The sequence below is a fragment of the Buttiauxella sp. AC142 genome (assembly GCF_979253435.1).
In genome coordinates, this window is record NZ_CEEDCH010000001.1 from 4,485,594 (window position 1) to 4,600,936 (window position 115,343).

Here is a 115,343-nt window from a genome sequence, read left to right on the forward strand (position 1 = left end):
CGTGGCGCAGTGGGATTTTCTCGTCTTTTTCACGCATCGGGTACTTACCCACACGGATGTGCGCCATCACGAAGTCCACATCGGTAAAGGCTTCTTTCGGATCGGTGGTATAGCTGAACTCGATTTCAGGAGCCTGCTCTTTGAGGATGACTTTGCACGCTTCTGCAATCGTTTCCTGACGTGCGCCATCGTTGTCATAGAACTTCAGGGCGCGCAGCGGGAAGCGGTGCTGGTTTGCCAGTAACATCAATACGATACCAGGAGTGAATGTGCTGCCGCCACCGGCTACTACTACAGAGAATTTTTTCATGATACTGCCTCCGTCATGGATTTAAGTTCGGTCAAAGAAGTGTCTTTCATCAGGGTTTCAAGTTGGTCTCGGACTTGCGGGACATGCAGGCCCACAATCACCTGAATACCGTTGCCGCGTCGCACCACTCCGTGGGCTCCCAGCGCTTTGAAAATGTCGTCGCTTTGCGTCTGCGCCATATCCGCAAGGGTGATGCGTAAGCGAGTCGCACAGTTATTGACGCTAAGAATGTTGCCAGTACCGCCCAGCGCTTCGAGGATGCCAGCAGCCTGGCCTTGTTTGGTTTCTTTGGTGGCAGCAGCCGTTGTCTGACTGCGGGACGCCTGGTAATCCGCTTTGCTGTACAGCTTGATCTCACTCTCTTCACGGCCTGGCGTTTTCAGGTTGAAGCGCAAGATTAGGGTGCGGAACACCACAAAGTAGATGCCGGTGAAGGCCAGACCGATACCAATCTGGATAAACATCATCGACGCGTGGTTGTGGAACATCGGTATCCAGTTTTGCGGCAGGAACTGGTCGAGAAGCCCGCCACCCATGTTGCCCACCACGCCACACATGTACATCACGGTCGCCATCGTTGCGGCGAGGAATGCATGGACGGCAAATAAAACCGGCGAGATAAACAGGAAGGTAAATTCAAGCGGTTCGGTAATGCCCACTAGCATCGCGGTGAGTGTTGCGGGTATCAGCAAGCCTGCGACTTTCACGCGGTTTTCAGGAGCAGAAGTGGCGTACAGCGCGAGAGCAATTCCCAGGCAACCAAATATCTTGGAGTTACCGTGCAGTGCAAATCCTCCTTCCGGGAACAGCGTTTTCAGCGGCAGCGTGCTTTGGCTGAACTCCTGTAAATGCTGCGCCCAGTAAACCTGAATGCCCCCTTCCACGACCGCCGGGCCAAAGATAAACGGACCGTAGATAAAGTGATGCAGGCCGGTTGGAATCAGAATGCGTTCCAGGAACGTATACACCCAGACGCCAAGCGAACCGGCGCTGCGCAAGAATTCCTGGAGGGATTCAATACCCATTTGCACTTTTGGCCACCCAAACAGGGTAAACCAGGCGCAAGGGATCATGGCGAAGAAAGCGACAATCACGACAAATGAACTGCCCTGGAAGATACCGAGAAAGACAGGGAGTTGTTTTTCGAAATAGCGGTTGTGGATAGCCGTGACAAACCCGGAGATAACAATCGCGCCGATGATGCTGGTATCAAGCGTTTTGATCCCGGCAATCATGGTTAGCCCAGATCCCGCCACCGGATCGGCGTTGAAATCGACACCGAAATAATGGCCCCAGGTCATCCCCATGGCGTTGATGAAGTAGTTCCAGGTCATAAAGCTCACCAGCACCGCTAAGCAAGCACGGCCCTGCGCTTGCTTAGCGAGGCCAATCGGTAAGCCGACGGCAAAAATCAGCGGCATATTACGGAATACCGTCCAGCCACCTTCTTCAATAATGTGAACAATTTGCGCGAATAAGTTATCGGGGGCGGTGAGCGCTTCACCGACGAACATCGGATTGCGCAGCATGATGGCGATACCGACGACAATCCCGGCGAACGGAAACAACAAAACCGGGGTAAACATTGCGCCACCAAAACGTTGTATTTGACTGAGCATTTTTAAATCCTCACGTAACAACCTGTAGGGTAAATGGCCTTATTTTTTAACGCTGGCCTGAGACTGAGAGTAGGGAGACGCAGGTGACTTATCGTTGCCCGTCGCACCGATTCGTGATCGCTTTCATAGTTTTTATTTGGTGTAAGTTGTCTACTTTTTGATTAATAACTAGACACGGTGATTTTTCCTTTCTAATTCATTAGGTGAATGCGAAATTAAAATCTTTTAAATCAGATAATTGATTAATGGAACGAGGGTTTATTAAGCCCAGCGCGAAGTTATTAAGAGGTCTACAGGTGATCTATAAATCTATCGCTGACAGGTTACGCATCCGGCTTAATTCAGCGGATTACAATATTGGCAGCCCATTGCCTTCTGAAAAGCGTCTGGCGAGCGAGTTCGGCGTATCAAGAATGACTTTACGCAAGGCTATAGATTTACTGGTGAGCTGGGGGTTAGTTGTGCGCCGCCACGGCAGCGGCACCTACGTGGCGAATAAAGACGTTCACCACGAAACCAGCAACCTGACGGGTTTTATTGAGGTGATGCGCAACCAGGGCAAAGAGGTGGTGAGTAATGTGCTGGAGTTTCTGATAATGCCCGCACCGCCCGCCATCGCCAGTCAGTTGCGCATTAATATTGATGAACGGATCTATTTCTCGCGCCGGGTGCGCTCGGTAGATGGCAAACCGCTGATGGTAGAAGACAGCTATATGCCGTTGAAATTATTCCGTAATTTGTCCATCGCACATCTGGAAGGTTCAAAATTCAGTTATATCGAGGATGAGTGCCACATTATCGTGTGCGGTAACTATGAAAGCCTGACGCCGGTATTAGCAGACAAGAAGATGGCGAAATTGCTCAACATTGATGAGCTAACTCCTATTCTGCGTATCACATCGCTGTCATATAGCGACAGCGGTGACTATGTGAATTATTCCGTGATGTTCCGGAATGCCAGCGAATACCAGGTGGATTACCATTTACGCCGGGTACACCTGTAAGCGCTGGCATTCATCGTCATTACATCCAGAACAGTACGGCCAGAAGCTGCGGCGTGATAATGCGCAGGAACATCACCAACGGATAAACCGTGGCGTAAGAGAGTGCTGCGGCACCACTGGTCGCGTGCAAACCATTTGCGAAGGCCAGAGCGGGCGGATCGGTCATCGAACCGGCCAGCATGCCGCACAGCGTCAGGTAATTCATTTTGGCGAGGAGCCGGGCAACCAACGCCGTGACCAGTAGTGGAATGCCGGTAATCAGAATGCCGTAGCCAATCCAGCTCACACCGTCACCATGCAGCAAGGTACCGATAAAATCACCGCCAGATTTTAAACCGACGACCGCCAGAAACAGCACAATCCCCAATTCCCGCAGCGCCAGATTCGCACTCGGTGGCATAAACCAATACAGCTTGCCGATGCTTCCGATTCTCCCCAGGATAATTGCCATAATCAGCGGCCCGCCCGCTAATCCGAGACGCAGTGCAACCGGGAAGCCCGGAATAAACAGCGGGATAGAACCGAGCAGCACGCCAAGCCCAATACCGATAAACACCGGCAGCATTTGCACCTGCTGGAGTTTTTGCTGCGCGTTCCCCACCTCTGCCGCCACCGCCTCTATGGATTCCGGACGGCCCACCAGATTGAGGATATCGCCAAATTGCAGGCTGGCATTGCTGCTGGCAACCAGCTCGACGCCCGCACGATTCAGGCGTGAAATCACCACGTCATACTTTTGTTTTAAATGCAGGTCGCGGATTTTCTTGCCGAGCACTTTCTCGTTCGTCACCACCACGCGCTCCACACGTAAATCAGTGCCACGTGTGGAAAGTGAGGTATCCACCTGCTGGCCAATCACCAGCAATGCGGAGTGCAGATCTTTTTCCTGGCCGACCAGGTGCAATAAATCTCCGGTTTGAATAACAGTGCCAGGCGCTGGCACCATCAGCAATTCACCGCGTTTCAGGCGCGAGCAGATAATGGTGTCGCTATTGAGTACCGGAACATCCTGAATCGGTAATCCGTTGAGATTCGGGTTGGCAACGCAGATATTCATCGTCTGGAGTTGTGCGTGATATTGCCCTGAGCTGCTATCAAAACGCTGCGCTTCTTGATCGACATTGATGCGAAAAGCCATACGAATTAGCCACATGGTGAGCAAAATTCCGCAAATGCCGAAGGGATAGGCCATCGCGTAGCTCATCCCCATTTTATCCACCAACTCCGCAGGCGTGCCGAGATCGGTCAGAATTTGCTGGCCCGCACCGAGTGCCGGAGTATTCGTTACCGCACCCGAGAAAATCCCAAGCACCACCGGTAACGGAACATCGAAAATTTTATAGATGAGTGCCGTAACCAGCGCGCCAATCACCACAATCAGCAATGCAAAGAGATTAAGGCGCAGGCCGGAAACCCGTAATGACGAGAAGAAACCTGGCCCCACTTGAATGCCGATGGTGTAAACGAAAAGAATCAGGCCAAATTCTTGAATGAAATGAAGCATATCGCCATTCAGGTTGACTCCCGCCTGATTGATAAAATGGCCGACGATAATCCCGCCGAACAACACACCTCCGATGCCAAACCCGACGCCGCGAATTTTGATGTTACCAATCCACAAGCCCACGACTGCGACCAATGCCAACATACTGACGGTTAACGCTATTCCACTCATTTAAGAATTCCCTGTGAATAACATTATTGTTAACAAGGATTCTGGCAGAGAGGCAGGGGAGTTAATGGGGCGCAGAGCACAAAAAAGGCCCCATAAAATGGGGCCTCAAAAGGGGATTACTACTATTAACTATTAAGCGCCGGGCGTTCACTGATGGCGATGCGTTTCGGTGCGACTTCTTCCGGAATTTCGCGTACCAGGTCGATGTGCAGCAGACCGTTGGTAAAGGTCGCGCCGGAAACTTTCATGTATTCCGCGAGGGTGAAGCTCAGGTTAAATGGCTGAGTCACTAACCCCTGATGCAGCCAGGTGGTCTCTTTTTCAGATTTTACCGGCGTCCCTTTTACATGCAGACGCGTGCCTTCCAGCTCGATTTCGAGATCTTCCTGGCGGAACCCTGCCAGCGCAAGCGTAATGCGGTAATGGTTGTCATCGCCTTTTTCAATATTGTAAGGCGGGAATGTCTGACCTTCGCTGCTGGTTTGTAAGGCGTTAGCCAATTTGTCAAAACCGATCCATTGACGCAGCAGAGGTGATAAATCGTAGTTACGCATAGTTATTCTCCTTCTATGAAGCGAGTTTTACCCATCGCCCTTCAAGATTCAGGGTTGTTGGCTGCTCTCGTTCACCCGAATCGCTTACTTTAGTAAGCTCATCGGGATTCATTCGATTGCCGCCTACCTGCATCATGAAGTTGCTCGGGTATGAGCCTTAGGCTCCCTGTCGGCAAGCCTAAGTCTGGTTAAATTTTTGGTGTGGGCCGCTTAATGCGACCCGCAGAATTAATTGATTTCGATACGGCGCGGTTTCATCGCTTCCGGAATCACGCGTTCCAGGTCGATGTACAGCAGGCCGTTAACCAGGTTAGCGCCACGAATGTGGATGTTTTCGGCTAACTGGAATTTGCGTTCGAAGTTGCGTTCAGCAATCCCCTGATACAGATAAGTGCGCTCTGGCTGCGGGTCTGCATGCGCGCCTTTTACCACCAGCAGGTTATCCTGGGCTGTGATTTCCAGCTCGCTTTCCGCGAAACCGGCAACAGCAATGGCAATGCGATAGTTGTTTTCATCAACCAATTCAACATTGTATGGAGGATAGCCGCCGTTGCTCTGACCCTGGTTGTTTTCCAGCAGGTTGAACAGACGGTCGAACCCGATTGCAGAACGGTAGAGCGGGGATAAGTCGAAATTACGCATAAATTAAAACTCCTGATAATCAGCGAGACTCAAACATTGCCTTCCATCATGGACAGGCTTCAGGAACCCAGTACCCTTACGGCGTACTGTTATTGGCTACATTCCTAAAATCGGTCCTTATCTACGCTTTTCAAGGGTACAAAAGGAAATTTTTTGCGACATTAGCTGTCAGTACATAGACTCCTTGTGGAGTAAACAAGATTAATCTGCGATAGCCGCCACAGAGTGGCAACCGCACAGTTTTTATTCTCTGTATGGGTGATATAACCCAATGCAGCCAGGCCGGAAATGGCCCTTATTAACGAAAATTAACAGTGATGATGAAAAGTTATCTTCCAACAATAATTCTGGGCAGCGGGCTTCTGACAGTCAGTGGATGTTCAAGTGTTATGACTCACACAGGTGGGCAAGAGGGAACCTATCCCGGCACTCGCGCAAGCTACGAAATGCTGACTGACAGCGAAACGAGCTGGGGATACAAGCCATTTGTCGCGCTCGATATGCCGTTTACCGCAGTAGCGGATACCGTGTTGTTACCCTGGGATCTGTTCCGTGAAGATAAATCACTAAAATCCAGGGTTGAAGCGAGCGAGAGCAAGAACCTGGCGACCAATTCTGTGATCCCGCCCGTTCAGTAATTAAAGCCCTGTTTGGGTCATAAATAACTGGCGGAAACCATCGACATCTTGCATCCACGCAACCTGTTTCCCATCGGGTGAAAACACCACCGCATCCGCTGATGGCTCGTTGCCATTTGGCGGCGTGAGCGGTGTAATGGCACCATTATTCACATCGCACAATACAATCCGATTGTTCTGCACAAAGCCCACAACCCGCCCTGAAGGATGCCAGTTAAACGCCGACTGAATGTCATCTTTACCCTGCGTAAGCTGGCGTGGCTCCCCGCCGTTGGGTGAAACCACATACATCTGCACCACACCTGAATCGTCACGCATCAAAAATGCCAGCAAACTGCCATCCGGGGAGCTTCTCACCCAATGCCGTGGCTGCGGGGTTAAACCGGGATAGCAGTGCTGGTGAGTAAACGTAAGGCGACGTTGCTGCACACCCGCAGGTGGCGCAGGCAGCGTAGTTTGCGTGCCTTCAATCGGCTCACTACCTGCAATAAAATAGGCCTCTTTATTCTCGGGCAAATCAACGATAAACAGCTCTGGCACTTTGTCGCCGCTTTCTGAAAGCGTATCGCCGATAAACGCCAGCGCCCAGCGCTGTTGGTCTCCATCTGCTTTGCGGTAGCCATTATTGCCGACCCAACCTTCCTCGTAAGCACGGTTTATGTCATCACTGCCTGCCTGTGGCGTGGATGTCGTGCGGCTAACCAACACGCAATAATGGCTGCCGTCATATTCACGAGGATGTTGCTTCGCGGGTGTCACAGGCCCGTAAGGCAGCGCAATGCCGACGTTACGCAAATCTTGCGCCGCGTCGTATTCATGCATGACGTGGTCGTTATAGGTGAAGCTCAGGCGTGAACCATCGTGGCTCCAGACATGAACATGACTGCCACCGCGCAGTGCGCCTTTGGTAAAGGGTGGGGTGATATCCATAGCATCGAGATTGGTTGCAATCCCGTTTTCGGCCACCACGCCACGGCGGTGATGGAAATCGTACTGCCAGGTTTCATCAGGATTTTCGGGGCCGTGGATAAAAACATAACGCTCAGGTTGCTGCGGATTTACCGTCACTACGCCAACATGCGCACCCAGTGATGCCCGGTACACAACCTGCACTTCGCCGGTATTGATATTAACGCGCTCAATGGTTTCGCTGGTAAACGACGCGCCAGAAGGGCGCACATCAAACACCAGATATTGGCTATCTGGAGTCCAGGTATGGGTGTTGGTGAGTTGATGATGACGAGATGCAAAAGTGAGTTGTTTGGTCATGGTTTTACCCTGAAGCGATGGACGCCTCAGGGTAATTCATTGCTGATTTTTATCCCACCCTTTCTACTTTACCCACCAACAGGATGTAGGAGAGTGCGCCAAGCAGCGCCACAGCAGAGATATAAACCAGCGCTGGGGCGAAACCGTAGCCCTGCGCAAGGTAGCCGACAACCAGCGGAACGGTGATCCCGCCCAGGCCGCCAACAAAGTTGAATACTCCGCCGGTCAGACCAATCAGGCGCATCGGTGCCAGCGACGAAACTAGCGACCAGGTGATTGAAGCAAAGCCGTTACCAAAGAAGGCGATGGCCATTAGCGTCATAATCCACACCGGATCATTGGTGTAGTTCGCGCCCATAATGCAGGTGGAGATCAGCAAGCCGCAGATGATTGGCGTTTTGCGCGCAATCCCCAGTGAATAGCCTTTGCGAACCAGCCTGTCAGCCACCCAGCCCGAAAGCAGCACGCCAAAGAAGGCGGCCAGGAATGGAACGGTAGTCATAAACCCGGCTTTCAGCGCAGTAATGCCTTTTTCTTGCGTGAGGTAATTCGGGAACCAGGTCAGGAAAAACCACAGCGTGGACGTGACCGCAAACTGGCCAAGATAAACGCCAACCAGTTTGCGATGGAATACCAGTTTCCAGTCGGCTGCGGTCATAGGAATGCGGGATTTTTTCTCGGTTGGCGCATCGCCATCGACCAGGCCACCGCCATCACGAATATAATCCAGTTCAGCCTGATTGATGCCTTTGCTGGCACGCGGTGACTGATAAACCTTAATCCAGATAAATGACCAGATGATGCCTACGCCACCGGTGATAATAAACACCCAGTGCCAGCTCAGCATTTCCTGAATCCAGATAAGCAACGGCGTGAGGAATGCCAGCCCGACGAACTGGCCAGAAGTATAAAAACCTACCGCAGACGCACGCTCATGTTCCGGGAACCAACTGGTTACCATGCGGTTGTTCGTCGGAAATGCAGGGGCTTCAAAAATACCGGTAATCGCACGCAGGCCAATTAACGACATTAATCCGGTAGCAAAACCCTGGAATAATGTTGCGACAGACCAACCGAAAATCGCAATAAAATAGGTCATGCGCGAGCCGACGCGGTCAAGGAACCAGCCGCCAGGAATCTGGCATAAAGTATAAAGCCAGGCAAAAGCCGAGAAGATATAACCCATCTGGGTTTTGGTAATACCAAATTCTTCCTGAATATGGGCAGAGGCTACGGCCAGATTAGCGCGGTCGACATAACAAATAACCACGGTAATAAAGATCATAATAAGCGTCACATAACGACGACGCGTAGGTTTTGTAGCGGTTACAGAAATATCCATCGTGTTCTGTCTCCAGAATTTGGGCATGGCAATACCAGCCACCATGCCCTGTTATATACAGAGGGTGTTTTATATTTATTGAGGTATTACAGGTGGTTTATAAAATAACCCTCACCATTCGGCAATTGAACCATCTTCGTAACGCCATAAAGGGTTGCGCCAGTCGGCTACATTTTTACTGCGTTCAATGACTTTTTCTTCATCAATTTCTACACCAAGGCCTGGTTTCATTAATGGCATAAAGTGACCGCCATCCATTTTGAAATCGTCTTTGTTTTTTACGAAGTCGAGTAATTCCGCACCTTTGTTGTAATGAATCCCCATGCTTTGTTCCTGGAACACCGCGTTGCGGGACACAAAGTCGATGTGCAAACATGCAGCCAGTGCGATTGGGCCAAGCGGGCAATGTGGAGCCAGTGAAACGTCATAAGCTTCAGCCATACCGGCAATTTTGTAGCACTCGGTGATACCACCAGCATGAGAAAGATCGGGCTGTAGAATCGCCAGTCCGCCCGCTTCCAGTACGCGTTTGAACTCAAAGCGCGAGAACATACGTTCGCCTGCGGCGATTGGAATGTGGGTTTGTGCCGCAAGACGCGGATAGTATTCTGCTTGCTCGGCAAGAACCGGTTCTTCAATAAACAGCGGGCGATATTGCTCTAATTCTTTAATTAATACTTTCGCCATCGGCGCACTGACACGGCCATGGAAATCCAGACCAAATTCAATTTCATTGCCAAAGGCTTCGCGAATTTGTGCAACGGTATTAACAGCGGCATCAATTTTACGGGAGTTATCAATAATTCCCATTTCTTCACAGCCATTTAATTTAAAGGTATCAAAACCAATTTTCCGCAATGCGGAAATACCTTCAATCACTTCTGATGGACGATCGCCACCGACCCAGCTATAGGCTTTAATTTTATCGCGAACCAGTCCACCCATTAATTGCCAGACTGGTGCATTTAATACTTTACCTTTTATATCCCACAACGCCTGGTCAATACCGGCAATTGCGCTCATCAGAATAGGGCCACCACGATAAAAACCGCCGCGATACATCACTTGCCACAAATCATTAATACGCGCAGGATCCTGCCCAATCAGCATTTCACTTAATTCATGAACGGCTGCCTCAACGCTTTTTGCCCGGCCTTCAATAACCGGTTCGCCCCAGCCAACCACGCCTTCATCAGTTTCAATTTTCAGGAACATCCAGCGCGGCGGTAATTGGTAAGTGGTTAATTTAGTAATTTTCATGGCTGCACAGCCTCCTTGTACGCTTTAACAAATGCTTTCGCCTTCTCAGTTGTACGCTCAACAGATTGACCCGCACGGTATAAATCGCTGCCAAGGCCTGCTCCAGCGCAGCCCGCTTTTAGCCATTGCACCAGGTTTTCAGGCGTCACACCACCAACCGCAAACACGGGTACTTCTGGCGGCAGCACGGCTTTCAGCGCTTTGATGTAGTCCGGGCCAAAAGAGGAAGAAGGGAAGATTTTCAGCGCCTGAGCGCCCGCATCCAGCGCGGTAAAGGCTTCTGAGGCGGTGGCGCAACCGGCGCAGACCGTCATTCCGTTGGCGACGGCACGGCGGATAACCTCTGGCTGGGTATTTGGCGTCACCACCAGCTTGCCGCCCATGACGGCCAGTTCATTAACCTGATCGGTTTTCAAAACGGTACCCGCGCCAATCAGTGCGCGATGCCCAAATTCTGCAACCATTGCGCGAATACTTTGCTGCCAGTTGGGTGAATTCATCGGGATTTCTATCGCATCAAATCCCGCACCCAGCAACGCGGCAACATGTGCGTGTGCTTCGTCCGGTGTAATACCGCGCAAAATAGCGATGAGCGGAAGATTAGTTTGCCACTGCATTTGCAATACTCCTTATTCCTGCCTGGAATGCATTGTCGCCATCCAGCACTTTCGCCTGGTAACCCAGCAACTCAAGCGCGTTGACATAGCGCTGGCTCAGGGATGGATTAGCAACAATGGTGACAGGCTGTTGAGTGTCCGGAGCGTACAGACGAGTCATCGCCGCCACTTCGTTACCAATCAACAACCCGGAAAGAAATTCGCTGACTTCGCTACGCGGCAGTTCACCCAACACATGGGCAGCCCGTATTTCAAAAAGTCGTGGCAACAAATCGCTATCGTTGATACCGCGATGCAGCCCGGCCTCGAAGGCTTCGCGACTGGTTTGTTGCTCAGGCAGGCCTGCGCCAATTAAGGAGTGGTTCAGCAGAATATGATGCAGCTCACCGGTCATCACGGTGCGGAAATCCTGCACCGTTTCGTTATCCGCATGAACCCATTTGCAGTGCGTTCCCGGCATGATGTAGAGCGACGACGGGCCTAGAGTTCGCGCCCCGAGAAGCTGGGTTTCTTCACCACGCATCACGTTGCAGTTGCCGTCGCTCTGGACACAAAGGCCGGGAATGATCCAGACGTTATCCAGCACCGGGGTCAGTTGCTGGCTTAAATCAGAAAACCGCGCCGGACACGGCAAGTAAGGGGCTATTTTCCACCCGGCATTGCTGCCTACCATCCCGGCCATCAGCACTGGCGTAGTTTTTTCACGCCAGCCCTGGGTGACTTCATCGAACACCGCTTCTGGGGTTTTACCGTTCAGGCGCGTAACGCCTGCGGTGGTCTGGCGACTATCAATGCAAATTCCGTCCTGGAAGAGCCAGGCGCGCAGGTTAGTCGAACCCCAGTCAATAGCGATGTAGCGTGATGTCATGTGATTTCCTTTAGTCGTTTGGTGGAGCTGGCAATCATTGTCAGCGCCGCTTTTTCTGCCGCCTCTCTATCCTGATGACGAATCGCATCGAATAGCGCTTTATGTTCCTGAAGCGTTTGCGGCATGTTGGCTTCATCACCCATCCAGGTGCGTTCAAAAACGGCACGCTGGAGCGAGCTTATTGCGATACTTAACTGCTGCAGCACCGGGTTATGCACTGATTCCAGCACCGCTTCGTGGTAACGAATATCGGCTTCGTTGAACGCATCACGATCCTGGTTATTCGCCACCATGTCGTTGAGTGCGCCTTCGATACGCGCCAGGTCATTTGATGTAGCCCGTTCTGCGGCCCAGCGTGCGATGGCGGGTTCGACCAGGTTTCTCACTTCGCTCATGGCGCTAATCAGACGCGGGTCGTAGTCGTTTTCCAGCACCCACTGCAACACTTCGGTATCGAGGTAATTCCACTGGTTACGCGGCTGCACAAAAGCGCCGCGATAACGCTTCATTTCAACTAAGCGCTTCGCCATTAAGGAGCGAAAAACTTCGCGGATAATGTTGCGTGAGGTTTCGAACTCCTCACATAAGTCCGCTTCTGACGGTAATGCAGCACCCGGGGTGTACTTGCCGCCGACAATCTGTTTGCCCAACGTCACGATGATGCGATCGGTCTTAGTCATGGTTTGCCCTGTTCAACATAGGTTTTAACCACACTTTACCGCGATCGCTGAAAAACACCGCTATTTTGAAGTACCAACGTCATTCAGATTATTCTTCTGATGCTCGTAATGTAGTACAACACACATATGTTGTACTACAATTTGGATCACAAAACAGACAATCAATAGATATAAAATATGTGGAAGGATCGTGTTGTTACATTGAAGGGGAACTGAGATGGGGTATTTGAGGGTCGAGAAACCCCGGCTGAGTTATTGCCGGGGCTTAAGGCTTAAATGTTATCGATCGTTCAGAACAAACTTCTCAATCGCATACGCAACGCCATCATCGAGATTCGATTTTGTGACGAAGTTGCTGACTTCTTTCACTTTATCAATGGCGTTTTCCATCGCCACACCGATACCCGCGTATTCCAGCATCGCGATGTCGTTTTCCTGATCGCCCAGCGTCATCACTTCTTCTTGCTTGATGCCCAAAGATTCCGCCAGCGCTTTCACGCCTGTGCCTTTGTTAACGCGTTTGTCGAGGATCTCAAGGAAATAAGGCGAGCTTTTCAGCAATGTATAACGCTCATACACATCGGCTGGAATTTTAGCGATGGCTTTATCCAGAATCGCTGGCTCGTCGATCATCATCACTTTCAGATACGCGCCGTTTTTATCCATGTTTTCTGGCTCGCTGAATACCAGCGGGATATTGGCGACAAAGGATTCATGAACGGTGTAGTAGCTGATATCGCGGTTCGCGGTGTACAGCGTGTGTCTGTCCAACGCGTGGAAGTGGGAACCGACTTCGCGGGAAAGCTGTTCCAGGTAGCGATAGTCGTCATAACTCAGCGCGGTTTGCGCCACGGTGCTGCCATCGTTGGCCTTCTGAACTAATGCACCGTTATAGGTAATGCAGTAGTCATTCGGTTTATCCATATGCAGCTCTTTGAGATAGCTCTCAACACCTGCAAAAGGACGTCCGGTACACAAAACAACGTTGACGCCGCGTTCGCGCGCGCTGGCGATGGCTGCTTTAACGGCTGGAGAAATGGTGTGGTCTGGCAGCAACAGTGTGCCGTCCATATCAATAGCAATGAGTTTTATAGGCATAGGGTTTTCTGAGGTAATGAGTTTATCTCATGCTAACGCGATTAAGCCTGCAAAAATAGCGCTACGTTACGGGTGAAAAAGGTCCGTTTTTTGGATGAAAAAAACGCCACCCGTAAAGAGTGGCGTTTATACCCAAAATAATTCGAGTTGCAGAAAGGGGGTATTAGCGGAAGAATTTATCCTTCAGCATATGGAAGCCTTTGGTCAGCAAATCTTCATCGTGAGCGACTTCACCTGCTGGCGATAAAGTATCGACAATTTTCGGGAACTGCTCTGCCAGCAGCTGAGATGCACTTCCCACATCAATCCCGAGTTTTTCAGCCAGACCGCTGATTGCTTGAGTGCCCAGCACGTCTTGTATTTGCTCCGGGCTAACGCTTTGATTATGTGCGCCACTCAGCCATGAAGTGACCACATCTGAAAAACCTTTTTCGCGAAACCGCTCCAGAATTGCCTGAATGCCGCCTTGTTCATTTATCCATGTAAGGATGACTTTGAATTTACCTGCATCGCCACCCCCCATCATGCCAGTAACTTGATCGAATAAACCCATGACCGTGTCCTCTTGCATTCACGAAGTGTGTACTTGAAGTGTAGTCACTCAGGGGGATTAACACGGGAAAATAGAGGCAAGGTGAGGGAAATGGTTGGTGGACAGACGCCCACCAACAGGTACAGATTAGATATCGATATTCGCCGCTTTCAGGGCGTTTTCTTCGATAAATGCACGACGTGGTTCAACCGCATCACCCATCAGGGTGGTGAACAGCTGATCGGCTGCAATCGCGTCTTTTACAGTCACGCGCAGCATACGACGGCTTTGTGGATCCATTGTGGTTTCCCACAGCTGATCCGGGTTCATTTCTCCCAAACCTTTGTAACGCTGAATAGACAGGCCACGACGTGACTCTTTGCCCAACCACTCCAGCGCCTGCTCGAAGCTGGCAACTGGCTGTTGGCGCTCGCCACGTTCAATGAACGCATCTTCTTCGATCAGACCGCGCAGTTTCTCGCCCAGCGTGCAAATACGACGGTATTCACCACCAACGATAAACTCTTGCTCCAACGGATAGTCAGTATCAACGCCGTGGGTACGCACACGAATTACCGGCTCAAAAAGATTCAGTTCACGATTATGACGAACCAGGGAGTTCCAGGTACTGCCGTGCTGCTCGTTTTCGTTAAGCGCATTAACCAATGCTGAAACCCAGGCATTCACTTTGCTTTCGTCAACCAAATCGGCGTCAGCCAGCGTCGGGTGATAAACCAGGTTGTTCAGCAAGTTGCGCGGATAACGGCGCTCCATGCGGCCAATCATTTTCTGGCAGGCTTTAAACTCAGACACCAGTTTTTCCAGCGCTTCGCCAGCAATGGCTGGTGCGTGGGCGTTGGTGTGCAGCGTTGCGCCATCCAGTGCGATTGCGATCTGGTATTGGTCCATCGCTTCATCATCTTTGATGTACTGCTCTTGCTTGCCTTTCTTCACTTTGTACAGCGGTGGCTGTGCGATATACACGTGGCCGCGTTCAACGATTTCAGGCATCTGACGGTAGAAGAAGGTCAACAGCAGAGTACGAATGTGTGAGCCGTCGACGTCCGCATCCGTCATGATGATGATGCTGTGGTAACGCAGTTTGTCCGGGTTGTATTCGTCACGGCCAATGCCGCAACCTAACGCGGTAATCAGCGTGGCAACTTCCTGAGAGGCGAGCATTTTGTCAAAGCGCGCTTTCTCAACGTTCAGAATTTTACCTTTCAGCGGCAGAATCGCCTGGTTCTTACGGTTACGCCCCTGTTTTGCAGAGCCGCCCGCAGAGTCCCCTTCCACAAGGTACAGTTCGGAGTGAGCCGGGTCGCGCTCCTGGCAGTCAGCCAGTTTGCCTGGCAGACCAGCCAAATCCAGCGCGCCTTTACGACGGGTCATTTCACGTGCGCGGCGTGCTGCTTCACGAGCACGAGCCGCATCAATGATTTTACCGACGACGATTTTCGCATCAGACGGGTTTTCCAGCAGGTATTCAGACAGCAATTCGTTCATCTGCTGCTCGACCGCTGTTTTCACTTCTGAAGAAACCAGTTTATCTTTGGTCTGAGAAGAGAATTTAGGATCTGGAACTTTTACGGAGACAACAGCAATCAGGCCTTCACGGGCATCGTCACCGGTGGCGCTCACTTTCGCTTTTTTGCTGTAGCCTTCTTTTTCCATATACGCATTCAGCGTACGTGTCATCGCCGAGCGGAAACCTGCCAGGTGCGTACCACCATCGCGCTGCGGGATGTTGTTGGTAAAGCAGTAGATATTTTCCTGGAAACCATCGTTCCACTGCAACGCCACTTCTACGCCAATGCCGTCTTTTTCAGTGCTGAAATAGAACACGGTTGGGTGAATTGGAGTTTTGTTTTTGTTGAGGTACTCAACGAACGCGCGGATACCACCTTCGTAGTGGAAGTGGTCCTGGCGGCCATCACGCTTATCAATCAGGCGGATAGAAACACCAGAGTTCAGGAACGACAGTTCACGCAGGCGTTTAGCCAGAATGTCGTATTCAAACTCAATCACGTTGGTGAAGGTTTCGTGGCTTGGCCAGAAACGGACTTGCGTACCGGTTGCCTCGGTATCACCCGTTGCCGCCAGCGGCGCTTGTGGCACGCCGTGGATGTAAGTTTGCTGGTGTACTTTGCCTTCACGGCGAATCAGCAGTTCCAGCTTCTGAGACAGGGCGTTAACAACCGAAACACCCACGCCGTGCAGACCGCCAGAAACTTTATAAGAGTTGTCATCGAACTTACCGCCGGCATGAAGCACGGTCATGATAACTTCGGCAGCAGACACACCTTCTTCAGGGTGAATGCCGGTAGGAATACCACGACCATCATCGGTTACGGAAACAGAGTTATCAGCATGGATGGTGACAACGATGTCTTTACAGTGACCGGCAAGGGCTTCGTCGATAGCGTTATCTACGACCTCAAATACCATGTGGTGCAGACCGGTGCCGTCGTCCGTATCGCCGATATACATGCCTGGGCGCTTACGTACCGCATCCAGCCCTTTAAGGACTTTGATACTGGAGGAGTCATAAGAATTCGACATCAACGTTTCTCGCTCATTTATTCTTGGGTTAATCCGTTATTTTACCCTGATCCACGGCGAACATCTTCGAATTTTTGTCCGCCATATCCATCACATGTTCTGCGCTAATCGCGCTAACAAAAACTTGTGATTCCGTCGCCTTTAACCGGCTGGCTAATAGACCACGACGTGCATCATCTAGTTCAGAGGCAAAATCATCTATCAGATACAGGCAACGCTGCCCGTTCTGTCGGGTGAGAAACTCACCCTGCGCCAGTCGTAAGGCGCACATCAGTAATTTAAGTTGCCCACGCGACAACGTATCTTCTACCGGCGCACCGTCTGCACGAATTCTGAAATCAGCTTTGTGAGGGCCGTGGGCGGTGTAGGTCAGCATTCTGTCGCGCTCGAAGTTGCGCTCCAGTAGCTCACCGTAGTCACTCTCTTTTTCCCAACCACGCTGGAAGGAAAAGTTAAGCGCGAATTCCGGTAGAAATTGCGCACAGGTATCTGCCATGTCATCGGCAATGGCTGCACTGTACTCGGCACGCCAGCGGCTGATTTGCTCCGCTAGTGGGATAAGCTCTTGATCCCATGGCCGTAGTTGCGCATAGCGCGTGACTTGCCGCAACGCAGCGTTACGTTGCTTTAGCAGGCGCTTGAGATTGCTCCAGGCGACGAAAAAACCTGGTTCGTTATGGAAACATCCCCAATCGAGGAAAGCTCTACGGTATTTGGGGCCGCCGTTGAGCAATGTAAACCCTTCAGGGGTGATGAGTTGCATGGGCATCAACAGCGCGAGCTCTGCCACTTTGTGGCCGTCGCTACCATCAATGCGCACTTTGCTGTCGCCTGCACGGTCTTTGGTCAGGCCAACAGAGGTTTCCCGCTCGCCGTTCTGTATACGCCCATGCAGGACAAAGGATTCTGTTTCATGGCGGATCACACGTTCAATTTTCAGACTGCGGAAAGCACGCCCGTGCCCGAGGGTATAAATCGCCTCAAGCACGCTGGTTTTGCCACTTCCGTTGGCTCCGACCAGAAAATTAAACCCTGGAGACAGAGCCAGATCCGCATTTTCGATATTTCGAAAGTCTTTAATCAGTAAACGCGACAGCGACATCTACAGTCTCATTGGCATGACGACATAGGCCGCAGCCTGAGAAGCTGCATCTTCAATTTGCACGCTGGAAACAGAGTCAGTCAGCAAAATGCGTACGTTCTCGCACTTCAGTGCGTTTAGTACATCAAGCACGTAACTGACGTTAAAGCCGATTTCCATATCTGTACCGTCATAAGTGACGTCGAGAATTTCTTCGGCTTCTTCCTGCTCCGGGTTGTTAGCGGTGATTTTCAACTGATTGGCAATCACTTGCAGACGAACGCCACGGAACTTCTCATTCGACAAAATCGCCGCACGTGAAAATGCTTGTTTCAGCAAATCACAGCTGGCATCGAGATGTTTATCCGGGTTCTTCGGCAATACGCGGCGATAATCCGGGAAACGGCCATCAACCAGCTTAGAAGTGAAGATAAAGTCGCCGACGTGAGCACGAATGTTGTTGCTACCAATTTGAATGCGCAGCGGTGAATCACCGCCGTCGAGCATACGCATCAGCTCAATCACGCCTTTACGCGGCACGATCACCGAATGGTTAGGCAGAGACTGACCGACCGGCATTGAACACACAGCCAAGCGGTGACCATCGGTCGCCACGGTGCGTAACTCTTCGCCTTCGGTTTCAAACAACATGCCGTTCAAATAGTAACGAACGTCCTGATGCGCCATAGAAAACTGCGTGGCTTCAATCAGGCGTTTCATGGTCGCTTGCGGGAGCGTGAATTCTACTTCGCTCTGCCAGTCGTCCAGGTTCGGGAAATCCGCCGCAGGCAGCGTTGAAAGCGAGAAACGGCTACGCCCGGAGCGCACCAACATGCGGTCGCCCTCAAGCTGAACAGCGATTTCTGCACCTTCCGGCAAACCACGACAGATATCGAAAAATTTACGCGCAGGAACGGTTGTAGCACCCGGCTCATGCGGTTGCACCAATGCGACACGCGCGACCATCTCCATTTCCAGGTCAGTGCCTGTTAATGAAAGAGTCCCTTCCGCGACTTGCAACAGCAGGTTGCCGAGAATCGGTAACGTCGGACGGCCACCTAAGGGGCCACTCACCTGTTGCAGCGGTTTTAATAAAGTTTCACGTTCAACGGTAAATTTCATAGCGTCACGAAGATAATGTTCTGATTAAGTTGGAGAAATCTTCTTTGATGTCGTGGCTTTCTTCACGCAACTGCTCAATCTTACGGCAGGCGTGCAGGACCGTAGTATGGTCGCGGCCACCAAAGGCATCGCCGATTTCTGGCAAGCTATGGTTAGTCAGTTCCTTCGCCAGCGCCATCGCCATTTGACGTGGACGGGCAACCGAGCGAGAACGACGCTTGGACAACAGGTCAGCAATCTTTATTTTATAGTACTCGGCCACCGTCTTTTGGATATTGTCGATGGTAACGAGTTTTTCTTGCAGCGCCAGCAAGTCACGCAGCGCTTCACGCACGAAGTCGATGGTTATCGCCCGGCCAGTAAAGTTGGCATTGGCGATAACACGGTTCAGTGCTCCTTCAAGCTCACGCACGTTAGAACGTAAACGCTTGGCAATAAAGAAAGCCACTTCACCCGGCAGACGAATGTCATTCTCGTCAGCTTTTTTCATCAGGATCGCAACGCGAGTTTCCAGTTCCGGCGGTTCAATCGCTACCGTCAGTCCCCAACCGAAACGAGATTTCAGACGATCTTCAACACCGTTGATCTCTTTTGGATAACGATCCGAAGTCAGAATGATCTGTTGATTACCTTCAAGCAGGGCGTTGAAGGTGTGGAAGAATTCTTCTTGTGAGCGCTCTTTATTAGCAAAGAATTGAATGTCATCAATCAGCAGCGCATCAACAGAACGGTAGTAACGTTTGAACTCTTCAATAGCGTTGTTTTGCAGTGCTTTTACCATGTCCTGAACGAAACGCTCAGAGTGCATGTACACCACTTTTGCATTCGGTTTGCGAGCAATAATACCGTTGCCAACAGCATGCAAAAGGTGCGTTTTACCTAAACCCGTGCCGCCATAAAGGAATAGAGGGTTATATGCGCCGCCTGGGTTATCAGCCACCTGACGTGCCGCCGCGCGAGCCAATTGGTTCGACTTACCTTCAACGAAGTTATCAAAGGTATGTTTCACGTTGACGTTAGAACGATAAGAGTGTTCAGCCGGAGCAGGGAGGTTATCCCAGCTTGGGCGAATTTGATTCGTTGGACGTGCAATGTGCACATGCGCCGGAGCAGTAGTAACAGTCTGCTGATTCAGCGTTTGACTGACCGGTTTGCTACCAACTTCAAAACGCAGGACAGGGGCATCATTACCGCAAAAATCATTGAGCAAGCCATTGATGTTATTGAGGTACTTGTCTCTCACCCAATCGAGTACAAAACGGTTTGGCGCATACAGGGCCAGCGTGTTATCGCTCAGTTCCGCCTGTAGGGGGCGTATCCACATACTGAATTCTGTGGCTGGTAACTCATCCTGCAATCGGGCAAGACACTGCTGCCAAAGCGAAAGTGACACGGCGGACTCCACTCGAACAAAGTCGATAAAATGACGAAGACTGAAAGTTTATATTCATGATTGTTGACACACGCCGACTCTTCCTCAACGGAACCCCGGTACGGGAAGCGTGCGAACCGCTATCTGCGGTTTACCCCAGGGTGAACGCTAAAGGATCACGATCGGGACCGCGGATCATAGCCTAAAGTGCGCCAGAGATCTTCTGTTTCTCACAGTTTCTTCCCGATTTATCCACAGGGTTGTTTTGTGGAGTGTAAGTGTAAACGATCCTGCTAAACGCGTAGCGCATAACATTCCTATATTGGAAAATTTAATGACTCGCGCACAAAATCAGCTTATCTGATCTAAGGAAGATCCCAGTCGATCCTTGCGCTTTAATGGGGACGCCGTATAATTCCCCACCCGTCGCGTGTCACCACGGCTTTATTTTGGTCAGATCCTGGTCGTTTCAGGGGTCAAAAAGCGAATTAAGGCACGGGAAATAAGGAAAGAGAATTGACTCCGGAGTGTACAATTATTACAATCCGGCCTCTTTAATCAGCCACACTGAGGCGTAAGTCATTTGCAGTTTCTGCAAGGCTCTTCGCTAACCCAGTGAAATTTATCCAAGTTTAGGTAGAAATCGCCATGAAACGCACTTTTCAACCGTCCGTACTGAAGCGTAACCGTTCACACGGTTTCCGTGCTCGTATGGCAACTAAAAATGGTCGTCAGGTTTTGGCACGTCGTCGTGCTAAAGGCCGTTCCCGTCTGACCGTTTCTAAGTAATAAAAGCTAACCCCTGAGTGGTTAAGCTCGCATTTCCCAGGGAGTTACGCTTGTTAACTCCCACTCATTTCACTTTCGTCTTCCAGCAGCCTCAACGGGCTGGCACGCCGCAAATCACCATCCTCGGCCGCCTAAATTCGCTGGGGCATCCCCGCATCGGTCTTACAGTCGCTAAGAAAAACGTTAAACGTGCACACGAACGCAATCGGATTAAACGTCTGACGCGTGAGAGTTTCCGTTTGCGTCAGCACGAACTCCCGCCAATGGATTTCGTGGTAGTGGCTAAGAAAGGGGTTGCAGACCTGGATAACCGGGCTTTATCGGAAGCATTGGAAAAGTTATGGCGCCGTCACTGTCGCCTGTCTCCCGGCTCCTGATAGGCCTGATTAGGGTCTATCAGCGCCTGATAAGTCCGCTTCTCGGGCCGCATTGTCGTTTTACTCCAACCTGTTCTCACTACGGAATTGAGGCATTGCGCAGGTTTGGGGTATTAAAAGGCAGTTGGTTGACAGTGAAACGCGTATTAAAATGCCACCCTTTGAACCCCGGTGGAGACGATCCCGTCCCACCTGGACCTTTTGATACCAGAGAACACTAACGATGGATTCGCAACGCAATCTCTTTCTCATCGCTTTGTTGTTCGTGTCTTTCATGATCTGGCAAGCCTGGGAGCAGGACCACGCTCCTAAACCTCAGGTACAGCAGACCACGCAGACTACGACCACCGCAGCAGGTAACGCCGCAAGCCAGGGTGTGCCGACCAGTGGCCAGGGGAAAATCATCACGGTTAAGACTGACGTCCTTGAGCTTTCCATCAACACCCGTGGTGGTGATGTTGAGCAGGCACAGTTACTGACCTACCCGAAAGAGCTCAAATCCAATGAGCCGTTCCAGTTACTGGAAACCACGCCAGAGTTTATCTACCAGGCACAAAGCGGCCTGACTGGTCGTGACGGCCCGGATAACCCGGCTAATGGCGATCGTCCTCTGTATAACGTTGAAAGCGACAGCTTCGTCTTGCCGGAAGGCCAGAACGAGTTGGTGATTCCAATGACTTATACCGATGCGGCTGGCAACACCTTTACTAAGTCTTTCACTCTGAAACGCGGCGAGTTCGCGGTAAGCGTGGATTACAACGTGAAGAACGCCGGTGAGAAACCACTGGAACTGGCTACTTTTGGTCAGCTGAAGCAGTCCATCAATTTGCCGTCCCACCGCGATACCGGAAGCAGCAACTTTGCGTTGCATACTTTCCGCGGTGCAGCGTACTCAACTCCAGATGCGAAATACGAAAAATATAAATTCGATAAAATCGCAGACGGTGAAAACCTGAACGTTAACGCCAGCAATGGTTGGGTAGCGATGTTGCAGCAGTACTTCGCAACTGCGTGGGTTCCACGTAATCAGGGTACAAACAACTTCTATACCACCAAACTGAGCAATGATGTGGCGGCGATTGGTTATAAATCTGCTCCGCAACTGGTTCAGCCAGGCCAAACAGCTCAACTGGGCAGCACCCTGTGGGTTGGCCCGGAAATTCAGGACAAAATGGCAGCCGTTGCGCCACACCTTGACCTGACCGTGGATTATGGTTGGTTGTGGTTTATTTCTCAGCCGCTGTTCAAGTTGTTGAAATTCCTGCACAGCTTCATCGGTAACTGGGGCTTCTCCATTATCGTAATCACCTTTATCGTTCGTGGCATCATGTACCCGCTGACTAAAGCGCAGTACACCTCCATGGCGAAAATGCGTATGTTGCAGCCTAAACTGGCGGCCATGCGTGAACGTATTGGTGACGATAAACAGCGCCAGAGCCAGGAAATGATGGCTCTGTATAAAGCTGAGAAAGTTAACCCATTGGGTGGTTGTCTGCCTCTGGTTATCCAGATGCCAATCTTCCTGGCGTTGTACTACATGCTGATGGGTTCTGTGGAACTGCGCCATGCGCCGTTCGCACTGTGGATTCATGACTTGTCTGCACAAGACCCGTACTACATCCTGCCGATCCTGATGGGCTTGACGATGTTCTTCATTCAGAAGATGTCGCCGACCACCGTGACCGACCCGATGCAGCAGAAGATCATGACCTTTATGCCGGTCATCTTCACGGTGTTCTTCCTGTGGTTCCCGTCAGGCCTGGTACTGTACTATATCGTCAGTAACACAGTGACCATCATCCAGCAGCAGCTGATTTATCGCGGTCTTGAAAAACGTGGCTTACACAGCCGCGATAAGAAAAAGACCTGATAGCAATTAGCCAGATGCTTACGAAAGGCGGTCATTTGACCGCCTTTTTTATTTCGTAGAGTGGATAAGCGAAGCGCCATCCACCAATCAAAACGAAGGGGCAGTAATGAGCCATAACGAGACAATCGTTGCCCAGGCGACACCGCCGGGACGTGGTGGGGTCGGTATCCTGCGCGTCTCAGGCCGTCAAGCGAGTGAAGTCGCACAAGCGATTCTGGGCAAACTCCCTAAGCCACGCTACGCCGATTATCTGCCATTTCGTGATACGGATGGCAGCGTTCTGGATCAAGGCATCGCACTGTGGTTCCCAGGCCCAAATTCCTTCACCGGTGAAGACGTGCTGGAACTTCAGGGTCACGGCGGCCCGGTTATCCTCGATCTGCTGTTAAAACGTATTCTGGCGCTTCCAGGGCTGCGAATCGCAAGGCCGGGTGAGTTCTCCGAGCGGGCGTTCCTGAATGACAAACTGGATTTGGCACAGGCCGAGGCGATTGCCGACCTGATTGATGCCAGCTCAGAACAAGCGGCGCGTTCAGCGTTAAATTCGTTACAGGGTGCATTCTCGGCAAAAGTAAACCATCTGGTTGAAGCGCTGACGCATCTGCGAATTTACGTTGAAGCGGCGATTGATTTCCCGGATGAAGAAATTGATTTTCTCTCCGACGGCAAAATTGAAGCGCAACTGAACCAGGTGATTGGCGATCTGGACGCGGTTCGCGCCGAAGCACGCCAGGGCAGTTTGCTGCGAGAAGGCATGAAAGTCGTGATTGCCGGGCGTCCTAACGCCGGGAAATCGAGCCTGCTGAACGCTCTTGCCGGGCGTGAAGCCGCGATTGTGACGGATATTGCCGGGACAACCCGCGATGTATTGCGCGAACATATCCACATCGACGGCATGCCGCTGCATATCATTGATACCGCAGGTCTTCGTGAAGCCAGCGACGAAGTTGAGCGTATCGGCATCGAACGGGCGTGGAATGAGATTGAACAAGCGGACCGCGTGCTGTTTATGGTTGATGGCACCACTACCGACGCCACAGACCCGGCAGATATTTGGCCAGACTTTATTGCACGCTTACCGGCGCGTTTGCCGATTACCGTGGTGCGCAACAAAGCGGACGTAACAGGTGAAACGCTGGGCCTGAGCGATGTGAATGGTCACTCACTTGTACGCCTGTCTGCGCGTACCGGTGAAGGTGTAGATGTGCTGCGCGATCATCTAAAACAGAGCATGGGCTTTGAAACCAATATGGAAGGCGGCTTCCTGGCGCGTCGTCGCCACTTGCAAGCGCTGGAACAGGCGGCAGACCATCTGCAACAAGGCAAAGCGCAGCTGCTGGGTGCGTGGGCCGGGGAATTGCTGGCCGAAGAGCTGCGTCTTTCTCAGCAAAGCCTGAGTGAAATCACCGGCGAATTTACCTCGGATGATTTGCTCGGACGCATTTTCTCAAGCTTCTGTATCGGCAAGTAAGCTAAAACCTGATTAGTACGTAAACGTTCACTAACCCGTATTAACGACATGTTAATACGGGTTTTTATTATCTATTCTTGCCGTACCGCTCGTGATTTCTACCTGCAACCAGGTTTCAAAAGCCTCTAATGCCCGATCGTTGATTCCCGAAACGGTTGGCTTCACAAGACAAAACTTTTTGCTCAGGCTTTCTGATTCCGGCCAGGGCGCCACCAGCAAACCATCCTGAAGCTCTTTTTCAACGTACATCCGTGGCACCAGCGCAACACCCTGTCCCGTGATTGCAGCAGCGATAGCCATTTCATGCAGGTCGTAGCGGTCGCCTTGAGAAGGGTTATCAAGAACAATTCCATTTTGCCGGGCATAGTGATGCCATGCTTCCGGATTCTGCCGCCGATGGATACGCGGCAGCCCGTTCAGTTGTTGCGCTATATCTTCGTTTGTCAGCAATGTCGGATGGCACACCGGTATCAAACGCTCCTCAAGCAGAAAACTGACGTTCATGCCCGCCCATCCAGGATGTTCAAAATGAATGGCGGCATCAAAACCACTTCCAGCAAGAATAAACGGGTCGCTTCGGGCGGCAATATTCAGTGTGATATCCGGATGCAAGGATCTGAAACCATTCAAACGAGGAATAAGCCAGCGGCTTGAAAAAGTGGGGAGAACGGCAAGTTCCAGGCTTTGCCCTCCTTCGTGAATACCGCAAATGTACTGGGTATCTCTTTCCAGTCGTTCAAGCATTTCGCGAACATGATGTGAATAGCGAACCCCCACAGGATTAAGTTTTACCCGGTTCCCTACGCGGTCAAAGAGTTTACAGCTGAGTAGCGATTCAAGGCGCGCTATCTGGCGACTGATAGCGCCTTCCGTTAGCGACAACTCCTCGGCTGCCCTGGCAAAATTACCGTGTCTTGCCGCTGACTCGAAAGCCAGCAATGAAGCGCTGCTGGGAAGCTTTCTGCGCATTAGAGCCATCCTATTCGTGCAGGTTCAGTGACAAAATGTCATTGATGGGTGAAATAGTATCGTTATAAGAGCCTGATTTAAGCCTTTAAGATGACGGAAAGTCATCGCGCAAGTCTAGTGTTTCCCGTCATTCATCTTGAGGTAACCGTCATGAACCAGCCCACTTTTTTCTCCCGTCAGATTGGTGACTTTCTGATTACCGCCGTCAGTGACGGAAATATGGCAGCCAGTCTGGATTTGCTCTCAGGTATTGGAAAACCGGCGGCAGAGGCAATTCAGCATAGCGCGGGTGTTGATGAACCCGGCATTATCCACATCAATTGCTACCTGATACGTGGCCGTGGGCGCACTATGCTGGTTGATAGCGGTACGGGAGGGTTGAACAATGCGGGAGGTAGGCTCAGCCAAAACCTGCGTGCCGCCGGAGTTTCTCCTGACGACATCGACACACTCTTAATAACGCATTGCCACCCCGACCATATCGGCGGCTTGCTCGATGAGCAGGGGCTTGTGGTATATAAAAATGCGCGACTCTATCTACATGCTCTTGAAGCTGAATACTGGCGAGACGATCATCATTTCAACGAAGCCAGCGAGCGAGGACAGCGTAATTTTTTGCTCGCCCGCCGCGTACTTGATGCCTATGCACCCAAGCTGCACATTATTTCCGAAGATGAGATAACAGAAGGCATTCGCCCGGTTTGGCTCCCTGGCCATACGCCGGGCCACACGGGTTTTCAGATTGATTCAACGGAAACGAGTTTGCTTATCTGGGGCGATGTAGTTCATTTTCCCCATATACAGTCAGCTCACCCGGCAGTTTCCATTATGTTTGATTGCAACTCTGCTCAGGCTGAACAAACCCGCGCAGAAATTCTGCGACACGTCGCCCGAGAAAACCTGCTCGTCGCGGGAATGCATTTTGGAACACAAGGATTTGCCTATATCCATCCCTCTGAGTCGGGCTACAGCATCAAATACACGCAGGCTGAGCTGGCGGATGATTAAAACCCAAATATTCATGACGTTGATCATTTGCTAAGGTTTTGATCGTTTTTTATCCATGCCGGGCCGTGCGTTTCATTACCAAAAAACCTACAATCAAAAACAGAGTAAATTGCCTGGTATCAAGGAGAGACAAATGGCAACGCATTTTGCAAGATGGACGATTAACCCGAAATACCCCTTTTCGAGCCGGCTGAATGACGAATGTCATGATCACGCCCTCAACATGCCAGAACACCGCCGTTCACGATTTTTAGCCTCCCGCAGTTTGTTGGCTGAATTGCTTTATATGCTGTATGGCATTCAACAATTACCAAAGATCGTCACTACCGCTGCTGGACGCCCGCACTTTGCCGACTCTTCGCTAACGGATTTCAGCATTGCCTACGCCGGAAACAAAGTCGGGGTGTTGATCACGACCGAAGGCCGTTGTGGGCTGGATATCGAGATAAATCAGTCGTTCGGCAATCTACCGTCTGTTGCTGCGTCTTCAAGCTTTCGCAGTAATGAGTCTATCTGGATAAATAACCAAAAAAATCCGGGTGAGGCGAAAGCGCAACTGCGCACGTTGCATCAAAGCGCTTTTAAGCTGACGGGGCGCGAAGAAAGTTTGCAGCTTCTGCCGGGTGCCGGGCGCATACGAGTGAGTGACCAGACTGAAATAGAAGCGATTAGCGACGTAGAAGGGTTACTGATTTGGGGTTGTGTGGTTTCACCTGCCATCGAAAAACTGAGTTTGTGGGAGTTTGAAAGCCCGCAAAACTGGCATAGTCTGTGGGATGTTAAATCTCGTTACCGGGACCCTGACGGCAGTATTATTCGCTTAACCAGTATGTCGTCCGAAAAAGCGTTATATCAAAACTAATCTTTCCAGAACGTCCTGACACCAAGGAGTATGCATGTCCGACACGTTAAAGATTGTCACGTTATTAGGTAGCCTTCGACAGGGTTCATTCAACGCCATGGTTGCCCGCACATTGCCTCGCATCGCCCCGGCAGGGATGAGCATTGACGCATTACCGTCGATTAAAGACATTCCGTTGTATGACGCCGATATGCAGCAAGAAGAGGGGTTCCCGGCAACTGTGGAAGCCATTGCCGAGCAGATTCGCGCCGCAGATGGCGTGGTGATCGTGACGCCGGAATATAACTATTCGGTGCCGGGTGGATTGAAGAACGCTATCGACTGGCTGTCACGCTTGCCGGAACAGCCGCTGGCAGGTAAACCGGTGCTGATCCAAACCAGTTCAATGGGCGCGATTGGCGGCGCGCGCTGCCAGTATCATCTGCGCCAGATTCTGGTGTTCTTAGATGCGATGGTGATGAACAAGCCCGAATTTATGGGGGGCGTGATTCAGAATAAAGTGGATGCGCAAACGGGCGAAGTGGTGGATCAAAGCACACTTGATCATCTGACCGGGCAGCTCACCGCATTTGGCGATTATATTCAGCGCGTGAAAAGCTAATTCGCTAAAGCACGCCACATCGTCTCAAAACCTAGCGCTTTAAAATCGCCAGCTCGTTCCGGTTCGCGGCTGGCGAACTCCATCGTCGTCTCTGCCAGTGAAGAAAAAATAGCGTCGCTAAATGCGCGATAAGGCCCGCAGCTGAAGGCTTTTAAGATCGATTGCGAGCAAATTTCGTGTAATTCCGGGAACAACTCCGCCACTTTCTGCTTGGTTTCTTCGTCAATTTTATCGCTTACAGCGAGCTGGCGAATCGCGCGATGCGCCTGCGGATTAGCAATCGCCCAGTCGATGTAACTGTTCCAGATATAGCGGGTGTATTCCTTCGGTTCCTTCAACGTGCGGTCGAGATTCGCCTGCATCGCCAACAGTAAACCTTGCTTCAAATGCAGATATAGCTCGTTGAGCAAATCATCCTTCGTGGCGAAATAGCGAAACAGCGTGCCTTCTGCAACCCCTGCGGCACGGGCGATCTGCGCGGTAGACGCCACGATACCCGACTGGCCAATGGCGATAGTCGCCGCTTCCAGTAACGCTAGTTTTTTATCTTCACTCTTCGGACGAGCCACAACGATTAACCCTCAAAATTAACGAAAGCGAATTGAATCACGCGAGCTACGCCACTGCAACGCTGAATGTCAGCGATTGAAAAGCATCTTGACGCAGGTCACTCTGCACCTATAATGAGTGCTTACTCACTCATTATCAAGTTTTGTTAGCAACGTTCCAGTGGATGGGGCGTACATGCGGGCCAGGATATGAAACGTCTCTCCATTTGCGCGGTTATTATTATGTTGATTGCTACAGCAGCCAGTTTGCCTTTTGTCCTGAATGCCGGGTTTGGCCAGGCTCCGCAAGGAGAAGGTCTAAGTTTAGTCGAACGCTCTGCAAACTATGTTGACGGGCAATTTCGCAACCAGGTTCCCACGCAGGGTTATACCGGGCAGAAAAGTAAGCTCGCCGCATGGTGGGGGTTTTTAACCACGCGAACTGAAAACGCGCGCCCGCAACAACCGTTACCGTTGGTGAAAACCGATCTGGCGAGCCTGCCGATTGAGCAGGACATGATGGTCTGGCTCGGCCACTCTTCTTGGTATATCCAGCTGGCCGGGAAACGCATTCTTATCGATCCCGTTTTCAGCCGCTATGCCGCACCCTTTTCATTTCTGAATAAAGCATTTCCCGGTGATTACCCGTGGACGGCTGAGTCGATGCCAGAAATCGACCTGCTGATTATTTCCCACGACCACTACGATCATCTGGATTACGCCACCATCAAGGCGCTGAAACCTAAAATCCGCCAGATAATCACGCCGCTTGGCGTCGGTTCGCATCTGCGCTATTGGGGAGTAAATAGCGACATCATTCAGGAAAAAGACTGGAACCAGTCAGTAAAAGTTTCGAATGAGCTAACCGTTCATGTGCTTCCTGCTCGACATTTTTCTGGCCGTACATTCAAGAGCAACCAGACGCTATGGGCGAGTTTTATGTTCGTGACCGATGAACAAAAAATCTATTACAGCGGCGATACCGGCTACGGGCCGCATTTCAAAGCGATTGGCGAACAGTTTGGATCAGTGGATATCGCGATTATGGAAAATGGCCAGTACGACGAGGACTGGAACAATATTCATATGATGCCAAAAGAAACCGCGCAGGCCGCTGTTGATTTGAATGCTCGTGCGATTTTACCGGGACATGCGGGCCGCTTTGTACTGGCAAAACATACCTGGGATGCACCGTACAAAAGCCTGGCGCAAGCCAGTCTCGGCAAAAATTTCCGTTTGTTAACACCAAAGCAGGGCGAGCCTGTTCGGGTGAATGACAACGCACAACAATTTAGTGCCTGGTGGGAATCTACCAGTGCCATGTAAGCAAAAAGCGCGGGGGGACGAATGACTATTTCAGCTCAGGTTATCGACACAATTGTTGAATGGATTGACGACAATTTGCACCAGCCATTACGCATAGATGATATTGCCTTACATGCGGGTTATTCGAAGTGGCACTTGCAGCGTTTGTTTATGCAGTATAAAGGCGAGCCCCTCGGGAAATACATTCGCGACCGCAAACTGTTGCTGGCTGCGCGTGATTTACGCGATACCGATAACAAGGTTTACGATATTAGTCTGAAGTATGGTTTTGATTCGCAGCAGACGTTTACGCGGATATTTACGCGCACATTTCATCAGCCGCCGGGCAGGTATCGCAGAGAGAATCATTCGTTGAACGGGTAATAAGTAGGCCGGATAAGCGAAGCGTTATCCGGCACAATCTATTAGTGTGCGTCGATAAACACGATTTTAAGCACAAACATCAGCGCCACGACAATCACGCATGGGCTGATTTCACGCCAGCGACCGGTGCCGAGTTTCATCACGCAATATGAGATGAAGCCCAGTGCGATACCTTCGGTGATGGAGAAGCTAAATGGCATCATGACCGCGGTAATAAACGCCGGAACCGCTTCTGTCAGGTCATCCCACTTCACGCGCGACAGGCTGGATGTCATCAGCACGCCAACGTAAATCAGAGCGCCTGCTGCCGCATATGCCGGAACCATGCCCGCCAATGGTGACAGGAAGATAACCAACAAGAACAACAAGCCCACGATCACCGCCGTCAGGCCAGTACGCCCGCCAACAGACACGCCAGAAGAACTCTCGATATAGGCGGTAACAGAAGATGTTCCGATAAACGCGCCCGCAACAGAGGAGACGCTATCAACGTACAGCGCCTGCTTCATGCGTGGGAATTTCCCTTTTTCGTCGGCAAGGCCTGCTTTATCCGTTACGCCAATCAGCGTGCCAGAGGAGTCAAACAGGTTAACCAGCATAAAGGAGAAGATAACCCCTGCCAGGCCAATATTCAGAGAACCCGCTAAATCTACCTGGCCGACAACGGACAGCACGCTTGGTGGCGCAGAAACGATACCGTGGTATTGCACATCGCCCATCATCCAGCCCAACAATGTGGTCACCACGATGGATACAAGTACAGCAGCGTGGATGTTACGCGAAGCCAGAATAGCGATGATAAAGAAGCCCAGCGCACCCAGCAGAACGCTGTGCGAAGTCAGGTTGCCGATGGTCACTAACGTATCTTTGTTAGCCACGATAATCCCGGCGTTTTTCAGGCCCATCATTCCGATGAACAGCCCGATACCGCTGGTGATACCGACACGCAAACTCACTGGAATATTGGCAATCATCCAGTAACGCACGCGGAAAATAGTCAGCAACAGTAAACCGACTGCACCCCAGAAAATGGCGCCCATTCCGACTTGCCAGGAAATCCCCATCGCGCCAACCACCACAAAGGCGAAGAACGCATTCAGGCCCATGGCCGGAGCCAGTGCAACTGGCAGGTTGGCGAAAATACCCATCAGGATGCTACCTAATGCGGCAATCAAACAGGTGGTGACGAAAACGGCCTGGGTATCCATACCAGCGGCGCCAAGGATCTGCGGGTTGACGAAAACGATATACACCATCGTCAGGAAGGTCGTGAGACCGGCGATCACTTCAGTGCGGGCCGTGGTGCCGTGTTCGCGCAGTTTAAACACGCGCTCGAGCAGCCCCGGATTTGCGGCCGGAGTAGATTGTGGTTGGCTCATTAGTCTTAATTCCGAACATTGAGAGGGAAAATCCGTCGCTATCCTATACCAAAAATTACAAAACATGGTGGCCCGGCGCAGTTTTTTTTCATTGAATTTTCTTATACGGCAACGATTGCGTGCCGCAAAAATTGCGCAAATTGGGTAAGATGCATGTTCATCTTAATAAATGGAGGCAGTATGTCCCGGATAGATGCGGTGTTCTTCGACTGCGATGGCACGCTGGTTGATAGTGAGGTTATTTGCTCCAAAGCCTACGTGCATATGTTTGCGCAATACGGCATCGAGCTTGCGCTTGAGGAGGTTCACAAGACCTTCAAAGGGATAAAACTCTACGAGATAATCGACACGATCAATGCCCAACATGGAGTGAATTTGCCAAAAGAGGAACTGGAGCCGATTTATCGCGCCGAAGTTTCGCGTCTGTTCGACAGCGAGCTGGTGGAGATTGAAGGTGCCGCAACGTTAGTCGATCAAATCAAGGTGCCGATGTGTATTGTCTCCAATGGCCCGGTCAGCAAGATGAATCATTCGCTGGGCAAAACCGGAATGCTCCACCATTTCCCGGACAAACTGTTTAGCGGCTACGATATTCAGCTGTGGAAACCAGACCCGGCACTGATGTTCCACGCCGCCGATGCCATGGGTGTTGATGTTAAAAACTGTGTGCTGGTGGATGATTCGATGGCGGGTGCGCAATCAGGAATAGCCGCAGGCATGGAAGTTTTCTATTTTTGTGCCGACCCGCATAACAAGCCGATTGATCATCCGAAAGTGACGACGTTTACCGATTTAGCGCAGTTGCCGGAATTATGGCGTGCGCGAGGTTGGAATATTACGGTTTAACGAAAATGGCGGATGGCACAAGCTTATCCGCCGAATGACTCAGGTACTTTGGCGTAACTCTATCTGATAGCTGAAAAGCTCGACCCGCGATTCATCTAACTCATCATCACGCTCATCATTGAGCAATTCAATCAGCAGTTTACCCGCTTCTTTGCCCATCTTTTTATAATCGATGCGAATAGAGGTCAGTGTTGGGTGCGTTTGATCGCAACTGTCTGAACCATCGAGGCAGGCGATGGCAATATTACCTGGGATTTTTAGCAGACGACGCTGACACTCAAACATTATCCCTAACGCAATGTCTTCATGGCTGCAAATCACCGCATCGAGTTCCGGCTGACGCTGGAGTATTTCAGTCAATGCGTAGCGGCCAAACTGTAGGCTGGCGGCATCGGGCGTGGTAATAACCTGATCGGAATTCTGGTAGCGACTGAGCATGGCTTTATGCCAGCCATTAAGCTGCTGGCGCTGCAGACGGTTATCCATGTGCGCACCAATAAAACCAATATTCTTATATCCCTGATCCAACAGGTGTTCCGTCAGTTTATGCGCCGCCTCAAAAAATGACGCTTCGAGGGAAATTGACGCCTGGCTAAACGGGGAACCCACCACATTAATCGTTGGAACATTCGCCTTTTCGAGAGTTTGATACGTTTTTTCAGCCAGTTGCGAGCCAAAGATAACCAACGCGGCAGGATTGCTTTGCAGCAACGTCATCAATATTTCAGCTTCTTTATTTTTGTTATGTTCATGGCAGCCAAGTAGCAGCTGAAATTCGTTTTTATTCAGCACCTGCTGTAGCGACTGCATAAAGCGGGAACTGGCTTTGTCGGTCAAAGAAGGAATGAGTACAGCGACGGTATCACTGTGTCCGGACGCCAGCGCGCCCGCTGTCCGATTGGGGATATAACCCAGCGCTTCCACCGCTTGTTCTATCTTCTCTCGCAGCTTATCAGAAACCTGATCAGGCGTTCTCAGCGCGCGGGAAACGGTCATGGTTCCGACGCCCGCAAAATTGGCGACTTCTTGCAGTGTGACTCGCCCGGTACCTCGGCGCTTACGCGTTTTTTCCATTAGGCCTCCCCGGGCAACTACAACTCACTGTTTTCATTATTTTTATTTCACCGTCTATCGGTCAAGCAATTGAACACGTTAGCAAAAACCCTTACGCATTGTATATGCCGGAACTGGATATAGCCAAAGTCGGAGCCGGGATAAATGATAGCGCTATCAAATGCGACAACCATCACATTAATTGATACATAAAATATCTACTCTCCTGTTAATTATCATCGGGAGTTATCAGACGCATGTTAAAAAATCTATTAACCGCAGAGGTCATTCAGGTCGTTGAGCAGGCTAAAGACTGGCGCGACGCCGTAGCTATTTCGTGTCACCCGTTGATTGAAAACGGCTCGATTGAACCACGTTATGTCGAAGCTATTTATCGCTCGCATGAAGCTATCGGCCCGTATTACGTGGTAGGTCCAGGCATTGCGATGCCACATGCGCGTCCAGAAGAGGGCGCAAATAAACTGGCGCTGGCGCTGACCCTGATTACCTCAGGCGTGAATTTTGATGCCGATGAAAACGATCCGGTAAAACTGTTGATTGTGTTGGCCGCAACCGACAGCACCAGCCACATCGAAGCGATTTCTCAACTCGCTCAGCTATTCGATAACGAACAAGACATTCAGGCCATTTTGACGGCCAAAACATCGCAAGACATTTTGTCCGTCATTGCGCGCTATTAGAGCCTGCCCAGTAGGCGTAATTGTTGCAGACCGTTTGGGATCGGACTGCGCGGAAAAACCACAGCGTACACGTAGTACGTGAGGATTTTGAGCACAGCCCAAGACCAAACGAACAAATAAAATAGCCTAATGGGATAGGCTCTTAATCCAGGGGAAAATTATGAAAATCACAGTGGTATGCGGTAACGGTTTAGGCACCAGTCTGATGATGGAAATGAGCATTAAAACCATCCTGAAAGATCTCGGCGTGAGCGCGGATGTTGACCATGTTGATCTTGGTTCAGCCAAAGGTACGCCTAGCGATATTTTTGTCGGCACCAAAGACATTGCCGAGCAATTAGTCGCACAGTCTGTCGGCGGCAAAATCGTCGCACTGGACAATATGATCGATAAGAAAGCCATGAAAGAACGTTTGTCCGTGGCATTAACCGAGTTAGGCGCACTGTAAGCAGGGGTCGATATGGATTTCTTTCGTTTTTTGATGAGCGATGTGCTTTCCGAACCGGCAGTGCTGGTTGGTTTAATCGCTTTGATTGGTTTGATTGCACAGAAAAAACCGGTCACAGAATGTATCAAAGGCACCGTCAAAACCATTATGGGTTTTGTGATTTTAGGTGCCGGTGCTGGCCTGGTCGTGTCTTCGCTGGGTGATTTCGCCAATATATTCCAGCACGCCTTTGGTATTCAGGGCGTGGTGCCGAACAACGAAGCTATTGTTTCCGTCGCACAAAAAAGCTTCGGTAAAGAGATGGCGATGATCATGTTCTTCGCCATGGTTATCAACATCTTGATTGCCCGCTTCACGCCATGGAAATTTATCTTCCTGACCGGTCATCACACGTTGTTTATGTCGATGATGGTGGCGGTGATTCTGGCAACGGCTGGCATGACTGGCGTAACGCTGATTGCTGTTGGCTCGCTGGTTGTCGGTGTGGCGATGGTCTTTTTCCCGGCCATTGCACACCCTTACATGAAGCAAGTTACCGGTTCTGACGACGTGGCAATCGGCCACTTCTCGACATTATCTTATGTGTTGGCGGGTTTCATCGGCAGCAAATTTGGTAATAAAGAACACTCGACTGAAGACATGAATGTGCCGAAAAGTCTGCTGTTCTTGCGTGATACACCGGTCGCTATCTCCTTTACCATGAGCATTATCTTCCTCGTGACGTGCCTGTTTGCGGGCGCTGACGTGGTGAAAGAGTTGAGCGGTGGTAAAAACTGGTTCATGTTCTCAATCATGCAATCCATTACCTTTGCGGCTGGCGTGTACATCATTCTGCAAGGTGTGCGCATGGTAATTGCGGAAATCGTTCCAGCGTTCAAAGGTATTTCCGACAAGTTGGTGCCGAACGCGAAGCCAGCGCTCGATTGCCCGGTCGTGTTCCCGTATGCACCTAATGCTGTACTGGTTGGCTTCCTGAGCAGCTTTGCGGCAGGTTTAATCGGTATGTTCGCGCTGTATCTGCTGAACATGACCGTGATTATCCCAGGCGTGGTGCCGCACTTCTTCGTCGGTGCAGCCGCTGGCGTATTCGGTAACGCAACCGGTGGGCGTCGTGGCGCGATTCTGGGGGCGTTTGCGCAGGGCTTGCTGATTACCTTCCTGCCAGTGTTCTTGCTGCCAGTGCTGGGCGATATCGGTTTTGCTAACACCACTTTCAGTGATGCCGACTTTGGTGCGCTGGGGATTCTGTTAGGGATTATCGTTCGCTAATCTTTGAGTTAACAAATCAGTAGTAGAAAAGGTTCACGCTAATTTGCGGTGAACCTTTTTTTATGTCATTCCACCCTGGAATATAAATTCCGCTTACCATTTTCAGACATACATGCCTTTATTGAATGGGCAATCGTTGTAATCTTTATACTTTGTATTCATAAGGATTTGAATGATGTCTGTTTATCATGTCTCCACCAGAATAAGTTCGAATGTACCTGCAAGTGAAATTCTTTATGATTTGTGTATTTATCGGATGGATTCGAAAAAAAGAAAACATTCCATTGTGGATGTAAAGCAACAAGCGCTTCTCACTAATTATGAAACACAATCTCATGCAACAGAAAACGTCAGCGAACCCATTTCAACCATTTATATTATGGAGGTAATGCTTTACCGGAAAACCATGCTTAAAACTTTATGCGTTTCACCTCAACCATTCACAAAAATGTATACGTTAGAAGAGTTCGCATCAGGTAAAGCCTGGTCATCGGTTAAGCGTGAAAACCCCTGTTATTTTCAATCGACGGGAACAACCAAATCAGTAAGTGAAGGTGATAATACTGTTGTTGTAAAAATCTCCAGACCGGAAAGACCTTTCATTGCGCAGCAATATCCAATTGGCAGCCCTCAGGATCCTTTTGAAAAAACACTTATCGAGCAGCAAATAAATAGACGACTTAATCAGGTCGATTATCCAAACCAGTTCAATGCCAGTTTATGTGGCCCTGCGGCATTTTTTTACTGCCTGCAGAAAGATCGGCCCGATGTGTATACACAAGCTGCACAGGAGTTGTGGAGAATTGGGAAAACTAAAATTGGTCAGCTTGAGATAACGCCGAGTGATGGTTGCCGTCATCCGACGGGTCATTTATATGGTGATATATCTGGCCTCGACTGGATGACACTTGCCGGGCTGAGAGACTCGGAAAATAAAGTGTTGAGTTTTGACAACCTCGATTCTCCACTGGCCGGTATAACATTATGGGGCACACTGACAGAATGGTTTGAGAAAGCAGGCTACGAAAAGGTATTCAGCAATGTCGGAATTACGCAGTCTGGAATTCAGGGGGTTAATGAATTAAATGAATATATACAGAAAGGTTATAAAGTGGTGTCACTTATTAATGACAGTTTATTACTGGGTAGTTTGTCTGAACGAACAACGTACCAACACATTGGATTGTCTGGGATGGCTTGGTGACTCATGGAAATGATGGATTTGTGCATTTAAATTTATTTTCCTGGGGAAACGTAACTAATCGAATAAAACCAGGAAAAGACATTTCCTTCTTCATTCATCGGTTTTTTGGAGGCGTGGTTTTTAAATCACTAAATTAATTATGCTAATTTTACGAATTCTTATGGTTTTAAGCCTATCCACTTTGACAGCTTGTACTTTCTTAAGTCCTGAGGCTGAATATATACCAGACAATGAAGTATTACCTGCTGCAACATTAGGAAAGCCTTATCTTTTTAAAATTAGTATATTAGGCGGGGCTGTTTTTGGTGGGGCGGAAAGAAAGGCAGGAACAGTGGAGCCTGATGATGCAGGAGTTTTTGTGCGTAATTGTAAATTACCAGACTCGGTAATTACAGCGGATACAAGAGATATCAAGGATCATAACTGTGTAGAAGTTTATGGCACCCCCTCAAAAACAGGTCTTATAAAAATAAATCTCAGTAGTGGAATGTATGGAAATATGTTCGTCCCTGGCAGTTATTTCAGTAAAGACTATACGCTGAATGTGGTCAATCCCTGAAATAGCTATAATCCAGCCCTCTCCCGAAGTGAGAGAGGGCCGATAAATCACTCTTTCGGGTCTTTACCCGCCAGCAATTTATCCAGTTCGTCGCCGCCGACATGACGGAAGTCCTGCCCTTTAACGAAGTAGAAAATAAACTCGCAGATGTTCTGGCAACGGTCGCCGATACGCTCGATAGAACGCGCACAGAACAGTGCAGTCAGCACGCTTGGAATGGTGCGCGAGTCTTCCATCATATAAGTCATCAGCTGGCGCACGATGCCTTCATATTCCTGGTCAACTTTCTTATCTTCGCGATAAATACGCACCGCTTCGTCGAGATCCATACGCGCAAACGCATCCAGTACGTCATGCAGCATTTGCACGGTGTGACGGCCTAATGACTCGAGGCTAACCAGCAGCGGCTGGTGCTGGTGGGAGAATTTCTCCAGCGCCGTGCGGCAGATTTTATCCGCGACATCACCGATACGTTCCAGCTCAGAAATCGTTTTGATGATAGCCATCACCAGGCGCAGGTCGCTGGCGGTTGGCTGGCGTTTAGCGATGATGCGCACGCAGGCTTCATCGATCGCCACTTCCATCATGTTAACTTTCTGGTCGCCTTCAATGACGCGCTTTGCCAGTTCGCCATCTTGATTGTGCATGGCAGTGATCGCATCAGAAAGCTGTTGCTCCACCAGCCCACCCATGGTCATGACCTGGGTGCGGATATATTCCAGCTCGGCGTTAAACTGGCCGGAAATGTGTTTGTTGAGATTGAGGCTATCCATTGTATTCTCCCGGATCAGCCGTAACGGCCAGTAATATAGTCTTCAGTTTGCTTTTTAGCGGGTGTGGTAAACAGCGTGTCGGTTTCGCTAAATTCAATCAACTCACCCAGGTACATAAACGCGGTGTGATCTGAACAACGCGCCGCCTGCTGCATGTTGTGAGTCACAATCACCACGGTGTAATCTTGTTTCAGCTCGGTGATAAGCTCTTCAATGCGACCGGTAGAAATAGGGTCAAGCGCTGAACATGGCTCATCAAGCAGTAACACTTCCGGGCGAATCGCGATTCCACGCGCAATGCACAGACGCTGCTGCTGGCCACCGGAGAGACTGTATCCGCTCTGGTGCAATTTATCTTTGGTTTCGTTCCACAATGCGGCTTTGGTCAAAGCCCACTGCACACGCTCATCCATGTCGCTGCGTGACAGCTTTTCAAACAGGCGCACGCCAAACGCGATGTTGTCATAAATCGACATTGGGAATGGCGTCGGCTTCTGGAATACCATGCCCACTTTGGCACGCAGCAGGGCGATGTCCTGGTTCTGAGTGAGGATGTTTTCCCCATCCAGTAGAATCTCACCTTCGGCGCGCTGCTCTGGATAGAGCGAGTACATTTTGTTGAATGTACGCAGCAGGGTGGATTTACCACAGCCTGACGGGCCGATGAACGCGGTAACCTGGTTTTTAGCGATATCCAGATTGATGTTTTTCAGGGCATGGAACTTACCGTAATAGAAGTTCAAATCACGAACCTGAATTTTGTCTGGGGTAGTATCGACCATACTCATCTGTTTCTTAATCTCCATCCGACGCCGCCTTTGCCGCGCCGCAAAATTTAACCGTGTTTACTCTTTGCAAAAATCACACGCGCCAGAATATTTAGCAGCAGTACGCAAAGGGTAATAATCAGAACGCCAGCCCAGGCTAACTGTTGCCATTCGGCAAATGGGCTCATCGCAAATTTGAATATCGTCACTGGCAAGTTAGCAATCGGCTGCATCATGTCAGTGCTCCAGAACTGGTTGGAAAGCGACGTGAACAGCAGCGGGGCGGTTTCACCCGCGATACGTGCAATCGCCAGCAATACGCCAGTAATAATCCCGGAAACAGAGGCTTTCAGCGTAATGGCAGAAATCATTTTCCATTTTGGCGTACCCAATGCGTATGCCGCTTCGCGCAGACTGTCTGGTACCAGTTTCAGCATGTTTTCAGTTGTGCGGATAACAATCGGCACCTGCAATAACGCCAGCGCAATGACCCCAGCCCAGCCGGAGAAGTGCTGCATTTTCGCGACCACAATGGTGTAAACAAACAGGCCGACAACAATAGATGGCGCAGAAAGCAGGATGTCGTTGATAAAACGAATAACCTCGGCCAGCGCTGATTTGCGGCCGTACTCCGCCAGGTAGATACCCGCCATGATGCCCAGCGGCGTACCAAAAACGGTCGCCCACAGGATCAACAAGCCGCTACCCGCGAGGGCGTTAGCCAGGCCACCACCTTCTGTATTCGGCGGTGGTGTCATTTCGGTAAACAGCGCAATCGACATACCGTCTATACCGCGAGTCACCGTAGAGAACAGGATCCACACCAACCAGAACAGGCCAAACGCCATGGTTCCCATTGAAAGTGTCAGAGCAATGCGGTTTTTAAACCGACGACGAGCCTGCATTTTGCGGCGTGATTCCGCTAACGCCGCGCGACTTTGCATTTCCATAGTCGTCATGAGCGCGCTCCTTCATTCTTCGCCAAACGCATAACCATAAACTTAGAGATAGCCAGCACGATAAAGGTGATAACAAACAGGATCAGGCCGAGTTCCATCAATGCTGCGGTATGCAGGCCGGATTCCGCTTCAGCAAATTCGTTCGCCAGTGCAGAGGTAATACTGTTGCCCGGCATATACAGCGAAGCGCTGTCGAGTTGGTAGGTGTTACCGATGATGAAAGTTACTGCCATGGTTTCACCCAGAGCACGACCCAAACCTAACATCACGCCACCAATAACACCGTTTTTGGTGAACGGCAAAACGATGCGCCAGATAACTTCCCATGTGGTGCAGCCGATACCGTAGGCCGACTCTTTCATCATCACAGGAGTTTGTTCGAATACATCGCGCATTACAGAAGCGATGTAAGGGATGATCATAATGGCGAGAATAACGCCAGCCGCAAGAATACCGATACCGAACGCCGGGCCTGAGAACAGTTCACCGACAATGGGTACAGAAGAAAGCACATTGCCAACCGGTTCCTGGAAATACTTCGCAAACAGCGGAGCAAAGATAAACAGGCCCCACATGCCGTACACGATACTTGGAATAGCCGCCAGCAGTTCAATGGCGATACCCAACGGGCGGCGCAACCAACCGGGTGCCAATTCCGTCAGGAACAGCGCGATACCGAAACTCACCGGTACTGCGATTAACAACGCAATGAACGAGGTGACTAACGTGCCGTAAATCGGCACCAGCGCACCATAAATATCGTTAGGAGCATCCCACTCTTTATTCCACAGGAACGAGAATCCAAATTTCTCGATACTTGGCCAGGAGGAGATGACCAGGGAGATGATGATCCCGCCCAGCAGAAATAGCACAATCAGCGCAGCCAGTTTTACCAGCGCGCTGAAAATGACATCACCTTGTTTGCCAGGGGCTTTGAACACCGGCTTACTCACTGCCATAACTTACTCTTTAAGTTTAAATACATTTCTTACAACATGTCGGATGTCGCTTACGCTAATCCGACCTACGAAAAGCAGTTGTAAGGCGGATAAGCATTCACGCCATCCGCCATTTTCATTAATTAATAAAGCGCCTTACCGGAGCTGTCTTTCACGTTGGTCTTCCATGCTGCACGAACTTGTTCAACCACAGCGTCTGGCAGGGCAGCGTAATCCAGGTCACTCGCCTGTTTTGCACCGTCTTTGTAAGCCCAGTCGAAGAACTTCAGCACTTCAGCGCCTTGCTCTGGGTTTTTCTGCTCTTTGTGAACCAGAATGAAGGTGGTAGACGTGATTGGCCAAGCGCTGTCACCTTTCTGATTTGTCAGATCCTGAGCGAATGATTTGCTCCAGTCTGCACCTTTTGCAGCATTTGCAAAGTTCTCTTCAGAAGGCGCTACTGGCTTACCATCAGCTGAAACCAGTTTGGTATAAGCGAGGTTGTTTTGCTTAGCGTAAGCGTATTCAACATAACCGATTGAACCTGGCAGACGCTGAACAAACGCGGCGATACCGTCGTTACCTTTACCGCCCAGACCCGTCGGCCAGTTTACCGTTGAGCCTGCACCGATTTTAGTTTTCCACTCTTCGTTCACTTTCGCCAGGTAGCTGGTGAAGACGAAGGAAGTACCGGAACCGTCAGCACGACGCACAACCGCAATATTCTGCTGTGGCAGTTTCATGCCTGGGTTGAGTTTAGCGATAGCTTCGTCATCCCATTTTTTGATTTTACCCAGGTAGATGTCACCCAGGGTTTTACCGTCGAGCACCAGCTCGCCGGATTTCACGCCTGGCAAGTTGACCGCCAGAACAACACCGCCGATGACAGTCGGGAACTGGAACAAACCTTCTTGTTGCAGCTTTTCATCAGACAATGGCGCGTCAGATGCGCCGAAATCCACGGTGTGAGCAATAATTTGTTTAACGCCACCGGAGGAGCCGATACCCTGGTAATTCACTTTGTTACCAGTTGATTTATTGTAAGTATCTGCCCATTTGGCATACACCGGCGCAGGGAAGGTTGCACCAGCGCCAGTCAGGCTTGCAGCAGCAAACGCGCCGAAAGCACTCAGGGATAAGGTCGCGGCGACAACAGTTGCGACAGTGGTACGCATAACTTTCATAATGTCTCCTGCAGAGGTGAACGTAAATCGTTGTTTAGTGGTTGCAGGATAGAAAATAGGACAGTTTGGTGACATTTAAATGTACGAATTATGACAGTTTTATGACAGGCCGCTTTGGGGCATATTTCCAGTTGTCATACTCAGGATTCTGAGTGTTCAATTCGTTTCAGTAGCTCGTCCTGTTCGTCGCGGCTCAGGTAGCGCGATTCCCCCAGCGGTAGCCCTTCCAGATGGATATTCATAATGCGGATACGTTCAAGTCGGGTCACTTCATAGCCGAAATATTTGCACATTCGGCGAATCTGGCGATTCAATCCCTGAACTAAAGTAATACGAAATATCTGGTCCGATTCTTTCGTCGCCTTACATGGTTTTGTCACCGTACCCAGTATAGGAACACCCGCGCATAAACCCGTAATAAACTCCTCAGTCACCGGCTTATTGACGCTAACCACATACTCTTTTTCGTGATTGTTGCCCGCGCGCAGAATTTTATTAACCACATCACCGTGATTGGTCAGCAAAATGAGCCCCTGCGAATCTTTATCCAGACGCCCTATCGGGGAAATACGTTGGTCGCCGTTAATAAGAGCGCTGATATTCCCTCGCACGCTCTTTTTCATCGTGGTGATGATGCCAACAGGCTTATTCAACGCGATCAACACCAGGCCGTTGTCATCTCTCGGCTCAATAAGATGGTCATTCACTTTCACCACATCGCCAGCCAAGACTTGAGCACCAAAACCGACCTGCCTGCCGTTAATAAAAACACAGCCCTGTTCGACATAGCGATCGGCTTCACGGCGAGAGCAGATACCGCTATCGCTAATGTATTTATTAATTCGTACCGGGGAATCGATGGGCATTTTGCGGCGCGTCTCATTCATATTTTGCATAATCACCATCAACTCATTACCTAAAGAAATGTGACGCACATCACATACATTACCCGTTAGGGGTAGATTACACACAAAAAATTGAGATTAATCACAAATAAAAGTGAAACACAGGTTCATTATCAACGAATAGTGTGATCTACATAACAAAAACAAGTCCAGGATGGGCCAAACCAGAATCCTCGACGTCTTCTGAAGCGCCGCTGATTTTTATCTCCTCTGAATTATTTATTTGCCTGCTGCCTTGCAGCGGTCAGGCCACTTATTGCTTGTAAAACGGGGATTCATTATGCGCAAAACAGGCCACAAGCGCTGGTTTATGCTGTCACTGGTGACATTAGGCACCATTCTTTGCTATTTAACCCGAAATACTATTTCCGCCGCAGCGCCAACATTACAGAGCGATCTGCACATTACCACCCAGCAATATTCTTACATTATTGCGACATTCTCGGCCTGCTACACCATTGCACAACCTATTGCCGGTTATCTGCTTGATACATTGGGTACAAAGGTGGGTTACACCATTTTCGGCCTCATGTGGGGCGTGTTCTGCATTGGCGCGTCATTCGCGACTGGCTGGAAAGGTCTGGCAATGTTCCGTGGCCTCGGCGGTTTTGCTGAAAGTGCGATGATACCTGCTGGTTTGAAATCAGTAACTGAATGGTTCCCGGATACTGAACGTTCGGTTGCTGTGGGCTATTTCAACGTTGGTTCCTCTATTGGCGCGGTGATTGCACCTCCGCTGGTCGCGTGGGCAATCTATATCAGGGACTGGAGACTGGCGTTTATTATGGTCGGTGTTTTCAGCGTGCTGTGGGCAGCGGGTTGGTATTTCACCTATAACCGCCCGTCAAAAACCAAATCACTGTCTCGGGAAGAGTATCTTTATATAACCGATGGGCAGCCTGAGAAACCAAAGGTTGAGAAAGTCCGCATTGGCCGCCTGCTGAAACAACGTAAGTTTTGGGGTATCGCATTACCGCGTTTCCTGGCTGAACCTGCGTGGGGGACGTTTAACGCATGGATCCCACTGTTTATGGTGCACACCTACGGCTTTAACCTCAAAGATATCGCCATGTTTGCCTGGATCCCGATGCTGTTCGCCGATTTTGGATGCATTATTGGGGGTTATTTGCCGGGTATGTTCCAGAAGATATTTGGTGTGAATATTGTTGTGTCACGCAAGCTGGTGGTCACGATGGGTGCGGCGCTTATGATCCTGCCGGGGATGGTCGGCTTGTTCGGCAGTCCAATGGTGGCGATTGCACTGTTATGCGTTGGTGGCTTCGCTCACCAGTCACTGTCTGGCGCATTGATTACACTCTCTTCTGATATGTTTGACTCCAACGAAGTTGCTACCGCTAACGGATTCACCGGCATGGCTGCGTGGACTGCCAGCACCATGTTTGCACTGGTTGTGGGTGCGCTGGCCGACACGGTTGGTTTCAGCCCGCTGTTCGCCGTGCTTTCGGTGTTTGATGTTATCGGGGCGATTGTCTTGTGGGTGTTGTTGAAATCACCTGAAGAACCAAAACTGGTGACGCAGGAAGAGAATTGATTTAGCAATAAAAAGCCCGGTTGTGCTAAGCGCAACCGGGCTTTTTCATTTTGTATGACAGCTTAAAACGGCTTACTCAACCGTAACTGATTTCGCCAGGTTACGTGGCTGGTCAACGTCGGTGCCCTTGATCAGCGCAACGTGATAAGACAGCAACTGCAACGGGACGGTGTAGAAGATTGGTGCGATAACTTCTTCTACGTGCGGCATCTCGATGATGTGCATGTTGTCGCTGCTGGCGAAGCCTGCATCTTTATCTGCAAATACATACAGATGACCGCCGCGCGCGCGCACTTCTTCGATATTTGATTTCAGCTTTTCAAGCAACTCGTTATTTGGAGCCACAACGATAACCGGCATATCCGCATCAATCAGCGCCAGTGGGCCATGTTTCAGCTCACCCGCCGCATACGCTTCCGCATGAATATAAGAGATTTCTTTGAGCTTCAGTGCGCCTTCCATTGCGATTGGATACTGATCGCCACGGCCTAAGAACAGCGCATGATGTTTGTCAGAGAAATCTTCGGCCAGCGCTTCAATGCGTTTATCTTGGGAAAGCATCTGCTCGATACGGCTTGGTAGCGCCTGCAAACCATGCACGATATCTTGCTCGATTGCTGCGTCAGCGCCTTTCAGGCGGCTCAGTTTCGCCACCAGCATCAACAAAACGGTCAACTGAGTGGTAAATGCTTTGGTCGAAGCCACACCGATTTCGGTGCCCGCGTTGGTCATCAGTGCCAGGTCGGATTCACGCACCAGAGAAGAACCCGGGACATTACAAATCGCCAGCGAACCTAAATAGCCCAACTCTTTTGATAAACGCAGTGCAGCAAGGGTATCTGCCGTTTCACCAGATTGGGAAAGGGTGATCATCAGGCTGTTACGACGCACCGCGGATTTGCGGTAACGGAATTCAGAGGCAATTTCGACATCGCACGGCACGCCTGCCAGTGATTCAAACCAGTAACGTGAAACCATGCCTGAGTTATAGGAAGTGCCACACGCGACAATCTGAATGTGCTCAACCTGAGACAGCATTTCGTTAGCTTTCGGGCCAAGCTCTGAGAGATCGATAGCGCCATGACTAATGCGGCCAGTCAGGGTATTTTTAATCGCGTTCGGCTGTTCGTAGATCTCTTTCTGCATGTAGTGGCGATAAATACCTTTGTCGCCCGCGTCATATTGCAGACTGGATTCGATATCAGGGCGTTTAACCTGCTCACCTTTGGTATCAAACACGGTAACGGAACGACGAGTCACTTCCGCAATATCACCTTCTTCAAGGAAGATGAAACGACGAGTCACCGGCAGCAGTGCCAGTTGGTCGGAGGCGATAAAGTTTTCGCCCATGCCGAGGCCGATAACCATCGGGCTACCGGAACGTGCGGCCAGCAGAACATCCGGATTACGGGTGTCCATGATTACGGTGCCATACGCGCCACGTAGTTGTGGAATGGTGCGCAGCACGGCTTCACGCAGAGTACCGCCTTGCTCCAGTTCCCAATGGACTAAGTGAGCAATAACTTCGGTATCGGTTTGTGAAACGAATGTGTAGCCACGACCCTGCAACGCTTCGCGCAGCGGTTCGTAGTTTTCGATAATACCGTTATGAACCACCACAATATGTTCGGATACATGCGGGTGTGCGTTAACTTCTGATGGTTCGCCGTGAGTTGCCCAACGAGTGTGAGCAATACCGGTGCCGCCATGCAGCGCAGTTTCTGCGGCAGCTTCGGCCAGTTTATTCACTTTACCCAAGCGGCGCAGACGGGTCATATGACCCTTTTCATCTACTACAGCCAGGCCCGCAGAGTCATAACCACGGTATTCAAGACGACGTAGTCCTTCGAGAAGGATTTCAGCGATATCACGTTGCGCGACCGCGCCAACAATTCCACACATAAGATTAGATTCCTGATAATGGCATTACGCCATGTGTTGTCGCTGACCTGTTTTACCCGTCGTCTTTCGCACTAAAGATACGTTGATTGCACGAAATTCTTTGGGTAAATATCCCGTATTCCGGGGCCCCGAGCCTTGTAGAGAGTGGGGTTATAGTTTTGGTAGTACTGCGGGGCGGGTCATTTTCGAGAACAACCTTCACCCCAGCCTTCTCCCATTCAGGGAGAAGGAAAATCAAAAATTACTTTTTCTTAACCGGGCGCTGCCAACCCTGAATATGGGTTTGCTTCACGCGGCTGATGACCAGTTCATCTTCACCAACATTACGGGTGACCGTCGTCCCTGCGCCAATCGTCGCACCACGCGCAACGGTGACCGGAGCCACCAGCTGGCTATCGGAACCGACAAACACATCATCACCGATGATGGTTTTAAATTTATTGGCGCCATCATAATTACAGGTAATGGTGCCTGCACCGATATTCACGTTGTCGCCAATTTCGGCGTCGCCCAGGTAACTCAGATGCCCAGCTTTAGACCCCTTGCCGAGACGCGCTTTTTTCATCTCCACGAAGTTACCCACGTGTGCGCCTTCTGCCAGTTCAGCTCCGGGGCGCAAACGGGCGAACGGGCCGATGGTGCAGGCCGCTGCGAGCGAGGCATCTTCCACAACGGTATACGGACTGATTTCGCAGTCATCGCCAATTACGCTGTTTTTGATCACGCAACCGGTGCCAATTTTCACTCGGTTACCCAATGTCACAACACCTTCAATAATGACATTAGTATCAATTTCCACATCACGCCCGTGGGTCAGTTCACCACGGATATCGAAACGCGCCGGATCGCGCAGCATAACGCCAGCCAGAAGCAGTTTCTCGGCTTGTTCACTCTGGTAGACGCGCTCAAGGCGGGAGAGTTGCAGGCGGTTGTTCACGCCTTCCACTTCGCTTAAACGATCCGGGTGGACGGCAGTAATTTCGCGGCCTTCGTGATGTGCCAGGGCGATAATGTCGGTGATATAGAATTCACCCTGCGCATTGTTGTTATCGAGCTTCGATAGCCAGCGCTTCAGATCCGCGCCATTGGCCACCAGAATACCGGTGTTGATTTCATCAATTTTGCGCTGCTCATCAGTCGCATCTTTGTGCTCAACGATACCGACAACTTTGCCGTGTTCACGAGCAATACGGCCATAACCGGTTGGATCGTCGAGTTTTACTGTCAGCAAACCAATGCCGCCTTGCGGTTTGGCATCACGCAGGCGTTGCAGGGACTCAACGGAAATAAGCGGCACATCGCCGTAGAGCATCAGAATATCTTCGTCATCAGCAAAGAATGGCGCCGCTTGCTGCATCGCATGACCAGTGCCCAGCTGTTCAGCCTGCAAAACCCAGTTCAGCGAACCATCGCTGAGCGTGTTTTTAAGCAAGTCACCGCCGTGCCCATAAACCAGATGCACGCGTTGTGCGCCTAAATTATTAGCTGCATCAATAACATGCTGAACCATCGGTTTCCCGGCAAGGGTATGTAACACCTTCGGGAGGTCTGAATACATGCGGGTCCCTTTGCCTGCGGCTAGGATAACCACGCTCATCGCACTGTTTGACATACGCGTCCTGACTTAAATTTGTGAGAGAAGTAAAACGATTTCACGTTGAAATTTCTACATATTTTGCAACAAAAAACGCAATGCCTAAAAAACAGGCTTCGACGGTGATTTTTAGTTGCCCATGTGCTCAATTGTAGGTGGATAAGGTCGCAAAAAGTACTTCTGAAATGACAAAAGCCATATATCTCTATGGATTAAGACTTCTTTTCAGATTGAAACAAAGCTACCCCACATAATTGGTAGTTCGTGTTTTAAAAATCTGCCTTTGTGATAAACATAAAAGAAACAATGTTTCATTTTTATACATAATGACGCCGACATTGATAAGGAGAATAAAAATGGCGTCAAAAATACCTCTGGCTCTCACGCTTTGCGGCGTAGCTTTATCGCTACCGGCGACAGCACAGCAACAGCCCATCTGGCATGCGATTGCTTTTGGGCAATCAACAGATGTTAACTTTTCATCCAACGTATTGCCTGAAAAAGTCGGCGTAAATAACGTCACGATCGATGGCAAAAAACTCACTACCGCTGATAACGCCGATCTTTCTAAACCGATAACCATTGAGAGTCGCGGCGGCAAAATTGCGAACTCTCACGATGGACTCACTTTCTTCTATACCGCACTGCCCGCCAGTGAGAATTTTGTCTTACAGGCAACGGTGACCGTCGATCAGTTTGGCCCTGAAAATGGTGCCAAACCAGCCGCTCAGGAAGGTGCTGGTTTACTGGTGAGGGATGTATTAGGAAACCCGCGCCAGGAGCCATTAAAAGAGGGTTACGAAGAGTTCCCGGCGGCGTCAAACATGGTGATGAACGCCATTATGACGCAGGATAAAAAAGACGCATCGCGCGTCAAAATGCAGGCGATTGCACGTGATGGCATTTCGCAGCCGTGGGGAAATACTGGCTCAACGATTTCACGTAAAAGTTATCAGGAAGCGGTAGATCTCAGCAAGATGCCGACTTTCCGCATGAAACTCGAGCGTACAAATGAAGGTTTTATCACTTCATGGGCTGCGGCCGGAAGCGAAACATGGGTTTCTGAAAATGTGAAACGCGCCGATATCATTACCGCTCAGGATAAAAACCAATATTACGTGGGCTTCTTTGCGTCGAGGAATGCAAAAATCACCGTAAGTGATGCGTCACTCGAAACCAGCGCAGCGCAAACTGTAGCCTCAGCTGCGTTCGAGCCAAAAGCGTGGCCAGTAGTGATGCAAATTGCTTCGCCACCAAAGAGCACCACCAGCGAATACGTGGTACAGGCACGCGCTAACTATGACGGCAACTTCACCGTACGCCAGGACGAAGTTGTGATCGGTCAGGAAAAAGCTGCGAAAGCCGGTGAAATGTTCTCACTGCCTACCACGCTGAAAGAGCGCAACAGCTTTACCGTGACTTTTACCCCAACCAACGGAAAAAGCAAAACGCCCGTCAGTCAGAGCTTTGACGTCGAGCAAGTGAAAAACCTGAATGGCGCTACGTTGTATGTCGCTCCAGATGGGGTTTCAAGCAATCAGGGGTCAAAAGAAGCACCATTAGATTTGGCCAGCGCAATATCACTCATCCAACCTGGAGGAAAAATCATCCTGAGCAGTGGTGAGTACCCGCAAACTACCATTCCAACCCCTGACAGCGGTTTAAAAGGCAAACTGAAAACCCTGGAGGCTGACGGCAAAGTGGTGATTCGTGGTTTACTGCTCGATGGTAACTACTGGCATGTTAAAGGCATTGAAGTCACCGATAAGAGTTTGCGAGTGCAGGGTAGCAACAACCTTATCGAAAACGTCGTCGCCTATAAAAATGACGATACCGGCATTCAGATTTCCTCGCCAGCCGATGTAGGTCGTCCACTTTGGGCAAGCTACAACCGCGTCGTTAATTCTGAATCCTTCAATAATGAAGACCCAGGCAAAATCAACGCAGATGGATTCGCGGTGAAAATGCGTGTCGGGGATGGCAACCGTCTTGAGGGTTGTTATGCGCACGACAACATTGATGATGGCTATGATTTATTCAACAAGATTGAAGACGGCGCGAATGGCGTTGTGGTGATCGAGAATTCAATTGCCCGTAACAACACCAGCAACGGTTTTAAACTGGGTGGGGAAGGGCAGCCTGTCGCACATGAAATCCACAACAGCATTGCTATTGGTAACCACCTCGATGGCTTTACCGATAACTTCAATCCGGGTGCGCTGGTGGTGGCAAATAATGTCGCTGTCGATAACCAACGCTTTAACTACATCTTCCGTCCAAGCCCTTATGGAAGTGCTGAAACTCAGGGCAAGTTCACCGATAACATTTCATTGCGCAGTACAGACGGGAAATATGATGATGCCATTTCCGGGCGCGTAGATGGCAGTAATTACTTCATTCGTGATGGCAAAACAGAGAACAGCGAAGGGAAGCAACTGAGTGTTAAAGATTATCAGTCGCTGACGTTGCCCGTGCCTTTGCAACGTAATGCCGATGGTTCATTTAAAACCGGCGAGTTTCTGACGAAGCAGTAAAAACGTTCAGACGAAAAAAATGCCAGTCAGGGAAACCTGGCTGGCATTTGTCTTTTCAAGCAGGTAGTTACATCGCTTTTCTGGTCAACTCGATAACACGAAGTTTCGCGATCGCTTTAGCCAGTTCAGCAGAAGCCTGAGCGTAGTCCACATCACCGTGGGAGCTGTGGATGCGCTCTTCCGCTTTACGCTTCGCTTCCAGGGCCCGAGCTTCGTCGAGATCCTGGCCGCGAATTGCGGTATCGGCCAGCACGGTTACCGTGCCAGGCTGCACTTCCAACACACCACCGGACAGGTAGATATACTCTTCATGTCCGTGCTGTTTAACGATGCGGATCATACCAGGCTTAATGGCGGTGAGTAACGGGGCGTGGCCAGGGAAAATACCCAGCTCACCTTCGCTACCCGTTACCTGGATCTTCTCGACCAGACCGGAGAACATTTGGCTCTCCGCGCTGACGACGTCCAGGTGATAAGTCATTGCCATGTCACCCTCCGATTAAGGCGTTAAAGTTTTTTAGCTTTCTCAACGGCTTCGTCGATAGTACCAACCATGTAGAACGCCTGCTCTGGCAGATGGTCATATTCGCCGTCCATGATGCCTTTAAAGCCACGGATAGTATCTTTCAGCGATACGAACTTGCCCGGAGAACCGGTAAAGACTTCTGCTACGAAGAATGGCTGAGACAGGAAGCGCTGAATCTTACGCGCACGTGCTACAACCAATTTATCTTCTTCAGAAAGTTCATCCATACCAAGAATGGCGATGATGTCTTTCAGTTCCTGGTAACGTTGCAGAATAGACTGCACGCCACGCGCGGTGTCGTAGTGTTCCTGACCAACAACCAGTGGATCTAACTGACGGCTGGTGGAATCCAGTGGATCTACCGCAGGGTAGATACCCAGAGACGCGATGTTACGGCTCAGTACCACGGTTGCATCTAAGTGAGCAAAGGTGGTTGCTGGAGATGGGTCAGTCAAGTCATCCGCAGGTACGTATACCGCTTGAACAGAAGTGATTGAGCCAGTTTTGGTGGAGGTAATACGTTCCTGCAAAACACCCATCTCTTCTGCCAGAGTTGGCTGGTAACCTACCGCAGATGGCATACGACCCAGCAGCGCAGATACTTCTGTACCGGCCAGGGTATAACGGTAAATGTTATCAACGAACAGCAGAACGTCACGACCTTCGTCACGGAACTTCTCAGCCATGGTCAGACCGGTCAACGCAACGCGCAGACGGTTACCTGGTGGCTCGTTCATCTGGCCATAAACCAGTGATACTTTGTCCAGAACGTTGGAATCGGTCATTTCATGGTAGAAGTCGTTACCCTCACGAGTACGTTCACCCACGCCTGCAAACACTGAGTAACCGGAGTGCTCGATCGCGATGTTACGGATCAGCTCCATCATGTTTACAGTTTTACCCACACCCGCACCACCGAACAGACCGACTTTACCACCCTTAGCGAACGGGCAAATCAGGTCCATTACTTTGATGCCGGTTTCCAGCAGATCCTGGGAGCTAGACAGTTCTTCGTAGCTAGGAGCAGCACGGTGAATCGCCCAACGCTCTTCTTCGCCGATATCGCCTTTCATATCGATAGGCTCGCCCAGGACGTTCATGATACGGCCCAGAGTCGCTTTACCTACTGGCACTTCAATTGGGTGATCGAGGTTAGAAACTTCCAGACCACGACGCAAACCATCAGAAGTACCCATGGCGATAGTACGCACTACGCCACCACCTAACTGTTGCTGAACTTCCAGCACCAGACGGTCTTTACCATTTGTAACCTCAAGAGCGTCGTACACTTTTGGTACGGCATCCTGAGGGAACTCGACGTCCACCACGGCGCCGATTACCTGGATAATCTTTCCAGTAGCCATCTCGAATCCTCTAAATACGTAAACCTGGTTATACCGCGGAAGCGCCACCGACGATTTCGGTGAGTTCCTGAGTAATGCTGGCCTGACGAGCTTTGTTGTAAACCAACTGCAGCTCTTTAATCAGGCTGCCGCCATTGTCGGTAGCGGCTTTCATCGCCACCATACGTGCGGCCTGCTCGCTGGCCAGGTTTTCTACGACGCCCTGATAAACCTGAGATTCCACGTAACGGCGCAGCAAGGTGTCCAGCAGCGCTTTAGGATCAGGTTCATACAGATAATCCCAGGATTTCTTCTTCAACTCGCCGTCTTCTGCTGGCGGTAACGGCAGCAGTTGGGTAAGGGTAGGAACCTGAGACATTGTGTTAATAAATTTGTTGCTGACAACATACAGCTTGTCCAGACGGCCTTCATCGTAGGCCTGCAACATCACTTTCACCGGGCCAATCAACTCGGACAGGGAAGGGTTATCACCCATACCAGTCACCTGAGCAACAATATTGCCGCCTACAGAGTTGAAGAAAGAGACGCCTTTAGAGCCGATCATTGCGATTTCGCTTTGAACGCCTTTATCGGACCACTCTTTCATGTCAGCCAGCAGCTTTTTGAACAGGTTAGTGTTCAAGCCACCACACAGACCACGGTCAGTGGACACCACCAGGTAGCCCACGCGTTTGATTTCGCGTTCATCCAGGTAAGGGTGTTTGTACTCAAGATTACCTAAAGCCAGGTGGCCAATCACTTTACGCATTGTTTCTGCGTAAGGACGGCTGGCAGCCATGCGTTCCTGCGTTTTACGCATTTTGGACGCGGCGACCATTTCCATTGCTTTGGTGATCTTCTGCGTGTTCTGGACGCTTGCGATCTTACTACGTATCTCTTTTGCGCCGGCCATGAGCTTCTCCTCAATGCCTTGCGGCTTGCCCTAAGACAAGCCGCCAGACTTTACCAGGACTGAGTTGCTTTGAAGGAATCGAGGATGCCTTTCAGCTTGCCTTCGATTTCGTCGTTGTAGCCACCAGATTGGTTGATTTCTTGCATCAGTGGAGCATGGTCACGGTCAACATAAGCCAGCAGAGCGGCTTCGAAGCTACCGATTTTAGCCAGTTCCACATCTTCGAGGTAACCACGTTCAGCTGCGAACAGAACCAGAGACTGCTGCGCAACAGACATCGGCGCATATTGTTTCTGTTTCAGAAGCTCGGTCACTTTTTGACCGTGGCTCAACTGTTTACGGGTCGCATCGTCAAGGTCTGATGCAAACTGAGAGAACGCAGCCAGTTCACGATACTGTGCCAGAGCGGTACGAATACCACCGGACAGTTTTTTCATGATCTTGGTCTGAGCAGCACCACCAACACGGGATACGGAGATACCCGGGTTAACCGCAGGACGAATACCGGCGTTAAACAGTGTTGATTCCAGGAAGATCTGACCATCGGTAATAGAAATTACGTTGGTCGGAACGAACGCGGAAACGTCACCCGCTTGCGTTTCGATAATCGGAAGCGCAGTCAGGGAACCTGTTTTGCCTTTCACTTCACCCTTGGTGAATGCTTCAACGTATTCAGCGTTAACACGCGCAGCACGTTCCAGCAGACGGGAGTGGAGATAGAATACGTCACCTGGGTAAGCTTCACGACCTGGTGGACGACGAAGCAGCAGGGAAATCTGACGATAAGCAACAGCCTGTTTGGACAGGTCATCATAAATGATCAGTGCATCTTCACCACGGTCACGGAAGTATTCACCCATCGCGCAACCGGAGTACGGTGCCAGGTATTGCAGTGCAGCAGATTCTGATGCAGTCGCAACAACAACGATAGTGTTAGACAGTGCGCCGTGCTCTTCCAGTTTACGAACCACGTTAGAGATAGTGGATGCTTTCTGGCCGATAGCAACGTAGATACATTTGATGCCGGAATCACGCTGGTTGATGATGGCATCGATTGCCAGAGCAGTTTTACCTGTCTGACGGTCACCGATGATAAGTTCACGCTGACCACGACCGATTGGGATCATGGCATCGACGGACTTATAACCAGTCTGTACAGGCTGGTCTACGGATTGACGTTCGATTACACCTGGTGCGATCGCTTCAACGGCAGCAAAACCGTCATGCTCAAGCGGACCTTTACCATCGATTGGTGCACCCAGGGTGTTCACCACGCGGCCCAACAGGCCACGGCCTACCGGTACTTCAAGAATACGACCAGTACACTTAACTTTCATGCCTTCGGCAAGGTCAGCGTACGGACCCATTACTACTGCACCAACAGAGTCGCGCTCGAGGTTCAGTGCAATGGCGTAACGGTTTCCCGGAAGGGAAATCATCTCACCCTGCATGACATCGGCCAGGCCGTGTACGCGGATGATACCGTCACTTACAGAAACGATTGTACCTTCGTTGTGAGCCTCGCTCACAACACTGAACTGAGCAATGCGCTGCTTGATCAGTTCGCTGATTTCGGTGGAATTCAGTTGCATGCTCCAGTCCCCTTAAGACTGCAAGACGTCTGTCAGGCGATTAAGACGGCCGCGTACGCTTCCATCAATAACCATATCACCTGCGCGGATAATGACACCCGCTATTACAGACTTGTCAATTTTGCAATTCAGCTTAACTTTGCGTGACAGACGTTTTTCCATCGCGGCGCTGATTTTCGAAAGCTGGTCTTCGTTTAATACGTTGGCAGAAGTCACTTCGACTTCAACGGTAGCCTCTTGGGCTGCACGTAATTGAACGAATTGCTCAAGAACATCAGGAAGAACTTTCAGACGCCCATTTTCAGCCATCACCTTAATCAGGTTCTGGCCATTGGCGTCTAACTGGTCACCACAGATGGAGATAAACGACGCAGAGAGAGTATCCGGAGCTAAAGCGCCGGAAAGAAGCTCTGCTACTTGTTCGTTTTTAGACACCTCAGCGGCGAAACCCAGCATATGCTGCCAGTTATCAACGCTTTGGTGCTCGACGGCAAAGTCAAAAGCTGCTTTGGCGTAGGGGCGAGCTACAGTTACAAATTCAGACATCAGCCCCTCCCTCCTTACAGTTCAGCGACCAGTTTATCAACGATGTCGCTGTTAGCAGCTTCATCCACGGAACGTTCAATGATCTTCTCGGCACCGGCGATAGCCAGCAGAGCCACTTGCTTACGCAGTTCTTCACGAGCGCGTTTACGCTCTGCGTCGATTTCTGCCTGAGCCTGTGCAACGATTTTGTCACGTTCCTGCTCTGCCTCGGTTTTAGCTTCTTCAAGGATCTGAGAGCGGCGTTTGTTAGCCTGCTCGATGATCACCTGAGCTTCCGCTTTGGCTTTTTTCAGCTGGTCGGTCGCGTTGGCCTGTGCAAGGTCAAGGTCCTTTTTGGCACGTTCTGCAGAAGAGAGGCCATCAGCAATTTCTTGTTGACGCTTCTCGATGGCAGCCATGATCGGCGGCCATACGTACTTCATGCAGAACAGAACAAACAGGACAAACGCGATGGCCTGGCCGAGGATTGTTGCGTTAAGATTCACAGCACAATGCCTCTTTGTTAGTTAACGTTCTGATATTGCTTGATATGTTAAGCAATGCTTACTACGCGACGGCGAACATCACGTACAGACCCAGACCAACAGCGATCATCGGGATAGCATCCACCAGACCCATAACGATAAAGAACTGAGTACGCAGCAAAGGAATCAGATCAGGTTGACGCGCTGCGCCTTCCAGGAATTTTCCCCCGAGGATGCCGATACCGATCGCAGCACCGATTGCCGCCAGACCCATCATCACAGCGGCAGCCATGTACAGCAGATCCATATTCAGGTTTTCCATGACAGTCTCCAGTTTGTTTCAGTTAAAACACAGTAGTGGTAAGTAAAATCAATGCTCTTCAGATGCCATCGACAGATAGACAATCGTTAGAACCATGAATATGAAGGCTTGCAGCGTAATAATCAGGATGTGGAAAATGGCCCAAGGCACACTCAGAATCCACTGTGACCACCACGGCAACAGACCAGCAATCAGAATGAAAATCAACTCACCGGCATACATGTTGCCGAACAGTCGCAGGCCCAGTGATACTGGTTTGGACAGCAGGCTTACACCTTCAAGGATTAAGTTGAACGGTATAAATGCCCAGTGATTGAACGGCTGCAGCGTCAGCTCTTTCGTGAAGCCGCCAATGCCTTTCATTTTGATGCTGTAGAAAAGAATGAGGATAAACACACCCAACGCCATGGACAGGGTGATATTCACGTCCGCAGACGGCACCACACGCAGGGCAGGGAGGCCGAAGATGTGCTCGCCGATAAACGGCAAGAAATCAATTGGCAACAGGTCCATCAGGTTCATCAGTAATACCCAGACGAACACAGTCAGGGCCAGCGGTGCAATGACCTTGCTTTTGCCATGGTACATGTCTTTGACATTGCCATTAACAAAATCGATAACCATTTCAACCGCAGTCTGAAATTTACCAGGTACGCCGCTCGTCGCTGTTTTGGCTACTTTACGGAATAACACCAGGAATAGCAGACCCAGAACCACCGAGAAAAACATGGAGTCAATATTGAGCGTCCAGAAGGTGGCCGGGGGGTTTTGCGGATCAACCAGCGAGAAAGTACGCAGGTCCAACTGAAGGTTATTCAGATGGTGGCCTATATACTCCTGCGGTGTAGAGATTTCTCCTGCAGACATGATGCCTCTTACCCTTTGTTGTTAATTACAGCTGGTGCGAGTATCTGCACAACCAGCACCGAAACCCACGTCACAATAAGCGGCAACAATACCGCCTTAAAACCAGCTAACGCCACCACCAGTATGGTAAAGCTCGCAATCACCTTTAACACTTCACCTATGGCGAAAGTCCAGGCCAGGCGGCCTTTTGATGGTGTATGCACCTGGTGACGCCAGGCGAAATTCATAAATACTGCATTTGGCAACCAGGCTGCCAGGCCTCCGCCAAAAGCAGAAGCACCCCACACGGGGTCTTTGAGGCAAAACAGCAATCCAATTGCTATCACTGCAAGTAGCTGAAGGAACAGAAGCTTACGAGCAACGTTTCTACTCAATAGCGACACAGACATGGCTTATCCTAACTCCTGCTCCCTTCGGGGTATGTCGCGCTGGTATAAAACTGCCTTTAGGTCTTTGAGTCAAGCCTCAAAAAGCGAGCAAATTATACGGTGCGGCCCCGTGATTTCAAACAATAAGTAGCAAAAAGGTGAACAAATGTTTAAATATTTTCCAGCACAGTTATTTTTCAACTTTTGAGTTATACCGACTATTTTGCTAAAAACCTCAAACAACCGAAATAGCCGCCTAATAAAGCGTGCACCAGATCACAAATAAAACATCTCATAGCCATTATACATTTGTCTGTCTCATAAAGTGCGAAACACAGATGCCTGATAAATAAGCTGATTACTGTCTACTCTATTTAAAATAGCCTGAAACATCATTAAAACAATTCATTGACATTTTTATTAATATTTTAACAACCCTCTGAGTATGAAACCCAGGCAATATTTAGCAGGGTTATATTTTCAGGGTTGACTACTTTCAAAATTAACAAGCCGTTTAGAGTTAACAACAATGCAAACACTAGTTAAGCCATTGTTAAATGTAACGAGAAATGTCAGACATTTCCCCTTGTATTTTTAACCTTAACGAAACAATCCTTTTTAGCTTTTTTTTGATAAATATTAAGTTTTGTTTGGCTTAATCATCACCAGATGACGCTCCCCATCCAGTTCTGGCACCTGCAAGCGGATAACCTCTTCGACGCTAAATTCAGCAGGCAGTGCCGCGATTTCCTCATCCGGACGCTGACCCTTAAGCGCATAAAAACGGCCATTCTCTGCGGGCAAGTGCTTACACCAGGTCACCATATCGGTCATAGATGCAAAAGCACGGCTGATTACGCCATCAAATGGTGGCTCCGCCGGGAACTCTTCCACACGACTTTGCACTGGCGTGATGTTTTCAAGATGAAGCTCATGCTGAACCTGTCGCAAGAATCGAACCCGCTTACCAAGACTATCCAGCAGGGTAAAATGCGAGTCAGGGCGCACAATCGCTAATGGTATGCCCGGCAAACCAGGACCTGTTCCCACATCGATAAAACGCGAACCCTGCAAGTGCGGTTCAACCACGATACTGTCGAGAATATGACGAACCAGCATTTCATCAGGATGACGCACTGAGGTCAGGTTGTAGGCTTTGTTCCACTTGTGGAGCAGTTCAACATAACCCACCAACTGTTGTTTCTGGTTTTCTGGCAGCGTAATGCCTGCGCTATCCAGCAGGCGATTCAGTTTGTTAAGCACGGCGGTAAATACCCATAAAAAAAACGGGCCAGGAAATCCTGACCCTGAAATATGTTATATCAAGCGCTACGACGCAGCAGACCTTGCTTTTTTAACCAGACAAGCAAGATTGAAATTGCTGCCGGAGTCACACCGGAAATGCGCGATGCCTGCCCGATCGAAACCGGTTTGTGATCGTTAAGCTTGGCAATCACTTCGTTAGAAAGCCCGCTGACCTGATGGTAATCCAGCGTTGCAGGCAACAACGTATTCTCGTTACGTTGCTGTTTTTCAATCTCTTCTTGCTGACGCGCAATGTAGCCTTCGTATTTAACCTGAATTTCCACCTGCTCCGCAGATTGTGGATCCTCAAGTCCTGGCGCAAACACCGACAATTGCATCATTTCAGCATAGGTCATTTCTGGGCGACGCAGCAGATCTTCGCCATTTGCTTCACGAGACAACGGTGCGCTGAGTTTTGCATTCACTTCTTCGACGCTCTCAGAATGCGGATGTAGCCAGATGTCTTTCAGACGCTGGCGCTCAAGCTCAATGCTTTCGAGCTTCTCGTTAAAGCGTGCCCAGCGAGCATCGTCCACCAGCCCCATTTCGCGGCCAGCTGCAGTTAAGCGCAGATCGGCGTTGTCTTCACGCAGCATCAGGCGGTATTCAGCACGAGAGGTAAACATGCGGTACGGTTCTTTGGTGCCAAGAGTGCAAAGATCGTCAACCAGTACGCCCAGATAAGCCTGATCGCGACGAGGTGCCCAGCCCTCTTTCTCAGCAGAGAAACGAGCGGCATTCAGACCTGCCAGCAAACCTTGTGCAGCAGCTTCTTCGTAACCGGTGGTGCCGTTAATTTGTCCGGCAAAGAACAGACCCTGGATATATTTACTTTCCAGAGTTGGCTTGAGGTCACGAGGATCGAAGAAATCATATTCGATGGCGTAGCCTGGACGAACGATCTTCGCATTTTCCATCCCTTCCATCGACCGGACAATTTGCATCTGAACGTCAAACGGCAGGCTGGTCGAGATGCCGTTTGGATAGATTTCATTGCTGGTTAAGCCTTCAGGCTCAAGGAAGATCTGATGCTGGTTACGGTCGGCAAAACGCATCACTTTGTCTTCGATAGACGGGCAATAACGTGGGCCAATGCCTTCGATAACACCGGCATACATCGGGCTGCGATCGAGATTATTACGAATAACGTCATGCGTTTTTTCGTTGGTGTGCGTGATGTAACACGGTACTTGCGCAGGGTGTTGGTTCACATTTCCCATGAACGAGAACACCGGCATTGGGTTATCCCCATGCTGCTGGGCAAGTACGCTGAAATCTATGGTGCGAGCGTCAATACGAGGTGGAGTACCGGTTTTTAGACGGCTGACACGCAGTGGCAGTTCTCGCAGACGGCGAGACAGGGAGATGGACGGCGGATCGCCTGCACGGCCACCGCTGTAGTTATCCAGCCCGATATGAATTTTGCCATCCAGGAATGTCCCGACAGTCAGAACCACGGACTTGGCACGGAACTTCAGCCCCATCTGGGTGACAGCACCCACAACGCGATCGTTCTCGACAATCAGATCTTCAACCGCCTGTTGGAAGATCATCAGGTTCGGTTGGTTTTCCAGTGCAGTGCGCACAGCCTGCCGATACAGCACGCGGTCAGCCTGAGCACGAGTGGCCCGTACGGCTGGCCCTTTGCTGGCGTTTAGTATCCTAAACTGGATACCGGCATGGTCGATAGCTTTGGCCATCAAACCACCGAGTGCGTCCACTTCTTTAACCAGATGTCCCTTGCCAATACCGCCGATTGCCGGGTTACAAGACATCTGTCCCAGAGTGTCGATATTGTGTGTCAAAAGAAGGGTTTGTTGGCCCATCCGTGCAGCGGCCATTGCAGCCTCAGTGCCTGCATGACCCCCGCCAATGATGATGACGTCAAAAGGATCTGGATAAAACATGGTACTGCCTCGCGGTTTTGCAAATGGGGATGACTGATTCCCGGGGTTGGCGATTCTAACTTAACTTTAGCCTTTCGAGAAAGTCTTGGGATCGTCGGTAATTAAAAGAAGATCTTTTTTATTTAAAGATCTCTTTATTATGATCTCTTATTAGGATCGGCATGTTCTGTGGATAACCGTTTTTATGGTAAAGAGATCAAGTGATTAAGGAGGATCATTAGCTGTGAATGATCGGTGATCCCAGAACGTATAAGCTGGGATCAAAAGTGGAAGTTATGCACAACTCAAAAAGTGAACAGGAGTTGTTATTGGGATAACTACTGCTTAACCCAAGGTTTTAAGCATACTTATACACAGATAAAAGTCAGATCTTTACAAATCCTGGAGTAAATTCTTCCATGATCCGACCCAAATCTCGGCTGGATCTTCCGGAATGTCGTGATCAAGGATGTTCACTTTCAATAAAGAGCCCACTCTTTTAGCGCCGCATTCAGTCAGAAGGGTGTCCAATTTTTCAATTGCACCGCAAAAGGTGTCGTATTCACGACTGCCAATACCGACTGCACCATAATGAACAGCACTGAGATCCGGGCGTTGTTCATTTATAGTGTCAAAAAGCGGTTGCAGGTTGTCAGGAAGATCCCCGGCACCATGAGTAGAAGATACGATCAGCCATATTCCGCTGGTTTCTAGTTCTTCAAACTGTGGCCCGTGAAGCGTCTGGGTAGAAAAACCCGCTTCATCTAACTTCTCAGCTAAATGTTCAGCGACATATTCGGCACTGCCCAGGGTACTTCCGCTAATCAGAGTAATGTCTGTCATTGCTGCCCACCTTTTCGAAACGATGGGCATTGTACGCTGTGTAAGGCCTGCGATCTACCTGTGGATAATATGGGTATTAAAATTAGCGGCTAAGGCTTGATGGTACGCATGATCGGGTTCTGGAGGGAGATCAGTGTTTCGGTGGACTGAATTTCATCAATTGTTTGGATCTTGTTGATAAGTACCTGCTGCAGCGCATCGATAGATCGACACATTACCTTAATAAAGATGCTGTAGTGGCCGGTGGTGTAATACGCCTCGGTGACTTCTTCCAGACTTTCGAGTTTTGCCAGCGCAGACGGGTAGTCTTTAGCGCTCTTCAGAATAATGCCGATAAAGCAGCAAACATCGTAGCCCAACTGTTTAGGGCTGATATCAATGCGTGCTCCGGTAATAATTCCCGCCTGCTTCATCTTCTCTACGCGCACATGAATTGTGCCAGGACTCACGCCAAATTGTTTTGCCAGTTCGGCGTAAGCCGTACGTGCATTTGCCATTAAAGCGTCAAGGATGCCGCGATCGAGATTGTCGATCTGATAATTATCCATCACTTTTTCCTATGATTAGTAACGATTGTTCATCTTTTATAGCCTTAAATTCGTCGATTAAAAACAGTAAAGGCTTTTTTATTGTTGATTATTGAATATTGTGTCGTTTTTGTTGCTTAATCATAGTCAGTAAACAACACAATAAAGAGAAAACCATGAAAACTGCCTACATCGCTAAACAACGCCAGATTAGTTTTGTTAAGTCGCATTTCTCCCGTCAGCTGGAAGAAAAGCTTGGTCTGATGGAAGTCCAGGCTCCAATTCTTAGCCGCGTGGGTGATGGTACTCAGGACAATCTGTCTGGTTGTGAAAAAGCGGTGCAGGTGAAGGTGAAAACCTTGCCTGATGCTCAGTTTGAAGTGGTGCATTCGCTGGCTAAATGGAAAAGAAAAACACTCGGCCAGCACGACTTCAGCGCGGGCGAAGGGCTTTACACGCACATGAAAGCCCTGCGCCCCGATGAAGACCGTTTGACCCCGATCCACTCTGTGTATGTCGATCAGTGGGATTGGGAGCGTGTAATGGGTGATGGAGAGCGCCATCTTGGTACGCTCAAGCAAACTGTAGAAAGCATCTGGGCGGCGATGAAAGCTACGGAAGCCGCAGTGAGCGAGCAGTACGCTTTGACGCCTTTCCTGCCTGAACAAATCCACTTCGTTCATAGCGAAGAACTCCAGGCTCGTTTCCCGGACCTGGATGCAAAAGGACGTGAACGTGCCATCGCTAAAGAGCTGGGTGCGGTGTTCCTGATTGGTATTGGCGGTAAGCTGGCTGACGGTAAACGTCACGATGTTCGTGCGCCAGATTATGATGACTGGTCAACGGTCAGTCAGGGTGATTTTAAAGGCCTGAACGGCGATATTATGGTGTGGAACCCGATTCTGGAAGATGCCTTTGAGCTTTCTTCTATGGGGATCCGTGTTGATGCACAAGCATTGCAACATCAGTTGGCAACTACCGGTGATGAAGATCGTCTGCAACTTGAGTGGCACCAGTCACTGCTGAAAGGCGAAATGCCGCAAACCATCGGCGGCGGCATTGGTCAGTCTCGTTTAGTGATGTTGATGTTGCAACAGCCGCATATTGGCCAGGTTCAGTGCGGCGTATGGCCATCTGAACTTCACGCTAAAGTTGATTCACTATTGTAATTATTAACGCCGCCAGCGACGCAGCAGGCGGCTACGCATCCCGGTATCGAAGCGCCAGATATGGTCAAAAATGCGCATGATGCCGGGTTTTCCGTGTCCGGACATGGCGACGGCGTGGAAACGATGCAGGTGCTTGCGCTGTAGATCTTTAACCTGCGTCACGACATCATCTGGCAGACGTTGAGCAATAAAGTCAGAAATCACCACTGCATCGGCGTCAAACCATTCACTTCCCTGCATTTTTTCAGCGATCGCACGAAAACAACTGGCCAGATCGGTACCGCCGCGAAAGCGCTGGCTCAGGAAACGGATCGCCTGTTCGATGCCATCTCGCCCGCACACTTCATAGCGCACCACTTCGCTGGAAAACAGCATGATGAAACAGCGGCGGTTATCCGCAAGTGCGACTCGCATTAACGCCAGGCAGAAGGCTTTGGCACACTGTTCATTGAATCCGCCCATGGAACCGGATGTATCGACGCAGACAATAAATGGCCCGCGCGGTTGTTCATCGAAATCCTGATGCACGACCGGGCGTTCAACCACTTTTTCGCGCCATGAATCGCCATGCAGCCGGTAAGTCAGCAATTGCTTTTCCACCAGCCGGCGGTAGAACTCAAATTCCAGTTCGCTAATGCCAAGCGTTGCCAGTTCTGGCGGCAACAAGCGCAGGATGTCATCGCTGCGCTGAAGGCCATCAACCTGTTCTGGTACGGTTGCAGGCTCGCGGACCAGCATGCGCCAGGTTTCGGTCGGCGCATCTTTTCTGGGTACGGCTTTCGCTTCTTTTGAACGCCCAAGTTGCTCTGCAATTTTCAGCAGTTCAGGCTGACTGGCAAGGAAATCGCCGTATTGCACGATGAGCTGATAATCCCCGCGTTTAAGCGAACCGGCGCTCATGTCCCAAAGCCGCCCGGCAGCGTTATCACTATCGACAAGAACCGGTTCGAGTTGGCCGCTTAACGCCAGGCGCTGCTGAACTTCGGCCAGCAATTGATCACGTTCATCTTCGAGTAATTGCTGATTCAGGGAGGTAGTCTGCACGACCAGACTCAATCGCCAGCGTTGCAGGAATAGCGTTTGTTGTGCCGCTGTCAGGCGAGGCGTGTCCGCCACCAGCTTTTGTGCTTGCGCAAAAAAGGGTGAATCAACGCTTTCCAGCAAGCGTAAAATTTCCGGCAGTTTTGCAGATAACTGGCTGGTGGTGAGCAACTGACTTTCTTGATAACACTGTACTTCCCGGGCTAACTCTTGCGGGACGTTGGTATCGTGCAGACGGGATTTCAGCAGCTCGCGCCAGCGAGGGATATCTTTGGTCACCGCGTTTTTCATCCGCGGAAATTTCTCAAAGAACAGCGCCAGCTGCGGTGCTGCCAAAAGCGCGATAATGACGCTTTCTATTAATTCACCCTCGCTGATCGCGAGGATGACATCAAGAGCTTCAACGCTGAGCATTAATGCCGCGCCTGTTTAATTTGTTCGGCCACATCCTGCAGGCTGGCTTCAATCTTTCCGAGCCATTCGTTGTGGATAAACAGGCATTTTTGCTGATCGTTAAAACGCTCATGTTGCTGATGGAGGGTCTCTTCAAGAGAGTCAAATTGCTGTTTGATCTCTTCAGGTACCCCTTGCTGTTGTTTACCCGGCATCATCAGGCGTGTGCCTTGCAAGCTGATATCGCGCAATACCAGATGTTGGCTACTATCAACTTCCATATTCAGCACTTGGGCAAAACCAATACCGTTGAGTTTGCCGCGTAACTCGCCTCCTTTTATTAGCCATTGCGCACAGGCTTCACGAGAAACAGAGACGTGGAGAACTTCGATATCATGGAGTTTCAGCGGTTGCTGGAGCAGCAATGTCAGCGTTTCGCCAGTCAGATAGTCAGGCAGTTGGTACTGTGGACGACGAGTAAACATTCCACCTTGTTTGGTCACCGTAATAGCTTCACGGTCACTGTGCTGCTGTTGTAATTGAATCCTGCGCTGCACGATAACTGCTAATTGACTGAGCATGGAATTTTGTTGCCAGGCGTGTCCGGTCATCAATATTTCCAGCTGTTGCTGCATCAAATTCATCGCAGCGGTGTCATGCCACAGACAATCTTTCAGAAGGATTAAATCAATTGGTGCGACAGCATTTCGGCCGCTAAAGAAGGCGCTGGCTTGCAGCAGACGAATAGCTTTCTTCCAGCGACGGTCAGAAACATAAGGTGCACCCGACGCGTTCTCTAACTGCTGGCGTAAAGTGAAAATCAGTTCAAAGACAGCATCTGGCAACAAAACAGAGCCGATCTCTTTCTGCCACTGAAAATACTCTTCGTCAGAAACTTGCAGGTTTTCCGGCACCGGATTGTCGTTTTCATCATGCTGACTGGTGAGCATGGATCTGAAATTACCTTTGTCCTGCACTTTATCGAGCCACAGGCGAATCAGCATTCGGTCATACAAGGCTTCCAGGCTGCTGTCGGCTTCGGGGAGTTCGTTGGATGCAGCCACCAGCAAACGCATGGGGATTTTCTCTTCGCTGGCGCCATTGCGGAACCGGCGTTCATTTATGGCGGTCAGCAGAGTGTTCAAAATCGCAGGGCCAGCTTTCCAGATTTCATCGAGAAACACGATTTCCGCTTCTGGTAAATAACCGGCGGTCAGGCGTTCATAGCGTCCTTCATCTTTTAGCGCCTGAATGGATAATGGCCCAAACACCTCTTCCGGCGTGGAAAAGCGAGTCATCAGGTACTCAAAGGCGCGTGCCTTCTGGAATGCGAACTTCAAACGGCGGGCAATCAAACTCTTGGCGATTCCAGGCGGGCCAAGCAAGAAAACACTTTCGCCGCTCAATGCTGCCAGCAGGCAAAGACGCACCGCGTGTTGGCGTTCAAACAACCCTTTTTCCAGTGCCTGGCTAAGCCGTGAAATTCTTTCAGCCAATAAATGTGATTGAGCCATAATTAGCATTGCATCCTTACGCGGTTACCAGAGTTCAGAAAATCGAGTATATCGTTCATCTATATTATCGTTAATGGATTGATGAGCGGCTCTTTTTTCCCTGACATAAGTTAAGCCTGTTGTATTTAGGGATACGATTTCCTTGATTATCGTGCATACTGTGCGCCTTTTTGTGGGCCAAGGGACTAAGCACACGCTTTCGGGATTCCAACAAAAGATTAGTCTATGAGCGCTGATAATAAACAATCATTGCCTGCGATTACGCTGGCTGCAATTGGGGTGGTATACGGTGATATCGGTACTAGCCCGCTTTATACCCTTCGTGAATGTCTGTCTGGTCAATTTGGGTTTGGCGTAGAACGCGACGCCGTATTTGGCTTTTTGTCTCTGATTTTCTGGCTGTTAATCTTAGTCGTCTCGGTTAAGTATCTGACCTTTGTTATGCGTGCGGATAACGCTGGCGAAGGGGGTATTTTGACGCTGATGTCTTTGGCTGGGCGTCATACCTCGGCGAAAATGACTTCTGTGCTGGTGATCATGGGATTGATCGGCGGCAGCTTCTTCTATGGCGAGGTGGTCATTACTCCGGCAATATCGGTTATGTCGGCCATCGAAGGGCTTGAGATAGCTGCCCCGCAACTCGATGCCTATATTGTCCCGCTGTCGATAGTGGTCCTGACGCTGCTGTTTATGATTCAAAAACACGGCACGGGTATGGTGGGCAAGCTGTTTGCTCCCGTCATGATGCTTTGGTTCCTGGTGCTGGCCGTGTTGGGCGCGCGCAGTATTATGGCCAACCCGGAAGTGCTTCAGGCGCTGAATCCGGCGTGGGCTGTGCACTTCTTCCTGGAATATAAAACCGTTTCATTCTTCGCACTCGGCGCGGTCGTTCTTTCTATTACGGGTGTTGAAGCGCTGTATGCCGATATGGGCCACTTCGGTAAATTGCCTATTCGTATTGCATGGTTTTCCGTCGTGTTGCCGTCTCTGGTGCTGAATTATTTCGGCCAGGGCGCACTGCTGCTCAAAACGCCGGAAGCGATTAAGAACCCATTCTTCTTACTGGCTCCAGACTGGGCGCTGATCCCGCTGATGATTCTGGCAACGCTTGCCACGGTTATCGCCTCTCAGGCCGTGATTTCCGGTGTGTTCTCGTTGACTCGCCAGGCTGTACGTCTGGGATATCTGTCGCCAATGCGCATCATTCATACCTCGGAAATGGAGTCCGGGCAGATATATGTGCCAGCAATTAACTGGCTCCTCTATATCTCCGTGGTGATTGTGATTGTGAGCTTCGAGCACTCCAGCAACCTGGCGGCGGCGTACGGTATCGCGGTAACGGGTACGATGGTCCTGACGTCCATTCTTTGTTGTACTGTCGCGACCAAAAACTGGCACTGGAACAAAGTTGCTGTGTTGCTGATGGGTTTTGCATTCTTGTGCATCGACATTCCGCTGTTCTCTGCGAACGTTGTGAAAATCTTCTCGGGCGGTTGGTTGCCACTTTGCCTGGCGCTGGTGATGTTTATCATTATGACGACCTGGAAAAGCGAGCGTTTCCGCCTGCTGCGTCGTATGCATGAGCACGGAAATTCACTGGAAGCGATGATTGCCTCCCTGGAAAAATCACCGCCAGTACGTGTTCCGGGCACCGCTGTTTATATGTCCCGTGCGCTGAACGTGATTCCTTTTGCGATGCTTCACAACCTAAAGCACAACAAAGTGCTGCATGAGCGCGTGGTACTGCTGACGCTGAGAACTGAAGATGCGCCGTACGTTCATAATGTACGTCGTGTTTCTATCGAACAGCTTTCGCCAACCTTCTGGCGCGTAGTCGCAAGCTATGGCTGGCGCGAAACGCCAAACGTGGAAGAGGTGTTCCATCGTTGTGGCCTGGAAGGGTTAAGTTGTCGAATGATGGAGACATCATTCTTTATGTCGCATGAGTCACTGATCATCGGTAAACGCCCGTGGTATCTGAGACTGCGCGGCAAACTGTTCCTCGCACTGCAACGCAACGCCTTGCGCGCACCTGACCAATTCGAAATCCCGCCAAATCGGGTTATCGAGTTAGGAACCCAGGTCGAGATTTAATCCCAACGCCTCTTCAATCGAAGGGGCGTTTTTTTGTCTTTTTGATTGTGCGCGCTCTCATTTCTTCCCTTTTGAAACAGAACAGCGAAACGTTTCGATGGCGATCACATTTTCGTCACGCGCTGGTTGTTTTCCCATCACTACATTCCCTACACTTTACCTCAGCGAAACGTTTCGCTAGTGGAGTAAGAAAATGAAGAAAGGCACTGTTCTCAACGCTGATATCTCGTCTGTTATTTCTCGTCTTGGCCACACCGACACGCTGGTGATTGCCGATGCCGGGTTGCCCATTCCACGCAATACACCGCGTATAGATTTGGCACTGACTCACGGCGTACCGGGTTTTATGCAGGTCGTTGAAGTCGTAACACAAGAGATGCAGGTTGAAGCTGCCGTCTTAGCTTCGGAAATTAAACAACATAATCCCCAACTCCACGAAACGTTGCTTAGTTACATCGAGCAACTGCAACAACACCAGGGAAACACCATTTCTATTCGTTACATTAGTCACGAGCAGTTCAAGCAACACACCGCTGAAAGCCAGGCGGTTATTCGCAGCGGGGAGTGTTCCCCGTATGCGAATATCATTCTCTGTGCTGGCGTAACTTTCTGAGGCCGGCATGGAACCGTTACTGCAATTAAAAGGGATCGATAAATCGTTCCCAGGCGTGAAAGCCCTTTCTGGGGCGGCGTTGAATGTATACGCCGGGCGCGTGATGGCGCTGGTGGGTGAAAACGGCGCAGGCAAATCCACCATGATGAAAGTGCTGACTGGCATTTATCAGCGTGATGCGGGTTCGCTGTTGTGGCTTGGCAAAGAAACCACGTTCAATGGCCCGAAATCCTCACAGGAAGCGGGCATCGGTATTATTCACCAGGAACTCAACCTGATTCCGCAGTTAAGCATTGCGGAAAACATCTTCCTTGGCCGTGAGTTCGTTAACCGTTTCGGCAAAATCGACTGGAAAACGATGTATGCCGAAGCAGACAAGTTGCTGGCCAAACTCAACCTGCGCTTTAACAGCCAAAAGCTGGTGGGTGATTTGTCGATCGGCGATCAGCAGATGGTCGAAATCGCCAAGGTTCTGAGCTTTGAGTCGAAAGTCATTGTGATGGATGAGCCAACCGATGCTTTGACCGATACCGAAACCGACTCTTTATTCCGCGTGATCCGCGAGCTGAAAGCTCAGGGGCGCGGCATCGTTTATATCTCGCACCGTATGAAGGAAATCTTCGAGATTTGCGACGACGTGACCGTGTTCCGCGATGGGCAGTTTATTGCCGAGCGTGAAGTGGTGACGCTGACCGAAGATACGCTTATCGAAATGATGGTCGGGCGCAAACTTGAAGACCAATATCCTCGTCTGGATAAGCAACCCGGTGAAATCCTGCTGCGCGTCGATAACCTCTCCGGGCCTGGCGTGCATGACGTGAGTTTCAACTTGCGCAAAGGCGAGATCCTCGGCGTTGCCGGTTTGATGGGCGCGGGTCGCACTGAATTAATGAAAGTGCTGTATGGCGCATTGCCGCGTACCGGCGGCTATGTTGCGCTTGATGGTCGTGAAGTGGTGACGCGCTCACCGCAAGATGGCCTGGCAAACGGCATCGTTTATATCTCTGAAGACCGTAAACGTGACGGGCTGGTGCTCGGCATGTCGGTAAAAGAGAACATGTCGCTGACCGCGCTGCGCTATTTCAGCCATAACGTGGGTAGCCTGCGGCACAAAGATGAACAGCAAGCGGTGCAGGATTTCATCCGTTTGTTCAACGTGAAAACCCCGTCGATGGAACAACCGATTGGCCTGCTTTCTGGCGGTAATCAGCAAAAAGTGGCGATTGCCCGTGGCCTGATGACGCGCCCGAAAGTGTTGATTCTTGATGAGCCAACACGCGGCGTTGACGTGGGGGCGAAAAAAGAAATTTATCAGTTAATCAATCAGTTCAAAGCCGATGGGTTAAGCATCATTCTCGTTTCGTCAGAAATGCCGGAAGTCCTCGGTATGAGTGACCGAATTATGGTGATGCATGAAGGGCATCCTGGTGGGGAATTTACCCGTGAAGAAGCGACCCAGGAAATATTGATGGCGGCGGCCGTCGGCAAGTTAAATCGCGTGAATCAGGAGTCTGTAAAATGAGTACCCAGTCTATTCCGACCCGTCGCTGGTTCACCAAAGCGTGGCTGTTAGAGCAAAAATCACTGATTGCACTGCTGGTGTTGATCGCAGTTGTATCGAGCCTTAGCCCGAACTTTTTCACCGTCAATAACCTTTTCAATATCCTGCAACAAACCTCTGTGAACGCCATTATGGCGGTCGGGATGACGCTGGTTATTCTGACTTCGGGAATCGACCTGTCCGTCGGTTCTTTACTGGCGCTGACCGGAGCGGTAGCAGCCTCGATTGTTGGCTTAGAAGTGAATGCGCTGGTGGCGGTTGCCGGGGCGCTGGCACTTGGGGCGGCAATCGGTGCTGTGACTGGCGTGATTGTCGCGAAAGGGCGAGTGCAGGCGTTTATCGCAACACTGGTGATGATGCTCCTTCTGCGCGGCGTGACCATGGTTTACACCAACGGTAGCCCGGTTAACACGGGTTTCTCCGATAACGCCGATGTGTTTGGCTGGTTTGGTATTGGCCGTCCGCTGGGGATCCCTACTCCGGTGTGGATTATGGGCGTGGTCTTCCTGGCTGCGTGGTACATGCTGCACCACACTCGTCTGGGTCGTTATATCTATGCGCTGGGCGGTAACGAAGCGGCGACGCGTCTGTCCGGTATTAGCGTTAACAAAGTTAAAATTATCGTTTATTCACTTTGCGGTCTGCTGGCGTCTTTGGCCGGGATCATCGAAGTGGCACGTCTTTCTTCTGCGCAACCGACGGCAGGTACTGGCTATGAGCTGGATGCCATCGCTGCGGTAGTGCTTGGCGGCACCAGCCTTGCTGGTGGGAAAGGGCGAATCGTTGGAACGCTGATCGGTGCGCTGATCTTAGGCTTTCTGAATAACGGACTGAATTTATTAGGTGTTTCTTCTTATTACCAGATGATCGTCAAAGCAGTGGTTATTTTACTGGCGGTGCTGGTGGACAACAAAAAGCAGTAACAATCATAACCCTACAGGACATCTGACTATGAATATGAAAAAGCTGGCTACTCTGGTTTCTGCTGTTGCACTGAGTGCCACCGTAAGTGCAAACGCGATGGCCAAAGACACCATCGCGCTGGTTGTATCCACGCTGAATAACCCATTCTTCGTATCCCTGAAAGACGGCGCGCAGAAAGAAGCCGACAAACTGGGCTACAACCTGATTGTTCTGGATTCGCAAAACAACCCGGCGAAAGAGCTGGCGAACGTGCAGGATCTGACAGTTCGTGGCACCAAGCTGATGCTTATCAACCCAACTGATTCCGATGCTGTCGGCAATGCGGTGAAAATGGCGAACCAGGCTAAAATCCCTGTAATTACGCTCGACCGTATGGCAAACCAGGGCACCGTAGTGAGTCACATCGCTTCTGATAACGTTGCCGGTGGTAAAATGGCGGGTGACTTCATCGCTAAGAAACTGGGTGAAGGCGCGAAAGTTATCGAACTGCAAGGTATCGCCGGTGCATCTGCTGCGCGTGAACGTGGTGAAGGCTTCAAACAAGCGACTGCTGCACACAAATTTACCGTTCTGGCGAGCCAGCCTGCTGACTTCGACCGTACTAAAGGCCTGAACGTCATGCAGAACTTGCTGACTGCCCATCCTGACGTGCAGGCGGTATTTGCTCAGAACGACGAAATGGCACTGGGTGCTCTGCGTGCACTGCAAACTGCGGGTAAATCTGACGTTCTGGTGGTTGGTTTCGACGGCACTGCTGACGGCGTGAAAGCAGTTGAAAGCGGTAAGTTGGGCGCGACGGTTGCCCAGATGGCTGACCAAATTGGCGTTATTGGTGTAGAAACCGCAGACAAAGTATTGAAAGGCGAAAAAGTCGACTCCAAAATCCCGGTTGACCTGAAGCTGGTTACTAAATAAGACAACAATAGAAAAGCAGGGCACCGCGCCACTCCAGAACTGGGGTGGCGCAATTAACTGGACTGATAAAAAATGAAAACTAAAGGCAAGCTCGTTGTCCTTGGCAGCATTAACGCTGACCATATCCTTAACCTCGAACATTTTCCGACGCCAGGTGAAACCGTTACCGGGCAAGAGTATCAGGTCGCGTTCGGTGGAAAAGGGGCCAACCAGGCAGTTGCTGCCGGGCGCAGCGGTGCGGATATTGCCTTTATCGCCTGTGTGGGTGACGACGACACCGGCAGCCGCGTTAGTAAACAATTGGCTAGTGATAACATCGATACTTCCCCGATTAGCACAATTAAAGATGCCGCAACGGGTGTGGCGCTGATCTTCGTGAATAGTGCGGGAGAAAACGTGATTGGTATTCACGCTGGGGCGAACGCAGCATTAACGCCAACGCTTGTGGCAGAACAGAATAAAAAAATTGCAGAAGCTTCGGCACTTTTAATGCAGCTTGAGTCGCCGCTGGAAAGCGTGCTGGCTGCGGCGAAAATTGCGCATCAGAACCAAACTAAAGTCGTGCTCAACCCTGCACCAGCTTGTGAATTATCAGACGAGATGCTCGCGCTGGTGGACATGATCACGCCAAATGAAACCGAAGCGGAAAAACTGACAGGTGTGCGCGTCGAAAATGATGACGATGCGGCGGTTGCAGCTCAGGCGCTGCATGCGAAAGGTATTGAAACCGTCATTATTACGCTCGGCAGCCGTGGCGTTTGGCTGAGTGAAAACGGTAAAGGCCAGCGTGTTCCGGGTTTTAAGGTGAAAGCTGTGGATACCATCGCTGCGGGCGATACCTTTAATGGCGCATTGGTTACTGCATTGCTGGAAGATAAGCCGATGAATGAGGCAATTCGTTTTGCTCATGCCGCCGCTGCAATTGCCGTAACACGTAAAGGTGCGCAGCCTTCGGTGCCGTGGCGTCACGAAATCGACGAGTTTTTGCAACCGCAAGGATAATCATGGCCACCATGAAAGACGTCGCGAAAATGGCCGGGGTTTCGACTTCTACCGTTTCGCACGTCATTAATAACGACCGCTTTGTGAGTGATGCCGTTCGCGCAAAGGTCGATGCGGCAATCAAGACTCTTAACTATGCACCCTCTGCACTGGCGCGTAGTCTCAAGCTTAACCAAACACACACTATTGGCATGTTAATCACCGCCAGTAGTAACCCGTTTTATTCTGAACTGGTGCGTGGTGTTGAACGCAGTTGTTTTGAGCGCGGTTATAGCCTGGTGTTATGTAATACCGAAGGCGACGAGCAGCGAATGAATCGCAACCTGGAAACGCTGCTGCAAAAGCGCGTCGATGGTCTTCTTCTTTTATGTACCGAAACTCATCTCCCTTCGCCCGCGATTATGAGTCGCTATCCTTCTATTCCTACGGTGATGATGGACTGGTCTCCTTTTGAGGGCGAAAGCGACGTCATTCAGGATAACTCTTTGCTGGGCGGCGACACGGCAACGCAACATCTCATTGATAAAGGTTATACCCGGATCGCCTGCATTACTGGCCCGCAAGATAAAACGCCAGCGCGCTTACGCCTTGAAGGCTATCGCAACGCGATGAACCGGGCAGGGCTTACGATTCATGAAGGTTATGAAATCATCGGTGACTTTGAGTTTCAGGGCGGTTTCACCGCGATGAACTCGCTGCTTGCGCTGGAGCAACCGCCACATGCCGTATTTACTGGCAATGATGCCATGGCGGTTGGGGCGTATCAGGCTTTGTACCAGGCGGGGTTGAAGGTTCCGCAGGATATGGCGGTTGTGGGTTACGATGATATCGAACTGGCGCGATATATGACGCCACCGTTAACGACCATTCATCAGCCTAAAGATGAGCTGGGTGAGTTGGCCGTTGATGTATTGATACATCGAATGGCGCAACCCACCCTTGAACAGCAGCGTCTATTTTTGACGCCAGAGCTGGTGGAGCGCGGTTCCGTTTAACGCTTGATCATATTGCGCCCGTCTTTAGGGCGTAATAGTAAGAACACCAGAGCGGAAACCAACGTCACTGCACCCATCGTCAGGAAGGTGTAGTGGAACTGCTCAACGGTATTAATGCTCTCTACTCCTTCATACAAACGAAGTACCGCCGCACTTACCGCTACGCCAAGACTGATCGCCAACTGTTGCGTTACGGCCAGCACACTGTTGCCGCTACTGGCGTTTTCATCGGTGAGGTCGGCGAGCGTAATCGTATTCATTGCCGTGAACTGCGTAGACATCGCCATCCCCAGAATAAACAGCGGCAAAATTAGCATCCACACTTCCATTCCAGGCGACTGCAATGAGAATTGCCCAATCAGTAAACCGATCACCAGCGTGACACCGACTAACGTTTTTCTATAGCCAAGACGACGTAATACCTGAGTTACGGTCGATTTTGCCAGTAACGAGCCAATGGCGGTTGGAGCCATCATGCATCCGGCAATCAAGGCAGAATAACCAAAACCGACTTGTAGCATTAAAGGCATCAGGAAGGGTACGCAGCCGGTACCCAGCCGCGAAGCAAGATTGCCGATGATCCCTATAGAGAAAGTTCTGGTGCGAAACATCGGCAAAGCGATCAGCGGTGTCGGGTGGCGACGAGCGTGCCAGATATACGCTGCCAGCAGAGCAAGCCCACTTAATATCGTCAGAATACCGATGTAACTGGCAACAATGCGTTCGCCGAATAACTCCATCCCGCTAGAAATGCATACCAGACTCAAGCCAAATAAAAGAAAGCCTGTCATATCAAAGCCGCGTCGTGGAGTCGTGAAGTTTGGCATGTACTTGCGGGCGTAGATAAGGCCAAGAATTCCGATAGGTATATTAATGAGGAAAATCCAATGCCAGCTCGCCCACGTAACTAAAACGCCGCCGAGCAATGGGCCGAGGATTGGGCCAACAAGCCCTGGCATGGTGACGAAGTTTAATACGGGCAGCAATTCGCTACGTGGATAGGCGCGTAATAATGCTAAGCGCGCGACCGGCATCATCATTGCCCCGCCGATTCCCTGAATCACACGAAACACGACTAATTCACCCAGCGAGTTGGACATCGCGCAGGCAAACGAGCCGAGAGTGAAGAGGGAAACGGCGAACATAAACACGCGACGTGTACCGAAGCGGTCAGCAAGCCAGCCGCTGACAGGGATCAGCATCGCAACGGTTAAGGTGTAACTGATAATCGCGGATTGCATTGCCAGCGGCGAACGCCCAAGGCTATGAGCTATTGCGGGTAATGCAGTATTGAGAATAGTGGCATCCAGCGCCTGCATGAAGAATGCCATCGCCGCTATCCACGGTAACCCGGCCATACTGCGAGCTGTTTTGGTCATTTTTATCCTGATGTTTTAACGCATCCAGGAGAAGGCGAGTCTTTACCCTTGAGCGAACGGTTCTTTCAACAGTGTCTGACCAGCGATTAACGCGGCCTGGCTGTCGCCCTGGGTAATGGCATCAACGATTGCCTGGTGCAAGTCGAGCTTAATAACTTCGTTATTAGTTATTGCGGTGAAGTAATTGTAATAAATAGAACGGAATAAGTTAGCGAAAGAACAAAGGAAGGGGTTACCACTCATTGCATAGATTTGCTCATGGTACGCCATATCGACTTCTATCCAGCGTTGACGGTCAAATTCACCCTTTAGCTTTACCATCTCAGCCATCATTTCATTAAGGGTGGCTTTCTCTTCTTCACTGCCATTTATTGCGGCCATTGCACAGGCTTGTGGTTCCAGGCTATTACGCATAACAAGGAAGTAATCCACCACGTCATTAAAGTTCTCTTCTGTCATCCACCAGGTTAGCAGTTCCTTATCAAGGAAATTCCAGTGGCTGCGAGGCATAACGCGAGTCCCGATGCGCGGGCGTGGTAAAACCATCCCTTTCGCGGTTAATGTCTTTACTGCTTCTCGTACAGCCGTGCGACTCACACCGAAGAGTTCACCCAGTTCGATTTCACCGGGCAAAATACTGCCCGCTTCATACTCACCTCTGAGAATGCCTTGTGCTAGTTTCTCCGCCAGAACATAGGAAAGGTTCTTTTGCGCCGCGAGTTGTTGTGCAGATAGAGACATGAATGCAGTTCCTTTAGCTTTGTTTCTTTTATTAGTATGCCACCAGGTCTGCTTTTCTGATGCTTAAAACAGCAAATATCCCGTGTTCCGCGGCTTTTACAGTGTTTTTGGCGAAAAAAAAGACGCTTGGTAATTTATTTGCAATAAACACTTGTCAGCTCCCGGAAAATCCCTATACTGCGCCTCCACTGACACGGCACAACGGCTTACAAACCGGCCCGTCAGCCAGATGAAAAGCGAAAATAAACGCTTGACTCTGAAAGAGGAAAGCGTAATATACGCCACCTCGAGTTAGCAAGCGAAAGCGCGTAACTCACTGCTCTTTAACAATTTATCAGACAATCTGTGTGGGCACTCGCAGGATTGATATCTCAGATGCCTTCGGGTATCAAAAAAATATCAAGTCTTGAAGAGTGACCAAGCAGTAATTCATTTAGTTGAATTATTACGAAAGTTAATTTTTGAGCACCGCTTCACGAGTTGAAGCAAATCAAGCTTTTAATTGAAGAGTTTGATCATGGCTCAGATTGAACGCTGGCGGCAGGCCTAACACATGCAAGTCGAGCGGTAGCACAGGGAGCTTGCTCCTGGGTGACGAGCGGCGGACGGGTGAGTAATGTCTGGGAAACTGCCTGATGGAGGGGGATAACTACTGGAAACGGTAGCTAATACCGCATAACGTCTTCGGACCAAAGAGGGGGACCTTCGGGCCTCTTGCCATCAGATGTGCCCAGATGGGATTAGCTAGTAGGTGAGGTAATGGCTCACCTAGGCGACGATCCCTAGCTGGTCTGAGAGGATGACCAGCCACACTGGAACTGAGACACGGTCCAGACTCCTACGGGAGGCAGCAGTGGGGAATATTGCACAATGGGCGCAAGCCTGATGCAGCCATGCCGCGTGTATGAAGAAGGCCTTCGGGTTGTAAAGTACTTTCAGCGAGGAGGAAGGCATTGTGGTTAATAACCGCAGTGATTGACGTTACTCGCAGAAGAAGCACCGGCTAACTCCGTGCCAGCAGCCGCGGTAATACGGAGGGTGCAAGCGTTAATCGGAATTACTGGGCGTAAAGCGCACGCAGGCGGTCTGTCAAGTCGGATGTGAAATCCCCGGGCTCAACCTGGGAACTGCATTCGAAACTGGCAGGCTAGAGTCTTGTAGAGGGGGGTAGAATTCCAGGTGTAGCGGTGAAATGCGTAGAGATCTGGAGGAATACCGGTGGCGAAGGCGGCCCCCTGGACAAAGACTGACGCTCAGGTGCGAAAGCGTGGGGAGCAAACAGGATTAGATACCCTGGTAGTCCACGCCGTAAACGATGTCGACTTGGAGGTTGTTCCCTTGAGGAGTGGCTTCCGGAGCTAACGCGTTAAGTCGACCGCCTGGGGAGTACGGCCGCAAGGTTAAAACTCAAATGAATTGACGGGGGCCCGCACAAGCGGTGGAGCATGTGGTTTAATTCGATGCAACGCGAAGAACCTTACCTACTCTTGACATCCACGGAATTCGGCAGAGATGCCTTAGTGCCTTCGGGAACCGTGAGACAGGTGCTGCATGGCTGTCGTCAGCTCGTGTTGTGAAATGTTGGGTTAAGTCCCGCAACGAGCGCAACCCTTATCCTTTGTTGCCAGCGGTTCGGCCGGGAACTCAAAGGAGACTGCCAGTGATAAACTGGAGGAAGGTGGGGATGACGTCAAGTCATCATGGCCCTTACGAGTAGGGCTACACACGTGCTACAATGGCGCATACAAAGAGAAGCGACCTCGCGAGAGCAAGCGGACCTCATAAAGTGCGTCGTAGTCCGGATCGGAGTCTGCAACTCGACTCCGTGAAGTCGGAATCGCTAGTAATCGTAGATCAGAATGCTACGGTGAATACGTTCCCGGGCCTTGTACACACCGCCCGTCACACCATGGGAGTGGGTTGCAAAAGAAGTAGGTAGCTTAACCTTCGGGAGGGCGCTTACCACTTTGTGATTCATGACTGGGGTGAAGTCGTAACAAGGTAACCGTAGGGGAACCTGCGGTTGGATCACCTCCTTACCTGAAAGATACGAACTTGCGTAGTGCTCACACAGATTGTCTGATAGAAGTAAATGAGCAAAAAGCGATATCCTGCAAAGGATCATTCGTGTCCCCATCGTCTAGAGGCCCAGGACACTGCCCTTTCACGGCTGTAACAGGGGTTCGAATCCCCTTGGGGACGCCATCTTCGATAATGATGTGAAAGACATTATCAATAAATATCTCAAAACTGACTTTCGAGTCACGTTTGAGATATTGCTCTTTAAAAATCCGGAACAAGCTGAAAATTGAAACGACACACTGTTTCCTTTCTCCGTAATAAGAAAGGAAGTGAAGTGTGTTCGAGTCTCTCAAATTTTCACAACATCGATTGTGTCTCACGAGACACCTTCGGGTTGTGAGGTTAAGCGACTAAGCGTACACGGTGGATGCCCTGGCAGTCAGAGGCGATGAAGGACGTGCTAATCTGCGATAAGCGTCGGTAAGGTGATATGAACCGTTATAACCGACGATTTCCGAATGGGGAAACCCAGTGCAATTCGTTGCACTATCGTTAAGTGAATACATAGCTTAACGAAGCGAACCGGGGGAACTGAAACATCTAAGTACCCCGAGGAAAAGAAATCAACCGAGATTCCCCCAGTAGCGGCGAGCGAACGGGGAGCAGCCCAGAGTCTGAATCAGTTTGTGTATTAGTGGAAGCGTCTGGAAAGTCGCAGGGTACAGGGTGATACTCCCGTACACAAAAATGCACATGCTGTGAACTCGAAGAGTAGGGCGGGACACGTGGTATCCTGTCTGAATATGGGGGGACCATCCTCCAAGGCTAAATACTCCTGACTGACCGATAGTGAACCAGTACCGTGAGGGAAAGGCGAAAAGAACCCCGGCGAGGGGAGTGAAACAGAACCTGAAACCGTGTACGTACAAGCAGTGGGAGCCTCTTTTATGGGGTGACTGCGTACCTTTTGTATAATGGGTCAGCGACTTATATTCTGTAGCAAGGTTAACCGTATAGGGGAGCCGCAGGGAAACCGAGTCTTAACTGGGCGTTAAGTTGCAGGGTATAGACCCGAAACCCGGTGATCTAGCCATGGGCAGGTTGAAGGTTGGGTAACACTAACTGGAGGACCGAACCGACTAATGTTGAAAAATTAGCGGATGACTTGTGGCTGGGGGTGAAAGGCCAATCAAACCGGGAGATAGCTGGTTCTCCCCGAAAGCTATTTAGGTAGCGCCTCGTGAACTCATCTTCGGGGGTAGAGCACTGTTTCGGCTAGGGGGCCATCCCGGCTTACCAACCCGATGCAAACTACGAATACCGAAGAATGTTATCACGGGAGACACACGGCGGGTGCTAACGTCCGTCGTGAAGAGGGAAACAACCCAGACCGCCAGCTAAGGTCCCAAAGTCATGGTTAAGTGGGAAACGATGTGGGAAGGCACAGACAGCCAGGATGTTGGCTTAGAAGCAGCCATCATTTAAAGAAAGCGTAATAGCTCACTGGTCGAGTCGGCCTGCGCGGAAGATGTAACGGGGCTAAACCATGCACCGAAGCTGCGGCAGCGACGCTTATGCGTTGTTGGGTAGGGGAGCGTTCTGTAAGCCGTTGAAGCTGGACTGTGAGGTCTGGTGGAGGTATCAGAAGTGCGAATGCTGACATAAGTAACGATAAAGCGGGTGAAAAACCCGCTCGCCGGAAGACCAAGGGTTCCTGTCCAACGTTAATCGGGGCAGGGTGAGTCGACCCCTAAGGCGAGGCCGAAAGGCGTAGTCGATGGGAAACAGGTTAATATTCCTGTACTCGGTGTTACTGCGAAGGGGGGACGGAGAGGGCTATGTTAGCCGGGCGACGGTTGTCCCGGTTTAAGCATGTAGGCGGAGAGTTTAGGTAAATCCGGACTCTTATCTAACGCTGAGGTGTGATGACGAGGCACTACGGTGCTGAAGTAACAAATGCCGCACTTCCAGGAAAAGCCTCTAAGCATCAGGTAACAACGAATCGTACCCCAAACCGACACAGGTGGTCAGGTAGAGAATACCAAGGCGCTTGAGAGAACTCGGGTGAAGGAACTAGGCAAAATGGTGCCGTAACTTCGGGAGAAGGCACGCTGTCGGTAGGTGAAGTCCCTCGCGGATGGAGCTGAAGGCAGTCGAAGATACCAGCTGGCTGCAACTGTTTATTAAAAACACAGCACTGTGCAAACACGAAAGTGGACGTATACGGTGTGACGCCTGCCCGGTGCCGGAAGGTTAATTGATGGGGTTAAGCGCAAGCTGAAGCTCTTGATCGAAGCCCCGGTAAACGGCGGCCGTAACTATAACGGTCCTAAGGTAGCGAAATTCCTTGTCGGGTAAGTTCCGACCTGCACGAATGGCGTAATGATGGCCAGGCTGTCTCCACCCGAGACTCAGTGAAATTGAAATCGCTGTGAAGATGCAGTGTACCCGCGGCAAGACGGAAAGACCCCGTGAACCTTTACTATAGCTTGACACTGAACATTGAGCCTTGATGTGTAGGATAGGTGGGAGGCTTTGAAGTGTGGACGCCAGTCTGCATGGAGCCAACCTTGAAATACCACCCTTTAATGTTTGATGTTCTAACGTAGACCCGTGATCCGGGTTGCGGACAGTGTCTGGTGGGTAGTTTGACTGGGGCGGTCTCCTCCTAAAGCGTAACGGAGGAGCACGAAGGTTAGCTAATCACGGTCGGACATCGTGAGGTTAGTGCAAAGGCATAAGCTAGCTTGACTGCGAGAGTGACGGCTCGAGCAGGTGCGAAAGCAGGTCTTAGTGATCCGGTGGTTCTGAATGGAAGGGCCATCGCTCAACGGATAAAAGGTACTCCGGGGATAACAGGCTGATACCGCCCAAGAGTTCATATCGACGGCGGTGTTTGGCACCTCGATGTCGGCTCATCACATCCTGGGGCTGAAGTAGGTCCCAAGGGTATGGCTGTTCGCCATTTAAAGTGGTACGCGAGCTGGGTTTAGAACGTCGTGAGACAGTTCGGTCCCTATCTGCCGTGGGCGCTGGAGAATTGAGGGGGGCTGCTCCTAGTACGAGAGGACCGGAGTGGACGCATCACTGGTGTTCGGGTTGTCATGCCAATGGCATTGCCCGGTAGCTAAATGCGGAAAAGATAAGCGCTGAAAGCATCTAAGCGCGAAACTTGCCCCGAGATGAGTTCTCCCTGACCCTTTAAGGGTCCTGAAGGAACGTTGAAGACTACGACGTTGATAGGCTGGGTGTGTAAGCGTAGCGATACGTTGAGCTAACCAGTACTAATGATCCGTGAGGCTTAACCTTACAACACCGAAGGTGTTTTGGTTGAGAGACTAGAATATTTGATTTTCAGCTTGAACCGAGATTTTAAGTCGATGGTTGTGTGAACAGCATGACGGTTGATGAAACAGAATATGCCTGGCGGCAGTAGCGCGGTGGTCCCACCTGACCCCATGCCGAACTCAGAAGTGAAACGCCGTAGCGCCGATGGTAGTGTGGGGTCTCCCCATGCGAGAGTAGGGAACTGCCAGGCTCCAAATAAGTGTAAAGCCCTGTACTGACGTACAGGGCTTTTTGCTGTCTGCGATTTATACATAAAAATGCCCGCAACAAGGCAGGCTAATTTCACTTCTTAATCCAATCCGCAATAAAATCAGCAATCTGAAAGGGTGAATTGATATCCAGAACTGGAATCTGCACATCAGGAAGCTGCACGTCACTAGCAATGGCAATCACTTGGTTATCGACCACAAGCTCAGCTATGCTGTGCTTTAGCCCATCCCTGTAAAGCAGAATTTTTGGAATCGCTTCATGCTTAAATCCCTCAACTAATATCAAATCCAATGAAGTTGGATCCATTCGACTGGCTAGCCAGTGCAGATCCAGCTCTTCTTGCGCAGGAGTTTCGGTCATTAATGCCCATCTATTATTATTGGCGACGATTGTTTGTGCGGCACCGGCTTTTCGCAATTCATAACTGTCTTTTCCGGGTGTATCGATATCGACATCATGATGGGTATGTTTGATCAGACCTGGGCGAATCCCTCGTTCATTAAGCTGGGGAATCAATTGCTTAAGAAGTGTTGTTTTGCCTGTACCGCTCCAGGCGGCAAAAGCGAGTAGAGGCACCATTATTTGTTTTCCCATTGTGCGAGATCTTCTGGTGAATTAATGTTGACGAAATTTTGCTTCTGATTCGGAAATAATACGGCGTGTCCGCCCACCTCTCGCAGAAAAACCATGACTCGCCGTTCACCTGACGCCAGATAGATTTCCAGCGGAGCAGTGAGTTTCTTGTGCAGGAGGGCAATAGTGGGATGATCTCGCTCACCATCGTTTACCCAAAGGGCAGAAGCATCCCCTTTTTGCTCCCAAAGCCTGGAGGCTAAATCTTCGGGTATATTGGGTGTATCGCATGGGCAAAACAAAAACCACTCACTGTGTAACTGCTTAATTAGTGACAACATTCCAGCAAGCGGTCCAGGGTAATCGGGCAATGTATCGCTGAGAACGGTTAACCCAACAGACTGATATTTTGCTCTATTTCTGTTGGCGCTAATCACCACGTCGTTGACCTGCGGTGCCAGCTTTCTGATGACGTGTTCAAACAGCGGTAGTCCATTTAATTCGATGAGCCCTTTATCCTGGCCGCCCATTCGAGTTGATCGCCCACCGGCCAAAACCACACCAGTAACTTCCGTTAAACATCTCACCAATATCGCCTCTTTTAATGTGGGTTTGAGCCTGCTAACGTGTACCCCTCGCATGTGAAAGGAGCACAATAATGAAATGCAAACGTCTTAACGAACTGCTCGAGCTACTTCAGCCCGCATGGCAGAAAGAGCCTGATCTCAATTTGATTCAATTTTTACAGAAACTCAGTAAAGAGTCAGGTTATACCGGTGAATTAACCGATCTGACCGATGACGTGCTTATTTATCATCTGAAAATGCGTGGCTCCGCGAAAGATGCTGTTATTCCTGGCATTCAGAAAGACTACGAAGAAGATTTTAAGACCGCATTATTGCGCGCTCGTGGCGTAATTAAAGAGTAAAAGCTTGTAAGCCAGTCCACTTTAACGGCTACGAAATGTTATCCTCAACTATTCGCATTTACAGTCGGTTGCGTGGATGACAGACAGCGCTTTCAATTTTCAGACACTACATCCGGATACCATCATGGATGCCCTTTTTGACCAGGGTATACGGGTGGATTCCGGCTTGACTGCATTAAATAGTTTTGAGAACCGCGTCTATCAGTTTCAGGACGAGGATCGAAAACGTTATGTGGTGAAATTTTATCGTCCTCATCGCTGGTCTCCTGAACAAATACAAGAAGAACATCAGTTTGCCCTTGAGTTGCTGGCTGATGAAGTTCCTGTCGCCGCACCATTGAAGTTTAACGGCAATACATTGCTGCGCCATCAAGGCTTTATGTACGCGGTGTTTCCAAGTTTAGGCGGAAGACAGTACGAAACAGATAGCCTGGATCAAATGGAATGGGTGGGACGCTATCTTGGGCGCATCCATCAAACGGGGCGCCGCAAGCAATTTTCTGCTCGTCCTGATATGGGCTTGAGTGAATATTTATTTGAGCCGCGTGAACTGTTTGAGCACACGCATCTCATTCCATCTGCTCTGAAACAGCGCTTCTTAAAAGCAACAGATGCACTTATAGAAGAAGTGAAACTTCACTGGCATGCTGATTTTGAGTCACTACGACTGCATGGAGACTGCCACCCGGGGAATATTCTCTGGCGCGATGGTCCTTTGTTCGTCGATCTCGATGATGCCCGTAATGGCCCCGCAATTCAGGATATCTGGATGCTGCTCAATGGCGATAAAGCCGAGCAGAGAATGCAGTTGGAAATGATTGTTGAGGCATATGAAGAGTTTGCCCCATTTAATTCAGACGAAATTACGCTCATAGAACCTTTACGAGCCATGCGTATGGTCTATTATCTCGCGTGGATAATTCGACGCTGGGATGATCCCGCATTCCCCAGAAATTTTCCGTGGATTACCGACGAAGATTACTGGCGGAGACAAATTGCGACTTTTACAGAGCAGGTCCGGGTTCTGCGTGAACCACCATTAACATTAACGCCAATGTATTAATCAGTATTTATTCAGGAGAGATTTGATGATGAAAAAGATTTGGCTGGCGCTGGCGGGGATGATCCTGGCATTCAGCGTTTCTGCAGCGCAGTATAAAGATGGTAAAGAGTTCGTTACTTTGGAAAAACCCGTCGCTGGAGAGCCGCAGGTTCTGGAGTTCTTCTCTTTCTATTGCCCACACTGCTATCAGTTTGAAGAAGTTCTTCATGTTTCCGATACCGTGAAGAAAAAACTGCCGGAAGGCACCAAAATGACTAAATACCATGTCGAGTTCCTTGGCCCATTGGGCAAAGACCTGACTCAGGCGTGGGCGGTAGCAATGGCGCTGGGTGTGGAAGATAAAATCACTGCTCCTATGTTTGAAGCTGTGCAAAAAACACAGACTGTTCAAAACGTTGCAGATATCCGCCAGGTATTCATTGATGCAGGCGTTAAAGCTGAAGAGTATGACGCAGCATGGAATAGCTTTGTGGTGAAATCATTGGTTGCCCAACAAGAGAAAGCCGCGGCAGATCTGCAATTGCAGGGTGTTCCAGCTATTTTCGTGAACGGTAAATATCAATTGAACCCGCAAGGAATGGACACCAGCAACATGGACGTATTCGTCCAGCAATATGCTGATGTGGCCAAATTCCTGGTCGAGAAAAAATAATAAGAAAGCCGGTCGATTGACCGGCTTTCTTTTATCGTTTAATGCTCGTCAGCAGCGCGTCTTTGTCATGCCATAACGCATTCAGCCATTGCTGGAAACGCCGTTTAAAACCCTTATCATTTATGTAATCGCCATGCAGGTCCTCTGGAATCGGCACCAGCGACACTCTCACCACGATCCGAGTCATCTTGCCACTTAACATGTCATAGAACGGGCTTTGTACATTCTCCGGGTAACACGAGTTTGATGATGCCAGCGATAATAATGGGAACCGAACATGCGATTGTCACCACAATGGTGCATATAGGGCTTTTGATATTATTGCTCTATAACATAATTATTTTTTATATCCACATTTACGGATCACCCATGGAAGGCCGTGTAACTTGAGTGGTTAATTCATAAGTCAATGATAAACAATAGTATTTATGAGAGTGAGTGTTTCCTGTAAAAGAAATAATCAAATACTTAAAGAATTATGCACAAACTTATCCACAATATTGATCTTGAGGCCGATCTCGAAGATCAACAAAACTTTTCACCTAATCTGCCTCAAAAGTTCATGTTTTCAGCCAGGCTATGGCATCCTTTAGCTATAAACTAAAACCAGTCACGGAACGGAACATTATGGTTCAGATCGCGCAAAACCCACTTATCCTCGTTGATGGCTCATCCTACCTTTATCGTGCTTATCATGCCTTTCCACCGCTGACCAATAGCAAAGGTGAACCAACAGGGGCAATGTACGGTGTGCTGAACATGCTGCGCAGTCTATTGTTGCAGTATCAACCGACCCACGCAGCAGTGGTTTTTGATGCTAAAGGCAAAACCTTCCGTGACGAATTGTTCGAGCATTACAAATCTCATCGCCCGCCAATGCCCGACGATCTGCGTGCGCAAATAGAACCTCTCCATGCGATGGTTAAAGCCATGGGCTTGCCTCTCCTGGCGGTTTCAGGCGTGGAAGCGGACGATGTGATTGGTACACTGGCGCTTGAAGCTGAGCGTGTTGGTCGCCCGGTGTTGATTAGTACCGGCGATAAAGATATGGCGCAGTTGGTTACACCGGGTGTTACGCTTATCAATACCATGACCAATACCATTCTTGGCCCGGATGAAGTCCGCACTAAATATGGCGTGCCGCCAGAACTCATCATCGACTTCCTGGCATTAATGGGCGACTCGTCAGATAACATCCCTGGAGTGCCGGGCGTTGGCGAGAAAACAGCGCAGGCGCTGCTACAAGGCTTAGGTGGACTGGATACGCTGTATGCCAACCCAGAGAAAATCGCAGAATTAACCTTCCGTGGTGCAAAAACCATGGCGGCGAAGCTTGAACAAAGCAAAGATCTTGCTTACCTCTCCTATAAACTGGCGACCATTAAAACGGACGTTGAGCTTGAACTCGGTTGCGAGCAATTAGAAGTGCAGCAGCCTGCAGATGAAGAGCTTCTTGAGCTGTTCAAACAATATGAATTCAAACGCTGGATTACCGACGTAGAAGCTGGCAAGTGGTTACAGGCCAAGGGCGCGAAGACGGCTACTCAGCCTAAAAAAACCATTGAGATTGAAACCGAAGCTGAACCAGAAGAGCCAGCAATTGCCCTTTCTCACGAAAACTACGTCACTATTCTTGAAGAAAGCGTGCTTGAAGAATGGATTACTCGCCTGAAGAAAGCACCTGTCATCGCCTTTGACACGGAAACCGACAGTCTGGACAACATCAGCGCGAATCTGGTTGGTCTTTCATTTGCCACGGAGCCGGGCGTTGCGTGCTATATACCGGTTGCGCATGACTATTTAGATGCCCCTGTGCAAATTCCTCGCGAACGCGCACTCGAGATGTTGAAGCCGCTACTTGAAGATGAAAGCATTCTTAAGGTTGGGCAAAACCTCAAGTTTGACCGTGGCATCATGCAAAACTACGATATCGAACTTCGCGGAATTGCGTTCGATACCATGCTTGAGTCCTATATTCTTGATAGCGTCGCAGGCCGCCATGATATGGATAGCCTTTCCGCACGCTGGTTGAAGCACACAACCATCACTTTTGAAGAGATTGCCGGTAAAGGTAAAAAGCAGCTGACCTTCAACCAGATAGATCTCGAGCAGGCTGGGCGTTACGCCGCAGAAGATGCAGACGTGACATTGCAGTTGCACCTGAAAATGTGGCCTCAGCTTGAAAAGCGTGAAGGGCCATTAAGTATCTTCAAAAATATTGAGATTCCGCTGGTGCCTGTGCTTTCACGCATTGAACGTAATGGCGTGAAGATCGATCCGGCTGTGTTGCATACGCATTCTGAGCAACTGACAAAACGCCTCGCTGAGCTGGAAATCACCGCTCACGAAATCGCGGGTGAGCCGTTTAACCTATCTTCTCCAAAGCAGCTGCAAACCATTCTGTTTGAAAAGCAGGGAATTAAGCCGCTGAAGAAAACCCCTGGCGGCGCACCGTCCACATCTGAAGAAGTGCTGGAAGAGCTGGCTCTGGATTATCCATTGCCTAAAGTTATTCTTGAGCATCGTGGTCTGGCAAAACTGAAATCGACCTATACCGATAAACTGCCGCTGATGATTAACCCGAAAACGGGGCGCGTACATACTTCTTATCATCAGGCTGTTGCGGCAACCGGGCGCTTATCTTCAACCGAACCAAACCTGCAAAATATTCCAGTGCGTAATGAAGAAGGTCGTCGTATTCGTCAGGCCTTTATTGCGCCGAAAGATTACCTGATTGTTTCTGCTGACTACTCGCAAATTGAGCTGCGCATCATGGCGCATTTATCTCGCGATAAAGGGCTGCTGACGGCGTTTGCTGAAGGCAAAGATATTCACCGCGCGACGGCTGCGGAAGTATTCGGTATTCCGTTGGATAATGTTTCTGGCGAGCAACGCCGCAGCGCGAAAGCGATCAACTTCGGTTTGATTTACGGCATGAGTGCGTTTGGTTTGTCACGCCAGCTCAATATTCCGCGAAAAGAGTCGCAGAAATACATGGACCTCTACTTCGAGCGCTACCCGGGTGTTCTGGAATATATGGAGCGTACTCGCAAGCAGGCAAAAGAGCAGGGATATGTCGAAACGCTGGATGGCCGCCGTCTTTATTTACCTGATATCAATTCCAGCAATGCGGCTCGTCGCGCAGGTGCTGAACGTGCGGCTATCAACGCCCCAATGCAGGGAACGGCAGCCGATATCATCAAGCGTGCCATGATTGCTGTCGATGCCTGGCTTGAATCAGAAAAACCGCGTGTGAAAATGATCATGCAGGTACACGATGAACTGGTGTTTGAAGTGCATCAAGATGATCTGGAAGCCGTATCGAAGAAAATTCACGAGCTGATGGAAGGCAGCATGAAACTTGATGTGCCGTTGCTGGTGGAAGTTGGAAGCGGTGTAAACTGGGATGAAGCTCACTAATTAAAGTGATTTATGTAACTAAGCAACATAACTCATAGCTTTTTGTGATGACGCTTCAATATCGGTGTGTAAAGGGTGAAAAAAAACTACAAAAAATACTTTTTCAACCGATTAAAAAGGAGTAGAGTTATTTGCGTAGGGTACAGAGGTAAGATGTTCTATCTTTCAGACCTTTTACTTCACGTAATCGGATTTGGCTGAATATTTTAGCCGCCCCAGTCAGTAATGACTGGGGCGTTTTTTATTGGGCGCGAGTCAGGAAATGCACGGGTTTCCCCATACATTATTTATTCCCCAGTCGTTTCGTCGTCTTCTTCAACGCTGTCTTCTTCGATTGCTGGTGGGATATCGTTATACCAACCATCAAGCTTATGACGTAACACATCCACGCCGATTTTTTTCAGTGAGGAAAACGCCTCAACCTGAATATCACCGTTAAACTCTACAACCGCTTCGCGCACCATATTCAGTTGTGCTTTACGCGCACCAGAAGCCAGTTTGTCGGCTTTAGTTAGCAGCAGCATCACGGGAATGCCGCTGGCAACAGCCCAGTGAATCATTTGCTGATCGAGGTCTTTCAGCGGATGACGAATATCCATCAGCACCACTAAACCTTTCAGGCTGTTACGCTTTTGCAGATACTCGCCAAGCGCGCGCTGCCATTTAAGTTTTACTTCTTCAGGTACTTCGGCGTAGCCATAGCCCGGTAAATCCACCACACGTAAGCCTTCAGCAACTTCAAACAAGTTGATGAGCTGCGTACGGCCAGGTGTTTTACTGGTACGAGCCAGTGCTTTCTGATTTGTCAGCGTATTTAACGCGCTGGATTTCCCTGCGTTTGAGCGGCCTGCGAAAGCAACCTCAATACCGGTATCAGAAGGTAAATGGCGAATATCCGGTGCGCTAAGCACGAAGTGGGTCAGTTGGTAGTTCCAGTTTTTCAAAACGGTTGTCTCCCTCAGGATGAGCATTGTGGGGGATTATACCTGAACATGAGCAAAACGCCGTGTTTCTCGGCGCGGCTGACAGGCTTACAGAAATCCGCCCGAGGCTTGTAAGACATTGACCATTCATACTGGCAGATAACGCAGTGTTGTGAGATGCAGACATAATTAAAAGTGTTTATATAACATATGGTTATTCTGTAAGCGCTGAGTGATGGCAATGACTTAACTCAAATGCTCATCTTGTAGAATCAATAGGTAAGCGTAAAGTAAGCAGCACAGGCAAAGGAGAGCCGGAAAGGATAGCAACTCAGGATGAGGGTTCAGGAGCGTCATGATGACGAAGAACCAGGGAAAGGCCAGGAGGCAACGTCAGGAGACGTTTTAAAAGGACAAGGAACTACACGGAAGTTGTTTGCAATGGAAAGACAGGGCGTCGAGTGCAAACAGGGATTGTGTGACCTATGAAGGGTCCAGAGACAAGAAAAAGGCGACAGGTTAACCTGCCGCCTTTTTTCTTTGCTTGCTTTCTGCTAGATTCCGCCGCAATTCTATACTGAATAAAAATGGCTCAAGATAACCTATTATGAAGCAACAAAACTCAGCAGCACCTGGTTCCAAACCTTCAAAAGCACGTCGTAAAACGCGTGAAGAGTTAGATCGTGAAGCGCGTGACCGTAAGCGTGATAAAAAGCACAGTGGACACGCTGCGGGGAGTCGCGCAACTGGTGGCACTCAGGCTAAAAGTGGAACAGGTAGCTCTCAGGCTAAAGATCCGCGTATCGGCAGTAAAAAACCCGTTGCTCTGGGCGTAACTGAAGTCCAGGTCAAGAAACCAAAACAGCACAAACCTAAAGTTGAGAAACCTATGCTTACACCACAGGCTGAACTGGATTTGCTGGAAAATGATGAGCGCCTGGATGCGCTGTTAGAGCGTCTTGAAGAAGGTGAAACTCTCAATGCAGAAGAGCAGGCTTGGGTTAACGCTAAGCTTGATCGTATTGATGCACTGATGGAAGAACTCGGCATCTCTTATGAAGATGACGAAGATGAAGAAGAGAAGGGCGATGATTTGATGCGCCTGCTTAAAGGCACTGACTAACGGTTTACCTCAATGGGATTACCTGTTCTTTGCGTGGTTATTCCGCTGGTGTGTTATCTGCTGTGGTTATTCGTTAAACTACGGCGGCTGTCGCGATTACAAAAGTCGTTGCGCCGTCAACGAATGCGGCATCACCGGAGGGAGTGAGAATGTCTGAGCAGTTAATCGATTGGGATTTGGCCCTGATCCAGAAATATAATTATTCAGGGCCGCGTTATACTTCTTATCCCACAGCGCTGGAGTTTTCAGAAGACTTCGGCGAGGCGGCGTTTCTTGAAGCGGTTGCTCGTTACCCTGAGCGCCCGCTGTCGCTCTATGTCCATATCCCGTTCTGCCACAAGCTTTGCTATTTCTGCGGCTGCAATAAAATTGTTACCCGCCAGACTCACAAAGCCGATCAGTATTTAGATGCGCTGGAACAAGAGATTGCCCACCGTGCGCCGCTCTTTAAGGGCCGTCACGTCAGTCAATTGCATTGGGGCGGCGGTACACCGACTTACCTCAGTAAAGCGCAGATAAGCCGTCTGATGGGGCTTCTGCGTGGTCATTTCAATTTCAACGAAGACGCCGAATTATCTATTGAAATAGACCCGCGTGAAATCGAACTCGATGTCCTCGACCATCTGCGTCAGGAAGGGTTTACCCGCCTGAGCATGGGGGTGCAGGATTTCAACAAAGAAGTGCAGCGCCTGGTTAACCGCGAGCAAGACGAAGAGTTCATCTTTGCGTTGATTCAGCGTGCGCGAGAACTCGGTTTCACCTCGACGAATATCGACCTCATTTACGGTCTGCCAAAGCAGACACCAGAAAGCTTTGCCTTCACGCTCAAGCGTGTTGCAGAACTGAGCCCGCACCGTTTAAGTGTCTTTAACTACGCGCACTTACCGACTTTGTTTGCCGCACAGCGCAAAATTAAAGATGCTGATTTGCCCAGCGCTCAGCAAAAACTCGACATTCTGCAAGAAACCATTAGCTCGCTGACCAATGCCGGATACCAGTTTATTGGCATGGACCACTTTGCGCGGCCAGATGACGAACTGGCGATTGCGCAGCGCGAAGGCAAACTGCACCGTAATTTCCAGGGCTACACCACGCAGGGCGATACCGACTTGCTGGGGATGGGCGTTTCTGCAATCAGTATGATTGGCGACTGTTACGCTCAAAACCAGAAAGAGCTGAAGACTTATTATCAGCAGGTTGATAATCAAGGCGATGCGCTGTGGCGCGGCCTGGCACTCACCCGTGATGACTGCATTCGTCGTGACGTTATCAAAGCGCTTATCTGCAACTTCCAGCTTAAATTTGCCGAAATAGAGCAGCTTTGGGATCTGAGTTTTGCCGAGTATTTCGCAGAGGATTTAAAACTGTTGGCACCGTTGGCGAAAGATGGGCTGGTGGATATCGACAGCAAACAAATTCAGGTAACGGCAAAAGGTAGACTGCTAATCCGTAATATCTGCATGTGTTTTGATAGTTACTTGCGTCAGAAGGCGCGAATGCAACAATTCTCGCGTGTCATCTAAAACTAAAGGCGGCTTGAAAGCCGCCTTTTTGTTACTCCATCCCCAACTCTTTGAGCTTACGGGTCAGGGTATTTCGCCCCCAGCCGAGTAATCTCGCGGCTTCCTGCTTGTGGCCTTGCGTATGACGCAGCGCCGTTGTTAGCAAGGTGCGCTCCATTTCTGGCTGTGCTTCAGAAAGTAAATTCTGATGACCGGAACGTAATGCCCGGTCGGCCCATTGAGCCAGAAGTGTTGCCCAGTTGTCCGATTGCGAATGCGTCGGGCTATCGGGAATGGTGGTTTCAAACAATTCAGCCGGTAAATCCTGAATCAACACTTCCTGGCCTGCCGCCATCACTGTTAACCAGCGGCAGGTGTTTTCCAGTTGGCGCACGTTACCAGGCCAGGCCAGGCGCGTTAAAGCATTTTCAGTTTCAGGATGCAGCAACTTGGCTTCTACACCTAGCTCCTGAGCCGCCACTTGTAAGAAATGGCGGGCCAGGCGCGGAATATCCTCGCGGCGTTCACGCAACGGTGGCAGATGCACACGAATCACGTTCAGACGGTGGAATAAATCCTCGCGAAATTTCCCTTCCTGCACGCGCAACTCAAGGTTCTGGTGAGTCGCGGCAATAATACGGACGTCGACTTTCACCGGCGCATACCCGCCAACGCGATAAAACTGCCCATCGGCTAATACACGCAGCAAGCGAGTTTGCACATCCATCGGCATATCACCGATTTCATCAAGGAAAAGCGTGCCACCATCAGACTGCTCAAAACGCCCCTGGCGAATTTGATTGGCACCGGTGAATGCGCCTTTCTCGTGGCCAAACAGCTCAGACTCAATCAAATCCTTTGGAATTGCGGCCATATTCAGCGCAATAAAAGGAGATTTCACCCGTGGGCTGTGGCGGTGTAAGGCGTGAGCCACCAACTCTTTACCGGTACCCGATTCACCGTTAATCAGCACGCTTATTGATGACCGGGACAAACGGCCAATAATGCGAAACACATCCTGCATAGCCGGTGCTTCACCGATAATATCGGTGGTCGGTCCATTCACCTGTACATTGCGCGGCTGCTGTTGTTCCAGATAATGGCTGATGGCGCGCTCAACCAGTGCGACCGCTTCGTCAATATCAAAAGGTTTTGGCAGGTAATCAAAAGCGCCTTGTTGGTAGGCACTCACGGCGGCTTCAAGGTCTGAGTGAGCCGTCATTATGATGACCGGTAGCATCGGGTGGCGTTGTTTAATCTGCTTAAGCAGCGCCAGGCCGTCCATGCCGGGCATGCGAATGTCAGATAACAAAACGTCCGGGGTCTTGGTTGCAAGAGCATTAAGGACTTCACTGCCGCTCTCAAAGGTGGTGCAGCTTAAACCCGCTCCGGTCAGAGCACGTTCCAGCACCCAACGGATGGAGCTATCGTCATCAACGATCCAAACTATGCCTCGTTGCATAAAGACCTCTACTTACGAATAGGCAGATAAACCGAAAACTCGGTATGACCTGGCCAACTGTTAAATTCGATTTTTCCCGAATGCTGATCTATCAAGTTGCGTGCTATGGAAAGACCTAAACCTGTCCCTCCCTCACGTCCGCTCACCATTGGGTAGAATAGTGTGTCCTGCAGATGGGCCGGAATGCCCGGACCGTTGTCTTCAATATCAATACGCGCCGCCAGACGGTAGCGCGTGCCATGCAGTGTAAGCTGGAATGCAGTACGTGTGCGTAACACTATCTCACCGCCGTCGCTGCCAAGCGCCTGAAGGGCATTGCGAACAATATTTAATAAAATCTGTTCAATTTGGTCGGGATCGTGGGCCAGTTCCGGCAAACTTGGGTCGTAATCTCTGACCAGCGTTACGTTTGCTGGTAATTCCATCGACACCAGTTTCATCACACGCTCGGTCACTTTGTGGATGCTTTCAGTGACGTGCATTCCCGGCTGCTGTGGGCCTAATAGTCTATCTACCAGATTCCGTAAGCGATCAGCCTGCTCAATAATCACCTTGGTGTATTCAGTCAGTGATGGGTCTGGTAAGGCTCTGGCCAGCAGTTGGGCTGCTCCACGTAACCCACCAAGTGGATTTTTAATCTCATGTGCCAGCCCGCGAACTAAATCTCGGGCGGCTATTTGTTGCGCCTGCTGCAACTGTTCCTGACTCAAGCGACGTTGGTTATCCATCGGCGCCATTTCCATCAGGATGTACCCTTCCGGTAAACGTTGTGCAGTCAGGGAAAGAATGTGGGAGCGGCTATCAATAACCAGCGTGACTTCGTTATCGGTGAAACCCTGGCCTGAGGTCAGGCTTTCCTGCATCAAGCCAACGTTGAGCGAAAAGTAACTCAACAGTTCTGGTAATGGAGTGCCGTACAGCTTGCGCGAACTTTGCGCCAAAAGTTGCTGTGCCGCTGGGTTGGCGTAATGCACAGCCAGCTCGTCATCCACCAGTAAAATACTGTTGATTAAAGAATTCAGGATCTGCCCAGCATCGGGCAGTGTGCCGGTTGCCATACAGCAGTCTCCGATAATGTGCACTGTAATGGTGCATTATAGTTTCCCGTCGGCAAAAGATATTGCGGCAACAGGTTATTTGTGGAGAAAAAAGCCCATCAACGATGGGCTAAAAGTTCTGGGTATTTACAACGTGATTAAACGCTGTAGTACAGTTCGAACTCGACTGGGTGTGGAGTCATGCGCACACGGTCGTTTTCTTCCATACGCAGAGCGATATAAGCGTCGATAGCTTCATCAGTGAACACGCCGCCCGCAGTCAGGAACTCGCGGTCTTCGTTCAGGCAGTTCAGTGCTTCTTCCAGAGAGCCAGCAACTTGTGGGATCTCTTTCGCTTCTTCTGGCGGCAGGTCGTACAGGTTTTTGTCCATTGCTTCGCCCGGATGGATTTTGTTCTTGATACCATCAAGACCAGCCATCAGCAGTGCCGCGAAGCACAGGTACGGGTTAGCTGCTGGGTCCGGGAAGCGCACTTCGATACGACGTGCTTTCGGAGACGCAACTACTGGGATACGGATTGAAGCAGAACGGTTAGCGGCAGAGTAAGCCAGCATGACTGGAGCTTCATAACCCGGGACCAAACGCTTGTAGGAGTTGGTGGTTGGGTTAGCCAGGGCGTTGATGGCTTTAGCGTGTTTGATAACACCACCGATGTAGTACAGCGCTTGCTCAGACAGGCCTGCATATTTGTCACCAGCGAACAGGTTTACACCGTTCTTAGCCAGGGACATGTGGCAGTGCATACCAGAACCGTTATCGCCAAACATTGGTTTTGGCATAAAGGTCGCAGTTTTACCGTATGCATGAGCAACGTTATGAACCACATATTTGTAAATCTGAATTTCATCTGCTTTTTTAGTCATGGTGTTGAAGCGGGTAGCCACTTCGTTCTGACCAGCAGTTGCCACTTCGTGGTGGTGAGCTTCAACAACCAGGCCCATTTGCTCCATAGTCAGACACATTGCAGAACGCAGGTCTTGAGCGGAGTCAACTGGTGGAACTGGGAAGTAACCGCCTTTAACTGCAGGACGGTGGCCTTTGTTGCCGCCTTCGTATTTGGTGCCGCTGTTCCATGCGCCTTCGATATCATCGATAGCAACGTGAGAACCGGAAATAGAGCTACCGAAACGAACGTCGTCGAACAGGAAGAACTCTGGTTCTGGCCCGAACAGTACGGTATCGGCGATGCCAGTAGAACGCAGGTAGTCTTCAGCACGCTTAGAAATGGAGCGTGGGTCGCGGTCATAACCCTGCATGGTGCCAGGCTCGAGAATGTCGCAACGAATGATCAGCGTAGAATCAGCGAAGAATGGGTCAATGACAGCGGTAGACGCATCTGGCATCAGAACCATGTCGGACTCGTTGATGCCTTTCCAGCCACCAATTGAAGAACCATCAAACATTTTGCCTTCTTCGAAGAAGTCAGCAGTAACCTGATGAGCAGGGATAGTGACGTGCTGTTCTTTACCTTTGGTGTCAGTGAAGCGCAAATCTACAAACTTCACTTCGTGTTCATTCAGCATCGTCAAAACGTGTTCAGCGGACATACTTAACTCTCCCGGATTTGGTCATTGAATTGGCTTGTTGCCCTGAAATGATTAAAGCGAAATCTGTGCCAACTTTTAAATTACCCCAAAAAGGCGCTATCATGCGCACTATAGTGCAAAAGGGCTGCACCACGATGGATAGTTTGCACCAATGTAGTGCTTCAGTCTGAGATTTGAGCACCATATTGGTGCAATTTTCGTTGTAGCTCCCTTTTTTGCTCCGTGAAAGCGATCACAAACCCTTACTTTTTACATTGTTTGTAAAAGTTCTTTGTGATCCTGTTATGTCCTTCGATTAATACGTGTACAATAACGCGCTATTTCTAATGCCTGAGGCAAAGTTGTGATCGAAAATCTGCGTAATATCGCCATCATCGCGCACGTTGACCATGGTAAAACTACCCTGGTTGATAAGCTGCTGCAGCAATCTGGTACTTTCAGTAACGAACGTGCTGAAGCCACCGAACGCGTGATGGACTCCAACGATTTGGAGAAAGAGCGTGGGATTACCATCCTCGCTAAAAACACCGCTATCAAATGGAATGACTACCGTATCAACATCGTTGATACCCCTGGGCACGCCGACTTCGGTGGTGAAGTTGAACGTGTAATGTCCATGGTAGACTCCGTTCTGCTGGTCGTTGACGCAATGGATGGCCCAATGCCGCAGACGCGCTTCGTAACCAAAAAGGCATTTGCCCACGGTTTGAAGCCAATTGTTGTAATTAACAAAGTTGACCGTCCTGGCGCGCGTCCTGACTGGGTTGTTGATCAGGTCTTCGACCTGTTCGTAAACCTCGACGCAACCGACGAGCAACTCGATTTCCCAATCATCTATGCATCAGCATTGATGGGTATCGCGGGTAACGATCACGGTGATATGGCGGAAGACATGACCCCGCTGTACCAGGCGATTGTTGACCACGTTAAAGCGCCATCCGTTGACTCTGATGGTCCGTTCCAGATGCAAATCTCCCAGCTCGACTACAACAACTATGTTGGTGTTATCGGCATCGGTCGCATCAAACGCGGTAAAGTGAAGCCTAACCAGCAAATCACTATCATCGACAGCGAAGGTAAAACTCGTAACGGTAAAGTCGGTAAAGTACTGACTCACCTCGGTCTGGAGCGTATTGAATCCACCGAAGCCGAAGCAGGCGACATCATCGCGATTACCGGTCTGGGCGAGCTGAACATCTCCGACACCCTTTGCGATACGCAAAATGTTGAAGCGCTGCCAGCACTGTCTGTTGATGAACCAACTGTTACCATGTTCTTCAACGTCAACACCTCTCCGTTCTGTGGCAAAGAAGGTAAATTCGTTACCTCTCGTCAGATCCTTGACCGCCTGAACAAAGAGCTGGTGCACAACGTTGCACTGCGTGTTGAAGAAACCGAAGATGCGGATGCATTCCGTGTATCCGGTCGTGGCGAACTGCACCTGTCTGTACTTATCGAAAACATGCGTCGTGAAGGCTTCGAACTGGCTGTGTCCCGTCCGAAAGTAATCAACCGTCTGATCGATGGTCGTATGCAAGAGCCGTTCGAAAACGTGACTCTGGATATCGAAGAACAGCACCAGGGTTCTGTAATGCAGGCGATGGGCGAGCGTAAGGGCGATGTCAAAGACATGATCCCTGACGGCAAAGGCCGTATCCGTCTGGATTACCTGATCCCAGCACGTGGCCTGATCGGCTTCCGTACTGAGTTCATGACCATGACTTCTGGTACTGGTCTGCTGTACTCCACATTCAGCCACTACGACGACGTGAAACCAGGCGAAATCGGCCAGCGCCAGAACGGCGTGCTGATCTCTAACGGCCAGGGTAAAGCAGTAGCGTTTGCGCTGTTCAGCCTGCAGGACCGCGGTAAGCTGTTCCTGGGTCACGGTGCAGAAGTTTATGAAGGCCAGATCATCGGTATTCACAGTCGTTCTAACGACCTGACTGTAAACTGCCTGACCGGTAAGAAACTGACCAACATGCGTGCGTCTGGTACTGACGAAGCAACTACTTTGGTTCCTGCACAGAAGATGTCCCTGGAGCAAGCTCTGGAATTCATCGATGATGACGAACTGGTAGAAGTTACTCCGACTTCCGTACGTATTCGTAAGCGTCACCTGACTGAAAACGACCGCAAACGTGCGGGTCGTGGTAGCAAAGAAGCGTAAGTTTCTTTCCTGCAAAGCATTGAAGCCCTGCCTGTTTAGGCGGGGCTTTTTTTTGCTCTGATTTATACCTTTCTAAAACGAATACGATATTGGTATCCATTTAAAGCGCACCGGTTAATCGTTGTTTTTTATAAAGTTGCGGAAGCTTCTTTGGTATTTTCAACTGACAGTTGTGGAGTGGAAGCCTCCTGCTTGCGTTCGTTTAATTCGGCGATTATTTGCATAAACCGCTGTTCATTTAATTTATAAAACAGCCCCATGGTCATCGCTGCGGTAATCGCCAGGCTGCATGGCCAGATAAATATTAGCTGGCGCAGGCCATTTAACGTGGTTTCACTCTGCGCGATGTTGGGGATATACCCGATTTGCGTCAGCATAATGCCGGGTAAAAAGCCCGCCAGTGCTGCCGAAATTTTGCGTGAAAACGTGTAGCCGGTATAAACCGAGCCTTCGGCGCGAATGCCGGTTTTCCACTCACCGTAATCCACAGTATCCGGCACCAATGCCCAGTTCAGGCTGTTGACAAACGCGGTGCCAAAAAACGCCATGCAGGAAAACAGCACGAACGATAACGAACTGTCTCCCCAGGCATAATTCAGCAAATCTCCCGCCGCCCATAACAACAATCCGCCCAGATAAACCTGCTTTTTCCCGAAACGTTTCACCGCCGCTGGCACCATCAGCACGCCAATCAGGATGCAGCCCATACTGAAAAAACCCATCCAGGAAAGCAGATGGATATCGTTCAGTACGTACTGAGTGTAATAAACCTGAATTGCCAGCTTGATGTTAAAAGCCGCCAGCGTGCAAAGATTGGCGATGCATAACACCAGCAACGGCGGGTTGCGAAAGATTGCGAGAAACGACTTAGCGATGGCCGGCTTATGGCTTTCCGGCACCACTTCCACATAACGCTCTTTGACGCCGCTGTGGCACCACCACATGCAAAATAACCCGCAGGTCGCGAAGAGTGTTGCCGCAACTAAATAACCCAGCGATGGGCGCTCAACAAACAGCGCCTGAATCGGTATAAATCCCACAGTACAAAGCAGCAACCCAAGTGTGGCACCACCTTGCCGCCACGCCGCCAGTTGTGCGCGCTCATGCGGATTTTTAGTTATCGCCGGAACCATCGCGCCGTAAGAGCAATTCATCAGGCTGTAAAACAGGCCGAACAACATAAACAGTACTGTCGATAACGCCGTTTTCATCGTCAGGGTTAAACCGGTATCCACAAATTGCGCTGTTGCTACCAGCGCCACCGGCATTGCCGCATAAAAAATGAAAGGGCGAAACTTCCCTTTAGGGCCGATATTCCGGCGTGAATCAATCAACACGCCGGTTAGGATATCGGTAAAGGCGGTGAAGAATTTGGCGACCAGAAAGATAACGCCGCCGTAAAATGCCGGAAGACCAAGCACATCCGTATAAAACTTCAACAGATACAGCGTACCGATACACAGCATCAGGTTTGAGCCAAAATCCCCCATGCCGTACGCGAACTTTTCTCGCAAACTGAGCTTTAGCGTTAATACATTCATGGCCGACCCTTATTAATGTGCAGCAGCCCGTTTGCGGCTTTCAATCTCACCCACAATCCGCACGTACATTTTTTCATTCAGATTGTAGAAGCCGCCCATCGCGATAATCGTCACCACCGCCAGCGCGCTCGGCCAGATGAATATTAACTGCCGTAGCCCTTCAACGGTTCCGGCTGATTGCACTACGTTTGGCACATAGCCGATTTGCGTCAGCATCAAACCAGGGAAGAAGCCCGCCAATGCTTGCGAAACCTTACGGAAGAAGGTGAAACCGGTATAGACCGTGCCTTCAGAGCGCACGCCTGTTCGCCATTCACCGTATTCCACGGTGTCGGAAACCAGCGCCCAGTTCAGGCTGTTGACGAACGCAGAGCCGAAGAACGCCAGGCACGAGAACATCACGAAGCTGACCGAACTATCGCCCATCGTGTAGTTGAGCAAATCGCCCACTACCCAAACAAGCAACCCGGCGATATAGACCTTTTTCTTGCCGAAGCGGCGCACGGCAGAAGGCATCAGGAACACGCCGAAGAAAATACAGCCCATGCTGAAAAAGCCCATGTATGAAAGCAGCAGTGGATCATTGAGCACGTATTGCGTGTAATAAACCTGAATCGCCAGTTTGACGTTAAATGCGCCGAGTGTGCATAAATTGGCGATGCAAAGAATAAACAGCGGGCGGTTGCCGGCGATAGCTTTGAATGATTGCAACAAACCCGGCTTGTGCCCAGGTGCAGGCTGCTGGGTTTCGACATATCGCTCTCTCACGCCGGAATAACACCACCACATAAAGAACAAGCCGAAGGCGCTAAACAACGCCGCTGCCACGATATAACCCAGTTGCGGATTGTTATCGACCATGTTCATCACCGGCACAAAACCGACGGTGCACAGCAGCAGGCCGAGCGTGGCACCGCCTTGTCGCCACGCCGCCAGCGATGCACGTTCATTCGGGTTTTTAGTCATCGCCGGAACCATCGCGCCGTAAGAACAGTTCATCATGCTGAAGAACAAGCCATACAACATGAACAGCACCGTCGCCATTACGGTTTTGCCGGTGATGCTGAAATCCGTGCCGACAAAGTTAGCTATCGCCAGTAACGTGACGGGAAATGCCGCGTACAGCACGAACGGGCGGAATTTCCCTTTTGGCCCAATCTTGCGCCGTGAATCGAGCATGATGCCTGTGCCCATATCGGTAAACGCGGTAAAAAACTTGGCAATCAGGAAAATCACGCCGCCGTAAGTGCCGGGCAGACCTAAAACGTCGGTATAGAACTTCAGCAGGTAAAGTGTGCCGATATCCAGCAAGATATTTGAACCCAGGTCGCCCATTCCATAGGCGATTTTTTCCCGTAACGGAAGCAATAAAGTGGCCGGATCGCTGCCCCGGCTGTCGGTCTGATGACTCATTTTTATTCTCCTTGTGGCGGCGAGATTTGAACTCGCCGCCACGGCTATCAGATATGACGCAATGAGGTAAACAGCTCAGCCCATTCGCTGGTGGCCCGGTAAAACACTGGAGGTTGGCCGATTGGCGCAGCAACGGTAATTTCACCGCCACCGGTGTACGGTTCGCCCGTCCATAGGTTGACCCAGTTATCCTGTGGCAAATACAGCGTCCATTCGCTACTACCAGGCTGATGAACCGGTGCGACCAGCAAATCGCGGCCAAACAGATACTGATATTTCAGGATGTAGGTTTGCGGGTCGTCTTCGTAATGGAGGAATAACGGGCGCATCACGGGTAAGCCGCTTTGAGAGTTAAGCGCTACGGCGTGTTTGATATACGGCTTAAGCGTCGTGAATACCGTCGTCATGCGGGCAAATTGCGCGATGATGTCGCTATCGTTGTCGAATTGCACATTATCGCCCGGACGGTTACCTTCATGTGTGCGCATCATCGGCGTGAAGGCGCTAAATTCGCACCAGCGCATCAGCAACTCTTTACTGCGCTTCATATCGAACAGCGTGGTGTAACCTCCGATATCGCTATGATGCAGACCGTGTCCGGTCATAGCCAACGACAACGCCGCCGGGATCACTGACGCCAGACCATCGTCCAGGCTCCAGTCCACGTTCTGATCACCAGCCCACATCATCGTCGAGTATTTCTGGCTGCCGGTATAACCCGCACGCATAAAGAACAGCACCTCGCCCAGCTTGCCGGTTTCTTCAAGCGCTTCGTAATTACACTTCGCCCACAGCGCAGGCCACGCGTTATGCATGACTTCAGCGCTAACGCCGTTATGCAGCACGGTATCGGTTGGTAAATATTCGCCAAAATCTGCCATCCAACCGCCAAAACCAAGCTCGATCAGGTTGCGTTTGATGAGTTCTTTGTACCAGTCGTAGGCTTCGGGATTGGTTAAGTCGATAACGCCCGCGTAAAACTCGCCGAACTCGACGTGGTAATCCTTTCCGTCATGAGTTTTGGTCAGATAGCCGAGCTTCGATGCTTCTTCGCACTGGTCGCGATCGCTTGCCACATAAGGGTTGATGTAGGTAAGAAAACGCACGCCTTCGGCCTGCCATTTTTTGATGCGCGTATTCAGCTCAGGGTACAAATCGCCGTTCCAGCGCCAGTTCCACATCACGCGTTTGCCAAACGACGTCATGCGAATACCCGACCAGTCCTGCGCCCAGATACCGTTAACTTTGACGCCGCCTTTGCGCATTACATCGAGTTTTTGCTGGCAAACCTCGGTGCCACCTTGCACGCCGAGCGTCACACCGTCATAAATCCAGTCCGGCATTTCTGGCTGGCGGCCTAATAAACCGGTGAGTTTTTCCAGCAAATGAATGTAGTTGTCGGCACATTCAAAGCGCAGCACCGCCTGGTCTTGCCAAATTGCCAGTTCATGGAAGTCTGGCGCGCTGAAATCGAAATTCATGTAGCAGCTGTTTTCAACGTGGCAGTAATACTTCTGGGTGCTGATGAACGTCGGCTGTGGGAAAAACGTCCAGTAATAATCGCCGCCTGCGTTTTCTTTGCAGTCGGCCTGCCAGGTCACATAAGTCTGTTTATTGCGCCCGACACCTTGCTCGCTGGTCCACAACGGGAACGGCTTGCCACGCAAATCGAAGTAAGAGAACTGCTCGCCACAACCATAAATATGGTCTTCTGGTTTTGCGGCAAGGCGCAGCCAAATGCGGTTATGGCTGGCGCTGTCGTTTTTGAGTTTCAGCTCAAGGCGGCCTTCGGCATCGATGCCGATATGCAGCGTGGCATTCACGGTATCGCCACGTGTGAAGCGGACATTCCAGCCCGCATCTTGTGGGATGACGGCGGCTTCGGTCAGGGCAATCTTTTCATCCAGCTTGTCCTTGATGCTGAAATTGCCACGGAACATATCAATATCGGCTTCACCCGCGCCCACCCATAAGCAAGGCGTTTGCGCGGTGTGCCGCAAAATCAGGCGATTCTGCCAGCTCAGGGCAAAGCCATCATTCAACGTGGTGAGTTCAAGGCTTTCTAAATTTTGTTGTGATAAGGCCATTATTAACTCCGTAAATGTAGGGTACGTGTTGTGGTTTATTTGGCGTTGCAATCCAACAAACCAGCGGCCACGGCGGGCGCTAAACCCGGTGCTAGCGGCAGTCTTGGGATCACCAGGCAATGCAATAGATGGTAAATATCCTGCTTGCCATCCCAGACCCTGGTGGTCACTTCATTGTTGGTATCCAGCTCCTGCCACCACGAACCGTTCTCGTAATCCATCAGGTACTTAATGCAGTAATCCCACCATTTCTGATACCAGGTTTCGTACTGTGTATCTCCGGTTACGGTGAATAGCGCATATGCCGTTCCCATGGCTTCAACGATTGGCCAGCGCACACGTTCACGAACAATTGGCTCACCATCCCAACCCACGGAATAAACGAAACCTTCTGCACCGTCGGGTGCCCAGGCATCGCGGATGGTCGCGTTGAACAAGCCTTTGGCGTCTTCTAGCAACCAGGCTGGAGGTGTTTCAAAACGAGCTTCAAGTGCGGCGTGAAGATGCAGCATCAGACGGCCCCACTCAATCCAGTGGCCTGGCGTGCCGCCGTAGGCACGGAAGCGGTGAGCAGGATTGTCTTTGTTGTAATCGCGGATTGGGTTCCAGTCGGCGTCGAAATGTTCATTGACGCGATATTCGCCGCTGCGAGCCACATCATGAATAATCACCGAGGCAATTCTTTGCGCACGGTCGAGCCATTTGCGGTCATGCGTGACGTCGTAAACAATTAAAAACGCTTCTACTGCGTGCATGTTGGCATTGCCGCCACGGTATTCTTCCGTCTTGCTGAACGCTTCGTCCCACGACTCCAGGCACATTTGTTCCTGTTCGCTCCAGAAGTACTTTTCGATGACGTCGATGGCGTCATCCAGCAGTTTGCGTGCCTGAGGGTGGCCAGTGGTTACCGCACTTGCCGCGCCTAGCAACACAAAGAAATGCTGATAACCCTGCTTCGAGGCATCAATCACACCTTCGTCATTCACGCAGGCATACCAGCCGCCGTATTGCTTATCGCGCAGCGCACCATTGAGCGCGTTGATGCCATGCTCAACCAGTTGATAAGCGCCAGGACGGCCCATTGACGCAGCGACGGCGTAAACGTGCAACATACGAGCGGTGACCCACAAATGTGTACCCATGTCCGTTTTCACCAGACCGGTATTACCGAGCCAACCAAATCCCGTTGGCACCACAGATTTGCGGCCAAAATCGAAAATGCGGTCAGTTTCTTGCTCGAGCCAGCGGTTGTGGCTCAGTGTGTTAAACCATTTCATCGTCACATTCCCTCGGTTAACGGCGAGCCATCATTTCGTCGACGATTTCGCCCAGGCGCTGCAATTTCGGTACTGAAATATCACGCAGCATCATTTCGGTATCCGGTAAACCTACAACCGATGACCAGACGGCGCGACCGGCTAAAAACCCTGATGCGCCAGCAGTCATGGCAACACTCACTGCTCGTGGGAAAAGCTTTTCATCGATGCCTGAAGAAAGGATCACCCACGGCATGTTGATTTGTTCATTGAGGCGTTGAGAAGCTTTGAGGAGTTCAGGGCGTGAGCCTTTTCCTGACAGTGGCATTTCCACTTTATAGAGATCGGAACCGCTGTCGCCTAGCTCCCTGGCGGCGTCGATAATCGCTTGTTCGCGGTCGAATTTATCGCCACGGCGCGGTGGGCGAACAACAGGCTCAATGATGCTCAGCAGGCCGTTGGCATGGCACAACTGGTTAAAGTCCTTCACCATTTCAAGGCGTTGCTGCGCATCTTCATCGCTACGCCACAACACCAGCAGTTTTAACGCTTTGCCGCCGTTACGTTTAACGGCTTGCGGATCGACTGATTTATCAATCACCACGCTATCGACGGGAATGCCGTTACCAGGGATAAACTCATCGGCTGCAACAATCATCGCGCAGCTTTGCGCCAGCGCGTTTTGCTCAACCACCTGGCGGTAGCAAAATTGCTGGTCGACGAGAATTGCTGAGGCATAAGGAGATAAAATTTTGGCGGCGTTAACTTTGAAATCCGTTAAAACCTGGTCGGCAACCGGTGATTGACTGCCAGCAGCGGCAAACATCAGACGCATCGCTTCGCGTTGATCGACTGCCAACATGGCGAAACCGCCGCTCGGCCGGGTAATATCTTTAAGTGTGTAGTGATTCATTCTCTATCCTTATGAAATAACTAGTTTTTGTGATTAATCCCGGCACTGTTACGTACCTGCTCTAAAATTGCGCTCCAGTCCTGGCGGCCACGTCCGGCGGCGCGAGCCTGGTTGTAAACTTCGCGGGAGGCCGCGCCCAACGGCATCGGCACATGCAGCTGGTTGGCGACATCTAGCGCGATACCCAAATCTTTATGGGCGAGGTCAATCATGAAGGCGGGAGTCAGGTCGCCTTTCAGCACTTTGTTCGGCCAGGAAGTGGTGAAATGACCTTTACCCGCAGGTGTTCCGCTCATGACTTGCATCGCCACTTCGAAGGAAAGACCGAGGGCCTCGCAAAGTACGGCGGCTTCCGCGGAAAGTGCATTCAAGGCGATGCTCATGTAGTTGTTGATGAGCTTCACGCGGATACCCATGCCTGGCCCGCCAGCTTCGATAAGCTCGGAACCCATCGCCATCAGCAGCGGTCTGGCGCGTTCGACTTGTTGCGGTGTGCCGCCAGCCAGTAGCAAAAGCGTTCCGGCGATGGCGTGATCGGAAGTGCGACCCACGGGTACATCCATCATGCTGAAACCACGGCTGGCTAAATCTGCAATCAGGTGGTCGGTTTGCAGTGGGTGAATCGTAGACATATCAATGATTAATGCTGATTTACACAACGTCTGACTCACACCGTTCTCGCCTAATAGCGTTTCACGAACCAGGTCGCCGTTTGGCAGCATGGTTATTACGAATTCGGCATCTTGCGCGGCCTCGGCGGCATTTTTACTGGCGGTGGCACCAACCTGAACCAGTGCGTCCACGGCCTCGGCGTTTAAATCGAACACCGCTAACCGATGCCCCTGTTTGAGCAAATTGCGCGCCATTGGCGCACCCATCTGCCCTAAACCTATAAAAGCGACACTGCTCATGTATCCTCCTGGGTGAATGTCATTTTTTGTTGGCTGTTGTCATTATCTTTGTCTGTTTTTGATCGTATTTGTAATTTATGGTTAAAAAATTGACAGCGATCACTTTTTTAACAATTGATGGAATTACAATAAGCCCCATGTGATCGGCGGTTGATTTATGCGCTGTCGAAGTGAAAAACAGCGAAAGGAAAGCGATGTGATTCGAATAGCGTGCGTGGGAATTGCGGTACAAGACCGGCTCTATTACCTGAACCAATTACCTGAATGCGGTGGGAAATATGTGGCGCAGCATTATCGTGAAATAGGCGGTGGTCCAGCAGCAACAGCGGCAGTGGCTGCGGCAAGGCTCGGGGCGCATGTCGATTTCATCGGGCGCGTGGGCGATGACGCAACGGGGAAAGCTCTGTTAGATGAACTGGAGAATTGGGGGGTAAACACGGCATTTTCGCGGAGTTGTAAAAATGCCAACTCATCGCAATCAGCGATTCTGGTAGATGAACAAGGCGAGCGGATTATCGTGAATTACCCAAGCCCTGAACTGCCGGAAGACGCAAGCTGGCTGCATGAGATTGATTTCACGGCTTACGACGTGGTGTTAGCAGATGTGCGCTGGCATCAGGGAGCGAAAACAGCATTCACTTTGGCGCGGTCTGCGGGAGTCACAACGGTTCTGGATGCTGATATTACCCCGCAAGATATCTCTGAGCTGGTAGCGTTGGCGGATCACGCGGCGTTTTCTGCGCCGGGCCTGCAACGCCTGAGTGGTGAAGGTGACCTACTATTGGCACTAAAACGCGCACAAGCGATCACAAATGGACATGTTTATGTCACCCAAGGGAAATCTGGCTGTTATTGGTTAGAAAATAATGAGTTGCGCCATCATGCTGGGTTTCGGGTTGAAGTGGTGGACACGACCGGAGCCGGAGACGTATTCCACGGCGCGTTAGCAGTAAAATTAGCACAACGCATTGAGATATATGAATCGATACGCTTTGCCAACGCGGTTGCGGCACTGAAATGCACCCGTCCTGGCGGGCGGGCAGGAATTCCCGACTGTGATCAAACTGACTCTTTCATGTCACTTTTTGTATAAAATACAAATCGAGGCGGTCACTTTAGGAGAATGTGCATGAGCATCACCGAGTTAACCGGCAATCCGCGCCATGACCTGTTATTACAACTGATTGCCGAACGCGGCTATATGAATATCGACGAGCTGGCGCAATTGCTGGATGTATCCACTCAAACTGTGCGCCGTGACATTCGTAAGTTGAGCGAACAGGGGCTGATTACTCGTCATCACGGTGGCGCAGGGCGCGCATCAAGTGTTGTTAACGTGGCATTCGAACAACGTGAAGTGTCGTTGACGAGTGAGAAAATGGCCATCGCTGAAGCGATTGCTGACTACATTCCAGATGGTTCGACGGTGTTCATCACCATTGGTACTACGGTTGAACATATTGCGCGGGCATTAATGAACCATGATCGGCTGCGCATCATTACTAATAGTCTGCGCGTGGCACATGTCTTGTATAAAAATCCGCGTTTTGAAGTGATGGTGCCGGGCGGTACTTTGCGTCCGCATAATGGCGGTATTGTCGGGCCAGCGGCGATCACCTTTGTGGAAGGTTTTCGTGCGGACTACCTGATAACCAGCGTGGGCGCGATTGAGCCAGATGGTGCGTTGCTGGATTTTGATGTGAACGAAGTCAGCGTGGTGAAAGCGATGATGAAGCATTCACGACATGTTTTGGTGGCGGCAGACTCGACTAAATTCCATGCGTCAGCTGCGGTAGAAATTGGCAATGTGAAACAAGCCACTGCGTTATTTACCGACCAAATCCCAACGGCTTCATTTAAAACATTGCTGGAAAATGAGCATGTTGAGCTGGTGGTTTCTGAGTTGGGGGGCAGGAATAGCCCAACTAACCGAGTAAGCGTCGCGAAGGTTAAAACCTGGCGACGTAACCGCAAAATATCAGGTACTGGCTTTATAGCGGGGTTATCTTGCGGTCACGTTTCACTGATTAACGATCTGGCTCGCATTCGTTGAGCTGTTGTTGTAACACGCACTATCCACCTTCTTCTATTACCGCTACAGTTATTTGTCCATGCGCAAAGGAGAGGCTTATGCTGTATATCTTTGATTTAGGTAACGTCATTGTTGATATCGACTTCAACCGCGTGATGGGGGTCTGGAGCGATTACAGCAGGGTGCCACTGGCTAATTTGCAAAAAAATTTTGTGATGGGGGATGCTTTCAAGCGCCACGAACGCGGGCAGATTACCGACGAAGAATTCGCCGCAGCGGTATGTGACGAAATGGGTATGGCGCTAAGTTTTGATCAGTTCTCTGCTGGCTGGCAGGCAATTTTTGTTGGCTTGCGTCCGGAAGTTATCGCCGTCATGAACAAACTTCGTGAACAGGGGCATCGTGTCGTGGTGCTCTCTAACACCAACCGTTTACACACTTATTTCTGGCCTGGTGAATACCCGCAAATCGCCGAGGCGGCGGATAAAATCTATCTGTCTCAGGAAATGGGGATGCGCAAACCGGACGTCGAGATCTACCAAAAACTTCTCGAAACAGAAGGTTTTTCTGCGAATGAGGCGGTCTTTTTTGATGACAACGCCGATAATGTAAAGGGAGCTCAGCAGTTGGGTATCACCAGTATTTTGGTGACCGGAAAAGATACGGTGCCCGGATATTTTGCAAAAAACCTATGATAAAAGACGTTCATCGCAAAACGAGTAACCGCCTCAGACCATGTATCGCCTGGGGTAAGTTGCTCTGGCATCGCATCGACCAGGACAATATGACCACGCTTGCGGGGAATCTTGCTTACGTGTCATTACTCTCACTGGTGCCCTTGGTTGCGGTGGTGTTTGCGTTGTTTGCGGCTTTTCCGATGTTCGCCGATGTCAGTGTTCAGCTCCGGCATTTTGTTTTCTCAAATTTTCTGCCTGCTACAGGCGATATCATCCAGCGCTATATCGAACAGTTTGTTGCTAACTCCAACAAGATGACCGCGGTGGGGGCCTGTGGGCTTATCGTCACCGCTTTGCTGTTGATGTATGCCGTTGATAGCGCGCTCAATACTATCTGGCGCAGTACGCGTACGCGGCCAAAAATCTATTCGTTTGCCGTCTACTGGATGATTTTAACGCTTGGGCCATTACTGGCGGGCGCGAGCCTGGTGATTAGTTCGTATCTGCTCTCACTGCGATGGGTGACGGGGTTTAACAGCACGATTGATATCGTGTTACGTGTTTTCCCGTTGCTGCTATCCTGGCTGTCATTCTGGATGTTGTACAGCATCGTCCCTACTACCCGTGTTCCGGTGCGCGACGCATTGGTTGGCTCGCTGGTTGCGGCTCTTTTGTTTGAGCTTGGGAAGAAGGGCTTTGCCCTCTACATCACCATGTTTCCCTCTTACCAATTGATTTACGGCGTGTTAGCCGTGATCCCCATTTTATTCGTCTGGGTCTACTGGACCTGGTGTATCGTGTTGCTCGGCGCCGAAATTACTGTCACTCTCGGCGATTACCGAAGACTTCGCATAGAAGCTCAGCAGGAAGAATTGGAAGAACCATGATCGCATTAATTCAGCGCGTCACCCACGCCAGCGTCACTGTGGCGGGTGAAGTAACGGGTGAAATTGGCCCAGGACTTTTAGTGTTATTGGGTGTCGAAAAAGAAGATAACGAACAAAAAGCGAATCGTCTTTGCGAGCGGGTTTTGGGTTATCGTATTTTTGGCGATGAAAATGACAAGATGAATCTGAATGTTCAGCAAGCGGGTGGCAGTGTGCTGGTGGTGTCGCAGTTTACCCTCGCCGCGGATACCGAACGCGGTATGCGCCCGAGCTTTTCTGGCGGAGCAGCACCGCAACTAGCCGAAGAACTATATGAATACTTTGTTCAACGTTGCCGCCAGCAGGGCATTGTGGCCGAAACAGGGCGCTTCGCCGCCGACATGAAAGTCAGCCTGACTAACGATGGCCCGGTGACGTTTTGGTTACAGGTCTGAATTCGCAACTTACACGGTCCCGCGTAACAAGAGAGAGTACATGTATGTATCACCTTCGCGTACCGCAAACCGAAGAAGAGCTTGAGCTCTATTACCAGTTTCGCTGGGAGATGCTGCGTAAGCCGCTGCATCAACCTAAAGGCTCCGAACGCGATGCGTGGGATGCCATGGCCCATCACCAGATGGTGGTGGATGAAGAAGGCAATCCAGTCGCCATTGGTCGCTTGTATATCAACGCTGATAACGAAGCGGCTATCCGTTTTATGGCGGTTCACCCCTCGGTACAAGATAAGGGGCTGGGCACGCTGGTGGCGATGACACTAGAGTCTGTCGCGCGCCAGGAAGGTGTGAAACGTGTGGTGTGTAGCGCACGTGAAGATGCCGTCGAGTTCTTTGCCAAATTGGGATTTGAGAATCAGGGCGAAATCACCACGCCTTCGACCACGCCGATTCGCCACTATTTGATGATAAAACCCGTCGCTTCGCTGGACGACATTCTCCATCGTGCAGACTGGTGCGCTCAGTTACAGCAGGCCTGGTATGAACACATCCCATTAAGTGAAAAAATGGGCGTGCGCATCCTGCAATACACCGGGCAGAAATTTATTACCACCATGCCCGAAGCGGGTAATCAAAATCCCCATCAAACCTTATTCGCCGGTAGCCTGTTTTCGCTCGCTACACTGACCGGTTGGGGGCTGATCTGGCTGATGCTGCGCGAGCGTCATCTTGGCGGCACGATTATTCTTGCCGATGCGCATATCCGATATAGCAGCCCGATCACCGGAAGGCCTGGAGCTATTGCTGACTTAGGCTCGTTGAGTGGCGATCTCGACCGCCTGGCGCGTGGCCGTAAAGCTCGCGTCGCGTTGCAAGTTGAGCTTTTTGGCGATGATACGCAAGGTGCTGTTTTTGAAGGGGTGTATCTGGTACTGCCAGCTAAACCTTTTGGCCCGCTTGAAGAGGGCGGGAACGAAGAAGAATAACTACCCGGCGCTTACGCGCCGGGTACTTCCCCATTCTGCATTGTTTGCTGTACTTGTTTTCCGTCGGCGCTGGTGGCCTGTAATGTCCCGTTCACCGTGGGTTTCAGTGGTGTTTGAGCTGCAAGGTTACCGGTCACTGAAAGCTGCAAATTACCGTTGCCCTCAAGCGGCACCGCTGGCCATCCCCATTGCTGCAACACATTTACTGGTACCGCGCGCCCGCGAAGATTCATTGCCGCATTGCGTTGCGGAGCCTGCGAAATAGCACCCGTCGCTTCCAGCATGCCGTCTCCCGCAAAAGCACTTAATTCCGTAATCGTGATTTGGCTGTCAGTTGCATTCAATGAAATAGACGGCCTGCGAACATCCACACGGTTAAACGTGGCGGCTGCTGCATTAAGGGTTAAGTTTCCGCTCCACACACCCCACTGGTGGTTACGTACCAGTTCGATATTGTTCGCCGTGCCGTCCAGCGCCGTGAGCTGGAACGGGAAGGCAGGATCGATATCAATAACCAGGTTTCTGTTCGCCGTGAGTTTTTTAATTGATACTGAGTTTAGCCATTCCGGTAAAGGCTCCATCCAAAGCGCTTTCCAGTTGGCGGGCAGCGTATATTCCAGTCCTGCAAAAACCAGCTCGTCGAGCGCGAGTTTTTTCTCGTTGCGTTGCCACTCGCCTGAAGCGCGAACCATGCCTCTTTCCCAGCGGGAAGTGAACTGGCGTAGCGAAGCGGTTTGCTGATTAAAATCGACGTTGACGATGGGGTCGTTCAAATGTAATGCACCAATAATGAAATCACTGGCGTTCATTGACAGCCGGCCGTCATCACTTTGCCATCCGCCGTTTGCCAGCGTCAGGTTGCGCAAACTCAGATCTAAATCGGTTACTGCCCAATCCTTCCCTTCCAGTCGCGCGTCGGTGACTTCCAGGTTATCAATTTTCAGCGAAGGAACCGTGGTAAGCGGGGCCAGGAAATCGGTAATTGATTTTTCAGTTTGCAGACGAATATCGTTCAAACGCAGGCTACTAATTTGCCATGAACCGTCAGCAAGGCGATTGGCGTTACCTGTAAGCGAGCCGCGAGCCATATCGGCCCCAATAGTGGAAAGCGTCACCTGCTCGTTATTAATCGCACCCTGCAATAACACGTTGGTCGCTGGGACACCGTTGAGCGTCATGGACCCGGCACTAAACTGAATATCTGCGGTACTTCCCAGCACTTTACCTTTCGTCGGTTGCCAGGGCTTTACACCCCCGTTGACGCGTTGGGCATGTAAATCCCATTCGGTGTTTGGGCTGTTGAGGGCCATATCACTTAATTGCAGCATGTCGGCCTGGAATGGCAGCGGGGCGGCGTCAGGGCTGATGTTTAACGTTCCGTTTTGCAACAGAATATTGTCGACGTGCATAGGCTCTGAGAACTGACGTGAGCTAAGCCCAATATCAATATTCTTTGCGACCAGCGTCGCCGGTTGGCCTTTGCGCCCGAAGGTGACATTCGTCAGAGTGACGTGCGTGGGTGATGCCCAGCGATGATCCATCTCTTCAAAAGAGAAATTGTAATCACTCTTCTCATTAACCCAACTGCTAACCTGGGCGGCACCCCAATGGGTTTGCAGTAAAAGATAAGCAGCAAGAAGCAGTACAAGTACGACAACCAATATCGCAATGATTAGCTTTCCGAGAAATTTCATTGTCTTCCGTCCCATGAAGTTTCGGTAAAGGGTTTTATGCCCCATTTACCGTTATAGCTCAAGGATGGGATTGTCAGGAGGGGTAACACGCGCTGATGAGAACAAATCACCAGCGCGTGAGATACATCAATTTTTTTCAGGCGGGAAAATCAGGTTCAAAACGATAGCGGTGATACCACCGGCAGCAATACCTGAAGAGAGCAATGTCTTCAACCAGTCAGGCGCAAACTGCAAAATCAGCGGTTGCTGAGACACACCCATACCGACAGCCAGGGACAGCGCAATAATCATAATTGCGCGGCGGTTCAGAGGTTCACGAGAGACAATACGCACGCCGGACGCGGCGATGGTGCCGAACATCACGATAGTTGCGCCACCCAGAACTGGCTCGGGAATGTGTTGTACGAATCCGCTTACTGCCGGGAACAGGCCCAGCACAATCAGCATCAGCGCAACGACAAAACCGACATAGCGGCTGGCAACACCAGTAAGCTGAATCACGCCGTTGTTCTGGCCGAAGCAAGAGTTAGGGAAGGTGTTGAACACGGCGGAAACGCAGGAGTTCAGGCCGTTCGCCAGCACGCCACCTTTCAGGCGCTTCATATACAGCGGGCCAGAAACCGGCTGTTCGGAAACGTCAGACGTTGCCGTAATATCGCCGATGGTTTCCAGGGACGTCACCATAAACACCAGCATCAGCGGGATAAGCAGATTCCAGTCAATGCCCAGGCCGTAGTAGAGCGGGGTTGGCACCATGATCAGATCTGTATTGGTTGATGGCGCGACGTTCGGCAGCATGCCCATCGCCCAGGCCAACGCATAACCTACAGCCATCGCGATAACCAGTGACGCCACGCGTAAGTAAGGGTTTCGCTGACGGTTAAGCAAAATAATGACCAGCAGCACGGCACCCGCCAGCAGCAGATTTTTCGGCGCGCCAAAGGTGTGGTCGCTCATCGCGCCGTAGCCACCGCCAATGGATGTCAAGCCAACCTGAATCAGCGACAGGCCGATAATCATCACCACTACACCAGAAACCAGTGGCGTAATAATGCGACGAGCCAGATGCAGAAAGCGCGACAACAGCATCTCTGTGCAGCTTGCCAGCATCAACGTGCCGAAGAGTGCGGCCATCATGGTCGGGACATCGGCACCGCCATTTTTCAATGCCATGCCGCCCATAATCAACGGTGAAACAAAGTTAAAACTGGTGCCTTGAATAGACAGAAGCCCAGAACCAACCGGGCCCCAGGCTTTAATCTGGATAATCGATGCTACGCCTGAGGCGAACAAAGACATGCTGATAATGTGTTGGGTATCTTCAGCCGGAAGTCCCAGCGCCTGGCAAATCAACATCGCAGGCGTGATAACCGCTACAAACATCGCTAATAAGTGCTGGCCAGCAGCAAAAAGTGTTTGTGGAAGAGGAGGGCGATCCTCGAGGCGGTAGATCAATTCACTGGAATGAGTCTTAGCAATCGGTTGCGCATCGTCTGACTCAACAGCATTAACAGACATCGGAAATTATCCCCAGGAGAAAAAACGGTGATTTTAGCGGACTGAATGGTAAAAGCAAACGTTTGCTACCGAAGTTTCATAAGATAAAAAGTGTATATAACGACCTTTTTATATAACTTTCAGCTGTTTTTTGGTTAAAATCCAGCTGCTGACT

100 protein-coding genes, 1 tRNA gene, 3 rRNA genes and 3 pseudogenes (1 of these 107 only partly in view) are annotated in these 115,343 nt (G+C 50.4%); 46 read left to right on the top strand and 61 right to left on the bottom strand.

Features of this window, described 5'->3' with window-relative positions; all coding sequences use genetic code 11:
- Positions 1 to 310: the start of a 6-phospho-alpha-glucosidase gene (locus tag AC0IWZ_RS20920; protein WP_410373186.1), read on the bottom strand. 1,013 nt of this gene lie to the left of the window's left edge; only the first 310 of its 1,323 coding nucleotides appear in the window; the start codon lies at positions 308 to 310; its stop codon lies beyond the left edge, outside the window.
- Complete coding sequence (locus tag AC0IWZ_RS20925; protein ID WP_034499750.1) at positions 307 to 1,929, bottom strand: alpha-glucoside-specific PTS transporter subunit IIBC; 1,623 nt, start codon at positions 1,927 to 1,929, stop codon at positions 307 to 309. Before AC0IWZ_RS20925 ends, AC0IWZ_RS20920 begins: the two co-directional genes overlap by 4 nt.
- Before the next feature lie 296 nt (positions 1,930 to 2,225).
- Here AC0IWZ_RS20925 and AC0IWZ_RS20930 point away from each other — a divergent pair, with 296 nt between their 5' ends.
- The gene (locus AC0IWZ_RS20930) at positions 2,226 to 2,933 is read left to right on the top strand and encodes a GntR family transcriptional regulator (RefSeq protein WP_034499752.1); all 708 of its coding nucleotides are present in this window, start codon (positions 2,226 to 2,228) and stop codon (positions 2,931 to 2,933) included.
- Positions 2,934 to 2,952: 19 nt separating this feature from the next.
- Here the strand turns inward: AC0IWZ_RS20930 and AC0IWZ_RS20935 are convergent, their stop codons facing one another.
- The 3 genes from AC0IWZ_RS20935 to ibpA form a co-directional block, all read right to left on the bottom strand.
- Positions 2,953 to 4,608, bottom strand: coding sequence for a putative transporter (locus tag AC0IWZ_RS20935; protein WP_259268109.1), 1,656 nt, complete (start codon positions 4,606 to 4,608; stop codon positions 2,953 to 2,955).
- Positions 4,609 to 4,733: 125 nt separating this feature from the next.
- Positions 4,734 to 5,162, bottom strand: coding sequence for a small heat shock chaperone IbpB (ibpB, locus tag AC0IWZ_RS20940; RefSeq protein ID WP_034499757.1), 429 nt, complete (start codon positions 5,160 to 5,162; stop codon positions 4,734 to 4,736).
- A gap of 228 nt (positions 5,163 to 5,390) precedes the next feature.
- Positions 5,391 to 5,804: a small heat shock chaperone IbpA gene (ibpA, locus tag AC0IWZ_RS20945; RefSeq protein WP_034499759.1), complete on the bottom strand. Its 414-nt coding sequence runs from the start codon at positions 5,802 to 5,804 to the stop codon at positions 5,391 to 5,393.
- Positions 5,805 to 6,121: 317 nt separating this feature from the next.
- Between ibpA and AC0IWZ_RS20950 the strand changes: the two genes are divergently transcribed.
- Positions 6,122 to 6,442 carry a YceK/YidQ family lipoprotein gene (locus AC0IWZ_RS20950; RefSeq protein WP_034499761.1) on the top strand — a complete coding sequence of 107 codons (321 nt, stop codon included), beginning with the start codon at positions 6,122 to 6,124 and terminating at the stop codon, positions 6,440 to 6,442.
- Here the strand turns inward: AC0IWZ_RS20950 and AC0IWZ_RS20955 are convergent, their stop codons facing one another.
- The 12 genes from AC0IWZ_RS20955 to dnaA all read right to left on the bottom strand — a co-directional run bounded on the left by AC0IWZ_RS20955 (position 6,443) and on the right by dnaA (position 20,266).
- Entirely contained in the window at positions 6,443 to 7,711 is a 1,269-nt protein-coding gene (locus AC0IWZ_RS20955; protein ID WP_471678547.1) for a DUF3748 domain-containing protein, read from the bottom strand.
- 49 nt (positions 7,712 to 7,760) lie between these two features.
- Positions 7,761 to 9,098 carry an MFS transporter gene (locus AC0IWZ_RS20960; protein ID WP_072011225.1) on the bottom strand — a complete coding sequence of 446 codons (1,338 nt, stop codon included), beginning with the start codon at positions 9,096 to 9,098 and terminating at the stop codon, positions 7,761 to 7,763.
- Positions 9,099 to 9,164: 66 nt separating this feature from the next.
- The gene (gene dgoD, locus AC0IWZ_RS20965; RefSeq protein ID WP_471678546.1) at positions 9,165 to 10,313 is read right to left on the bottom strand and encodes a galactonate dehydratase; all 1,149 of its coding nucleotides are present in this window, start codon (positions 10,311 to 10,313) and stop codon (positions 9,165 to 9,167) included.
- Positions 10,310 to 10,930 carry a 2-dehydro-3-deoxy-6-phosphogalactonate aldolase gene (locus AC0IWZ_RS20970; protein WP_471678545.1) on the bottom strand — a complete coding sequence of 207 codons (621 nt, stop codon included), beginning with the start codon at positions 10,928 to 10,930 and terminating at the stop codon, positions 10,310 to 10,312. The genes dgoD and AC0IWZ_RS20970 overlap by 4 nt, the downstream gene beginning before the upstream one ends.
- Positions 10,914 to 11,798 (bottom strand): 2-dehydro-3-deoxygalactonokinase, encoded by an 885-nt coding sequence (locus tag AC0IWZ_RS20975; protein ID WP_471678544.1) that lies wholly within the window; start codon positions 11,796 to 11,798, stop codon positions 10,914 to 10,916. The genes AC0IWZ_RS20970 and AC0IWZ_RS20975 overlap by 17 nt, the downstream gene beginning before the upstream one ends.
- Complete coding sequence (gene dgoR / locus AC0IWZ_RS20980) at positions 11,795 to 12,478, bottom strand: D-galactonate utilization transcriptional regulator DgoR (protein WP_034499780.1); 684 nt, start codon at positions 12,476 to 12,478, stop codon at positions 11,795 to 11,797. Before dgoR ends, AC0IWZ_RS20975 begins: the two co-directional genes overlap by 4 nt.
- Before the next feature lie 279 nt (positions 12,479 to 12,757).
- Positions 12,758 to 13,576 carry a sugar-phosphatase gene (yidA, locus tag AC0IWZ_RS20985; RefSeq protein WP_034499782.1) on the bottom strand — a complete coding sequence of 273 codons (819 nt, stop codon included), beginning with the start codon at positions 13,574 to 13,576 and terminating at the stop codon, positions 12,758 to 12,760.
- Between the two features lie 163 nt (positions 13,577 to 13,739).
- Positions 13,740 to 14,129, bottom strand: coding sequence for a YidB family protein (locus tag AC0IWZ_RS20990; protein ID WP_471678543.1), 390 nt, complete (start codon positions 14,127 to 14,129; stop codon positions 13,740 to 13,742).
- Between the two features lie 126 nt (positions 14,130 to 14,255).
- Positions 14,256 to 16,670: a DNA topoisomerase (ATP-hydrolyzing) subunit B gene (gene gyrB, locus AC0IWZ_RS20995; protein WP_471678542.1), complete on the bottom strand. Its 2,415-nt coding sequence runs from the start codon at positions 16,668 to 16,670 to the stop codon at positions 14,256 to 14,258.
- A gap of 28 nt (positions 16,671 to 16,698) precedes the next feature.
- Positions 16,699 to 17,772: a DNA replication/repair protein RecF gene (gene recF, locus AC0IWZ_RS21000; RefSeq protein WP_034499790.1), complete on the bottom strand. Its 1,074-nt coding sequence runs from the start codon at positions 17,770 to 17,772 to the stop codon at positions 16,699 to 16,701.
- The gene (dnaN, locus tag AC0IWZ_RS21005) at positions 17,773 to 18,873 is read right to left on the bottom strand and encodes a DNA polymerase III subunit beta (RefSeq protein ID WP_034499793.1); all 1,101 of its coding nucleotides are present in this window, start codon (positions 18,871 to 18,873) and stop codon (positions 17,773 to 17,775) included.
- Between the two features lie 4 nt (positions 18,874 to 18,877).
- On the bottom strand, positions 18,878 to 20,266 hold the full coding sequence (gene dnaA / locus AC0IWZ_RS21010) for a chromosomal replication initiator protein DnaA (RefSeq protein WP_034499796.1): 1,389 nt from the start codon (positions 20,264 to 20,266) through the stop codon (positions 18,878 to 18,880).
- 627 nt (positions 20,267 to 20,893) lie between these two features.
- Here dnaA and rpmH point away from each other — a divergent pair.
- From rpmH to mnmE, 5 genes are all read left to right on the top strand, one after another.
- The gene (gene rpmH / locus AC0IWZ_RS21015) at positions 20,894 to 21,034 is read left to right on the top strand and encodes a 50S ribosomal protein L34 (protein ID WP_003849659.1); all 141 of its coding nucleotides are present in this window, start codon (positions 20,894 to 20,896) and stop codon (positions 21,032 to 21,034) included.
- A gap of 17 nt (positions 21,035 to 21,051) precedes the next feature.
- On the top strand, positions 21,052 to 21,411 hold the full coding sequence (gene rnpA, locus AC0IWZ_RS21020; RefSeq protein WP_034499799.1) for a ribonuclease P protein component: 360 nt from the start codon (positions 21,052 to 21,054) through the stop codon (positions 21,409 to 21,411).
- Positions 21,375 to 21,632, top strand: a complete 258-nt coding sequence (gene yidD / locus AC0IWZ_RS21025; RefSeq protein WP_072011227.1) for a membrane protein insertion efficiency factor YidD — start codon at positions 21,375 to 21,377, stop codon at positions 21,630 to 21,632. Before rnpA ends, yidD begins: the two co-directional genes overlap by 37 nt.
- A 2-nt stretch (positions 21,633 to 21,634) precedes the next feature.
- Entirely contained in the window at positions 21,635 to 23,281 is a 1,647-nt protein-coding gene (yidC, locus tag AC0IWZ_RS21030) for a membrane protein insertase YidC (protein ID WP_034499801.1), read from the top strand.
- A gap of 106 nt (positions 23,282 to 23,387) precedes the next feature.
- Positions 23,388 to 24,752, top strand: coding sequence for a tRNA uridine-5-carboxymethylaminomethyl(34) synthesis GTPase MnmE (mnmE, locus tag AC0IWZ_RS21035; protein ID WP_034499804.1), 1,365 nt, complete (start codon positions 23,388 to 23,390; stop codon positions 24,750 to 24,752).
- A gap of 51 nt (positions 24,753 to 24,803) precedes the next feature.
- On the opposite strand, the gene AC0IWZ_RS21040 is transcribed toward mnmE, so the two are convergent.
- Positions 24,804 to 25,721 (bottom strand): LysR substrate-binding domain-containing protein, encoded by a 918-nt coding sequence (locus AC0IWZ_RS21040; protein ID WP_471678541.1) that lies wholly within the window; start codon positions 25,719 to 25,721, stop codon positions 24,804 to 24,806.
- Between the two features lie 150 nt (positions 25,722 to 25,871).
- Here AC0IWZ_RS21040 and AC0IWZ_RS21045 point away from each other — a divergent pair, with 150 nt between their 5' ends.
- From AC0IWZ_RS21045 to AC0IWZ_RS21055, 3 genes are all read left to right on the top strand, one after another.
- Complete coding sequence (locus AC0IWZ_RS21045; RefSeq protein ID WP_471678540.1) at positions 25,872 to 26,729, top strand: MBL fold metallo-hydrolase; 858 nt, start codon at positions 25,872 to 25,874, stop codon at positions 26,727 to 26,729.
- A 133-nt stretch (positions 26,730 to 26,862) separates the two neighbouring features.
- Positions 26,863 to 27,591: a 4'-phosphopantetheinyl transferase family protein gene (locus tag AC0IWZ_RS21050; RefSeq protein WP_410373172.1), complete on the top strand. Its 729-nt coding sequence runs from the start codon at positions 26,863 to 26,865 to the stop codon at positions 27,589 to 27,591.
- 34 nt (positions 27,592 to 27,625) lie between these two features.
- On the top strand, positions 27,626 to 28,192 hold the full coding sequence (locus AC0IWZ_RS21055) for an NADPH-dependent FMN reductase (protein ID WP_471678539.1): 567 nt from the start codon (positions 27,626 to 27,628) through the stop codon (positions 28,190 to 28,192).
- Here the strand turns inward: AC0IWZ_RS21055 and AC0IWZ_RS21060 are convergent.
- Positions 28,189 to 28,761, bottom strand: a complete 573-nt coding sequence (locus AC0IWZ_RS21060) for a TetR/AcrR family transcriptional regulator (protein ID WP_034499816.1) — start codon at positions 28,759 to 28,761, stop codon at positions 28,189 to 28,191. The genes AC0IWZ_RS21055 and AC0IWZ_RS21060 overlap by 4 nt on opposite strands.
- 189 nt (positions 28,762 to 28,950) lie before the next feature.
- On the opposite strand from AC0IWZ_RS21060, the gene AC0IWZ_RS21065 reads away from it, so the two are divergent.
- Positions 28,951 to 30,066: an MBL fold metallo-hydrolase gene (locus AC0IWZ_RS21065; RefSeq protein WP_471678538.1), complete on the top strand. Its 1,116-nt coding sequence runs from the start codon at positions 28,951 to 28,953 to the stop codon at positions 30,064 to 30,066.
- A 21-nt stretch (positions 30,067 to 30,087) separates the two neighbouring features.
- Entirely contained in the window at positions 30,088 to 30,429 is a 342-nt protein-coding gene (locus AC0IWZ_RS21070; RefSeq protein ID WP_034499822.1) for a RamA family antibiotic efflux transcriptional regulator, read from the top strand.
- Between the two features lie 41 nt (positions 30,430 to 30,470).
- Here the strand turns inward: AC0IWZ_RS21070 and AC0IWZ_RS21075 are convergent, their stop codons facing one another.
- A complete protein-coding gene (locus AC0IWZ_RS21075) occupies positions 30,471 to 31,808 on the bottom strand; it encodes an NCS2 family permease (RefSeq protein ID WP_034499824.1) in 1,338 nt (445 codons plus the stop codon).
- A 180-nt stretch (positions 31,809 to 31,988) separates the two neighbouring features.
- Between AC0IWZ_RS21075 and yieH the strand changes: the two genes are divergently transcribed.
- A complete protein-coding gene (yieH, locus tag AC0IWZ_RS21080) occupies positions 31,989 to 32,654 on the top strand; it encodes a 6-phosphogluconate phosphatase (RefSeq protein ID WP_471678537.1) in 666 nt (221 codons plus the stop codon).
- Between the two features lie 39 nt (positions 32,655 to 32,693).
- Here the strand turns inward: yieH and AC0IWZ_RS21085 are convergent, their stop codons facing one another.
- Entirely contained in the window at positions 32,694 to 33,728 is a 1,035-nt protein-coding gene (locus AC0IWZ_RS21085; protein ID WP_172896048.1) for a LacI family DNA-binding transcriptional regulator, read from the bottom strand.
- Positions 33,729 to 33,964: 236 nt separating this feature from the next.
- Here AC0IWZ_RS21085 and AC0IWZ_RS21090 point away from each other — a divergent pair, with 236 nt between their 5' ends.
- The 5 genes from AC0IWZ_RS21090 (at position 33,965) to AC0IWZ_RS21110 (ending at position 37,888) form a co-directional block, all read left to right on the top strand.
- Positions 33,965 to 34,408 carry a PTS sugar transporter subunit IIA gene (locus AC0IWZ_RS21090; protein WP_034499830.1) on the top strand — a complete coding sequence of 148 codons (444 nt, stop codon included), beginning with the start codon at positions 33,965 to 33,967 and terminating at the stop codon, positions 34,406 to 34,408.
- A gap of 160 nt (positions 34,409 to 34,568) precedes the next feature.
- Positions 34,569 to 34,856, top strand: a complete 288-nt coding sequence (locus tag AC0IWZ_RS21095; protein WP_034499832.1) for a PTS sugar transporter subunit IIB — start codon at positions 34,569 to 34,571, stop codon at positions 34,854 to 34,856.
- 12 nt (positions 34,857 to 34,868) lie between these two features.
- Positions 34,869 to 36,125 (top strand): PTS ascorbate transporter subunit IIC, encoded by a 1,257-nt coding sequence (locus tag AC0IWZ_RS21100; protein WP_034499835.1) that lies wholly within the window; start codon positions 34,869 to 34,871, stop codon positions 36,123 to 36,125.
- Positions 36,126 to 36,300: 175 nt separating this feature from the next.
- Positions 36,301 to 37,329, top strand: a complete 1,029-nt coding sequence (locus AC0IWZ_RS21105) for a hypothetical protein (protein ID WP_471680521.1) — start codon at positions 36,301 to 36,303, stop codon at positions 37,327 to 37,329.
- Positions 37,330 to 37,468: 139 nt separating this feature from the next.
- Complete coding sequence (locus AC0IWZ_RS21110) at positions 37,469 to 37,888, top strand: hypothetical protein (RefSeq protein ID WP_471680522.1); 420 nt, start codon at positions 37,469 to 37,471, stop codon at positions 37,886 to 37,888.
- Between the two features lie 47 nt (positions 37,889 to 37,935).
- Here the strand turns inward: AC0IWZ_RS21110 and phoU are convergent, their stop codons facing one another.
- From phoU to rluF, 6 genes and pseudogenes are all read right to left on the bottom strand, one after another.
- Positions 37,936 to 38,661, bottom strand: a complete 726-nt coding sequence (phoU, locus tag AC0IWZ_RS21115; protein ID WP_034499841.1) for a phosphate signaling complex protein PhoU — start codon at positions 38,659 to 38,661, stop codon at positions 37,936 to 37,938.
- A gap of 14 nt (positions 38,662 to 38,675) precedes the next feature.
- A complete protein-coding gene (pstB, locus tag AC0IWZ_RS21120) occupies positions 38,676 to 39,449 on the bottom strand; it encodes a phosphate ABC transporter ATP-binding protein PstB (protein ID WP_034499921.1) in 774 nt (257 codons plus the stop codon).
- A gap of 47 nt (positions 39,450 to 39,496) precedes the next feature.
- Complete coding sequence (pstA, locus tag AC0IWZ_RS21125; RefSeq protein WP_034499844.1) at positions 39,497 to 40,387, bottom strand: phosphate ABC transporter permease PstA; 891 nt, start codon at positions 40,385 to 40,387, stop codon at positions 39,497 to 39,499.
- Positions 40,384 to 41,346, bottom strand: a complete 963-nt coding sequence (pstC, locus tag AC0IWZ_RS21130) for a phosphate ABC transporter permease PstC (RefSeq protein WP_034499846.1) — start codon at positions 41,344 to 41,346, stop codon at positions 40,384 to 40,386. Before pstC ends, pstA begins: the two co-directional genes overlap by 4 nt.
- Before the next feature lie 122 nt (positions 41,347 to 41,468).
- Positions 41,469 to 42,509, bottom strand: a complete 1,041-nt coding sequence (pstS, locus tag AC0IWZ_RS21135; RefSeq protein WP_034499849.1) for a phosphate ABC transporter substrate-binding protein PstS — start codon at positions 42,507 to 42,509, stop codon at positions 41,469 to 41,471.
- A gap of 143 nt (positions 42,510 to 42,652) precedes the next feature.
- Positions 42,653 to 43,375: pseudogene (gene rluF / locus AC0IWZ_RS21140) on the bottom strand (23S rRNA pseudouridine(2604) synthase RluF); the annotation flags it as partial.
- A 319-nt stretch (positions 43,376 to 43,694) separates the two neighbouring features.
- On the opposite strand from rluF, the gene AC0IWZ_RS21145 reads away from it, so the two are divergent.
- Positions 43,695 to 44,966, top strand: a complete 1,272-nt coding sequence (locus AC0IWZ_RS21145; RefSeq protein ID WP_471678534.1) for an MFS transporter — start codon at positions 43,695 to 43,697, stop codon at positions 44,964 to 44,966.
- Positions 44,967 to 45,038: 72 nt separating this feature from the next.
- On the opposite strand, the gene glmS is transcribed toward AC0IWZ_RS21145, so the two are convergent.
- The gene (gene glmS / locus AC0IWZ_RS21150; RefSeq protein WP_471678533.1) at positions 45,039 to 46,868 is read right to left on the bottom strand and encodes a glutamine--fructose-6-phosphate transaminase (isomerizing); all 1,830 of its coding nucleotides are present in this window, start codon (positions 46,866 to 46,868) and stop codon (positions 45,039 to 45,041) included.
- A gap of 241 nt (positions 46,869 to 47,109) precedes the next feature.
- The gene (gene glmU / locus AC0IWZ_RS21155; RefSeq protein ID WP_410373164.1) at positions 47,110 to 48,480 is read right to left on the bottom strand and encodes a bifunctional UDP-N-acetylglucosamine diphosphorylase/glucosamine-1-phosphate N-acetyltransferase GlmU; all 1,371 of its coding nucleotides are present in this window, start codon (positions 48,478 to 48,480) and stop codon (positions 47,110 to 47,112) included.
- A gap of 338 nt (positions 48,481 to 48,818) precedes the next feature.
- Between glmU and AC0IWZ_RS21160 the strand changes: the two genes are divergently transcribed.
- Complete coding sequence (locus AC0IWZ_RS21160) at positions 48,819 to 50,996, top strand: right-handed parallel beta-helix repeat-containing protein (RefSeq protein WP_471678532.1); 2,178 nt, start codon at positions 48,819 to 48,821, stop codon at positions 50,994 to 50,996.
- Positions 50,997 to 51,063: 67 nt separating this feature from the next.
- On the opposite strand, the gene AC0IWZ_RS21165 is transcribed toward AC0IWZ_RS21160, so the two are convergent.
- The 13 genes from AC0IWZ_RS21165 to asnC all read right to left on the bottom strand — a co-directional run bounded on the left by AC0IWZ_RS21165 (position 51,064) and on the right by asnC (position 62,519).
- The gene (locus AC0IWZ_RS21165; protein WP_034499861.1) at positions 51,064 to 51,483 is read right to left on the bottom strand and encodes a F0F1 ATP synthase subunit epsilon; all 420 of its coding nucleotides are present in this window, start codon (positions 51,481 to 51,483) and stop codon (positions 51,064 to 51,066) included.
- A 20-nt stretch (positions 51,484 to 51,503) separates the two neighbouring features.
- Entirely contained in the window at positions 51,504 to 52,886 is a 1,383-nt protein-coding gene (atpD, locus tag AC0IWZ_RS21170; protein ID WP_034499864.1) for a F0F1 ATP synthase subunit beta, read from the bottom strand.
- A 28-nt stretch (positions 52,887 to 52,914) separates the two neighbouring features.
- Positions 52,915 to 53,778 (bottom strand): F0F1 ATP synthase subunit gamma, encoded by an 864-nt coding sequence (atpG, locus tag AC0IWZ_RS21175; RefSeq protein ID WP_034499867.1) that lies wholly within the window; start codon positions 53,776 to 53,778, stop codon positions 52,915 to 52,917.
- A gap of 50 nt (positions 53,779 to 53,828) precedes the next feature.
- Positions 53,829 to 55,370, bottom strand: a complete 1,542-nt coding sequence (gene atpA, locus AC0IWZ_RS21180) for a F0F1 ATP synthase subunit alpha (RefSeq protein ID WP_034499870.1) — start codon at positions 55,368 to 55,370, stop codon at positions 53,829 to 53,831.
- Between the two features lie 12 nt (positions 55,371 to 55,382).
- On the bottom strand, positions 55,383 to 55,916 hold the full coding sequence (gene atpH / locus AC0IWZ_RS21185) for a F0F1 ATP synthase subunit delta (protein ID WP_034499873.1): 534 nt from the start codon (positions 55,914 to 55,916) through the stop codon (positions 55,383 to 55,385).
- A gap of 14 nt (positions 55,917 to 55,930) precedes the next feature.
- Positions 55,931 to 56,401, bottom strand: coding sequence for a F0F1 ATP synthase subunit B (atpF, locus tag AC0IWZ_RS21190; RefSeq protein ID WP_034499875.1), 471 nt, complete (start codon positions 56,399 to 56,401; stop codon positions 55,931 to 55,933).
- 61 nt (positions 56,402 to 56,462) lie between these two features.
- Entirely contained in the window at positions 56,463 to 56,702 is a 240-nt protein-coding gene (gene atpE / locus AC0IWZ_RS21195; RefSeq protein ID WP_000429386.1) for a F0F1 ATP synthase subunit C, read from the bottom strand.
- Positions 56,703 to 56,750: 48 nt separating this feature from the next.
- Positions 56,751 to 57,569, bottom strand: coding sequence for a F0F1 ATP synthase subunit A (atpB, locus tag AC0IWZ_RS21200; RefSeq protein ID WP_034499878.1), 819 nt, complete (start codon positions 57,567 to 57,569; stop codon positions 56,751 to 56,753).
- An 8-nt stretch (positions 57,570 to 57,577) separates the two neighbouring features.
- The gene (atpI, locus tag AC0IWZ_RS21205) at positions 57,578 to 57,958 is read right to left on the bottom strand and encodes a F0F1 ATP synthase subunit I (protein ID WP_034499880.1); all 381 of its coding nucleotides are present in this window, start codon (positions 57,956 to 57,958) and stop codon (positions 57,578 to 57,580) included.
- A 618-nt stretch (positions 57,959 to 58,576) separates the two neighbouring features.
- Positions 58,577 to 59,200, bottom strand: a complete 624-nt coding sequence (gene rsmG / locus AC0IWZ_RS21210; RefSeq protein ID WP_034499882.1) for a 16S rRNA (guanine(527)-N(7))-methyltransferase RsmG — start codon at positions 59,198 to 59,200, stop codon at positions 58,577 to 58,579.
- A gap of 59 nt (positions 59,201 to 59,259) precedes the next feature.
- Positions 59,260 to 61,149 (bottom strand): tRNA uridine-5-carboxymethylaminomethyl(34) synthesis enzyme MnmG, encoded by a 1,890-nt coding sequence (mnmG, locus tag AC0IWZ_RS21215; RefSeq protein ID WP_034499884.1) that lies wholly within the window; start codon positions 61,147 to 61,149, stop codon positions 59,260 to 59,262.
- Between the two features lie 372 nt (positions 61,150 to 61,521).
- Positions 61,522 to 61,971 (bottom strand): FMN-binding protein MioC, encoded by a 450-nt coding sequence (mioC, locus tag AC0IWZ_RS21220; RefSeq protein WP_034499885.1) that lies wholly within the window; start codon positions 61,969 to 61,971, stop codon positions 61,522 to 61,524.
- Between the two features lie 89 nt (positions 61,972 to 62,060).
- Positions 62,061 to 62,519, bottom strand: coding sequence for a transcriptional regulator AsnC (gene asnC, locus AC0IWZ_RS21225; protein WP_034499887.1), 459 nt, complete (start codon positions 62,517 to 62,519; stop codon positions 62,061 to 62,063).
- A gap of 155 nt (positions 62,520 to 62,674) precedes the next feature.
- Between asnC and asnA the strand changes: the two genes are divergently transcribed.
- Positions 62,675 to 63,667: an aspartate--ammonia ligase gene (gene asnA / locus AC0IWZ_RS21230; protein WP_034499889.1), complete on the top strand. Its 993-nt coding sequence runs from the start codon at positions 62,675 to 62,677 to the stop codon at positions 63,665 to 63,667.
- Positions 63,668 to 63,670: 3 nt separating this feature from the next.
- Here asnA and viaA read toward each other — a convergent pair whose 3' ends face one another.
- Both viaA and ravA read right to left on the bottom strand, forming a co-directional pair.
- A complete protein-coding gene (gene viaA, locus AC0IWZ_RS21235; protein WP_471678531.1) occupies positions 63,671 to 65,122 on the bottom strand; it encodes an ATPase RavA stimulator ViaA in 1,452 nt (483 codons plus the stop codon).
- A complete protein-coding gene (gene ravA, locus AC0IWZ_RS21240) occupies positions 65,122 to 66,615 on the bottom strand; it encodes an ATPase RavA (protein WP_471678530.1) in 1,494 nt (497 codons plus the stop codon). The genes viaA and ravA overlap by 1 nt, the downstream gene beginning before the upstream one ends.
- 225 nt (positions 66,616 to 66,840) lie before the next feature.
- Here ravA and kup point away from each other — a divergent pair, with 225 nt between their 5' ends.
- The 7 genes from kup (at position 66,841) to rbsR (ending at position 74,719) form a co-directional block, all read left to right on the top strand.
- Positions 66,841 to 68,709 (top strand): low affinity potassium transporter Kup, encoded by a 1,869-nt coding sequence (kup, locus tag AC0IWZ_RS21245; RefSeq protein ID WP_115631711.1) that lies wholly within the window; start codon positions 66,841 to 66,843, stop codon positions 68,707 to 68,709.
- 193 nt (positions 68,710 to 68,902) lie between these two features.
- Positions 68,903 to 69,322, top strand: coding sequence for a D-ribose pyranase (gene rbsD / locus AC0IWZ_RS21250; RefSeq protein ID WP_115631710.1), 420 nt, complete (start codon positions 68,903 to 68,905; stop codon positions 69,320 to 69,322).
- Positions 69,323 to 69,329: 7 nt separating this feature from the next.
- Positions 69,330 to 70,844, top strand: coding sequence for a ribose ABC transporter ATP-binding protein RbsA (rbsA, locus tag AC0IWZ_RS21255; protein ID WP_471678529.1), 1,515 nt, complete (start codon positions 69,330 to 69,332; stop codon positions 70,842 to 70,844).
- On the top strand, positions 70,841 to 71,806 hold the full coding sequence (gene rbsC, locus AC0IWZ_RS21260; RefSeq protein ID WP_034499898.1) for a ribose ABC transporter permease: 966 nt from the start codon (positions 70,841 to 70,843) through the stop codon (positions 71,804 to 71,806). Before rbsA ends, rbsC begins: the two co-directional genes overlap by 4 nt.
- Before the next feature lie 28 nt (positions 71,807 to 71,834).
- Positions 71,835 to 72,722, top strand: coding sequence for a ribose ABC transporter substrate-binding protein RbsB (gene rbsB, locus AC0IWZ_RS21265; RefSeq protein ID WP_034460716.1), 888 nt, complete (start codon positions 71,835 to 71,837; stop codon positions 72,720 to 72,722).
- 72 nt (positions 72,723 to 72,794) lie between these two features.
- Positions 72,795 to 73,724, top strand: a complete 930-nt coding sequence (gene rbsK / locus AC0IWZ_RS21270) for a ribokinase (protein ID WP_471678528.1) — start codon at positions 72,795 to 72,797, stop codon at positions 73,722 to 73,724.
- A gap of 2 nt (positions 73,725 to 73,726) precedes the next feature.
- Complete coding sequence (gene rbsR / locus AC0IWZ_RS21275; protein ID WP_471678527.1) at positions 73,727 to 74,719, top strand: ribose operon transcriptional repressor RbsR; 993 nt, start codon at positions 73,727 to 73,729, stop codon at positions 74,717 to 74,719.
- On the opposite strand, the gene mdtD is transcribed toward rbsR, so the two are convergent.
- The gene (gene mdtD / locus AC0IWZ_RS21280) at positions 74,716 to 76,098 is read right to left on the bottom strand and encodes a multidrug transporter subunit MdtD (protein ID WP_034499906.1); all 1,383 of its coding nucleotides are present in this window, start codon (positions 76,096 to 76,098) and stop codon (positions 74,716 to 74,718) included. The two genes, rbsR and mdtD, sit on opposite strands and share 4 nt — an antisense overlap.
- 42 nt (positions 76,099 to 76,140) lie before the next feature.
- Positions 76,141 to 76,839: a FadR/GntR family transcriptional regulator gene (locus AC0IWZ_RS21285; protein ID WP_471678526.1), complete on the bottom strand. Its 699-nt coding sequence runs from the start codon at positions 76,837 to 76,839 to the stop codon at positions 76,141 to 76,143.
- Positions 76,840 to 77,338: 499 nt separating this feature from the next.
- Between AC0IWZ_RS21285 and AC0IWZ_RS21290 the strand changes: the two genes are divergently transcribed.
- The 4 genes from AC0IWZ_RS21290 (at position 77,339) to rrf (ending at position 82,399) form a co-directional block, all read left to right on the top strand.
- Positions 77,339 to 78,878: ribosomal RNA gene (locus AC0IWZ_RS21290) — 16S ribosomal RNA — on the top strand.
- Between the two features lie 90 nt (positions 78,879 to 78,968).
- A tRNA-Glu gene (locus tag AC0IWZ_RS21295) sits at positions 78,969 to 79,044 on the top strand.
- Between the two features lie 217 nt (positions 79,045 to 79,261).
- Positions 79,262 to 82,170: ribosomal RNA gene (locus tag AC0IWZ_RS21300) — 23S ribosomal RNA — on the top strand.
- A 113-nt stretch (positions 82,171 to 82,283) separates the two neighbouring features.
- A 5S ribosomal RNA gene (rrf, locus tag AC0IWZ_RS21305) occupies positions 82,284 to 82,399 on the top strand.
- The 16S, 23S and 5S rRNA genes sit together here with 1 tRNA gene alongside, the layout of an rRNA operon.
- A gap of 92 nt (positions 82,400 to 82,491) precedes the next feature.
- Here the strand turns inward: rrf and mobB are convergent.
- Entirely contained in the window at positions 82,492 to 83,013 is a 522-nt protein-coding gene (gene mobB / locus AC0IWZ_RS21310; RefSeq protein ID WP_034499929.1) for a molybdopterin-guanine dinucleotide biosynthesis protein MobB, read from the bottom strand.
- Positions 82,998 to 83,579: a molybdenum cofactor guanylyltransferase MobA gene (gene mobA, locus AC0IWZ_RS21315; protein WP_034500099.1), complete on the bottom strand. Its 582-nt coding sequence runs from the start codon at positions 83,577 to 83,579 to the stop codon at positions 82,998 to 83,000. Before mobA ends, mobB begins: the two co-directional genes overlap by 16 nt.
- A 71-nt stretch (positions 83,580 to 83,650) precedes the next feature.
- On the opposite strand from mobA, the gene AC0IWZ_RS21320 reads away from it, so the two are divergent.
- The 3 genes from AC0IWZ_RS21320 to dsbA all read left to right on the top strand — a co-directional run bounded on the left by AC0IWZ_RS21320 (position 83,651) and on the right by dsbA (position 85,635).
- Entirely contained in the window at positions 83,651 to 83,920 is a 270-nt protein-coding gene (locus AC0IWZ_RS21320) for a YihD family protein (protein ID WP_410374192.1), read from the top strand.
- A gap of 76 nt (positions 83,921 to 83,996) precedes the next feature.
- Positions 83,997 to 84,983 (top strand): serine/threonine protein kinase, encoded by a 987-nt coding sequence (locus tag AC0IWZ_RS21325; protein WP_471678525.1) that lies wholly within the window; start codon positions 83,997 to 83,999, stop codon positions 84,981 to 84,983.
- A gap of 28 nt (positions 84,984 to 85,011) precedes the next feature.
- Positions 85,012 to 85,635: a thiol:disulfide interchange protein DsbA gene (dsbA, locus tag AC0IWZ_RS21330; protein ID WP_034500101.1), complete on the top strand. Its 624-nt coding sequence runs from the start codon at positions 85,012 to 85,014 to the stop codon at positions 85,633 to 85,635.
- A 31-nt stretch (positions 85,636 to 85,666) separates the two neighbouring features.
- On the opposite strand, the pseudogene AC0IWZ_RS21335 reads toward dsbA, so the two are convergent.
- A pseudogene (locus AC0IWZ_RS21335) lies at positions 85,667 to 85,873 on the bottom strand (acyltransferase); the annotation flags it as partial.
- A 389-nt stretch (positions 85,874 to 86,262) separates the two neighbouring features.
- Between AC0IWZ_RS21335 and polA the strand changes: the two are divergent.
- The gene (polA, locus tag AC0IWZ_RS21340; RefSeq protein WP_471678524.1) at positions 86,263 to 89,055 is read left to right on the top strand and encodes a DNA polymerase I; all 2,793 of its coding nucleotides are present in this window, start codon (positions 86,263 to 86,265) and stop codon (positions 89,053 to 89,055) included.
- A 153-nt stretch (positions 89,056 to 89,208) separates the two neighbouring features.
- Positions 89,209 to 89,256 carry a small protein SpfP gene (spfP, locus tag AC0IWZ_RS21345; RefSeq protein ID WP_071892919.1) on the top strand — a complete coding sequence of 16 codons (48 nt, stop codon included), beginning with the start codon at positions 89,209 to 89,211 and terminating at the stop codon, positions 89,254 to 89,256.
- Between the two features lie 86 nt (positions 89,257 to 89,342).
- Here spfP and yihA read toward each other — a convergent pair whose 3' ends face one another.
- Complete coding sequence (gene yihA / locus AC0IWZ_RS21350; RefSeq protein ID WP_034500102.1) at positions 89,343 to 89,999, bottom strand: ribosome biogenesis GTP-binding protein YihA/YsxC; 657 nt, start codon at positions 89,997 to 89,999, stop codon at positions 89,343 to 89,345.
- Positions 90,000 to 90,585: 586 nt separating this feature from the next.
- On the opposite strand from yihA, the gene yihI reads away from it, so the two are divergent.
- Positions 90,586 to 91,101: a Der GTPase-activating protein YihI gene (gene yihI / locus AC0IWZ_RS21355; RefSeq protein ID WP_172896023.1), complete on the top strand. Its 516-nt coding sequence runs from the start codon at positions 90,586 to 90,588 to the stop codon at positions 91,099 to 91,101.
- A 149-nt stretch (positions 91,102 to 91,250) separates the two neighbouring features.
- Positions 91,251 to 92,624, top strand: a complete 1,374-nt coding sequence (gene hemN, locus AC0IWZ_RS21360) for an oxygen-independent coproporphyrinogen III oxidase (protein ID WP_471678523.1) — start codon at positions 91,251 to 91,253, stop codon at positions 92,622 to 92,624.
- A gap of 31 nt (positions 92,625 to 92,655) precedes the next feature.
- Here hemN and glnG read toward each other — a convergent pair whose 3' ends face one another.
- From glnG to glnA, 3 genes are all read right to left on the bottom strand, one after another.
- Complete coding sequence (gene glnG, locus AC0IWZ_RS21365; RefSeq protein ID WP_034499940.1) at positions 92,656 to 94,065, bottom strand: nitrogen regulation protein NR(I); 1,410 nt, start codon at positions 94,063 to 94,065, stop codon at positions 92,656 to 92,658.
- Between the two features lie 8 nt (positions 94,066 to 94,073).
- Positions 94,074 to 95,123 carry a nitrogen regulation protein NR(II) gene (gene glnL / locus AC0IWZ_RS21370; protein ID WP_034499941.1) on the bottom strand — a complete coding sequence of 350 codons (1,050 nt, stop codon included), beginning with the start codon at positions 95,121 to 95,123 and terminating at the stop codon, positions 94,074 to 94,076.
- A 137-nt stretch (positions 95,124 to 95,260) separates the two neighbouring features.
- Positions 95,261 to 96,670 (bottom strand): glutamate--ammonia ligase, encoded by a 1,410-nt coding sequence (gene glnA, locus AC0IWZ_RS21375; protein ID WP_034499942.1) that lies wholly within the window; start codon positions 96,668 to 96,670, stop codon positions 95,261 to 95,263.
- Positions 96,671 to 97,013: 343 nt separating this feature from the next.
- Between glnA and typA the strand changes: the two genes are divergently transcribed.
- The gene (gene typA / locus AC0IWZ_RS21380; protein ID WP_034499943.1) at positions 97,014 to 98,840 is read left to right on the top strand and encodes a ribosome-dependent GTPase TypA; all 1,827 of its coding nucleotides are present in this window, start codon (positions 97,014 to 97,016) and stop codon (positions 98,838 to 98,840) included.
- Positions 98,841 to 98,968: 128 nt separating this feature from the next.
- Here typA and AC0IWZ_RS21385 read toward each other — a convergent pair whose 3' ends face one another.
- From AC0IWZ_RS21385 to yihU, 6 genes are read right to left on the bottom strand one after another with little or no spacing between them, the layout of a single operon-like run.
- On the bottom strand, positions 98,969 to 100,381 hold the full coding sequence (locus AC0IWZ_RS21385; RefSeq protein WP_471678522.1) for an MFS transporter: 1,413 nt from the start codon (positions 100,379 to 100,381) through the stop codon (positions 98,969 to 98,971).
- A 12-nt stretch (positions 100,382 to 100,393) separates the two neighbouring features.
- Entirely contained in the window at positions 100,394 to 101,794 is a 1,401-nt protein-coding gene (locus AC0IWZ_RS21390) for an MFS transporter (protein ID WP_471678521.1), read from the bottom strand.
- 47 nt (positions 101,795 to 101,841) lie between these two features.
- Positions 101,842 to 103,881 (bottom strand): alpha-glucosidase, encoded by a 2,040-nt coding sequence (locus tag AC0IWZ_RS21395; RefSeq protein WP_471678520.1) that lies wholly within the window; start codon positions 103,879 to 103,881, stop codon positions 101,842 to 101,844.
- A gap of 35 nt (positions 103,882 to 103,916) precedes the next feature.
- Positions 103,917 to 105,158, bottom strand: coding sequence for a sulfoquinovose isomerase (gene yihS, locus AC0IWZ_RS21400; RefSeq protein ID WP_471678519.1), 1,242 nt, complete (start codon positions 105,156 to 105,158; stop codon positions 103,917 to 103,919).
- Positions 105,159 to 105,174: 16 nt separating this feature from the next.
- A complete protein-coding gene (gene yihT, locus AC0IWZ_RS21405) occupies positions 105,175 to 106,050 on the bottom strand; it encodes a sulfofructosephosphate aldolase (RefSeq protein ID WP_471678518.1) in 876 nt (291 codons plus the stop codon).
- 20 nt (positions 106,051 to 106,070) lie between these two features.
- On the bottom strand, positions 106,071 to 106,961 hold the full coding sequence (yihU, locus tag AC0IWZ_RS21410) for a sulfolactaldehyde 3-reductase (protein ID WP_471678517.1): 891 nt from the start codon (positions 106,959 to 106,961) through the stop codon (positions 106,071 to 106,073).
- 196 nt (positions 106,962 to 107,157) lie between these two features.
- On the opposite strand from yihU, the gene AC0IWZ_RS21415 reads away from it, so the two are divergent.
- The 6 genes and pseudogenes from AC0IWZ_RS21415 (at position 107,158) to fabY (ending at position 111,977) form a co-directional block, all read left to right on the top strand.
- The gene (locus AC0IWZ_RS21415) at positions 107,158 to 108,054 is read left to right on the top strand and encodes a sugar kinase (protein WP_410374182.1); all 897 of its coding nucleotides are present in this window, start codon (positions 107,158 to 107,160) and stop codon (positions 108,052 to 108,054) included.
- Between the two features lie 36 nt (positions 108,055 to 108,090).
- A pseudogene (locus AC0IWZ_RS21420) lies at positions 108,091 to 108,855 on the top strand (DeoR/GlpR family DNA-binding transcription regulator); the annotation flags it as partial.
- Positions 108,856 to 109,091: 236 nt separating this feature from the next.
- Positions 109,092 to 109,688 carry a glucose-1-phosphatase gene (gene yihX, locus AC0IWZ_RS21425; RefSeq protein ID WP_259268560.1) on the top strand — a complete coding sequence of 199 codons (597 nt, stop codon included), beginning with the start codon at positions 109,092 to 109,094 and terminating at the stop codon, positions 109,686 to 109,688.
- Positions 109,685 to 110,557 (top strand): virulence factor BrkB family protein, encoded by an 873-nt coding sequence (locus tag AC0IWZ_RS21430; protein ID WP_471678515.1) that lies wholly within the window; start codon positions 109,685 to 109,687, stop codon positions 110,555 to 110,557. The genes yihX and AC0IWZ_RS21430 overlap by 4 nt, the downstream gene beginning before the upstream one ends.
- Positions 110,554 to 110,991 (top strand): D-aminoacyl-tRNA deacylase, encoded by a 438-nt coding sequence (gene dtd, locus AC0IWZ_RS21435; protein ID WP_034499967.1) that lies wholly within the window; start codon positions 110,554 to 110,556, stop codon positions 110,989 to 110,991. Before AC0IWZ_RS21430 ends, dtd begins: the two co-directional genes overlap by 4 nt.
- A 44-nt stretch (positions 110,992 to 111,035) precedes the next feature.
- On the top strand, positions 111,036 to 111,977 hold the full coding sequence (fabY, locus tag AC0IWZ_RS21440) for a fatty acid biosynthesis protein FabY (RefSeq protein ID WP_034499970.1): 942 nt from the start codon (positions 111,036 to 111,038) through the stop codon (positions 111,975 to 111,977).
- Positions 111,978 to 111,988: 11 nt separating this feature from the next.
- Here the strand turns inward: fabY and AC0IWZ_RS21445 are convergent, their stop codons facing one another.
- Positions 111,989 to 113,671 (bottom strand): AsmA family protein, encoded by a 1,683-nt coding sequence (locus tag AC0IWZ_RS21445; RefSeq protein WP_471678514.1) that lies wholly within the window; start codon positions 113,669 to 113,671, stop codon positions 111,989 to 111,991.
- 126 nt (positions 113,672 to 113,797) lie between these two features.
- Complete coding sequence (locus AC0IWZ_RS21450; RefSeq protein WP_034499973.1) at positions 113,798 to 115,189, bottom strand: nucleobase:cation symporter-2 family protein; 1,392 nt, start codon at positions 115,187 to 115,189, stop codon at positions 113,798 to 113,800.
- Between the last annotated feature and the right edge of the window lie 154 nt (positions 115,190 to 115,343).

Coding starts and splice junctions, on each gene's coding strand:
- atpI (WP_034499880.1), bottom strand. CDS start 57,958: ATGTCTGTGTCGCTATTGAGTAGAAACGTTGCTCGTAAGCTTCTGTTC.
- AC0IWZ_RS20925 (WP_034499750.1), bottom strand. CDS start 1,929: ATGCTCAGTCAAATACAACGTTTTGGTGGCGCAATGTTTACCCCGGTT.
- AC0IWZ_RS21445 (WP_471678514.1), bottom strand. CDS start 113,671: ATGAAATTTCTCGGAAAGCTAATCATTGCGATATTGGTTGTCGTACTT.
- atpG (WP_034499867.1), bottom strand. CDS start 53,778: ATGGCCGGCGCAAAAGAGATACGTAGTAAGATCGCAAGCGTCCAGAAC.
- AC0IWZ_RS20990 (WP_471678543.1), bottom strand. CDS start 14,129: ATGGGTTTATTCGATCAAGTTACTGGCATGATGGGGGGTGGCGATGCA.
- asnA (WP_034499889.1), top strand. CDS start 62,675: ATGAAAACTGCCTACATCGCTAAACAACGCCAGATTAGTTTTGTTAAG.
- asnC (WP_034499887.1), bottom strand. CDS start 62,519: ATGGATAATTATCAGATCGACAATCTCGATCGCGGCATCCTTGACGCT.
- dtd (WP_034499967.1), top strand. CDS start 110,554: ATGATCGCATTAATTCAGCGCGTCACCCACGCCAGCGTCACTGTGGCG.
- AC0IWZ_RS20955 (WP_471678547.1), bottom strand. CDS start 7,711: ATGACCAAACAACTCACTTTTGCATCTCGTCATCATCAACTCACCAAC.
- rbsC (WP_034499898.1), top strand. CDS start 70,841: ATGAGTACCCAGTCTATTCCGACCCGTCGCTGGTTCACCAAAGCGTGG.
- yihI (WP_172896023.1), top strand. CDS start 90,586: ATGAAGCAACAAAACTCAGCAGCACCTGGTTCCAAACCTTCAAAAGCA.
- mobB (WP_034499929.1), bottom strand. CDS start 83,013: ATGGGAAAACAAATAATGGTGCCTCTACTCGCTTTTGCCGCCTGGAGC.
- AC0IWZ_RS21090 (WP_034499830.1), top strand. CDS start 33,965: ATGTTAAAAAATCTATTAACCGCAGAGGTCATTCAGGTCGTTGAGCAG.
- yidC (WP_034499801.1), top strand. CDS start 21,635: ATGGATTCGCAACGCAATCTCTTTCTCATCGCTTTGTTGTTCGTGTCT.
- glnL (WP_034499941.1), bottom strand. CDS start 95,123: ATGGCAACCGGCACACTGCCCGATGCTGGGCAGATCCTGAATTCTTTA.
- glnA (WP_034499942.1), bottom strand. CDS start 96,670: ATGTCCGCTGAACACGTTTTGACGATGCTGAATGAACACGAAGTGAAG.
- AC0IWZ_RS21055 (WP_471678539.1), top strand. CDS start 27,626: ATGTCCGACACGTTAAAGATTGTCACGTTATTAGGTAGCCTTCGACAG.
- yihX (WP_259268560.1), top strand. CDS start 109,092: ATGCTGTATATCTTTGATTTAGGTAACGTCATTGTTGATATCGACTTC.
- dnaN (WP_034499793.1), bottom strand. CDS start 18,873: ATGAAATTTACCGTTGAACGTGAAACTTTATTAAAACCGCTGCAACAG.
- AC0IWZ_RS21165 (WP_034499861.1), bottom strand. CDS start 51,483: ATGGCAATGACTTATCACCTGGACGTCGTCAGCGCGGAGAGCCAAATG.
- atpD (WP_034499864.1), bottom strand. CDS start 52,886: ATGGCTACTGGAAAGATTATCCAGGTAATCGGCGCCGTGGTGGACGTC.
- AC0IWZ_RS21285 (WP_471678526.1), bottom strand. CDS start 76,839: ATGTCTCTATCTGCACAACAACTCGCGGCGCAAAAGAACCTTTCCTAT.
- glmS (WP_471678533.1), bottom strand. CDS start 46,868: ATGTGTGGAATTGTTGGCGCGGTCGCGCAACGTGATATCGCTGAAATC.
- dsbA (WP_034500101.1), top strand. CDS start 85,012: ATGAAAAAGATTTGGCTGGCGCTGGCGGGGATGATCCTGGCATTCAGC.
- pstB (WP_034499921.1), bottom strand. CDS start 39,449: ATGAGTATGGTCGATACTACCCCAGACAAAATTCAGGTTCGTGATTTG.
- ibpA (WP_034499759.1), bottom strand. CDS start 5,804: ATGCGTAATTTCGACTTATCCCCGCTCTACCGTTCTGCAATCGGGTTC.
- recF (WP_034499790.1), bottom strand. CDS start 17,772: ATGTCGCTGTCGCGTTTACTGATTAAAGACTTTCGAAATATCGAAAAT.
- AC0IWZ_RS21320 (WP_410374192.1), top strand. CDS start 83,651: ATGAAATGCAAACGTCTTAACGAACTGCTCGAGCTACTTCAGCCCGCA.
- rbsD (WP_115631710.1), top strand. CDS start 68,903: ATGAAGAAAGGCACTGTTCTCAACGCTGATATCTCGTCTGTTATTTCT.
- AC0IWZ_RS21050 (WP_410373172.1), top strand. CDS start 26,863: ATGGCAACGCATTTTGCAAGATGGACGATTAACCCGAAATACCCCTTT.
- pstS (WP_034499849.1), bottom strand. CDS start 42,509: ATGAAAGTTATGCGTACCACTGTCGCAACTGTTGTCGCCGCGACCTTA.
- AC0IWZ_RS20975 (WP_471678544.1), bottom strand. CDS start 11,798: ATGACATCACGCTACATCGCTATTGACTGGGGTTCGACTAACCTGCGC.
- phoU (WP_034499841.1), bottom strand. CDS start 38,661: ATGGATAGCCTCAATCTCAACAAACACATTTCCGGCCAGTTTAACGCC.
- yidA (WP_034499782.1), bottom strand. CDS start 13,576: ATGCCTATAAAACTCATTGCTATTGATATGGACGGCACACTGTTGCTG.
- AC0IWZ_RS21145 (WP_471678534.1), top strand. CDS start 43,695: ATGCGCAAAACAGGCCACAAGCGCTGGTTTATGCTGTCACTGGTGACA.
- dgoR (WP_034499780.1), bottom strand. CDS start 12,478: ATGACTAAGACCGATCGCATCATCGTGACGTTGGGCAAACAGATTGTC.
- yihU (WP_471678517.1), bottom strand. CDS start 106,961: ATGAGCAGTGTCGCTTTTATAGGTTTAGGGCAGATGGGTGCGCCAATG.
- yihS (WP_471678519.1), bottom strand. CDS start 105,158: ATGAAATGGTTTAACACACTGAGCCACAACCGCTGGCTCGAGCAAGAA.
- atpE (WP_000429386.1), bottom strand. CDS start 56,702: ATGGAAAACCTGAATATGGATCTGCTGTACATGGCTGCCGCTGTGATG.
- AC0IWZ_RS21105 (WP_471680521.1), top strand. CDS start 36,301: ATGTCTGTTTATCATGTCTCCACCAGAATAAGTTCGAATGTACCTGCA.
- mnmE (WP_034499804.1), top strand. CDS start 23,388: ATGAGCCATAACGAGACAATCGTTGCCCAGGCGACACCGCCGGGACGT.
- fabY (WP_034499970.1), top strand. CDS start 111,036: ATGTATCACCTTCGCGTACCGCAAACCGAAGAAGAGCTTGAGCTCTAT.
- pstC (WP_034499846.1), bottom strand. CDS start 41,346: ATGGCAGTGAGTAAGCCGGTGTTCAAAGCCCCTGGCAAACAAGGTGAT.
- atpA (WP_034499870.1), bottom strand. CDS start 55,370: ATGCAACTGAATTCCACCGAAATCAGCGAACTGATCAAGCAGCGCATT.
- AC0IWZ_RS21100 (WP_034499835.1), top strand. CDS start 34,869: ATGGATTTCTTTCGTTTTTTGATGAGCGATGTGCTTTCCGAACCGGCA.
- hemN (WP_471678523.1), top strand. CDS start 91,251: ATGTCTGAGCAGTTAATCGATTGGGATTTGGCCCTGATCCAGAAATAT.
- ravA (WP_471678530.1), bottom strand. CDS start 66,615: ATGGCTCAATCACATTTATTGGCTGAAAGAATTTCACGGCTTAGCCAG.
- yieH (WP_471678537.1), top strand. CDS start 31,989: ATGTCCCGGATAGATGCGGTGTTCTTCGACTGCGATGGCACGCTGGTT.
- polA (WP_471678524.1), top strand. CDS start 86,263: ATGGTTCAGATCGCGCAAAACCCACTTATCCTCGTTGATGGCTCATCC.
- AC0IWZ_RS21085 (WP_172896048.1), bottom strand. CDS start 33,728: ATGGAAAAAACGCGTAAGCGCCGAGGTACCGGGCGAGTCACACTGCAA.
- AC0IWZ_RS21065 (WP_471678538.1), top strand. CDS start 28,951: ATGAAACGTCTCTCCATTTGCGCGGTTATTATTATGTTGATTGCTACA.
- atpH (WP_034499873.1), bottom strand. CDS start 55,916: ATGTCTGAATTTGTAACTGTAGCTCGCCCCTACGCCAAAGCAGCTTTT.
- AC0IWZ_RS21385 (WP_471678522.1), bottom strand. CDS start 100,381: ATGAATGTATTAACGCTAAAGCTCAGTTTGCGAGAAAAGTTCGCGTAC.
- AC0IWZ_RS21075 (WP_034499824.1), bottom strand. CDS start 31,808: ATGAGCCAACCACAATCTACTCCGGCCGCAAATCCGGGGCTGCTCGAG.
- rbsK (WP_471678528.1), top strand. CDS start 72,795: ATGAAAACTAAAGGCAAGCTCGTTGTCCTTGGCAGCATTAACGCTGAC.
- ibpB (WP_034499757.1), bottom strand. CDS start 5,162: ATGCGTAACTACGATTTATCACCTCTGCTGCGTCAATGGATCGGTTTT.
- kup (WP_115631711.1), top strand. CDS start 66,841: ATGAGCGCTGATAATAAACAATCATTGCCTGCGATTACGCTGGCTGCA.
- mnmG (WP_034499884.1), bottom strand. CDS start 61,149: ATGTTTTATCCAGATCCTTTTGACGTCATCATCATTGGCGGGGGTCAT.
- viaA (WP_471678531.1), bottom strand. CDS start 65,122: ATGCTCAGCGTTGAAGCTCTTGATGTCATCCTCGCGATCAGCGAGGGT.
- yidD (WP_072011227.1), top strand. CDS start 21,375: ATGGCGCCGTCACTGTCGCCTGTCTCCCGGCTCCTGATAGGCCTGATT.
- glnG (WP_034499940.1), bottom strand. CDS start 94,065: ATGCAACGAGGCATAGTTTGGATCGTTGATGACGATAGCTCCATCCGT.
- glmU (WP_410373164.1), bottom strand. CDS start 48,480: ATGTCAAACAGTGCGATGAGCGTGGTTATCCTAGCCGCAGGCAAAGGG.
- AC0IWZ_RS21160 (WP_471678532.1), top strand. CDS start 48,819: ATGGCGTCAAAAATACCTCTGGCTCTCACGCTTTGCGGCGTAGCTTTA.
- AC0IWZ_RS21045 (WP_471678540.1), top strand. CDS start 25,872: ATGAACCAGCCCACTTTTTTCTCCCGTCAGATTGGTGACTTTCTGATT.
- atpB (WP_034499878.1), bottom strand. CDS start 57,569: ATGTCTGCAGGAGAAATCTCTACACCGCAGGAGTATATAGGCCACCAT.
- AC0IWZ_RS21095 (WP_034499832.1), top strand. CDS start 34,569: ATGAAAATCACAGTGGTATGCGGTAACGGTTTAGGCACCAGTCTGATG.
- AC0IWZ_RS21390 (WP_471678521.1), bottom strand. CDS start 101,794: ATGAGTCATCAGACCGACAGCCGGGGCAGCGATCCGGCCACTTTATTG.
- AC0IWZ_RS21110 (WP_471680522.1), top strand. CDS start 37,469: ATGCTAATTTTACGAATTCTTATGGTTTTAAGCCTATCCACTTTGACA.
- pstA (WP_034499844.1), bottom strand. CDS start 40,387: ATGACGACTATGGAAATGCAAAGTCGCGCGGCGTTAGCGGAATCACGC.
- AC0IWZ_RS20935 (WP_259268109.1), bottom strand. CDS start 4,608: ATGAGTGGAATAGCGTTAACCGTCAGTATGTTGGCATTGGTCGCAGTC.
- AC0IWZ_RS20960 (WP_072011225.1), bottom strand. CDS start 9,098: ATGGTGGCTGGTATTGCCATGCCCAAATTCTGGAGACAGAACACGATG.
- rbsA (WP_471678529.1), top strand. CDS start 69,330: ATGGAACCGTTACTGCAATTAAAAGGGATCGATAAATCGTTCCCAGGC.
- AC0IWZ_RS21430 (WP_471678515.1), top strand. CDS start 109,685: ATGATAAAAGACGTTCATCGCAAAACGAGTAACCGCCTCAGACCATGT.
- rbsR (WP_471678527.1), top strand. CDS start 73,727: ATGGCCACCATGAAAGACGTCGCGAAAATGGCCGGGGTTTCGACTTCT.
- rpmH (WP_003849659.1), top strand. CDS start 20,894: ATGAAACGCACTTTTCAACCGTCCGTACTGAAGCGTAACCGTTCACAC.
- mdtD (WP_034499906.1), bottom strand. CDS start 76,098: ATGACCAAAACAGCTCGCAGTATGGCCGGGTTACCGTGGATAGCGGCG.
- AC0IWZ_RS21040 (WP_471678541.1), bottom strand. CDS start 25,721: ATGCGCAGAAAGCTTCCCAGCAGCGCTTCATTGCTGGCTTTCGAGTCA.
- AC0IWZ_RS21395 (WP_471678520.1), bottom strand. CDS start 103,881: ATGGCCTTATCACAACAAAATTTAGAAAGCCTTGAACTCACCACGTTG.
- dgoD (WP_471678546.1), bottom strand. CDS start 10,313: ATGAAAATTACTAAATTAACCACTTACCAATTACCGCCGCGCTGGATG.
- gyrB (WP_471678542.1), bottom strand. CDS start 16,670: ATGTCGAATTCTTATGACTCCTCCAGTATCAAAGTCCTTAAAGGGCTG.
- AC0IWZ_RS21325 (WP_471678525.1), top strand. CDS start 83,997: ATGACAGACAGCGCTTTCAATTTTCAGACACTACATCCGGATACCATC.
- AC0IWZ_RS21450 (WP_034499973.1), bottom strand. CDS start 115,189: ATGTCTGTTAATGCTGTTGAGTCAGACGATGCGCAACCGATTGCTAAG.
- mioC (WP_034499885.1), bottom strand. CDS start 61,971: ATGACAGACATTACTCTGATTAGCGGAAGTACCCTGGGCAGTGCCGAA.
- AC0IWZ_RS20970 (WP_471678545.1), bottom strand. CDS start 10,930: ATGCAGTGGCAAACTAATCTTCCGCTCATCGCTATTTTGCGCGGTATT.
- AC0IWZ_RS20950 (WP_034499761.1), top strand. CDS start 6,122: ATGATGAAAAGTTATCTTCCAACAATAATTCTGGGCAGCGGGCTTCTG.
- rbsB (WP_034460716.1), top strand. CDS start 71,835: ATGAATATGAAAAAGCTGGCTACTCTGGTTTCTGCTGTTGCACTGAGT.
- AC0IWZ_RS21070 (WP_034499822.1), top strand. CDS start 30,088: ATGACTATTTCAGCTCAGGTTATCGACACAATTGTTGAATGGATTGAC.
- yihT (WP_471678518.1), bottom strand. CDS start 106,050: ATGAATCACTACACACTTAAAGATATTACCCGGCCGAGCGGCGGTTTC.